Source organism: Clostridium mobile (assembly GCF_018918285.1).
Lineage (GTDB): Bacteria > Bacillota > Clostridia > Clostridiales > Clostridiaceae > Clostridium_AW > Clostridium_AW mobile.
On sequence record NZ_JAHLQF010000003.1, the window covers coordinates 56,891 to 172,233 of the forward strand.

The following is a 115,343-nucleotide window of genomic DNA, read 5'->3' on the forward strand; positions in this document are numbered from 1 at the left end:
AGCTTAACTGATCATGTTAATAATGTAGAAATAATGGTAGAAAAAGAAGAAGACAAGAAGGAAAAAGTTCTAGAAATGACAATTGAAGAACTTGATCTTTCAGTTAGAAGCTACAATTGCTTAAAGAGAGCGGGAATAAACACTGTTCAAGAATTAACTGAAAGAACCATTGATGATATGATGAAAGTTAGAAATTTAGGTAAAAAGTCTCTAGAAGAAGTTGAGCAAAAGCTTGAAGCACTAGGATTAGGCCTAAAACAAGCTGATGAGTAATTATACAATGTAACGTAAGGAGGTATAGAGATGGCAGGATATCGTAAGTTAGGTCGTCCAACTGACCAAAGAAGAGCAATGCTTAGAAGTTTAGTTACTAGCTTCTTAAAGCACGGAAAAATCGAAACAACTGTTACAAGAGCAAAAGAAACTAGAAACTTAGCTGAAAAGATGATAACTCTTGGTAAAAGAGGAGATCTTCATGCAAGAAGACAAGTGCTTGCATTTGTAACTGAAGAAGAAGTAGTTAAAAACTTATTTGACAATATAGCTCCTAAATATGCTGAAAGAAATGGTGGATATACTAGAATGTATAAAGTAGGTCCTAGAAGAGGCGATGGAGCAGAAATGGTTATACTAGAATTAGTATAAGATTCCAGGGGATTAAGTATAAAATTAGCTTAGTCCCCATTTTAATATAGTGTTAGCCATTATGAGGTGTTTTTAAAATGAATAACAAGATGATAGAATGTAGAAACGTAGTATATAAGTATGAAGATACAGTTAACAATACATTTAGACTAGCGGTAGACAATGTTTCTATAGAGGTAGAAAAAGGTGAATTCGTTGTTATATTAGGAAGAAATGGTTCAGGCAAATCCACTATAGCTAAACACATGAATGCACTTTTATTGCCTTCAGAAGGAAAAATCCTTGTTGATGGAATAGATACATCTATTTCTGAAAATGTCTGGGAGGTAAGAAAAAGGGCAGGAATGGTATTTCAAAACCCAGATAATCAAATAGTAGCTACTATAGTAGAAGAAGATGTTGCTTTTGGACCTGAAAATATAGGAATAGAATCTAAGGAAATAAGAAAAAGAGTAGATGATTCTTTAAAAAGAGTGAATATGTATGATTACAGAAAACATGCTCCTCATTTGCTTTCAGGTGGACAAAAACAAAGAGTAGCTATAGCTGGGGTCTTATCAATGATGCCTGAGTGCATTATATTTGATGAACCTACAGCAATGTTAGATCCATCTGGTAGAAAAGAAGTAGTGAAAACAATAAAAGATTTAAATAAAAATTATGGTATTACAATACTCCTTATAACACATTATATGGAAGAAGCTGTTGAGGCTGACAGAATAATAGTTATGGATTCAGGTAAGATGATTTCACAAGGTTCTCCTAAGGAAATATTCAGCGATGTAAAGACAATGAAAAAAACAGGGTTAGATGTACCACAAGTAACGGAATTAGCCTATGAACTAAAAAAAGAAGGTATAAAATTAGATTCTGATATATTAACTATAGATGAGATGGTGAATGCATTATGTCAATTAAAATAGAGAACTTAACGCATGTCTACATGGAAGGTACACCTTTTGAGAAAAAGGCTTTAGACAATGTGTCCATAGAAATACAAGATGGAGAGTTTGTGGCTTTAATAGGGCATACAGGCTCTGGAAAATCTACACTTATTCAGCATATAAATGGATTATTAAAGCCCCATTCAGGTAAAATCTTGATTGATGGTTTAGATATAACCGCCAAAAGTGTAAAACTAAGTTCAATAAGAAAAAAGGTAGGATTAGTTTTTCAATATCCAGAATATCAACTTTTCGAAGAAACTATTGAAAAAGATATAGCTTTTGGTCCTAAAAATTTAGGATTGAACGATGAAGAGACTAATAAAAGGATAAAAAGAGCTATGAAAATAGTAGGGTTAGATTATAATGATTATAAAGACAAATCTCCTTTTGAACTTAGCGGAGGACAGAAGAGAAGAGTGGCAATTGCTGGAGTAGTGGCTATGGAACCACAGGTACTTATATTAGATGAACCTACTGCAGGGCTAGATCCTAAAGGTAGAGATGATATTTTATGCAATATAGCTAATTTACACAGAGAATATAATATGACTATTATTTTAGTTTCTCATAGTATGGAGGATGTTGCTAAGTTAGCGGATAGAATATTAGTAATGCATAAGGGGAGCTGTATATTAGATGGCAAACCATCATCTATATTTAAGGAGATAGATACACTGGAGAATGTGGGGTTAGCTGTTCCACAAGTAACCTATTTATCAAGGGAGCTTAGGAAAAAAGGCTTTGATATATCAGATGAAATATTTACTATTGACCAGGCTAAAGAAGAGTTACTTAAGATACTTAAATCCAAAATTAAAGGATAGTCGTTAGGAGAGCAAATACATGATTAAGGATATAACATTAGGACAATATATTCCTGGTGAATCTTTTGTTCATAAACTGGATCCTAGAACTAAAATTTTAATATCTTTAATATTTATAATAAATTTGTTTATTGTTAATAGCTTTAAAGGATATATATTTATTATACTTTTTACTGCATTATGCATAGCAATTTCAAAGGTACCATTTAAGTTCATATATAAAGGTTTAAAACCTATATTTGTCCTTATAATAATTACAGCTCTACTAAATGTCTTCATGACTAGTGGGGGGAAACCAATTTATGAGGGTAGATTCATAACAATATATGAAGAAGGGCTAAAATTAGCAGCTTTTATGGTATTAAGGCTAGTGTTGTTAATCATGGGAACATCTCTTTTAACATTAACAACATCTCCAATAGAATTAACAGATGGTATAGAAAAACTGTTAAATCCTTTAAGAAAAATTGGAGTTCCAGCTCATGAATTAGCTATGATGATGACCATAGCATTAAGATTTATTCCTACATTAATTGATGAAACAGATAAGATTATGAAAGCTCAAATGGCAAGAGGTGCTGATTTTGAATCAGGAAACATAATTCAAAGAGCTAAGAGCTTAATACCATTATTGGTACCATTGTTTATTAGCTCCTTTAGAAGAGCAGATGAATTATCTATGGCGATGGAAGCTAGATGTTATAAAGGCGGGGAAGGGAGAACTAGAATGAAACAATTAAAGTTTTCATACAGGGATTCTATTGCTTTTATAATAATAGTTTTACTAGTTGCCTTGTCTATATGGAGTAGATTTTAAATGAGTAGAAATATAAAATTGCTTATAGAATACGATGGAACAAACTATTCAGGATGGCAAAAGCAAAAAAATAATTCCAACACTATACAAGAAGTTATTGAAAAAAGTATCAAACAAATTACTAAAGAAGATGTAGAGATAATAGGATGTAGCAGAACGGATGCAGGGGTTCATGCTAAAGGTTTCGTGGGTAATTTTTTTACAGGCAGCAAGATTTCAGGAGATAAGTTTAAGTATGCAATAAATAGTAAATTACCAGAAGATATTATTATAATAGGTTCAGAAGAAGTTGATTTACAATTTCATTCTAGATATAGCTGTAAAAGCAAAAGATATATATATAAAATACTAAACAGGCAATGGCCTTCTCCTATAGAAAGAAACTATACATATCATGTGAGAAATGAACTAGATATAGTAAGCATGAATGAAGCTGCTAAATATTTTATAGGAACTCATGACTTTACTTCATTTAAGAACATAGGAAGTAGTGTTAAAACTTCTGTGAGAACTATTATGGATTGTCAAGTATTCAGACAAGAAGAAAACATTATATTTACTATTACGGGAGATGGGTTTTTATATAATATGATTAGAATTATAACTGGCACTTTAATACAAGTTGGAATGGGTAAAAAAAATCCTCAAGATATCATTGATATCTTAGCTGCAAAGGACAGGCAAAAGGCTGGGAGAGCAGCTCCAGCTAGGGGATTATACTTAGATAGAGTTTTTTACTAAAGAAGAGAATTTAATTGACACGCCAGGTTGATTGTATTATAATATAAATGTTTGTATTTAGATTATAAGAGATCCACTAGCCCCGGATCTTTATATAGAACGAATGTATTTATGTAATTAGTTCAAGGAGGGAAAAAGATGAAATCATACATTGCAAAACCACTAGAAGTTGAGAGAAAATGGTATGTTGTTGATGCTGCTGGAAAACCACTAGGAAGAGTAGCAAGCCAAGTTGCATCAATATTAAGAGGAAAAAACAAACCAACATTTACACCACATGTAGATACAGGAGATTATGTTATCATCATAAATGCTGAGAAGGTTGTTTTAACTGGAAAAAAATTAGACCAAAAAATGTTAAGACATCACTCATTATACCCAGGTGGATTGAAAGAAGTTCCATATAAGGAAGCAATAGCAAAGAAACCTGAATTTGTATTTGAAGAAGCTGTTAGAAGAATGCTTCCAAAAGGACCACTTGGAAGACAAATGGCTAAGAAATTAAAGGTATATAGAGGATCAGAACATAACCACGAAGCTCAAAAACCAGAAGTATTAGAATTACAATACTAATTAGGAAGAGCTGGAAGAAGGAGGAATGGAAATGGCAAAAGTTCAGTATTTAGGAACTGGAAGAAGAAAGAAAGCTATAGCTAGAGTAAGACTTGTACCTGGTGAAGGTAAAGTAACAATAAATAAAAGAGATATAGAAAATTATTTTGGGTTAGAAACTTTAAGAGTTATAGTAAATCAACCATTAGTTTTAACTGGAACTAAAGAAAAATTTGACGTTATAGTAAATGTTTATGGTGGTGGATTTACAGGCCAGGCTGGAGCAATAAGACATGGTATAACAAGAGCTTTAATTAAAGCTGATGAAACGTTAAAACCAGAATTAAAGAAAGCTGGATTTGTAACAAGAGACCCAAGAATGAAAGAAAGAAAGAAATACGGTCTTAAGGGAGCAAGAAGATCACCACAGTTTTCAAAGAGATAGTTTCGGAGAATGGAGAGGTTTATACCTCTCTTTTTTTTATGTCTTCAATAATAAATTTATATAATAAAAATTATATAAATGAGAACACTATTTAATATTATTGGAGGTGTTAAAAATGTTTATAAAAAATAAAAAAATAGCATTTGTAATGGTGATAATTGTATTTACAATAATGTTAGCTTATAATATGCAAGCTAAAACAAAGGTTATAAATCAAGAGGAACATATAATATTAATAGATCCAGGCCATGGAGGAATAGATGGAGGTGCAGTATCACCAAATGGTACTATAGAAAAAGATATAAATTTAAGTATAAGTTTAATGCTAAAAGAGGAACTTCAAAAGCGTGGCTATAAAGTTATTATGACAAGAGAAGAAGATAAGGGACTAAACGGTGAGAAAGGGACAGTAAGAGAAAGGAAAATTGAGGATTTAAATAATAGGTGTAAAATGAAAAAGGAAAGCAATTGCAGTATGTTTATTAGCATTCATCTAAATATGTTTCCTCAAAGCAAATATTATGGAGCCCAAGTTTGGTATTCCAGTAATGATAATAGTAAAAAATTGGCCTCATTGATTCAGTCCAATTTTAAGAAGCATCTAGATGAAACTAACAACAGAATGGAAAAACCTGCAAATAATGATTATAAGATATTACGTGGAGTAGATGAGGTTCCATCTGTAATAGTAGAGTGTGGTTTTTTATCTAATTATGAAGAGGAAAAGAAGCTAAAAGATAGTAACTATCAATTAAAAATAGCACAAATAATCGCAAATTCCGTCAATGAATATCATAATAATAACTAAATAAACAAAAACTTAAAAAAATTTCATCTTTTTTAAAAATATATTGATATTGGACGAAGGTTATGTTATCATTAATTTGGTTAATGGATTAGTCCATTAGGCAACTTTACTTATAAGCTTTTGGGAGTGATTTATATTCAGATTTCAATAGATAAAGGAAATAAAGTACCTTTATATTTACAGGTTAAAAAGCAAATAATGGATTTAATCAAAGATGGAGCCTTAAAAGTAGGGTTTAAGATGCCAACAGAGAGAGAGTTATCTGAAAATCTTCAAATAAGCAGAAATACAGTAAGTATGGCTTATAGAGAATTAGAAGGAGAAGGTGTTCTTAAATCATATCAAGGAAGAGGCACGTTTGTAGCTGAAGAAGTTAAGCTATGGAAAGATGAAGATATTAAAGAGAAAATTAATAAGTTTGTAGATTTAGCCTTTGAGGAAGCCATTGAATCTGGTATAGATGCAGAAGAATTTATAGAGATGGTAACAGAACGAATAGAGGAAAAAAGAAAATTAATTGATGAAATAAGCGGGTTATATGTGGAATGTAATATAGAACAATCTAGAATTTTTGCTAAGCAGTTAAAAGAAAGAACTAATATAGACTTTAAACCAGTTACAGTAAACGATTTAAGATCTATGGAAAAGGAAACTGAAGAATTACTAGAAAAGTGTCAGATTATTATTACAACATTTAACCATGTAAACGAAGTTAGAAGATTTACTAGGAATTATAATAAAAAGGTATTAGGTGTTGCTATTACTCCAAACTTAGAAACTATAGTCAGAATCGCAAGATTCCCAATTGGAACTAAGTTTGCTTTTGTCTGTATATCAGAAGAGTTTAAGTTTAAAGTTAGAGACGCATTAGAAAAGGCTGGATTATCAAATATAAATATTGAATACACTAATTCAGTTGATAAAGAAGAATTAGCCAGAATTATAAAAAATTCTAACGTAATTATAGCTTCACCAGGAAGATATAACGATGTTTACGAATTAGATTATGGGAAAAAAGAAATAATAGATTTTTTATATAATTTAGACGATGGATCTGTAAAAGCACTAAAATCAAAGTTGCTAGAAATTAAATACTCAAAATAAGCTTGTGATAAAATATATAATATATATTAATTTATCTAGGAGGTTTTAGAGATGGAAAAAAAGACAATTGTCCTTGGAGTAATTGGTTCAGACTGTCATGCAGTTGGTAACAAAATATTAGACCACTCATTTACAAATGCAGGCTTCAATGTTATTAACATAGGAGTTTTATCATCACAGGAAGACTTTATCAATGCTGCTATAGAAACTAAAGCAGAAGCTATTTTAGTATCATCCCTATATGGACAGGGAGAAATTGACTGTAAAGGTTTAAGACAGAAATGTGATGAAGCTGGATTAGAAGGAATAATCCTTTATGTAGGTGGAAACATAGTTGTTGGAAAACAAAACTGGCCAGACGTTGAACAAAGATTCTTAGACATGGGATACAACAGAGTATATGCACCAGGAACAGCGCCAGAAGTTGGAATTGAACATTTAAAAGAAGATTTTGGACTATAAAAAAATTAAGAGCTGTATTTTGCAGTTGTTTAGGAGTTGATTAAGGTGGATGCTTATTTGCTTTTAGACTTTGGTAGCACCTATACAAAACTTACTGCAGTTGATATGGAAAATGAAGAAATATTAGCTACAGCAAAAGACATCACTACTATCGAAAGCGACATAATGGTTGGATTTAATAATGCATATGAAAAGCTAATGGAGCAATTAAAAGACAAAGAAGTTAATTTTGTTAAAAAATTAGCATGTTCTTCAGCTGCTGGTGGATTAAAGATGATAGCTATAGGGCTAGTACCAGATTTGACTGCTGAAGCTGCAAAAAGGGCTGCCCTTGGAGCAGGAGCGAGAGTATTAAATGTTTATAGTTATGAATTAACTAATAAGGAAGTTGAGGAAATTAAAAACTCAAATCTTGATATAATACTTTTAGCTGGTGGTACAGATGGTGGAAACAAAGAATGTATAATTCACAATGCAAAAATGTTGGCTAAACATGGTGTTACTCTACCAATTGTAGTTGCTGGAAATAAAATAGCGAATGATGAAATAACTGAAATATTTAACCAAGCCGGTATGTTTTACAGGATTACTGATAACGTAATGCCAAAGCTAAACGTTTTAAATGTAGAACCTGCAAGGGAAGAAATTAGACAAATATTTATGAAAAGAATAGTAGAAGCAAAAGGTATGGGTAATGCTGAAAATTTTATCAGCGGAATTCTTATGCCAACTCCGGCGGCAGTGTTAAAAGCAGCTAGAGTGCTTTCAGAAGGTACTGATAAGGAAGACGGTGTAGGAGACTTAGTGGTAGTAGACATTGGAGGTGCTACTACAGATATACACTCAATTGCTGATGGTGAGCCATCGAAACCAGGTGTTACGCTAAGAGGACTTGAAGAACCTTTTGCAAAAAGAACTGTTGAAGGAGACCTTGGAATGAGATATTCTGCAGTTTCACTATGGGAAGCTGCGGGAACAAGAAAAGTTCAAAAATACTTATGTGACCCATCAATAGATGTGGAAGCAAGTTGTAAATTTAGAGCTGAGAATATAAGAATGGTTCCTCAATCAGGAGAAGAAATAAAATTTGATGAGGCGATGGCAAAGGTCGCTACCGATATAGCTATGGAAAGACATGTAGGATATATAGAAAGCATGTATACCCCAATGGGAGTTCTTTATAGTCAAATTGGTAAGGACTTATTGAATGTGAAGTGCTTAATTGGTACTGGTGGAGTGTTAATACACAGTGAAAAACCAGGAGATATATTGAAAGCTGGAACATTTGATATGACTGACCCTACTCATTTAAAACCACAGAATCCTGATTGTTTAATAGACAAAACTTATATTTTGTCTGCTATGGGGCTTTTAGCTGAGGACCATCCAGAAAAAGCTATTAGAATAATGAAAAAATACTTAATTAAGGTTTAAAGTTTGATAGGAGGGAATTTCAAGTGGAACTTAAGAATAAAAAATGGACAGATGAGCAGTTTTTTAAAGAAAGAGAAGAAGTATTAAAACAGTGGCCAACAGGTAAAGACGTAGACTTACAGGAAGCTGTGGATTACTTAAAGAAGGTACCAACAGAAAAGAACTTTGCTGATAAATTAGTTAGAGCAAAAGAAGCGGGGATAACTTTAGCTCAGCCAAGAGCAGGTGTTGCATTACTTGATGAACATATTACATTATTAAAACATTTACAAGATGAAGGTGGAGCAGATTTACTACCTTCAACAATCGATGCATACACAAGACAAAATAGATATGAAGAATGCGAAATTGGTATTCAAGAAAGTATAAAAGCTGGAAGATCCTTATTAAATGGTTTCCCAGGGGTTAACCACGGTGTTCAAGGTTGTAGAAAGGTTTTAGAAGCAGTTGACTTACCACTACAAATAAGACACGGCACACCAGATGCAAGATTACTTGCTGAAATAATGACTGCTGGTGGATACACTTCAAATGAAGGTGGCGGTATCTCCTACAATATTCCATACGCTAAGTCAGTTCCAATAGATAAATGTTTAAAAGATTGGCAGTATTGTGATAGACTTGTTGGTTTCTATGAAGAACAAGGAGTTCACATTAACAGAGAACCATTTGGACCATTAACTGGAACATTAGTACCACCATCAATGTCAAATGCAGTAGGAATTACAGAAGCATTACTTGCTGCTGAACAGGGAGTTAAAAACATCACTGTTGGATACGGTGAATGTGGAAATATGCTTCAAGATATAGCTGCATTAAGATGTTTAGAAGAGCAGACAAATGAATACTTAAAAGCTTACGGATATAACGATGTAATCGTAACTACAGTATTCCATCAATGGATGGGTGGATTCCCACAAGATGAAAGTAAAGCATTTGGAGTTATCGTAACAGCTACAACAATAGCTTCATTAGCAGGAGCAACTAAAGTTATAGTTAAGACTCCACACGAAGCTATTGGTATACCAACAAAAGAAGCTAACGCTGCTGGTATCAAAGCTACAAAGATGGCATTAAACATGTTAGAAGGACAAAGAATGCCAATGTCAAAAGAATTAGAAACTGAAATGGCTATAATCAAAGCTGAAACTAAATGCATACTTGATAAAGTATACGAATTAGGAAAAGGCGATTTAGCTGTTGGTGTTGTTAAGGCATTTGAAACTGGTGTTATGGATATACCATTCGGACCAAGCAAATATAATGCAGGTAAAATGTTACCAGTAAGAGATAACTTAGGATGCGTTAGATACTTAGAATTTGGTAACATTCCATTTACTGAAGAATTAAAGAACTATAACAGAGAAAGATTAGCTGAAAGATCTAAATTTGAAGGAAGAGAAGTAAGCTTCCAAATGGTTATAGATGATATCTTCGCTGTTGGTAAGGGAAGACTTATAGGAAGACCATAATATAAAATTCTCTGAATATAAATAGATTGCAATCACATTTATTGTTAAATTAATATTCAACAATAAATGTGATTCATATATGTATAATAAATACATTAAATTTTAAAAAAGGGACAGGTGAAAAATTATGAAAATTGTTGACGTTATTTGTAGCGCAGGCTATACTGGATTCTATTTTGACGACCAGAGAGCAATCAAAAAAGGAGCAGGACATGATGGTTTCGCTTACGTTGGAGAAGCTGTAACAGAAGGATTTACTCAAGTAAGACAAAAAGGTGAATCAATTTCTGTTCAATTCATTCTTGAAGATGGTCAAGTTGCTCACGGAGATTGTGCAGCTGTTCAATACTCAGGAGCAGGCGGAAGGGACCCATTATTCTTAGCTGCTGATTTTATACCTGTTATAGAAAAAGAAATAGCTCCAAAATTAATTGGAAGAGAATTAAATAGCTTTAAAGAATTAGCTGAAGAATTTGATAAAATGACTATTAATGGTAACAGATTACATACTGCTATCAGATATGGTATAACTCAAGCTATACTTGATGCAGTAGCTAAAGCTAAGAAAGTTACTATGGCTGAAGTTATAAGAGATGAATACAATGCAGGTGGAGAAATTTCATACATTCCAGTATTCACTCAATCAGGTGATGACAGATATATCAATGCTGACAAGATGATAATCAAAGAAGCAGAAGTATTACCACACGCATTAATCAACAACGTTGAAGAAAAGTTAGGATTAAAGGGAGAAAAACTTCTTGAATACGTTAAATGGTTAAGAGACAGAATATTAAAATTAAGAGTTAGAGAAGACTACAATCCAATATTCCACATAGACGTTTATGGAACAATTGGAGCAGCATTTAATGTTGATATAAAAGCTATGGCTGATTATCTTGCAACATTAGAAGAAGCAGCTAAACCATTTGCATTAAGAATCGAAGGACCAATGGACGTTGAAGAAAGACAAAAACAAATGGAAGCTATGAGAGACTTAAGAGCTGAATTAGACGGAAGAGGAATAAAAGTAGAACTAGTTGCTGACGAATGGTGTAACACTGTTGAAGATATTAAATTCTTCACAGATAATAAAGCTGGTCACATGGTTCAAATTAAGACTCCAGACCTTGGTGGAGTTAACAATATAGCAGACGCTATAATGTACTGTAAAGCTAACGGAATAGGAGCTTACTGTGGTGGAACTTGTAATGAAACTAATAGATCCGCTGAAGTTACAACTAACATAGCTATGGCTTGTGGAGCTAAACAAGTTCTTGCAAAACCAGGTATGGGTGTTGACGAAGGATACATGATTGTTAAGAATGAAATGAACAGAGTATTAGCTAGAGTAAACAGATCAAAAAAATCTAAATGCTGTTGCTGCTAATAATTAGTTTGGTATAAACTTTGAAAAGGCGGTTTAATTTATAAACTGCCTTTTCCACTATAATTACTTAATTATCAAAATTATGAAGGGAGGTATTTATCTCACAAGTCAGGAGTAAGGTGACTTGTAAGGTAAATAATGAGTCTATGAAAGAAGTACATGTTTCAGATATAACAAAGTCAATAAGAGAACTATGTATAGAAGCGAACTATAGACTACCAGCTGACGTTAAAACTAAATTAGAAGAATACACAAACAAAGAAAACTGGGGAATGGCTAAAGGCATAATGGAAAAAATATTAGTTAACGTTGATATATCCGATAAAGAAGATATGCCAGCATGTCAGGATACAGGAGTAGCATGTGTGTTTGTTGAAATGGGACAGGACGTTCATGTTGTTGGTGGAAACCTTGAAGATGCAATTAATGAAGGTGTAAGACAGGGTTACGCAGACGGATATTTAAGAAAGTCTGTTGTTGGAGATCCAATAGAAAGAGTAAATACTAAAGATAATACTCCAGCTATAATATACTATGACATAGTACCAGGAGATAAATTAAAAATAACTGTTGCTCCAAAAGGATTCGGTTCAGAAAATATGAGCCAGTTAAAAATGTTAAAACCAGCTGATGGATTACAAGGTGTTAAAGACTTCGTTTTAAAGGTTGTAAAAGATGCTGGTCCTAACCCATGTCCACCAATAGTCGTTGGAGTTGGTATAGGAGGAACTTTTGATAAGTCAGCTAATTTAGCAAAGAAAGCATTAATGAGATCATTAGATGAGAGAAATTCTAACCCATTCTATGCAGAACTAGAAGCAGAATTATTAGAAATGATAAACGCAACAGGAATAGGACCACAGGGATTCGGAGGTCTTACTACAGCATTAGCTGTAAATATTGAGACATATGCTACTCATATAGCAGGACTTCCAGTAGCTGTTAATATTAACTGTCACGTTACTAGACATAAGAGTGTAGAATTTTAGGGGGGTGCCATGTAATGGAAAAAAGAATTACTACTCCATTAACTGCTGAAAAAGTTAAAGATTTAAAAGCAGGAGATTCAGTATTACTATCAGGAGTTATATATACATCAAGAGATGCTGGTCATAAAAGATTAGTTGATTTATTGGATAAGGGAGAAGAACTTCCAGTAGATTTAAAAGATCAAATAATATATTATGTTGGACCATCACCAGCTAAGCCAGGCCAGCCAATAGGATCAGCAGGCCCAACTACAAGCTATAGAATGGATCCATATGCTCCAAGACTTCTTGATGTCGGATTAAAAGGAATGATAGGAAAAGGCTTAAGATCAAAAGAAGTTATAGATGCAATAAAGAGAAACACAGGTGTTTACTTTGCTGCAATCGGTGGAGCTGCTGCTTTAATGGGAAAATCCGTTAAGAAAGCTGAAATAGTTTGCTATGAAGATCTAGGAGCTGAAGCTTTAAGAAGATTAGAAGTTGAAGACCTACCAGTAGTTGTTGTTATAGATTCAGAAGGAAACAACTTATATGAAATTGGTCAAAAACAATATTTAGATAGTTTAAAGTAATAACTTATAGTAAATATTAATAATTGAAACTGAAGATACCTATCTTCAGTTTTCAGTTGTTGATTACGGAAAGGAAGGTTAAAGATGAAAGTTAATAAAATAGCTAAAGCTGGAACTCTAGAATCAAATGACATACTTATCATGGTAATGCCAAAAGATGAACCAGGAGTAGAGTTAGAACTTGAAAGTATCGTTATGAAACAATTTGGAGCTCAAATAAAGAAAGTATTATTAGAAAGTGCAAAAGAATTAGAACTTGATGGAGTAAAAATTCAAGCGCAGGATAAAGGAGCTCTTGACTATACTATAAAAGCAAGATTAGAAACAGCTGTTAAAAGAGCACAATAATAATGTAAGATTGAGGTGAGATTATCCATGAAAAAGTTAAGAAGAACTATGCTATTTATGCCTGGTAACAATCCAGGAATGCTTCAAAATGCACCAATACTTGGAGCAGACGCTGTAATACTAGACTTGGAGGATGCTGTTAGTTTAACAGAAAAAGATGCTGCAAGAACATTAGTTAGCGGCGCTATAAAAAATATAGACTATTCACAAGTAGAATTAGTTGTAAGAATTAATCCACTAGATACTGAATTTGGACCAACAGACTTAGAAACAATAGCTAGAGTTAAGCCTGATACAATATTAGTACCAAAAGCTACAAAAGAACAAATGCAAGAAGCAAATGAAATAATAACAAAAGTTGAAGAAGAAGAAGGATTTGAAAAAGGAAGTATAAAACTATTTGGACTTATTGAGACAGCTTATGGATTAGAAACTGTTTATGATGTTGCAACATCAACAGATAGATTAGTTGGATTACTTCTAGGTGCAGAAGATTTAACTTCTGATTTTGGAATAAAGAGAACTAAAGAGAGTGACGAAATTTACTATGCTAGATGCAGATTTGCGGCAGCTTGCAGAGCAGCTAGAATAGATGCTATAGATACACCATTTACTGATACAAATGATTATGAAGGATTAAGACTAGATACAATGAAAGCTAAGAAAATAGGATTTACAGGAAAAGCTTCCATAAATCCTAGACAGGTTGAAACTATTCACTCAGTATATAATCCAACTGAAAATGAGATTAAATATGCTATTAGAGTGCTTGAAGCGAGAGATGAAGCTTTTGCTAAAGGAATAGGAGTATTCTCTTTAGATGGAAAAATGATTGATGCTCCTGTAATCAACAGAGCTATAACAACTGTTGATTTAGCTAAAAACTTAGGACTTATTAAATAGTCAGTAATTGTAAATTAAATTTATAAAGCGAGGGATTAGGATGAAAAACATTCTTGGCAGAGAAATACCAGAAGTTATAGAAGGCTACGGTAAAGTAAAGCCATTTGAAGGCGCTTTTGCTAATTGTGGCATAGCAGAAAAAAAATCCGTTAAGGTTAAAAGTGTAATACCAGGAGATAACAAGGTATTAGCAAATATAGAAGAAGCTTTAGATAAAGTAGAATTAAAAGATGGAATGACAATTTCTTTCCATCACCATTTAAGAAATGGTGACTATGTATTAAACATGGTTATGGAAGCAATAGCTAAAAAGGGGATAAAAGATATTACAATTGCAGCAAGCTCTATATTCCCAATCCATGAACCACTTGTGGAATACATGAAAAAAGGAATAGTTACAGGTATATATGCAAACTATATGTCTGGTCCAGTAGCTGAAGCAATTTCAAAAGGAGCGTTAAAAAGACCAGCAGTTATGATGACTCATGGTGGAAGACCAAGAGCCATCGAAAGCGGAGATCTTCACATTGATGTTGCTTTTGTTGCAGCTCCAACAGCTGATACATACGGAAACTTAAATGGAACAGAAGGAAAATCCGCATGTGGTGCACTAGGATATGCAGAATCTGACGCTGAATATGCAGATAAGGTTGTAGCCATCACTGATAATTTAGTACCATATCCAGCTTCACCAATACAAATCACCCAAATTTTTGTTGACTATGTTGTAGAAGTTGATTCCATAGGGAATCCAGCTGGAATAGTTTCAGGAACAACAAGAATAACAAAAGATCCAGTAGGATTAAAGATAGCTAAAATGGCTACTGAAGTAATTGAAGCTTCAGGATTAATAAAAGACGGATTATCTTTCCAGACAGGAGCAGGTGGAACATCACTTGCTGTTGCAGCTGAATTAAAAGAAATAATGAAAGCAAAAGGTGTTGTAGGAAGCTTTGCTGCAGGTGGAGTAACTGGATACATCGTTGATATGTTTGAAGAAGGATTATTCAGAGCTATATTTGACGTACAGTGCTTTGACCTTCAGGCGGCAGAATCATTCAAAAAGAACCCTGCACATATGGCAATGTCATCTTCCATGTATGGTAACCCACACAATAAAGGAGCAGTTGTAAATAACCTTGATGTTATGATACTTGGTGCTACAGAAATAGATACCAACTTCAACGTTAACGTAACAACTGGTTCTGATGGTGTTATCATGGGTGGTTCCGGTGGACACAGTGATACAGCGGCAGGATCAAAACTTGCAATAATTGTTACTAACCTTGTGAAAGCAAGATTACCAATCATAAAGGATAGAGTAACTACAGTTACTACTCCAGGTGAAAGTATAGACGTATTAGTAACTGAAAGAGGTATAGCTGTTAACCCAAGAAGAACAGATTTAATTGAAAAATTAAAAGAAACAAATCTTCCTGTATACACAATAGAAGAATTAAAAGCTATAGCTGAAAAAATGACAGGAAAGCCAGAAGCGATAGAAGTATCAGATGAAATTGTTGCAGTAGTTGAATATAGAGATGGTACTGTAATTGACGTTGTAAAGAAAGCATTAGAATAATATAAATAAAAATATGGACTGTTTATTCATTACAGTCCATATTTTTTATTTAAATATAATGGGTTATAATAAAGTATAGTATAAAAAAGAAGGTGAATAGTATGTTTGGTGTACAAGTAAACAAAATAAATCTAAAAAATTCAGAAGAAAGATTAGAAGTTCATAACTTTTTAGAAGAGTTTGGGCTAAAGTTGGACGATGATGTAGATTACACAGTAGTAGTTAGACAAGAGGGGAAAATTAAAGCTACCTGCTCAAAGGCTAAAAATATATTTAAGTGTTTTGCAGTTTCTGACGATTTAAGAGGTGAAAATGTAACTTCTACATTGATATCTAATTTAATAGACAAACTTTTTGAAGAGGGTATTTATCATAGCTTTATATTTACAAAGCCAGATAAAGTCAAAATATTTACATCACTTAATTTTAAGGTTATATACGAAGCTGAAGATGCAATATTTTTAGAGTATGGCCTTTATGACATAAATAAAGCTTTAGATAAAATGATTAAGGAACATAATATAGATTTAAATACTTCTAAGGGAGCTTTGGTAATGAACTGTAACCCTTTCACATTAGGGCATAGATATTTAATTGAACAGGCATCTAATGCATGTGAAGAAGTACTAATATTTATAGTTGAGGAAGATAAATCATTATTCCCATTCAAAGAAAGATATAGTCTTGTAAAAGAAGGGACAAAGGATTTAAAAAATGTTAAAGTTATACCTGGCGGAGAATATATAATATCATCTGCAACCTTTCCAACATATTTTATAAGGCAAGAAGATGTAAGATTAAAAGCTTATGCAGAAATAGATGCAGGAATATTCGGAAAATACTTTGGTAGCAAACTTAATATTAAGAAAAGATTAGTTGGAGAAGAACCATATTGTAATGTGACTAATGCTTATAACCAAACATTAAAGGAAATATTACCTAAATGGGGTATGGATTTGGAAATAATAAAGCGAAAAGAATATGAAGGAAGCTTTATTAGTGCTTCAAAGGTAAGAAATTATATAAAAGAAGGTAAAATAGAAGAAGCAAAGAATATGATACCAGAAGTAACATGGAATTTTTTAAATACAGAAAGAGGAAAGGAGATTGTGGAGAAGATTAAAAAAAGTAATTCTCCCCATTGATATGAAGAAATATAAAGCTGAAGATGTGCTTATTGCCAGAGAAGAAAGAGTAGAGTTTCAACAAAAATTGATAGAAGAGTATAATTTACCTTTAATTTCATTAAGGGTAAACTATCCAGGCGCAGAAAAGGATAATTCTTTGACAAGAAATATTGCTGAGGTAATGAAAAAGGAAATAATTAATAAGTTTGTAGAACAAATTGTATATGAAAGCCATGAAATTACCGCAGAAGGTCCCGTAGTCACAATGATTATAGAAAATATTGCCGAGGAAATAAAAATCAAAACAATAGATGTAGAAGAAAATCATATACTTGGTAGATGTGTGGATATAGATGTATATGACAATCTTGGAAATGGTATAAGCAGAAAACAATTAGGATATAATGGCAGGAAATGTTTTTTATGCGGAGATAATGCTCAAAATTGTGTAAGATCAAGGAAACATAAACTTGAAGAGGTAATAAGCTTTATTAACGAGAAATATAATGAATATGTTAAAAAAATTATTTTATAGTTTGGAGAGATTATATGTTTAAATCCCACAATATACATGATATATCCTTTGATATAAGTAGCTTGGCAGCACAAGCAATGTTATATGAAGTAGCTTGCCATCCATCTCCAGGCTTAGTGTCTACTGTATCCACTGGTGCTCATAATGATATGGATCACTATACTTTTATAGAAAGTACTTGTGCATTAATAAAGTATTTAACTCTATGCACAGAAGTAGGATTTTCAAAAAGTTCCCCAGAAGAACTACTAAATGCTGCTAGAACAATTGGAATAGAAGGTGAAAAAGCTATGTTCCAAAAGACAGAAGGAGTAAACACTCATAAAGGAATGTTATTTTTAATGGGTATTTCCTGTGTAGCAGCTGGAAATGTAATTTATAATAAAAAGGATTTTAAGGAAATAAGAAATACAATAATTCATATGTGTCATGGATTAGTAGAAAAAGAACTTCTGCCGCTGAAAAGGAACTTTGAAGGAAGTATTCTAAATGAGGAAATGTTACAAGATAAAAAACTATCCTACGGTGAAAAATTATATCTTCTTCACGGAATAGAAGGGGTTAGAGGTGAAATCGAAAAAGGTGTACCTATAGTTTTCGAGTTCGCATTAGATTTTTATAAAGAAAGCATGGATTTAGATAAAAATGATAGATTAGTGAATACTTTATTAGGTATTATGCAATACTCAGAGGATTCAAACATTTTACATAGGCATTCCTTAGCTACTTTAAAAGAGATTAATGAAAAAGCTAAGAATATAATTAAAATAGGTGGAGTAAGAACAGATGAGGGAAGAGAAGCTATATACAATCTAGATAAAGATTTTATAAAAAGAAGAATAAGTCCAGGTGGAAGTGCAGACTTGTTAGCAATTACAGTGTTCTTTTATCTAGTGGAAAAATATATGAATAACTTATAAGAAATTGCGAAGTAAATTTTATTTAATTGAGATTTGAAATTAGAAATTTTCAATTATCAACTAAAAAATTGCTTGGCAATTTTTTATAGCGTGAACTAATTAATTTAATATACGTATTAAATATTAGAAAGGGAGGAGTTGCTTGTGGAAGATGATTTAAAGCTTGTGCAAGAAGTTTTAAATGGGAATACAGATAGCTTTAATATTATAGTAAACAAATATGAGTTACCTGTGTTAAAGTTTATATACAATATGGTTAAAAACAAGGAAACTGCAGAAGATATAACACAAGAAGTATTTATAACCTTATATAATAAACTTTATATGTATAAGGATGAGTATAAATTTTCTAACTGGGTTTTTCAAATAGCTAAAAATAAGTCCATTGATTACATGAGAAAATATAAAAGAGTCCATGAATCAAATATAGAAGAGGTTAAGGATATAGCTTCAAAAGAGGTAGGACCTGAAGAAACAGCTCAGTTTAAGGAAACAAAGAAAAACATAGAAGCTTTTATAAATAGCTTAGAAGAAATAGATAGACAGATAATATTATTGCGGTACTCTAGAGAAGAGATGACCTTTTTAGATATATCTCAAATACTAAATATAAGTGAATCCTCTGTAAAAAGAAGATACTATAAAGCAAGAGATAAATATAAACAACATAGTTTAAATAATGAAAAGAGGTGTAGGATATGAACTGCGAGGTAGTTAGAAAAAAGTTGTTTGATTTTCTTGAAGGCAGCGTATCCAATGACTTACATGAAGCAATAGAAAATCATTTAAATACATGTGATAGTTGCAGAAAGATATATGAAGAAGAGAAGGAACTAGATGAACTTATAAAAGCATCGTTAAATACTGAACATATAGAGTTTAAAAGTTCAAGATCAGAAATAATGAAAAGCATAGATAAAGATAGATATAGTAAAAGCCCGTGGAATAAATTACGATTTCATTTTAAAAAATATGGTAAACAGTATTTAGCATCTGCTGCCTGCTTGATATTTTTTCTAGCGATGTCCCCATTAATAAGAAATGAATTTAACAAGGCAGATAATTTAGAGAGAGCATCTGAAGATGCTAAAATAGAAAAAAGGACACTAGAGCCTGAAAATATTAGAAGTTTTGATGCTAATACAAAAAATTTATCAGAAGAAAAAGGGACTTTGCAGAAAGAAAAAAATGAATCAACAGTATTTTTTGATAAAAAAGTTCAGTTTATAAGAGAAGAAGTTAAAGATGAAAAACAAATAGAATTTAATACTCCTTGGGTGGAATCACCAAATAAAAAATTTAAAGCAACAATAGAAGGTAAGGGACCATATGCAGTAGAAGAGGGCATTGCTACAGTTGTTATTAAAGAAATGGACAGTAATAAAATTATGAGATATTCCATAATACCTGATCAAAAACAGCTTACACCAAAATATATACAATGGTTAGATGATGAAAATTTATTATTAATAATCGGATTCCCTTATGGAACTGTTACTAAGGGAGGGAATCTGTATATGCTAAATATGCAGTCTAATAACAATTATTTAGTATATGAAACAAAAGATGAAAAGAAAGAAGTAACAAGTTTAGAAAAAATAAATAGAGATGGAACATTAGATCTAAAATTAAATTTAAATGTATATGAGGATGAGGAATTTAATAAATTCCATAAGGAAACTGTAACTTTGGAAAATTTTAGAGTAATATTTGACAAATAAAGGGCTAAATGCCCTTTATTTTTTGTTATAATAAACTATATAATATCTATAATAATTTTAAGGGAGAAATATATGGATAAGAGTCAAAAAGCATATAATAAAGCACTAGAAAAATATAATAAAGGATATATTAATGATTCCATGGATCTATGTGAAAAAAGTATATCATTAAATTTAAACAATTCAGCAGCTATAAATTTAAAGGGATTGCTATACTATATAAGCGGAGATTTACAAGGGAGCAAAAGTCTTTGGAAAATGAATGTACATGTGAATAAAGATAGTGTAGCTAAAAAGTATTTGGAAGATAGCAAAAAAGATGACAAGCTGTTAAGTATATATAATACTGCAATAGTATTAATCAAAGAAATGAAAATTAATGAAGCACTTATAATGTTAAAAGAATGCAGCAACAGCCATTTTAATTACATAAATGTAAACAATTATTTAGCATTATGCTATATGAAAAAGGGAGATTATTTAAAGGCTTTAGAGCATATAAATAATGTATTAGGAACGGATAGAAATAATAAAATTGCTCTACAAAGCAAAAAGGAGATAACAAGAACTGGAGTAGTTAAAAAGGATAAAATAAAAATGATGCCATTAATTATTTTACTGGTGATTTTAGTATCCATAACATCAATAGTTTTAGTTATAAAAAATAATAGTAGTAAAATAGTTAACAATAATAAAAACAATTTAAATAAAAATAAAACAGAAGATATAGTAAAAAATAAAACAGAAGATAAAATAGAGGACAAAACAGAAACAGGAAAATCACCTAAAGAGGAAATAAAAGAAGAGATAATTAAAGAAAAACCTGTTGAAAAATTCCCATATGAAGAATTAAAAAGTTATATTGATAATAAAAATTACGATAAGGTATACGAAATAATAAAAAAATGGGACAAAAAGGAATTAGGTATAAATGAAAAATCAATCTTTGGAAAAGGAAAGGAGTTATTGCTTACAGAAGGAAGGGAAGCTTTTTATACAACGGGGTATAGCTATTACGAAAAGATGGAGTATGATAATGCTAAAGATTATCTAATGATGGCATATGAGTATGGAGCAGATACTTGGTACTATTCCCATTCCATATATATTCTAGCATTATGCTATGAACAGATTGGAAATATTAAGGAAGCAATTAAATATTATACAATATATGATGAAAGTTTTGATAAGGGTGAATATAAAGAAATCGTATTGTATAATTTATGTCTTTTGTATAAAAATATAGATATAGATAAGTCAAAGCATTATGCAAATAGAGTAATTGAAGAGTATCCTAACACAATTTATAACAATTCAAAAGTTCAAGATATAATAAATAATAATTATTAAAAAGTATTGACTTTATAATAATTATAATATAAAATTAAAATAACACATACCCATGAGGGGTATAAAATGGAGGTAAATAGAATGGCAAGAGAAATAAAAGATAATGTATTTAAACAGGAAGTGTTAAATTCTGATAAAACAGTTGTAGTTGATTTTTGGGCTGCTTGGTGTGGTCCATGTAGAATGCTAGCTCCAGTAATTGATGAGCTTTCAGAAGAATTAAAAGGAAAAGCTGAATTTGTAAAAGTTAATGTTGATGAAAATCCAGTTACATCTAATCAATTTAGAGTAGCAAGTATTCCAACTTTATTGGTATTCAAAAACGGAAAAGTAGTAGAAACATTAGTTGGGTTTAGACCAAAGCAAGCATTAAAAATGGCTATTGAAAAACACGTTTAAAATTATTAATTAAAATAAGTTAACACCCTTAGTGTTAACTTATTTCCTTATTGTAAAAGGAGTGAAATATATGAATGAAAGATATGATATTGCAATAGTTGGAACTGGTCCAGCGGGACTTTCAGCAGCTATAAACGGAAAGATAAGAAATAAGAATGTAATTTTGTTCGGAAATAAGCAATTAAGTAATAAATTAGTTAAGGCACCAAAGATAAATAATTATTTAGGATATCCAAATGTAACTGGGGAAGAACTAAAGGAAGCATTTGTCAATCACATTGAAGATATGGAAATAGATATAGTTCAGGAGAGAATAAATGCTATCTATGCTATGGGAGACTTTTTTTCTTTAATGGTAAATGATAAGGCCTATGAAGCAAAAACTGTAATAATAGCTACTGGAATGGAATTTACTAAACCGCTTAAAGGGGAAGAAGAATTTTTAGGAAGAGGAGTAGGCTATTGTGCAACCTGTGATGCGCCATTGTATAAAGGTAAAAAAGTGACTATAGTTGGATATAATAAAGAAGCGGAAGAAGAAGCAAATTTTGTAAGTGAGTTGGCTTCTAAACTATATTATATACCAATGTACAAAGGGAATTATAACTTGAATACAAATGTAGAAATTATAAAAGATAGACCATTAGAAATAATTGGTGGTTCAATGGTGAATAAGATACGTTTAAATAAAGTGGAATTAGATACAGATGGTGTATTTATATTGAAGGATAGCATATCTCCAGGTCAATTAGTTCCTGGATTAGAATTAGAAAATGAGCATATTAAAGTAGACAGAAATATGATTACAAACATAGAAGGATGCTTTGCAGCAGGAGATTGTACAGGTAAACCATATCAATATTTAAAAGCTGCTGGTGAAGGCCAAGTAGCAGCTTTAAATGCTGTAGCTTATATTGATTCCAAAAAATAAATGAAAAATTTTAAAATAAATAGGTCTCCTATATTATTAGGAGACCTATTTAGCAATAAAGAAAACATGATTACCAATGGATTTCACATTATCTTTTTCTACATTTTTCATCCATGTAGAAGTTGCAATTTTAGGATTATAGAAAAACAATGAATTATTCGTAGGGTCTTTTCCGCTTAGAGCGTCGATTACTGCTCTATAGCAATGCTCATTAGGTTCAGCCTTGATCTCTCCGTTTATAACACAGGAGAATGCCCTAGGTTGCTTTATTACTCCTTCAATGGATTTTGGGAAAGCTGGATTTTTAAGTCTATTTAAAATTACAGATGCTACAGCAACTTTACCTTCATAAGGTTCGCCAACGCTTTCTGCGTGAACTACTTTAGCCATTAAATGAATATCGTTATCTGTAACATGAAGTTGTTTATTATCATAACTTAACACTTGAACTGTTCTTCCTTGTTCTCTAAATAAATCTTTTTCTTCCTGGGCTAAATCATATGCGTTAACCTTAGAAGGAAATAGTAAGATTAATGCAATAAAGAAAACAATAAGGTTTTTTTTGTACATTAATTAAATCCTCTCCTTTTACCTACGGGGTTAGCTGACGGGTTCGGCAAAGGTTAGCCTACGTATTAAACGATTCACCCCAAAACTTGGTTCCCCCGCGTTTATAATAACTTAGGTTAACCATATTGTTCCCTGTAATAGTGAAAAAATACATATTTTTATTATTTCTCATTTTCTTTTTTAAAATCTAAATAAATTTTAATAAAATCATTATAATTTGAATTCATAAGCTTGTAATTCAGATTGGATTCCGTATATAGATAGTTCGAATTCGCCACCGTTATAGAGGAATCATTTTTTATGGCTTCTAATTCTTTATTTATAGCATACTCAAAGCTTTTTAAATATGAACTATAATAATCTAAAATTTTTGAGAATAATTTATAACATTCCACCCCTTGGTTAGGAACAGATATCTTAGAGAAATTACTTTTAACTTCCTCAAATTCACTTGTTACATAATCTAAAGTGTTTATAACTTCATCATAGGTAAGCTTGTTATCGTCAATATCATCTCTATAGGATAAAAAGTCTATTTTTATTTCTATAAAAGAGCTTAAAATACCATCAAGGTTATCAATAAAATCTTTATAGTGACTATGATGAATTTCCTTATCTTTATTTTCTCTAATTAATCCTTCTATATGATAAATTGAAAGGTCTATATATTTTAATGATTTTTCCTCTAAAGGATAATATTTTAGACATTCTTTTTTGTATTTCTTTACATTCTCAAAAGATTTATCTATATCCTTACCCTTTGGATTATTAAAAATTGATAGTAACTGTTCATATATATGTATATTATTATTAACTCCTTTAATAATATCATTCTTCAATTTTATTTCCTTATCTGAAGGAGTTAGAGAAGTTAAATTATTTTTTACTATAACTAATTCAGAAATTATTTTCGGTAATTCTTCTTTGGATTTATCGATATTAATGTTATCTTCTTTTATTAAAGAATTAGTACTACTATTTATTTCATTAATTTTTTTAGTGTGATATTTTAAAGATTGCTTATTATCTATGTAATTTTTGCGTATAAAAAAATATGTACATAATAATATGACTGTGACAATAGGAATTATAAAGAATATTTTCTTTTTCATAAAAAGATACCCCCTTTTAAATTGCTCTATTCTTTACTTATATATATTAATATTTTATAAAATTAGTCTAAAAATCTTATAAAAACTTTATAAGATAGTGTATAATTGTAAATATGAAATGACCATAATTTCTTTAGGGAGGTGAGTTTATGGACATTATTAAAATTGCCATTAACTCAGTAAAAAATATAAATATTTTCTCAGTATTAGATATACTAGCGGTTTCATATATTTTCTACAAGTGCTATAGCCTTATAAAAGAAACTAGGGCAATGCAACTTTTAAAAGGAATTATTTATATTGTTATTTTTATACCTATAAGTAAATTATTAAATTTAGATACCCTGTATTGGATTCTAAGCAATACATTAACTATAGGGGTTCTTTCCTTTATTATCATATTTCAGCCTGAGATACGAAGAGCACTTGAGCATATAGGAAGAAGCGCTTTTAATGATAGACATATATTAGAAGATGAAGAAACTATGGAAGAAGTTATTAATGAAATAATATATGCAGTTGATAATTTATCCAAATCTAAAACTGGAGCTCTCATAGTAATTGAAAGATTGACAGGTTTAGGTGAAACTATAAATACGGGAGTGAAAATAGACGGAATAGTTTCAGCCTCCCTATTGGAAAATATATTTGTAGTTAATACACCCCTTCATGATGGAGCAACTATAATAAGAAATGATAGAATAGTATCTGCTGGATGTTTTCTACCACTAACCAGCAATAATGAGTTAAATAAATCTATTGGTACGAGACATAGAGCTGCTATCGGACTATCTGAAAACTCAGATTCCATTGTAATAATAGTATCTGAAGAGACAGGAACTATATCTCTAGCCTTTAATGGAAAGCTTACGAGGAATTATGATAAAAGTAGATTGAAATTGGTTTTAACTAAAATAATTCAAAAGAATCAAGAAAAAAAGTTAAATTTTAGAGAGAAGGTGGTAGCATGGATGAAAAGAACAGAAAGCAACAGGCAATAGTAAAAATTTGTTGTGTAATTGCTGCCTTCGGATTGTGGTTATATATCACTAGTGTAATGAATCCGATAAAGACCTACAGAAAAAATATTCCTGTTACAATCGTAAATGAAGAGGCATTGGAACAGTCTAAATTATCTTTACTACCAGACCAAAAACCATATGTATCATTGACCTTAAAAGGAAGTATGAATGATATATACTCAGTTACTGAGGAGCAATTTAAAGTGGTGGTAGATTTAAATGCGTATGTTCTAAGAAAAGGAGAAAATAATATACCTGTTCAAATTCAAAGAAGTCCTGAGAATGTGAACATAATGAATAGTGATAATCTCTGGGTAACAATATCATTAGATGATTTAATTGAAAAAACAGTACCTTTAAAGGTTAATGCATTTGGAAATGTAAATGAAGGATATTATCCGCTTGAAGCAACATCAAGCACAAAAGAGGTAACGGTAAAGGGAGCGGCTAAATTTGTTAATTCTGTGGATAGAGGAGAAGTGAAATGTGATTTAAGCAATGCCTATAAAAATGTATCCATGGTAGTTCCTATAGAGGCATTAGATAAAAACGGCAATAAAATAGACTATATAAATATAAAGCCTGTAGCAGCAGAAGTTAAAGTTCCAATAAAAAAGGTTAAGAATGTAGCTGTAAATGTAAAAACCTCTGGACAGCTAGGGGAAGATAAATTATTAGATAAAATAACTGTAAAACCTGAGAGGGTTGATATAACTGGAGATGAAAATGTATTGAAAACCATTGATTCTTTAGATACAGAAAATATTGACTTAACAAGTATAACAGGAGATGAAGTGGTTACTAAACTAGTTCTGCCTAAGGGAGTAGAGTTAGTAAACAAAGATACAGTAATAAAAGTAAAGATATATTCAAACATTATAATAGATAAAGAAGTATCCTTGGCTATTAAAACCATGAACTTAGAAAGTAATCATACCATGGAAATGGATAAGGATAAGGTGACTATTGTAATATCAGGATTGCATGATGTTATAAGCAATGTGAAACCTGAAGACATTGAATGTTATGTAGATTTACAATCCTTAAAGGAAGGGCAACACAATCTACCAGTTAAAGTAAATTTGCCTACTGGTATAAATGTAGAGTCTATTAATCCAAATAGTATAAATGTTACTATAAAAAATACACAAGAACAACAAACTAATACTGAGGCGGAGGAACAAAATGCCAATTAGAATAAATAATATAATATTAGATATAGAAGAAGATATGCTTAATTTAAAAGAAAAGGTATGTAAAAAGCTTAAGATATCTTCAGAAAAAATAAAAGATATCAAGATACTTAAGGAATCAATAGATGCAAGAAGAAAAGACAATATTAAATTTAACTATGCTGTAGAAGTCTTCTGTGACAATGAAAAGAAAATAGTTTCTAAAGTAAGAGATAAGGATGTAAAGCTTGAAGAAATAAATTATAATGATGAGTTTAAGTTTGGTGATAGAAAATTTCAATATAGTCCAGTAATTGTAGGTATGGGGCCGGCAGGATTATTTGCAGGCCTCATATTAGCACAAAAAGGATATAAACCAATAATAATAGAAAGAGGAGAAAAGGTAGAGGATAGAAGCAAGAGTGTAGAGAGCTTTTGGCAGAATGGTAATTTTAATAAGGAATCTAATGTGCAGTTTGGAGAAGGTGGAGCAGGAACTTTTTCCGATGGCAAACTTACTACTAGAATAAAGGATACTAGGTGTGACTTTATTTTAGAAGAATTTATTAAGGGTGGAGCACCAAAAGAAATAATGTATATGGGTAAACCTCATATAGGCACAGACATACTTAAAGATGTGGTTAAAAATATTAGAAATGAGATTATATCTTTAGGTGGAGAAGTACATTTTAACAGCAGGCTTGAAGATATAAATATAAGAGATGGGAAATTACAATCTATAATTGTTAGTGGAAATGAAATACCTTGTGAAGCTTTAGTGTTAGCTATAGGTCATAGTTCAAGAGATACCTATGAAATGCTATATAAAAAGAACGTATTTATGGAGCCTAAACCATTTGCCATTGGAGTAAGAGCGGAACATTTACAAAGTTTAATTGATGAAAGTCAATATGGTAAGTATGCAGGGCATCCAAAACTAAGAGCAGCAGATTATAGATTAGCATGTAGTAGCAAGGATAATAGAGGAGTATATAGTTTTTGCATGTGTCCTGGAGGTTATGTAGTAGCTGCAGCATCTGAAGAAAATATGATAGTTACTAATGGTATGAGTTATCATAATAGGGATGGAAAAAATGCCAATGCAGCTATAGTAGTATCTGTAACTCCAGAGGATTTTGAAAGTAATAGCCCTCTTTCCGGAATGGAATTTCAAAGACATTATGAAAAGTTAGCCTTCCAACTAGGAGGGAAAAATTATTTTGCCCCAGTACAGCTTTTAGGTGATTTCTTTGAAAATAAAGCTAGCAATAAAATAGGTGATATAGAACCTACATATGCACCAGGCTATTCTTTAAAGGACTTAAATAATTGCTTACCTAAGTTTGTTTCAGATTCTTTAAAAGAAGGATTTTTGGAATTCGACAAAAAAATAAAGGGTTTTGGTGACAACAATGTAGTTTTAACTGGCATAGAGACAAGAACGTCAGCTCCTTTAAGAATTGTTAGAAACGAAAAACTTGAAAGCATATCTGTAAAGGGACTATTTCCAACAGGAGAAGGGGCAGGATATGCAGGTGGAATAATGTCAGCGGCAGTAGATGGGGTAAGAGTAGCTGAAGCTATAATGAAAGAATGGTGCCCGTTAATTTAATTTTCTGAAAAAATGTCTTTTCATAGAAATTTCTGTTAGAATATAATAGATAGGATATATTCATTTTTATTAGTTAAAAATTTGACAAATGCCTATATTAAATTTTTAAGAAGAGGTGTTTATAGTGTTAAAAAGTTTTGATGAAATACTAGAAAGAGTAAAAAGTCAAAAGACGAAAAAAGTAGCTGTAGCGGTGGCACAGGATAAGCCCGTGCTTGAAGCTATAAGAGATGCAAAGGATAAGGGCCTTGCTGATGCGGTACTTGTAGGAGATAAAGATGAAATAGAAGCCATAGGAAAAGAAATAGGCATGGATTTAACAAAGTTTGAGATAATCCATGAAAGCGATATGAAAAAAGCTGCATTAAAAGCAGTTGAACTTGTATCAACAGGAAAAGCTGATATGGTTATGAAGGGGTTAGTTGATACGGCTAACTTCTTAAGAGCTGTTTTAAATAAAGAAGTTGGGTTAAGAACAGGTAAATTAATGTCTCATGTTGCTGTATTCGAAACAGAAAAGTTTGATAGATTACTGTTCTTAACAGACGTTGCATTTAATATGTATCCTGAACTTAAAGAGAAGGTTGATATTATAGGTAATGCAGCATCAGTTGCTCATGCTATGGGAATAGAAAAACCAAAAGTTGCAGCAGTATGTGCTGTTGAAGTGGTTAATCCAAGCATGCCTGAAACAATAGACGCATCAATTTTAGCAAAGATGAGTGATAGAGGACAGATAAAAGGATGCGTTGTTGATGGACCATTTGCATTGGACAACGCATTATCAGAAGAAGCTGCTCAACATAAAAAAGTTGGTGGAGAAGTAGCGGGAAAAGCTGATATATTATTGCTTCCAAATATTCAAGCTGGTAACATAATGTATAAAACTTTAACTTATACAACAGATTCTAAAAATGGTTGTTTATTAGTAGGAACAGCAGCACCTGTTGTATTAACATCTAGAAACGATAGTCATGAAACAAAAATGTATTCAATCGCATTAGCAGCTTTAGTAGCTGAAAATATGCAAAAAAATAAATAGTACTAAGGTGGAGGAAGATTTATGTCTTATAAATTATTAATAATAAATCCAGGTTCAACTTCAACTAAAATAGGCGTTTTTGAGGATGAAAATTTACTTTTAGAAGAAACTTTGAGACATTCCTCAGAGGAAATAGGAAAATACGCTAATGTATATGACCAATTTCAATTTAGAAAAGAAGTAATATTAAATATATTAAAGGAAAAAAACTTTGATATAAATACACTAGATGCTATAGTAGGTAGAGGCGGTTTATTAAAACCACTTGAAGGTGGTACATATGATGTAAATGAAGCTATGCTTGAAGATTTAAAAACAAGTGTAAGAGGAGAACATGCTTCAAACCTTGGAGGAATAATAGCAAATGAAATAGGAAAATCATTAAATATACCAGCATTCATAGTAGATCCTATTGTTGTAGATGAGTTAGAAGAAGTGGCTAGAATTTCTGGTATGCCAGAAGTAGAAAGAAAAAGTATATTCCATGCATTAAATCAAAAAGCTGTAGCAAGAAGATATGCAAAAGAAAATGGAAAAGCCTATGAAGATGTAAGGTTGATAGTGACTCACATGGGTGGAGGAGCTTCAGTAGGGGCACATAAAGGTGGAAGAATAGTAGATGTTAACAATGCTTTAGACGGAGAAGGACCATTCTCACCAGAAAGATCTGGAGGAGTTCCAATTGGAGATTTAGTAAGACTTTGCTATTCAGGAAAATACACTCTTGAAGAAATAATGAAGAAGATCAATGGAAAAGGTGGAGTTGTTGCATATTTAGGAACTAACGACTTTAGAGATGTTGAAGAAAAAGCATTAGCAGGAGATGAAAAATACAAATTAATACTTGATGCTTTCATATATCAAATAGCTAAAGAAATAGGAAAATGTGCAGCAGTGTTAGAAGGAAAAATAGATGCAATAATATTAACAGGTGGAATAGCATATAGCAAATATGTAACATCTGAAATAGAAAGAAAAGTTTCCTTCGCAGGTCCTGTTGTTAAATATCCAGGAGAAGATGAACTATTAGCATTAGTTCAAGGTGGATTGAGAGTGTTAAAGGGAGAAGAAAAAGCTAAGGAATATAAATAAAATATAAGTGAAATATTGCGGAGTGATTTTTAAAGTTACTCCGCATTCTTTATTTTATTAACATTTTGAGAACACTAATATTTACATGTTTCCTTGAGGTTGTTAGTATTAAAGAATTATATTATAATATTTTTATGACTTGTTGAAAAAATAACATGACATAGAAAAGATATTAATTTGAAGGAAAAATTTAAATATGTAAAAAGAGAGGTATTTATCTATGGGTAGAATGTTTGGTACAGATGGAGTAAGAGGCATAGCTAATAAGGAATTGACAGCTAGTCTTGCATATAACCTTGGTAAAGCGGGTGCTTATGTACTAACTAATGGAACACATAAACCTAAAATATTAGTGGGAATGGACACGAGAGTTTCTGGTCATATGTTAGAAAGTGCATTAGTGGCAGGGATACTTTCTGTAGGTGCAGAAGCAGTATGCTTAGGGGTAGTTCCAACACCAGCAATAGCACATTTAACAAGAAAATATGGAGCAGATGCTGGAGTAGTTATATCAGCTTCTCATAATCCAGTAGAATATAATGGAATAAAGTTTTTTGATGGACAAGGCTATAAGCTTTCTGATGAATTAGAAGATAAAATACAAATGTTAATAGAAAGTAATTTTGAAGGAGTACCATGTCCGATAGGAGAAGGTATAGGAAGAAGAATAATTGAAGAAGGAACAGCTTTAAAAGATTATATAAACTACGCAGTATCAACTGTAGATACAGATTTAAAAGGTATGAAAATTGCCTTGGATTGTGCTAATGGAGCGGCATACAAAGCTGCAGTTGAAGGTTTTAAAGAATTAGGGGCAGAGATCTATCCTATAAACAATAAACCTAATGGAATAAATATAAATAAAAAGTGTGGATCCACCCATCCAGAGGATTTAATGAAATTCGTAGTAGATAATGGATGTGATTTAGGACTAGCTTTCGATGGAGATGCGGATAGATGTTTAGCTGTTGATGAAAAAGGTAATCTAGTAAACGGAGACTTCATAATGGCTATTTGTGGCAAACATATGAAAGAACAAGGTAAGCTAGATAGAAATACTGTAGTTGTTACTGTTATGAGCAATATGGGACTATTTATTGCTATGGATAAAGAAGAAATAGACCTTGTAAAGACAAAGGTTGGAGATAGATATGTTTTAGAAGAGATGTTAAAAGAAGGATATAAAATTGGAGGAGAGCAATCAGGACATATTATATTCTTAGAACACAACACTACAGGAGATGGATTGGTAACTGCTCTTCAACTTTCAGCAATAGTTAAGAAAAGTGGGGAAAAATTATCAGAATTAACCTCAATAATGAGAGAGCTACCACAAGTTTTAGTAAATGCTAAAATTCCAAATGACAAAAAGAAAATATATATAGAAGATAAAGAAATAGCAGAAGAAATAGAAAAAATAGAAGAAAAAATGAATGGCAAGGGAAGAGTATTAATAAGACCTTCAGGTACTGAACCTCTAGTTAGAGTTATGCTTGAGGGAGAAGACCAAGAAGAAATAGATGTAATAGCCCACAATTTGGCAAAATTAATAGAAGAAAAGGCAGCTATTCCATTAAAATAATGGAATAGCCTTTGGCTACTTCTAAAATTTGTTATTGACCAAATTGACTATATAAAAATATAATATATAAGTGACTTACTTTAAAAGTTTTTAGGAGGTGATATGGGAGAACAGTATTAATAATAAAGCGCCAGAACTTAAGTGATATAACTGGGAAATAGTAAGTTCGACTAGCTAAATCAAAGATTTAGAGTGTATAAAGGAAACTCAGCTTATAGCTGAGTAAGTTCGGCTAACTAAATCAAAGATTTAGAGTAGATAAAGGAAACTCAGCTTATGCTGAGTAAGTTCGACTGGCTAAATCAAAGATTTAGAGTCTCACTTAAGTTGACGAGGATGGGGAGTATCGAATCTTCGGCGGGTGCCCCACGGTATCGCACTACCGTTAAAGATTGACAAAACCAAAAAGTGATTTTTGGCACAAATCAATCAGGTGTTAAAACCTTAAAAATAGAAAGGAAGATTATTATGTGCGGAATAGTAGGTTATATTGGAAAAAGACAAGCATCTCCAATATTAGTAGAAGGACTATCAAAACTTGAATACAGAGGATATGACTCAGCAGGAGTTGCTATAATTGAAGAGGATGAAATTAAAACAACTAAATGCAAGGGAAGACTATTAAATCTAGAAGGAAAACTGTCTAATGATCCTATTAAAGGTAATATTGGAATAGGACATACAAGATGGGCTACTCATGGAGAGCCATCAGATAAGAATTCACATCCTCACAGCAATGAAAATGAAAGTATAAGCGTTGTTCACAACGGTATAATAGAAAACTATCTTCAATTAAGAGAATGGTTGACTTCAAAGGGATATAAATTTGTTTCAGAAACTGATACAGAAGTTATTCCTCATTTAGTAGACTATTATTATAAAGGTGATTTATTAAAAGCTGTTATGGCTGCAACTTCAAAAATGGAAGGAAGTTATGCTATAGGGGTAGTATGTAGTAAAGAACCTGATAAGGTAGTTGCAGTAAGAAAAGATAGCCCATTAATAGTGGGAATCGGTGAAGATGAATATTTTATTGCATCAGATATACCAGCAGTATTGAATCATACAAGAAATGTATACCTTTTAAACGATAAAGAATTTGTTCTTATGACTAAAGATGGAGTTAAATTATTTAATGAAGATGGAGAAGGAATAAATAAAGAAGTTTACCATGTAACTTGGAATGCAGATGCGGCAGAAAAAGGTGGATATGAGCACTTCATGTTAAAAGAAATACATGAACAGCCTAAGGTAATGAGAGATACAATGACTTCAAGAGTAATGTTAGGTAAAAATATAACTCTTGATGATATAAAAATGACTAAAGAAGAAATACACAATATAAATAAAGTATATATAGTTGCCTGCGGAACTGCATACCATGCCGGAATAGTTGGAAAATATGTAATAGAAAAATTAGCTAGAATACCTGTAGAGGTTGATATAGCTTCAGAATTTAGATATAGAAATCCAATAGTGGATAAAAACACTTTAATGATAGTAATAAGTCAAAGTGGAGAAACAGCAGATACACTAGCTGCTTTAAGAGAGGCAAAAAGCCAAGGGGCTAGGGTTATAGCAGTAACGAATGTAGTTGGAAGCTCAGTTTCTAGAGAAGCTGATGATATACTATACACCTGGGCAGGACCAGAAATAGCTGTTGCATCAACTAAAGCTTATGAAACACAACTTGTAGCTATGTATATAATAGGTTTATTCTTTGCAGAAAACAAAGGAACATTAAGCAAAGAAAAAATAGAAGAGCTAAAGGCAGAAATGTTAGCTCTACCAGAAAAAGCAGAAGAGTGTTTAAAACACAAAGAAGTAGTTCAGAAGTTTGCATCAAAGACATACATGCATAAAGATATGTTCTTTTTAGGAAGAGGGCTAGATTATGCAGTAGCTATGGAAGGATCATTAAAGCTTAAGGAAATATCTTATATTCACTCAGAAGCTTATGCTGGAGGGGAATTAAAACATGGTCCTATCGCTTTAATTGAAAAGGGAACTATTGTAATAGCTCTTGCAACACAGGAAGATTTATTTGAAAAAATGGTAAGCAATATAAAAGAAGTAAAAACAAGAGGAGCAAAGGTATTAGCTTTAGCTCTAGAAGGACATGAGGATATAGAAAAAACAGTAGATTCTACTATCTACTTGCCAAAGGTAAATTCATTGTTTACACCATTGCTATCAGTAATACCGCTACAGCTATATTCATACTACGCTGCAGTGCAAAAAGGCTGTGACGTTGATAAGCCAAGAAATTTAGCAAAATCAGTTACAGTAGAATAGTTGTCCATATTAATTTGAAAAATTTTGTGGATTTGTAAAAAAGTTTAATCGAAATCATCTCTTTATGGTAACATATACCATAGAGAGGTGATTTTTTTGTCTAAAAGAAAAAGAAATATAAATGAGGATAAAATAAAAAAATATATAATTGATAAAACGTTAGCTAAGAATATAAGCTATGTATAATTACTACGAGTTAAATGATATTATAGTTACGAGGGGGGATATTAATGAAAATGAATGAAAAAACATATCTAAGTATAGAAGAGGCTATTTCACTACCAACCTTATCAGGTACAAACATAAGTGATGATGGTAAAAACGTAGCATTTGTCAAGAAGACAGCTAACTGGAAAGAAAATAAATATGGGAATCATGTATGGATATATGAAAAAGATAAGGGGCAGTGTTACCCATTAACAACTAGGGATATAGAAAGTACGTGCCCATTATGGTCTCCAAATTCTAGAGATATCGCATATCTTAGCCCAGTTGGTGACGAGGATAATAAGAAAAATCAGATATTTATTAAGTCAATAGATGGTTCTAGTGAGGTTCAAATTACTGATGAAAAAGAAGGGGTAAGTAAATTCAAATGGGATCCTACTGGCAAGGGTTTTTATTATGTTGCACAGTGTAAAGAATCTGAGGTGATAAAGAAACGTAAGGAACTATATGGAGATTTCCATCATATAGGTAAGGAATACCAGAATAATTGTTTATATTACATTGAAATAGAAAAAGTGATACAAAATGATAAATATGAACACCCAGAAAGTTTTGATAGTGCTGGTAAGGATAAAGATGAACACGAAAATAGCGTTGTTTATCAACTAACTGATGGTAAGGATTTTCATATCCATGAATTTGATATTTCAAATGATGGGAAAAAGGTTGTATTTATGGCTACACCAAGCCCAAATATGGGAGATTATATTAATGGAGATTTATACATACTAGATATTAAAGCTGGAGAGCTACAAAAGATGAATATAGATAAGTTGTTGGGAGGGAGAGTTTGCTTTTCTCCTGAAGGCAGCAAAATATGTTACTCAGCAAGCATAAGGGAGAAGGATTACTATAAGACCCATATAGAAGACAGTGCATTAGAGATATATGATATTAATAATGGAGAGGTAATTCAACCTTTAACGGATTTTGATAGTACGGTTATTCCATTACGGTGGACAGCTAAAGGAATTTTAATTAAATGGCAGAATAAAACTAATTATCTTATTGGGTTGCTATCTGAGGATGGCACTGTGGAAATGTTAAGCGAAAAAGTAAATAGCTTTATAATGGATGCTTCTATAACAAAGGATGGAAATCATATATCCTATAATAAGGCTATAATAAATGAAACCTTTGAAATCTATTTAGACGATAAAAAGATAACGAATGAAAATAGCTTTTTCAAAGGAAAGCTTAAAAGTAAAAAGGAAATAATTTCATGGCAAAGTAGTGATGGCATTGAAATAGAGGGAGTTTTATCAACCCCAGTAGAGTTTGACGCAAATAAAAAATATCCCTTATTAGTGGTAATCCATGGTGGCCCGGCTTGGGCATCCTTTCCAATATTTTTAGACTATTTTAATGAGAAATATCCTATTGAACAGTTTATCGAAAAAGGATTTATAGTTTTAGAACCAAACTACAGGGGAAGTTCTGGTTATGGTAATGAATTCTTAAAAGCAAACTATAGAAAACTGGGAATTGGTGACTACAATGATGTTATATCTGGAGTGGATAAACTAGTTGACAAGGGGATTGCAGATAAGGATAGAGTAGGGGTTATGGGATGGAGCCAAGGAGGATATATATCAGCTTTCTGTTCTACATATAGTGATAGATTTAAGGCTATTTCAGTGGGAGGTGGAATTAGTGATTGGATTACCTATTATGTGAATACAGATATACCTCAATCTATTAGGATTTATTTAGGAGATAATCCATGGAATGATCCAGAGATATATACCAAAACTTCACCAATGACATACATTAAATCAGCCTGCACTCCCACCTTGATCCAACATGGTGAAAAGGATGAAGGGGTTCCAGCTCCAAATGCATATGAGCTATATCAAGGATTAAGGGATATGGAAGTTGATACAGAATTAATTATATTTAAAGGAATGGCATATAGTTCTGACCAGCCAGGAATTAATGTGGCTATTATGAAGCAGAATTTGATGTGGTTTTCACACTATATTCTTGGAGAAAGTATGAAAGATTTTAGGGTTTTATGATTAATAAATGACTTACAATTTTATAGCAACGTTATGGCATTAAGCTCCCTGTAACTTTGTAGGGGTACGGAAACGATTCGTGAAAAAACTGCAATAGGATAAAAAAAGATATATTAAATAAAATGATCAAACTTTTTTTAACACCTACATTATCCACATTGTTGATAAAAAACAATCAGCAATGTGGATTGTTTTTTATTTTCTAGAAATGGATAATATTAAGATATGGAATGAGTTATTAAAAATAATAAAAGCATTTAATAGGTTAGAAAAAATATTATTAGGTAAAATAGAAGATATATAATAACATAAGCCACGTAGTTGATTTGATATGCAAAACAAACAATATTTATAATATTACAAAAAAACATCTATTTTTGTAGCGTAGAATACAAAAATAAATTTTATATTTTGGTATTATATAATATAAAAATACAAAGGGGAGATTTGATAAAGTGATAAAGTTAATTGGTATTTTAATTATATTAGTAGGTTTTATTATGAAACTAGATACTATTGCAGTTGTTGTTTTTGCAGGAATTGCTACGGGGCTTGCATCTGGAATGTCATTTAACGATGTTATGGCCACACTTGGAAGGGCATTTGTAGAAAATAGATATATGTCAATATTTATTATTTCCCTACCTGTTATAGGACTTTTAGAGAGATATGGTCTTCGTGAAAGAGCAGCTTATTTAATTAGTAAACTTAAGTCTGCAACTGTAGGAAGATTAACATCATTGTATTTAGTAATAAGAACAGTTGCAGCAATGTTTGGTATAAGAATAGGAGGTCATGTTCAATTTATAAGACCACTTGTATTACCAATGGCAATGGGAGCTGGAGAAAATAGATATGGAAAAATGAACAAAGAAGATATTGAAACCATAAAAGGTCTTGAAGGTGCTGTTGAAAATTATGGTAATTTCTTTGGCCAGAATTTCTTTGTTGCATCTAGTGGAGTTCTTTTAATTGTTGGTGTTATGAAGGAACAAGGATATATAGTTGAAGCGGTGGATGTTGCTAAAGCTTCATTGCCTATTGCATTAGCTATAATGATTATAGGTACTATACAATTTCTATACTATGATAAAAAATTTGATAAAAAATATAAATCACAACTAAAATCTCAAAATGATAAACAATAAGTTAGGAGGGTGAAGTTATGTTAAAAGATTCGTTAACAGAAATAATGTATATTTTAATTGGTATGGTCTGCTTTTTTTCAGTATATGTAACTATAAAAGATAAAAACCATTCTTCAAGGCTTCCTACTGCACTTTTCTGGGGCATTTTGGGATTCATCTTCACATTTAGTAGGATTGGACTCCTATGGGGCAATAAAGATATATTTATAAATGATATAATCATAGGGTATCTTGTTTTATTAATGTCTATAATTTCAGCACTTAAACTTGTAAAATATAATAAGTTTAGTGAATCATCTAAAGAATTTAAAGAAAAAAAGGCTAACTTAATAGGAAATAAGATATTTATACCTGCATTAGCCCTTGCAATAGTTGCTTTTATTGTGGCACAATTTTGGACAAAACAGATTGGGTCATTTGTAGCTTTAGGAGTTTCAGTTGTAGTTGCCTCAATACTTGGACTTGTAATTACTAAAGGAAAGAGTAGTGAAATGGCTGAAGATGGTAGGAGACTCCTTGAAATTGTAGGGCCTGTAAGTATTCTTCCACAACTTCTTGCAGCACTTGGTTCTGTTTTCACAGTGGCTGGAGTTGGAGATGTAATTGCTAATGGAATAAAGACAGTTATTCCACAGGGAAATATACTTCTTGGAGTTATTGCATATTGTGTGGGAATGGTAGTATTCACTATGATTATGGGTAATGGGTTTGCAGCATTTGCGGTTATAACTGCAGGTATTGGAGTACCATTTGTATTTGCGCAAGGTGCAAACCCGGCTATAGCTTCAACTCTTGCACTTAGCGCAGGATTTTGTGGAACACTATTAACTCCTATGGCTGCAAATTTTAATATAGTTCCAACAGCTATACTTGAAATAGAAGATGAAAAATATGGACTTATTAAGTATCAAGCTCCAGTAGCAATAGTATTACTTATTATTCATATTATTTTAATGTATTTTTGGGCATTTTAAAACTATAGGAATTTAATTTTCTTTGGTTATATTTTGGAGGTGAGTGGAATGAAAGTATTAATAACAGGATTTGATCCATTTGGAGGAGAGAAAATAAATCCTTCCTTTGAAGCGGTTAAAAAAATTGATGATAAAGTATCAGATGCTGAAGTTATAAAAGCGGAAATACCAACAGTATTTAAAAAGTCCATTGAAGAAGTTGAAAGATTAATTATTAACCATGAACCTGATATAGTTATCTGTGTTGGTCAGGCAGGTGGAAGATTTGATATATCAGTTGAAAGAGTAGCAATAAATATTGATGATGCACGTATTGAAGATAATGAAGGAAACCAACCTGTTGATAAAAAAGTTTTTGAAGATGGAGAGAATGCTTATTTTTCAAACCTACCTATAAAGGCAATGGTATCAGAGATGAGGAGTAATAGCATTCCGGCATCTTTGTCTAATACAGCAGGAACTTTTGTTTGTAATCATATAATGTATGGATTACTTTATTTAATCAATAAAAAGCATCCAAATATAAAAGGCGGGTTTATTCATGTTCCTTATATTGCAGAACAGGTTATAACAAAACCAAATACACCATTTATGGACCTTGATAAAATTGCTGAAGGATTGACATTCGCAGTAAAAGCAGCAGTAGAAAATGACAAAGATCTAAATATTACACTAGGAAAAATATGTTAGGTGGTGATTGTGTGACAAAAAAAGTTTTTGTTTATGGAAGCTTAATGGAGAATTTTTTTAACTATGATAAATATCTTGTAGGAAAGGTATTAAAGAGGCAACCTGCAAAGGTAAGAGGTAAGCTTTATCACTTAGTTAATAAAGGGTACCCAGCAATGATAAAAGGAAACGATATTGTATATGGTGAATTAATTGAAGTTGCAGATTGGGAAAATAATGTTAAGGATTTAGATGACTTAGAGAATTACTATGGAGAAGGAAATCCTAATAATGAGTATAATAGAGTATCAATTGAAGTGGAAATTTTAGAGGATAATTCTAAGGAAGTCGCTTTCACATATATGTATAATTGTAAAGAAGAGCAAGAGTTAAAAAATGAATTGTATCTTCCTAACGGAAGTTGGAGAACATATAAAGAAACGTCAGGTAATTAATTTATACTGAGCCTAAAGTATTTTAGGTTCAGTTTTTTTGTATAAACTAGAATTTAATAATTTTAGCTGGAAATATTATTAATACATATGGTAAAATATTAAACTATTATTTAAAATTATTAGTGAGGCGATATTATGTACGAGAGTTTTTTTGATAACGACAGACAATCATTTATGAGAAATTATTTTTTAAACGAACTTAGTAAAATGGGCAAAATTGAAAAGTATAAGAAAAATGAAATAATAGATATAGAAGGTAATGTAGGAATAATTGTAAAAGGGGTAGTAAAGCAAAGTATAATTAGCGTAAAAGGTGATGAAAAACTATTGTACCTAATAAGACCAGGTGAAGTTTTAGGTGAAATGACATATTTTTGTGGAGGAAAAGATTATATAGTTACAATAGCTAAGGAAAATTCCCAGATAGCTATAATTAATAGAGATATTTTGGAAATGGAATTAAGTAAGAATCCAGAAGTTTATAGACACTTTATTCATAGTATGACAAGAAAGTTTAGAATAGTAATGCTTCAGCTTACAAACAACATGTTTAATGATTCAATAGGAAAAATCGCAGATGCCCTACTTAGATTGTCGGCTTGTGCAGAGATTGATTCAAAGGAAAGAATAAGTGTAAATATGATATATACTCATCAAGAGCTAGCTAATAATATCGGATGTTCTAGAATAACAGTCACTAGATGTCTAAAAAAATTTCAAGACGAAGGAATTATAAGTTATGAAAATAAAAATATTATAATTAATAAACCAAATGGTTTAAAGGAATATATTAATACAGTTGTAGAAGAATAAAGTTATGTAGAATAGTTATCCACATTGATTTAAAAGATTTATCCCCATTGTTGATAAAAAACAATCATCAATGGGGATAATTAAGGATTAAAAGATGCTAAACAGGTTATTTTGCTATAATAATAAAGGATGTAAAATACATATGAGGTATAATATTGTTATAAATGATTTGTCATAAGAAAGGCCAGTTAAAAGCAAATAGAAAAGAGGTGTATAAAAAGTGGGACATGATCATAGTCATAATCATAATCATGGAGGACAAAAAAATATAAAAGTCGCATTCCTGTTAAATTTAACATTTACACTTTTGGAGATAGTGGGGGGATTATGGACAAATAGTATGGCTATTTTATCAGATGCTTTACATGATCTTGGAGATTCGTTATCATTGGGCCTTGCATGGTACTTGGAGAGGTATTCAGAAAAAGGGCCAGATGAAAAGTTTTCTTTTGGATATGCCAGATTCTCATTATTGGCAGCATTAATAAACAGTTTAATATTAGTAGGTGGTTCTGTTCTTATTTTAGCAAAATCAATACCTAGAATATTTCAACCTGAGGACGTAAGTCCGAAGGGGATGTTGGTATTTGCAATAATAGGAATAATAATAAACGGAATAGCTGTTATAAGATTAAAAAAAGGTACTTCATTAAATGAGAAAGTAGTTTCTTGGCATTTAATGGAGGATGTGCTAGGTTGGGTAGTTATATTCATCGCTAGTATTGTACTTATGATTGTAAATATTCCTGTACTTGATCCACTCCTATCAGTTTTGATTACCATATATGTATTATATAATGTAGTGAAAAATTTAAAGGATATATTAAATGTATTTTTACAAGGAGTACCAAAAAATTTATCAATTAATGAGATTGAAAAAGAAATTTTAGAAAAAACCAAGGTGTTATCTGTGCATCATACACATATTTGGTCTTTGGAAGGGGAAAAAAATTTGCTAAGTACTCACATAATTGTAGGTGATGAAATAGAACGGGAAGAGATTATTTCAATAAAGAATAATGTTAGAGAATTAATGAAGAAAAAAGGAATAGAACATGTTACTATTGAAATTGATTTTGAAAGCCAAGATTGTGAAGATCAGTTTTGTAATTAGTTCTACAATTATAGAAATATAAAAATAGTAATGGATGATAGAAAAAACGTGAGCAAAATTTGCTCGCGTTTTATTTATACAGGAAAAAATTAAGAGAAATTTGCTCATGAAATTGTTTCCATGTGTTAGATATCAAGGTCCCTAATTTATGCAAAAGATAGTATCTAAATTTTTTTGTCCTTCACTGGTTATGGTTAATGATCTTGAATTAAAATTTCGAGAAATCCATTCTTTTTCTAGAAAAAGTAGGTATAAAGCATTTCCTAAACTTCCAGACAAGTGATACTGTCTTTCACTCCAATCTATACAAGAAGTACAAAAGTTTCTTTTTTTACATTTTAAACTATTGATATCAATCCCTAAGTTATTAAAAAAACTTTCTCCTTCTAATGTTAAAGTTAACTCTGAATCTTTATCTAGTATATATTTTTTCTGTATTAAGAAGTTAAAAATTTGCACACCTAGTTCACCAGCAATATGGTCGTAACAGGTTCTAGATTGTTTTAATTTTTTCATTTCACTATTTTGATTAAAAGATTTAATTTCTTTTCGAGGAGCAATAGACATAAAGTTTTCTATAATGGTGGCTATTTCTTTTTTCTTTAATCGATAATATTTAAATCGGCCAGCTCTATTTGATTCTACCCAATCTAACTCTAAAAATTTGGTTAAATGATATGACGTAGTATTAGGCTTTACTTTAGCATATTTAGAAATTTCATTTACTGTATGAAACTTACCGTCCATTAGAACCGTTAATATATCCACCCTAGATTGATCTGCTAAAATTCTTGTTACTTTCACAATATCCGGTACCCCTGATGACATAAGTATCCCTCCTTGTGAGTTTATTATAATATGTCCATATCTCAATGACCATAGATATATCTAGAATATATAATAGCTTTTATAGAGATAGTAGAGGAGGAGTAAGGATGAAAAAACAGAGTACAATAGTTTTACCATATGCTTGGGATGTAATGAGTGCTAGAATTTTTCAGCGAAAAGGATTTGCACATATTGCTACAACTAGTGCAGGTATTGCATTATCTCATGGCTATGAAGATGGGGAGAAAATTCCTGTAGATGATATGTTAGAGATAGTGAGAAATATTATAAATGCGGTAGAAATCCCTGTTATTGTTGATATTGAATCAGGGTATGGTGATTCTGTTGAGAAAGTATTAGAAATAGTGAAAGCACTTATTTCATTTGGAGCAGCAGGGATTAATATTGAAGATGGTACTAATAAATTAGAACAACCACTACATAGTATTGAATTTCAAGTAGAAAAAATTAAAGCAATAAGAAAGTATGTTAATGAGAAAAATGTGTCATTTATCATAAATGGTAGAACAGATGTTTATTGGTTAGGGATAAATGATTATAAAGAAGCACTAAATCGATGTATTTTATATTATGAAGCAGGGGCAGATAACATATTTATCCCAGGTGTTTCAAGTTATGAATTGATTTTAAAATTAAAGGAAGATTTGCCTTGTCCATTAAATATTTTAGTGGTAAAAGAAACACCTTCATTAGATGAGCTATCCAATATAGGAGTTGAAGTATTAAGCTTAGGTTCAGCACAATACAGAGGAACTGTTTCTAATTTAGAAAATACTTGTGACCATATAGTAAATCATCAAAATTTAAAAACAATTACAGAGGAAATTATTTCTTATAATGATATTTCCAACTATGTAAAGGTAGGTAAATAAAGAATAATATCAAAGAACTAATGAAGAGAAGAGAGAAAATCAGGAGAAAAAGTCCTGACTTTCTCTTTTATTTTTAAGATAATAACTATATATTATCTATCCGAAAAGAGCTAAGAGTACTCCAGCAGCAACTGCGGAACCTATAACTCCTGCCACATTAGGACCCATTGCATGCATAAGAAGATAATTTGAAGTGTTCGCCTTTTGACCTTCAATCTGAGAAACTCTTGCAGCCATTGGAACCGCTGAAACTCCGGCAGAACCTATAAGAGGATTGATCTTTCCACCAGATAAAAAGCACATGAGTTTCCCTAAAAGCAAACCACCTATTGTACTAAATGCAAATGCAAGAAGTCCAAGAGCTATAATTTTTAAGGTTTCTGGTGTTAAGAATGTCTCTGCTTTAGCAGTGGCTCCTACTGTAGTGCCAAGAAAAATTGTAACTATATTAATCAATTCATTTTGCGCTGTAGTAGAAAGTCTTTCAACAACGCCAGACTCTCTAAATAGATTTCCCATCATTAACATTCCTATAAGAGGCGCTACAGAAGGAAGCAATAAAATTGTAAGTACCGTTACAACTATAGGAAACACTATCTTTTCAACCTTAGACACTTCTCTAAGTTGTTCCATTTTTACCTTCCTCTCCTTTTGTGTAGTGAGTAACTTCATTAAAGGAGGTTGTATAAGAGGAATTAGAGCCATATAAGAATAGGCGGCAATTGCTATTGCTGGCAGTAATTCTGGAGCCAGTCTTGTTGTTAAATATATTGCTGTAGGGCCATCTGCACCTCCAATAATACCTATTGAAGATGCAGCTTGAGGGGAAAAACCTAGTGCAATTGCGATAATAAAAGCTATAACAACACCGAATTGAGCAGCCGCGCCTAAAAACAAACTTGAGGGTCTAGCAATAAGAGGGCCAAAGTCTGTCATTGCACCAATCCCTAGAAATATTAAAGAAGGATAAATTCCTAGTTTAACACCTAAATATAAATAATAAAGTAATCCTCCTGGCTCCGAAGAATTTGCCAATGGACCAGACATTATACCTGTAGATGGTAAATTAGCTAGGAGAACCCCAAAGGATATAGGTAAAAGTAAAAGAGGTTCAAATTCCTTTTTGATTGCTAGATATATCAACACCAAAGCGATAAGAATCATTACTAACTGTTGCCATGTTAGTGCTGCGAAACCGGATTCATTTAGCAATTTTACAATTGTATCTTTAAATGAAAAAGACATATATATCCCCCTCCCTACTATTCAATCACGGCAAGAACATCATTTGTATTCACAGAAGCCCCCTTTATAACTTGAATTTCTTTAATAATTCCATCCCTAGGGGCTGTAATTTCATTTTCCATTTTCATAGCTTCAAGTATAAATAAAGTATCACCTTTTTTAGCACTATACCCTGGATTTACTTTTATATCTATAATTGTGCCAGGCATTGGACATTTTAATAATTCACTAGGTATGTGTGTCTCTTTAGTTCGCTGTTGTTTATTATTATCAGTGACTTCTTTGCCAGTACTGTCTATTACCTCAACTTCATATTTTTTGTTATTAACAGTAACGATATATTTCATTTCAGTGTTACCCCCCTATAAGATAATAATGTAATTTATAAATCAAGTGGTTTTATGGATTTTATTTTAAGTGACTTTAAAGGAATGTTAGAGATATGGCTTATTGAGGCCATAATAATCGCAACAGTTTTTTCATCAACATTTGAAAAATCAGTTCCAGTAGTTGATAAGTCTAGAGTATTTTTATCTGGAGTAATGATATTTGAGGCTTTTTTATCTTTAAGAGAATTGAAGAAACTGGATTGTAAACTTAAAAAAAGACTTAATGCTATAAGAACAATAAAAACTATGGCTATAACAAATAAAGCCACTAATATGCTCTCATATACTGACATAAGAATCCCCCTTTCCACATGTAAACTTTTAATTGATTTACTTTACAATTAAGTATGAAGCAGTAAAAGCTTATTATATTTTTTAAAAATATTGATGTGATTCAGATAATGAACCATCGGTTTAATATATTTATATGCTCACATATGGAAAATATATTTTTTATATAAAAATAAAATAATCAAATGTATTTACACAATTTAGTGTTGATATATTAAGATCAGAGCTTTAAATCCTTATATAGATAGTAATTGTAAATTATTCCATATTGGAGTAAACTATCATATATCAAGGTTTTTAGGGATAATATATGTGTAGATTAAAGGGGGGAGCAAAGAAAGCAATGTCAAAAGAACAAAATAACATAAATAATAGTTTAGATAAGGCATTGGAGCTTTTAAAGTATTTCACTATGGAATGTCCTGTTAGAGGATTAAGTGAAATTAGCAGGGATTCATCCATTCCTAAAGCTACAGTTTATAGATTATTTAATACTTTCGAAAAAAACGGATTTTTGCAAAAGGTTGATATACAGGGAAAGCAAAATCAATATAGATTAGGTATGAGATTTTTTGAGTTAGGGATGATTGTTTCTGAATCCATGGAGGTGAAAGAAATAGCTATTCCATTTATGGAGAAATTAAGGGATTTGCTTAATGAAGATGTTCAATTAGCTGTACGAGAAGATAACCATGCCATTTATATTGAAAAATTAACTTGTGCTCATCCTGTAAGATTGTTTACAAGGATAGGAAGGGCAGCACCTTTAAGTGCTGGAGCTTGTGCAAGAGCCATATTATCTTTCTTAGATAATGAGGATATAAACGAAATTTTAAATAAAGAGCCTTTAAAAAAGCATACAGAAATTACTATTGTTGATAAAGAAGAATTATGGCAGAAGATAGATGAAAGTAGAAGTCAAGGCTATACTATTAGCTTTGGAGAATTAGAACCCCAGACTGTTTCAGTAGGGGTACCTATATTTGATTATTATGGAAAAGTTGTAGCCTCTATCAGTGTTGCAGGACCGGAGCAAAGATTTAATAATAACTCATTGCCTCTGATTATAAAAGAAACAAAGAAAACTGCTAAAGAGATATCTAAGATTTTAGGGTATAATCCCAAATCAAGTGATTCTTAGCTTCAGATGGAGTTTGCTTAAAAGGAATACTTACTCCAACTGAAGGTTAGAAGAACTTATCCAGGGACGTAGCATCCGTTATACGTAGAAGATGGGAGTATTACGGATGGTAGTCATCGGATAAAAGTTTAATAAATAATTTGTAACTTTAGAATATCTAAAGAGCTAAAAATACTTTAGCTCTTTTTTTATGTAAATTATTTAAATTTAGTGAATATTTTCCTATTGTAATATCATAAGCATAAATAAACCATCGGTTTAATATTTAAAGAGGTAATTATTAAGGGGGGGTTAAAATGCTTAAGGTTGACTTGAACAGCGACTTGGGAGAAAGCTTTGGAAATTATAAAATAGGATTAGATGAAGAAGTGATAAAATATGTTACTTCAGTGAATATTGCTTGTGGATGGCATGCTGGAGATCCAGAGGTTATGGAAAAGACTGTTGGAATAGCAAAAGAAAATGGAGTGGCAGTAGGGGCTCATCCTGGTTTCCTAGATTTAATGGGGTTTGGAAGGAGAAATCTTTCAATAAATCCAAGTGAAATGAAAGCTTATATAAAATATCAATTAGGAGCACTTATGGCATTTGCAAAGGCTAAAGAGGAGAGAATACAACATGTAAAACCTCATGGCGCTATGTATAATATGGCTGCAAAGGATTCAGCGCTTGCAATAGCAATAGCTGAAGCTATATATGAAGTGGACAAGGATATTATTTTATTAGGGCTTGCTAATAGTGAGTTAATTAAAGCAGGAGAACATGTAGGTTTAAAAGTTGCCAATGAGGTATTTGCTGATAGGGCATATAATTCTGATGGAACCTTAGTAGCAAGATCAAAAGAAGGCGCTGTCATTCATGACGTTGATATTGCCTTATCTAGAATTATAAGAATGGTAAGAGAAGGAAAGGTTACAGCTATAACTGGTGAGGATGTTGATATAAATGCTCAGTCAATCTGCGTTCATGGGGATAATCCAGAAGCTGTGGCATTTGTTAAAAAAATTAAAACAAAGCTTCAAGAGGAGGGCATCGAGGTAACTGCAATTTCGAATTTTATTAAATAGGGGGAAGTGTTCATGAAGCCAGAAGAAGATAAGGTAATGAAGGGTTCGAAGCCGAAATTTAACAATACAAGTGTTCTTATAGGTGCAGCATTTATTATGGCAACCTCGGCTATAGGACCAGGATTTTTAACTCAAACAGCTCAATTTACTGAACAATTTGCTGCGAACTTTGCTTTTGTAATATTAATCTCAATTATATTCAATGTAGGGGCTCAAGTAAATGTATGGAGGGTTATTGGTGTATCAGGTATGAGGGGGCAGGACATTGCCAATAAAGTTCTACCTGGACTTGGGTATTTTATTGCCATAATTGTTGCGCTAGGAGGACTAGCCTTTAATATTGGAAACGTTGGTGGTGCAGCGTTGGGATTAAATGTTATTTTTGGACTTGATGTAAAGTATGGAATTATTATTTGTGGAATTATAGCAAGCATGATTTTTTTGTCCAAGGAAGCAGGTTCATTAGTAGATAAATTTACACAGATTTTAGGAGTATTGATGATTGTAATTGTAACTTATGTGGCGATTAAAACGCAACCTCCTGTAGGAGAAGCATTGATTAGAAGTGTTGCTCCAGAGAACCCTAAGTTGCTACTATTTCCTATCATCACGCTTCTTGGCGGAACAGTAGGTGGATATATCACATTTTCAGGTGGACACAGATTAATTGATGGGGGGATTACAGGCATAAAGAATCTAAAAGAAATTACAAAATCGGCAGTGCTAGGTATTGTAATTGCATCTATTATGAGAATTTTAGTATTCTTAGCAGTGTTAGGTGTTGTAAGTAAAGGAATTGCCTTAGATCCTTCAAATCCAGCAGCTTCTGCTTTTAAAAGTGGAGCAGGAATGATCGGATATAAATTCTTTGGTGTTGTATTATTAGCAGCAAGTATTACATCAGTAGTTGGAGCAGCTTATACATCAGTTTCTTTTCTAAAGACACTCCACCCATTTATAGAAAAGTATGAAAAGCATTTTATTATGGGATTTATTATTTTTTCTACTATTACTATGGCCATTATAGGGCAACCAGTAAAATTACTTGTTTTAGCAGGCTCTCTTAATGGATTAATTTTACCCATTACTGTAGGTGCGATATTAATAGCTTCTAAAAGAAAAGATATTGTGGGAGAGTATGAACATCCTACTTGGCTATTATTGTTTGGTATATTGATAGTTATCATTGCCGGATATGCGGGAGTAATGTCTTTATCAAATATATTTTAGAAAATAAATAGTTAGGAGGGAATAAAATGTATAAGGAAACAAAGTATTTAATATCTGGAGATAAAGCTTTAACCATTGAATATGGTAATGAAATATCAGAGGATATAAGCAATAAGGTAAGATATATGATGGTTGTCTTAGAATCAAATAAAATCCAAGGAATTGTAGAAATTGTCCCTACCTATCGCTCTTTAATGATTCATTATGATGCTTTAACCATAGGATATGATGATTTAGTAAAGGAATTAAAGTTATTGGAAGATAAACTTGAGGATATTTCTTTGCCAGAACCTGAAGTTATTGAAATACCTACAGTATATGGTGGGGAATATGGACCGGATATTGAAAATGTTGCTCACCATAATGGAATAACTTTAGAGGAAGTAATAAAAATACACAGTTCTAAGGAGTATCTTATTTATATGTTAGGTTTTACACCAGGTTTTCCATATCTAGGAGGTATGGATGAAAAAATTTCTACACCAAGATTAAAAGAACCAAGAACAAAAATCAATAGAGGATCTGTAGGAATTGCAGGAAGTCAAACGGGAATATATCCTATTGATAGTCCAGGGGGATGGCAATTGATCGGTAGAACACCCTTAAAACTTTATGAACCCAACAGAGAAGTACCAATACTTTTAAAAGCAGGTAACTATATTAAATTTGTACCTATTTCTAAGAATCAGTATAAAATCATAGAGAAAGCTATAAATAATGGAACTTATAAATATAAGACTTATATCAAAGAAGGGGGGAAGAGGGCATAATGGGAGAAATAAGAATTAAAAATCATGGGCTTTTGACATTGATACAAGACAATGGAAGATATGGTTATCAGCAATTTGGTGTTCCTGTTTCAGGTGTTATGGATAGTTTCTCCCATAGAGTAGCTAATATTTTATTAGGAAATGATGAAGGTGAAGCCCTCTTAGAAGCGACTATATTAGGACCTGAAATAGAATTTATGGACGACTCTTTAATTGTTATTACAGGGGGAGATTTAGATCCAGTTTTAAATGGTGAACCTATATCTATGTGGGAAAGTGTATATGTAAAAAAAGGAGACATATTAGCATTTGGTGGTGTCAAAAATGGATGTAGAGCCTATATAGCATTTGCAGGCGGTATACAAGTGGAAAAGGTTATGGGAAGTAGGTCTACTTATGTTAAAGCTAAAATTGGAGGACTTAATGGAGGGAGTTTAAAATCAGGAGATATTTTAAAAATAGGTGACCTAGAGAAGGGGACAACTTCTACTAAATATAGAAAATTGCCTAATGAATATATTCCTACTTACTCACAAGATTTAGATGTAAGGGTTATTTTAGGACCTCAAGATGATTATTTTACCCAAAAGGGATTGGAAAAGTTTTTATCTACTTCATATAAGGTTACTAATGAATGTGATCGTATGGGGTATAGGCTAGAAGGAGAAGTAGTTGAGCATATCAATGGAGGAGATATTATATCGGATGGCATTAATTTTGGTGCTATTCAAATTCCAAGCCATGGACAGCCAATTATTATGATGTCAGACAGACAAACCATCGGAGGATATACAAAAATTGCAAATGTTATTTCTATAGATCTTCCTAAAATAGCACAAGCCAAACCTGGTGATTCTATTAGATTTAAAAAGGTAAGTATTTATGAAGCACAAGAATTACTTAAAAAGGTGGAAGAAAGTATTACTACTATTAAAAAAACCTGCATTAATAAAAATATTGTTAAAACTAATGAAATTCTATTAAGAATAAGTGGTGAAGAATATAATGTAAAAGTAGAAGAATTAGGATAAATATTAATAAAGGTAGAGTTTAGATAAACAAAATCCAAACTCTACCCTTTTTATTATTTTTATTGAAGGGTTTTATTTGAAATATAAAAGCATTTTATATATTATTTATTTCAAGTATTGAAAACGACAATGGTGTCGTTTATAATGATATATAATGTGGCTAAAAAATTATATTGTACTTATTTTAAGATTAAATAAAATAATTTAGTATTTCCAGCTTTAGGCTTTAGTAAAAGCATATAGAAAGGAGGTGTAAGTAATTATGTCACCAAAAGTAAGCGATGAGTATAAAAAGGAGAAGAAAGTTCAATTACTACAGGCGGCGAGAGAAGTATTTATTAAAAAAGGATATATACATGCTACAATGCAAGATATTATGGATGAAGCGGGAGTGTCAAGAGGAGCACTTTATGCCTATTTTAATAATATCGATCATGTTTTTATGGAAGTTCTTAGATTTGATGATGAGGAAATGTTATATTTTTTTGAACCAAATAGTGAATCTTTACTGTGGAGTCAATTAACTAAATGGTTAAAGAAACAACAAAAAGCCATAGAGGCAATTAACAACTCTCTTGTACTTGCTAGGGCAGAGTTTTTTCTATCATCAAATTATATGAAAGATAAGGATAATTTTCCCTATATAAAAGAGCGTTATGATATGACTGTGAAAGCTATAAGTACTGTTATTCAAAAGGGAATAGACAAAGGGGAGTTTCATCCTCGCATATCTCCAGAGTCTATAGCACGTTATTTTATATCCTATTTAAATGGCTTAATGTTAGATACGTTTCAATTAGGGCCAGAGGTAACAAATGTTCAGAAACAACTTACAACTTTGATTTTTTCATTGGAAGAAATGCTTTGTCCTATAAAAGAAGAATAATTATAAAAAGGAGTGATAGCTATGCTATTCGAATCTTCAAAAATAAAGCTTAGAAAAATGATTTCAGATGATGCAGAACTTTATCATAAATGGAGAAATGATATGGAAGTCATGGCGTCTACTAATCCTTTTTTAGATATGTACCATATGGAAGAGACAAGAGGATTTGTAAATCAAGTTATATTAGGATCTAACTCTTCTAAAAGTTACATAATTCTTGAAAGGAAAACAGAAACACCAATGGGGATTATCTCATTAATAAACATCGATTATAAAAATCGCAATGCTGAATGTATAATTGATATTGGAGAGAAGAATTACTGGGGAAAGGGATATGCTACGGAGTCAATGAAATTGTTACTTGATTATGGATTTCTTGAAATGAACCTACACAGGGTATACCTAAGGGTGTTTTCTTTCAATGAAAAAGCCATGAAATTGTATGAAAAAATGGGATTTAAATACGAGGGAAAATCTCGACAAAGTTTATTCAGAGAAGGCATTTGGCATGACATTATCCATATGGGTATTCTAAAGGAGGAATATATAGATGAATCTATCAGATATTCAAAACAAGATAAATAAATTTACTGAGGATAAACTTATAAATTCAAGAGTTGATGTTAGAATAATTGATCTAACTTCAGAAGTAGGTGAGTTATCAAAAGAAGTATTAAAAGGTACTGATTATGGCAATAAACAATTTAGTATAACAAAAAATTGGAAAAGTGAACTTGGAGACGTTCTATTCTCCCTTATTTGCATTGCAAATGAAACTAATACTAACTTAGAAGATTGTTTAAATTATGCACTTTATAAATATGAAAAAAGATTCGAAAGTAAAGGTGATTTGAGCTCTGGAAACTGACGAATATCTATCAATATTGAATGGAGATTATAAAAGGCATCTTGAATATATGGGATAATATTCAAGATGCCTCAATTACTTTTTAAATGTATAGGTATAAATTATTTGATATTCAGATGTATTTGAATATACTATAAAAGCTAACTTACTATCCTTGCTCCAAGCAATTGAATTAATAGTGCCCTTTATTTCAAATATTTTATTTAATTTTAGTTCTTTTTTATTGATAGGAATTAAAGAAATATTTGATGTAATAAAATTAGAGGTAACAAGGGCTAGTATGGTTTCATCATGATTAACTTGAAAGTCAATATTTTTTGCTTCTATTATAGGAAGCATTTTTTTATCTTTTAAAGTATATTTAAATAGAGCCATATTACCATTAGAGGCGGCAGCTGAAAAAATAATTGTATCATTATTAATAATATTAAAATCATATATATAGTCAAAAGTAAAAAGCTTTTGCAATGATAGGTCTTTAGAATTTATAACATAAACAGAAATATTATTTTCATAAGAATCCTTAGTCAAAAAATAATATCTGCTTCCGTCTTTTGATACTTTAAATTTATACATATTATTTAATACTTTGTAGCTATCTTCCCTTATTAAGCTTTTTTTTGCTTTATTATTAAGGGAATATACAAACAACTGATTTTTACTACTGTATAAAAAACCACTCCCGTCTGGCAGCCAATCTATAAACTCTGTGCTTGAATCTATAGGTATATAGGTTTTGTTTTTTATAGAATATAAATAAATACTTGTAGAAGAGGCTTGGTTATTATAGTTATTATGAAATACCACATTATTTCCGAAGGGAGCCATGCTAAAATCTAACGAGTCATCATTAGAACAAAGCTTTTGTATTTCTTCATTTTCAATGGAAAGAGTGTTTAATTCTATACCTTTTGTATTTGCGTAATCTAGTGAAAATACTAGTTTGTTATTGCTCATCCAACTTAATTTATCTATTTTAGCATCTTTAATGGGGGTAATAGTTTTGTTTTCAATAGATATATTGGAAGTTTGTAAATTTATATCATTTGCATTAAAAGGAGGTTCATTTAAAATTATAGTTTTATAGGAATATAAATAACTTTTATAAAAAACTATACAAGTATATAATATAATCAATATAGTAATTAAAATTACAATATATTTACCTTTAATATTAATCTTCTTCATAATAAACCTCTCTTTATATTTTTCCTTCTGGAATTAAAATAGTTACCTTAGTACCAACCTTCAATTCGCTTTGAATTAAAATATCTCCATTATGTTTTTCTAATATAGCCTTAACTATGCTCAGCCCTAGGCCATTACTACCTTGTTCCCTAGATTCATTTTTTGAAACTCTATAGAAGGGATTAAATATGTTTTCTAAATCCTCATGACTTATACCACGCCCTTTATCTTCTACTACTACACTTATCATGTTATCAATAATAGAAGTGGATATTTTAATTTGAGAGTTTACATCTCCATATTTGATAGAATTATCGATTATATTAATAAATACTTCTTTAATTTTATCCTCATTACCATGAATCATAAGATTAGGTTCCAAAGATAAATTAATATTCATATTATATCTTTTAGCTTTTATTAGCATTTCTTCGCAGGTTTGCCTTAGGATTGGAGATGTATTTATTAAATCAAAATGATAAGAAAAATCCATTGAATTAGTTTTAGACAGCTCTAAAAGTTCTATTACCATTCTATTAAGCCTGTTACCTTCAGATATAATTCGAGAGGTAGCCCTATCAAAGAAATCTTTATCACTAAATCCATTATCCTTTAGTATTTCGCTATATCCAACAATTGTAGTTAATGGAGTTTTTAACTCGTGGGTTACATTATCGAAAAAATTTTTTTGTTGAGAAGAGAGTTCCTTAAGGGTATCTCTATCCCTACTTATAATATTAATTTGTTCCTTTATTTTATTTATCATTGCATTAAAACTATAACCGAGCTTTCCTATTTCATCTTGAGATTTTATGTTTATATAGGTATCCCAGTTACCTCTAGAGATTTCTTGAGATTTTAGAGTTAATTCTGTTATGGGCTTTGTTATTTCTTTAGAAATTAAATGTGATATAAGAACGGCTATAATAAAAATTAGTATAGAAAACATTAAAATTCTACTAATAAAATCTTTACTTCCTTTAAATAAAGTTGAATAATCCCTTGTATATTGAATAATCCCTATTATTTTATTGTTATCCATTATTGGATAAGATAAGGACACCATGTATTTATTTTTATTATTAATAATACTATAAGCCACAGAGCCATCTTTAGCTTTAAGTAAATTTTCTGATTCTAGTATTTCATTTTTAGGTAAAGATGAAATTATATTTCCGTCACTGTCATATAATACAGTTTGTGTACCTAATCTATAGCCAAGTTCTTTAGATAGATTAAGTCCTTCAACTTTAAAGGATATTTTGTTTAATTCCATGTTGTTTAATTCAAAATATTGCTTAATATATAAGTCTAGATTTTTTTTTGTTTCAGTGATTTCTTTGTTTATAACGTAGTAATTATTTTTCTTTAATATTTGATAAGAATAACTAACTAGAGCTATAAGAGTAAAAAAAATTAACAGTACAAAAGATAGAGAAATTTTATGTTTTATAGAAAATTTCATTTTATCACCTTAATCCACTAATTTATAACCTATACCAAATACGGTTTCGATTATTGAATCACTTTTATTCTCGTCTAGTTTTTTTCTTATCCTTTGAATATGAATGTCTACAGTTCTTGTATCACAAATAAAATCAATTCCCCATATATTATCCAAAAGTTGACTTCTAGAAAGAACTTTACCCTTATTGTGGGCTAAAAATAAAAGCAAATCATATTCTTTATTGGTTAAATCAATTTTTTTATTGATCTTCATAATTAATCTTTCATCTTCAAAAATTTCTATTTCATTATTTAAGTGTATAACTTTTTTAGTTTCCTTATTAAAACTTTTAGATGCTAGTTCAATTCGTCTAAAAAGTGCATTAATTCTAGCTAAAACCTCTCTTATATTAAAAGGTTTAGTTATGTAGTCATCTGCACCTATTTCTATACCTAAAATTTTATCAATAGGATCAGATTTAGCTGTTATTATAACTATTGGTATATTATGAGTTGAGGTTACTCTTTTACATATTTCTATACCATTCATATCCGGAAGCATTAAATCAAGAAGAATTAAATGAGGGTTAAATTCGTCAACAAGACTCAAACCCATGCTTCCATTACATGCAGTTTTAGTAATAAATCCTTCTTTAGTAAGAGCATAGGACAGCATGTCTGAGATATACTCTTCATCCTCTATAATTAAAACTTTTCTATTCATGGGAAATCTCCTTTAAAAACTTTTGCGGTTCAATCTAGTTTAAATTAAGCTATACAAAATATTATAACAAAATTATTTAATAATGTAGGATTTAAATAAAAGATGTTACAACATAGATACAAGTTGAAAGTAAGCTTTGAAACAATTGACATGTATACTGAGAATAAATTAAAGTTAAAATCAAATTTTAGGAGGAGTTAAGAGTGAATATATCAAAAAAGACGAGAGTTAAAGGACTATTATTTTGCGTAGCATTGTCTATATTAGTTACAGGATGTTCAGAGTATAATGATCCTAAAAACAATGTACCCACAAAAGGAGAAGAAATAACCTATGAAAATACTGATACATATAAAAAGGAATTAGCTTCAAATATTTCAGTAGATGCCAAGGTAAGTATACCTAAAGAAAAGGCAATACCTATATTATCTGTTAGTGGTATGAAGTTTGATGTAGAAAAGGCTCGTCAGTTATTTATGGGAGATATCAATGTGAAGGCAGAAAAGAGTACAGATACAGTAGGCTCTGAAAAAGTTGAAGAAACCATATATAACACTGAAGATGGCAGAAATCTTAAGGTTTCTAAAGGCCGCATGCACTATGAAACACCAGTTAGTAGTGATATTGCAAATATAATCAATTTTGTAGATAAAGATTCTTGGGGTGCAGAGAAGGTTGGCTTTATGACACCAGAAGAGGCAATAAAAAAGGCAATATATTATTTAAAGGAACTAAATATAAACTACGATTCATCTCCAGAGATATATGCTTTAGATTATAAAACTCTTCAAGAAGAACAGGATAGGCTTTTAGAAGAAGATGATTTTTTTCAGTTCTTAGTTGATGAAGGAAAGATAAAGTTGAAAAATTGGAGTAAGGAAGATGAAGTTTATTATATGATATTTAAATCTAATATTGACGGGGTTCCTATCACCTCAGAATCATATACATTGCAAAGTGTAGATTGGCATATGGAAGGCAGCTCAATAAAAGTTATAGTATCTAAAAATGGTATTGAAGATTTCACTATAGAAAGTTATATGTATGAGAAAATGTCTGTAAAGGATGAGAAACCAAGTTTAATATCTATTGATGAAGCTTTAGATAAGTTAAAGAGCAAATACGATAATGTGATATCAAATGATGATTTTAAGATTATAGATATTAAGTTGCAGTATGTTCCAACAATTATAAAAGATAAGCGTACAGAATTTGAGTTATATCCTACCTGGTGTTTTAAGGTTGAGCAGAGCGGAATTGATGAAAAGATTAATGAAGAATTTACACATACATTTACAGTATTAATAAATGGGGTTACCGGTGAAGAAATCATTTAAGGAGAAATTTATAATGAATACTTTAGTGATGGATATAAGGCGTAGTTTTTTATCTATAGGATTTATAACATCAGTTATTGGAACTTGTTTTATATACTTTCTAGGAGATTGGATAGATATCTTATGGGGACGAAGCGATGTTTTAACATATTTTTTTATCTCTATTAGCATTGGTAGAGTTATTCAATTTACTATTTTACTCTCTGCATTGCCATATACAATTAGCTTTTGTACTGACTGGAATAGTAAATATATTAGACCTTGTATTATGCGTACTGGCGTAAATAAATATGGATGGTCTAAGGTAGTATCTTGCTACTTATCAGGAACAATGTCTATAGCTTTAGGGTCATGGCTATTTATAATTTTACTTATGTTTAAATTTCCATTAGTATCTACTTCAAGTCAATACTATGAAGCTTGTAAGAATACTATGTTTGGACAATTTTTGATCGATGGAAGACATATACTTTATTTTGCTTTTAGAATACATCTTATAGTTATGGCATGCGGCTTTTTCTCTGTGGTTGGTCTTTATATATCTACTTATTTGCCAAATAAATTTGTAGCATTAACGTCACCTTTTATAGTATATTATTTTTTATCTCAATTAGGCCATGAACTGGATTTGCCTTGGTACTTATGTGTAGATCTTATTATTAAAGGAAACTTTCAGTTGGGTGGAGATTTCATAAATATTATTTATTCCACATTATTATTTGCAATTTTGACTATATTTACAGGATTTTTATTTGTAAAAGGAGTAAGAAGGAGAGTATCAAATGGATAGAATTAGAAAAATTTTTCTTGTTTCTATAAATAATATAAGAAAGTGGGCTACTAATCCTCGCATATATGTTCTGTTCATTTTAATTACTATGTTTTTATGGTCATCTATAAGGCCCATATTAAGCTTTTCAAAGGAGATGGGAATTCGTGTAACACCATGGGTATTTCCTCATTTAGCTAGCAGTTTTGTAGGGCAGCTTATATTGATGCTAGGAGTTGTTTTGTTGTTTTGCGATGCACCTTTCATTGATGAAGGTCAACCTTACTTTTTAATACGTAGTGGTAGATATACCTGGGGAATGGGACAAGTTTTTTATATCATGATGGGGATGACAATATATCTTTTAATAGTAAATTTTATAAGTATATTAATTCTAATGCCCAATATATTTCTTTCTACTGGTTGGGGAAAGATATTAGGAACATTGGCAGAGAACCATGGTGAAAGTGTAAATGAAATTGAATATATTTCTAAAAAAATATTACTTTCATATACGCCGTTAAAGGCATTTGTATTAAGTTTTATATTGGAGTGGTGTGCAGGCACAGCCTTAGCATTATTAATGTTTGTGATTAATATATGTTTAAATCGTGCGGCGGGGGCTACTATAGCATCATTAATAATATTACTTGATTATGCCATATACAGTAATTTCCCATCAGTTAAGTTTTTTTATTTTTCACCTGTGTCCTTATCAAAACTTATATTGATTGATTCGAAAGGGATATCAAACTATCCAAGCAATGAATATGCGTATATTTTCTTTATTATAACTATTATAGTGTTAAGTATTATAAGCGTTTTATCTGTACGTAGGAAAGATATACAAGTACAGCCAGCAGTTTAGCAAAAAGTCCTATAACATTTAATATTGTTCTATCAATGGTGCATAAAGTTAAATAAATTTTAAAAAACGCTAGAAATATATTTTACATGAAGGGAGGAGGTTACTATGGGAAAAGAAATTATAAGTATAAAAAATGTTTGTAAATCTTTTAAAGAAGGAGATATTTTAAAGGATATATCTGTAGAGTTTGAGAAGGGAAAGATTCATGGATTAATAGGGCGTAATGGTTCTGGGAAAACGATATTGCTTAAATGTATTTGTGGTTTTGTTCCAGTTACTTCAGGAGAAATATTTGTAAATGGCAAAAGTATTGGCAAAGATAAGGATGTGCCAGATGATGTAGGTATTATAATAGAATCTCCTGGATTTTTACCTAATTATAGTGGATACAATAATCTAAAATTTTTGGCTATGATTAATAAAAAGATTGAAAAAGAAAACATAGAAGAGTCCATAAGGAAAGTAGGATTAGATCCACGTGGTAAAAAATGGGTGAGTAAATATTCACTTGGAATGCGACAAAGACTTGGAATAGCTCAAGCTATAATGGAAAGTCCATCTATATTAATTCTAGACGAGCCTATGAATGGCTTAGATTCATCTGGAGTAAATGATATAAGAAGATTGCTGCAGGAACTAAGAGATGAAGGAAGAACTATTTTATTAGCTAGTCATATGAAGGAAGACATAGAAATGTTATGTGATAGGGTATGTAAAATGGAAGCAGGAAGATTAACTCGTATTATGTAATAAATAAAGAATACAGATGTACTAACTAATAATAATTAGCGATTGACAATTAATCTTGACTATTTTGGATTTTTTTGTTAGTGTATAGTTAGTAAGATATATTGAATAATTATAAAAATATATCTGTAACTAAAATCTGGAGGATGAGTATTATGGGGATTCTAGCTAATGAAATAAATTTTGATAGTCTAATAACAAACTTAGGAAATTGTTGTTTAACAGAAGAAAAATGTAAGAGCTGCAGTAAAGATAAATGTTTAATAGCCTATTCAAAAGAAGGTGTGAAGAGCTGCTTAAAGAATAGTGTTGGCTATATAGAAAATGGACATGAAAACATTCCTTTAACTGATACTAAAGTATATGACGAAAATAATTTAGTCATTGCCATAGCAGATATTCTTAATCAATGTAGAAGTTGCAGAGAAAATCACTTTGATAATTGTGTGATAAATGTTTTAAGAAGCTGTTATGAGGTAGCTTTGGTTGGAGAAGTTCAAAGGTATAAGGGAAGTACATTAATATATTTAAGTGATATAAAGAATCTTAACCCAGAGATAGGAGCTAAGATAATGGATAAATATAACATGCTTAAATAAGCCACTTAAAACAATCCACATTGTTGATAAAAATATATCGACAATGTGGATTGTTTTATTTAAAATATAACATAAAATATAAACTAATGGCTAATGACTAATGATTGAAGGTGAAATATATGAAAATAACTAAAATCGCCATTATTTCAGATACTCATGGACTTTTAAGAGAGGAATTTATTGATGAACTTAAAAATGTTCAATTAATAATCCATGCTGGAGATATTGACAAAGAAGAGGTGCTATTAGAGTTAAATAAGATTTGCCCTGTGGTGGCTGTAAGAGGAAATTGTGATAAGGGTAAGTTAAGAGAAGAGTTACCTTTTTCGGATATAGTAGAGGTGGAAGGTAAATATATATACGTTGTTCATGATATTAATACCATGGAGATCGACCCTAAAACTACAGGTATTGATATAGTCATATTTGGACATTCTCATAAAGCCTATGAAGGAGAAAAAGATAATATACTATATATAAATCCAGGGGGAGCGGGACCTAGAAGATTTAAATTACCTGTTAGTATGGCAACTTTAACTTTTGAGAATGATAAATATACAGTTAAATTTAAATATTTATAAAACATATGTATTATTTTAATATCTACTATGCCTATACATTTCACTACAGTAAAACTATAATAGATATACAGGAGGAATAATATTTCTCATATAGATATGTTGTATAAAAAATTAATGTAATATTTAAAATACTAATTAACTTATTGAAGAGGAGTTGTCTAGAGTATGATAAAGAATATAAAAAAAGGGAACTTGGTAAGTGGTAAAATAAAAAAAGTAAATAGTGAGCCAAAACAACATATTCATGGTGGAGAATATGTGGGAGAGAAGAAAGACGGTAAAATGCATGGAGAGGGTACATATTTCTATAATGATGGAAGTAAATATGTAGGACAGTGGAAAGATGATGCCATGCACGGACAAGGCACACATACTTGGGTATCTGGAGAAAAATATATTGGTGAATGGGCAAATGACATAAAACATGGCAATGGCATATACACTTGGGATGACGGAGAAAGTTATGTAGGTCATTGGGAAAATGATATGAAATGTGGATATGGCATATACACTTGGGCAAATGGTGAAACTTATATAGGTGAGTGGAAAAACGACCAAAGACATGGAGAGGGTACTTTTATCTGGAATGATGGCGGAAAGTATATAGGCCAATGGGAGAATGATGAAAGACAAGGAAAAGGTATGCTTATAGAACCCAATGGAGAAGTTTTCATGGGAGAATTTAAGAATGGACGTTTGATATAAGCTGATCACTTGCGGCTTTTGCATATACGGTATGAAAAAGGAGTAAAGTTTATATGGAAAAAAGAATTGTGGTAGTTGTAAAAGGGATAATTAAATTTAAAAATAAATTGTTAATCGTAAAGCGTTCAGACCATGATGATGTATGTCCTGGAGAATGGGAATTCCCAGGTGGTAAAATAGATTTTGGTGAAAGGCCAGAAGAGGCACTTATAAGAGAGATAAGGGAAGAAGTAGGATTAGCTATAAAAATTCAAAGCATATTATATACTTGGACTACCATACTTAATGAATATAAACAATATATAGGACTAAACTATTTTTGTGTTAGTGAGAGCGATCATGTTACGATTTCCTTTGAGCATTCCAATTACAAATGGGTAGATAAAAAGGAAATTAAGGAATATATACAGGATGAAGAAATATTAAATAAGCTAAGAAAAATAGATTTAGCTAGCAATGAAATTTAGTATTAATGAAAAAGTGTTGACATTTATAGATTATAAGCATAAAATATTAATGTAATTTAATAGAGCCTCGGTAGGTGAGGTTACTACAAGGATATGGGTTGCTGCCGTAAAAGGATGGAAACATTCTGAACTGGTTAGCAGGTTTGGCCGAATAAAGAAGGCTTAATCTAATGCAACTACACCGCCTTGCAGAGCCAAAGCTTGAACGGGAAAGTGTGTTTTTAATGCCTTCGTCATGTTCGAGCTTGACGGAGGCTTTTTATATTTTAAAGATAATCGGAGGTGAAAAGAATGGAGCCTGACGCCAGTAATATTGGCAGTGGAGGGAAATGTATGCGTTATAAAAAAATGAAATATATAATATTAGGTTCTGTTCTTTTTTCTAAGAGTCTAATTAAAGTAATCATATATACTTTAGTTTCATTTTATATATAACATTTCTTAATTTTCAAGCCAACATTACCTTCACTGTTTCTTTGGTAAATTAATTCGCAAATTACTTAAAATTAAATTAATTATTTATTTTAAAAGGTTAAAAAAATATGTGGAATAACCTTTAGTTTTCTATTGCCATTTTTAAATATATGCATTTTTAGAAGGGCTAACAGGAAGAAAATAGTTTGAGTAATATCATAATGAAATTATTTGCGTATTAATGCGTTTAGTTTAAAAGAAAATGGAGGTGTAGTTATGGTATTAAAAAAATTAGCTAATTCAATTGATAATAGAATTATTGACCCTATATTGAGGGAATTAAATACTTCTCTTAATGGTTTATCTGAAGAAGAAGTAAAAAATAGAATAGATAAATATGGATATAATGAGGTAGGTAGTGAAACAAAGGAGTCAACACTTATTAAATTACTTGAAAATTTAAAGAATCCTCTAGTTATATTATTGGCTGTACTTGCCTTAGTATCATATATAACAGGAGATTCAATAGCTGCAGCAGTAATGGCTTTTATGGTTGCCTTAGGGGTAGTATTAAAATTTATTCAAGAAGTAAGAGCAGATAATTCGGTAGAAAAATTAAAATCTATGGTCAGCACAACAGCTACTGTTATAAGAGATGGAATTCAAAAGGAAATTCCTCTTAAAATGATTGTCCGTGGTGATATTATTCATTTAGCATCGGGAGATATGATACCTGCTGATGTACAGCTTATAACATCAAAAGATTTGTTTGTTAACCAATCAGCACTTACAGGAGAATCTCTTCCTGTAGAAAAAAATATTGTAGATGGCGAATGGAATAATCCACTGGAAAATCCTAATTTATGCTTCATGGGTACTAATGTAGAAAGTGGAACAGCTATTGCAGTAGTGTTAACTACAGGAGAACAAACACATTTTGGTCAACTAAGTAGTAAGATGACCAATGAAAGAACTATGACAAGCTTTGATAAAGGAATAAATGAATATACATGGCTCATGATAAGATTTATATTCATCATGGCACCAGTAGTATTTATTATTAATGGTGTTACAAAAGGAAATTGGTTTGAAGCATTCTTATTTGGTATTGCAGTAGCCGTAGGACTTACACCAGAAATGCTTCCTATGATTGTTACAGTTAACTTATCTAAAGGTGCTTTAACTATGGCTAAAAAGAAAGTGGTAGTAAAAAAATTAAATGCAATACAAAACTTTGGAGCTATGGATATTCTTTGTACAGATAAGACAGGAACAATAACTTGTGGAAAAGTCGTACTCCAAAAACATGTAAATATTTATGGTAGTGACTCAGAAAGAGTTTTAAAATACGGTTATATTAATAGTTTTTATCAAACAGGTTTAAGGAATGTTATGGATACAGCTATTCTTCAACATAAGGACAGAGGAGAAGATTATTTTAATATTGAAGAAAAATATGAAAAATTAGATGAGATTCCATTTGATTTCATAAGAAAGAGAATGTCAGTTGTAGTAAGAAATAAAAGAATGGAAGATGTATTAATTTGCAAGGGTGCCGTAGAAGAAGTATTGAGTTTGTGTAATAAGTATGAAACTAAAGAAGGCACTGAACCTTTTATGGGTAAAATGACAGGTAAAATTGAGAATATGATAAAAGAACTAAATGAAGAAGGTTTTAGAGTTATTGCGGTAGCCTATAGATTATTTGATGATATAAAAAGGGAATATTCTGTAGCTGACGAAAGCAAACTAACATTACTTGGATTTATGGCTTTTTTAGATCCACCAAAGGAAACATCAGCAGAAGCTATTGATAAATTTCATCAATATAACGTAGAAGTGAAAGTGCTTACTGGGGATAATGAAATAGTAACTAAAAAGATTTGTCAAGAAGTTAATCTACCTGTAGATAAAATACTCCTTGGAAATGAAATAGATGCAATGTCTGATGAGGAACTAAGTGAAGCGGCAGAAAGAACTTCTGTATTTGCCAAGCTTTCTCCTATGCACAAAGAAAGAATAATAAAAGCATTGCAGAGCAGAGAACATGTAGTTGGATTTATGGGTGATGGTATAAATGATGCACCAGCACTTAAAGTAGCGGATGTAGGGATTTCTGTAGATACAGCGGTTGATATTGCTAAAGAATCTTCAGATATCATACTTCTAGAAAATAACCTACTTGTTCTTGAAGAAGGTGTATTAGAAGGAAGAAAGGTATTTGGCAATATAGTAAAATATATAAAGATGACTGCAAGTTCAAATTTTGGAAATATGTTTAGTGTTCTTGGAGCAAGTATATTCGTTCCGTTTTTACCTATGATGCCAATTCAAGTTTTAACTAATAATTTATTATATGATATTTCACAAGTTGCAATACCTACAGATTCAGTAGATGAGGAATGGATAGCTAAGCCAAGAAAATGGGCAGTGGATGAAATAAAAAGATATATTGTTCATATAGGTCCAATTAGCTCTATATTTGATTACACCACATATTTTATAATGCTATATGTGTTTAATGCTTGGAATAATCCAGCTTTATTCCAAACAGGGTGGTTTTTAGAATCCTTATTTACTCAAACATTGATAATTCATGTAATAAGGACAAACAAAATACCATTTATTCAAAGCAAGGCTAGCAAACCTCTTATGATAACATCTTTATTAATAGTTTTAGTAGGTATGTTCTTAGTTAACTCTCCAATTGCAGGTGCTTTTGGGTTTACTAAATTACCGATATTATATTATGTATTATTAGCACTCACATTGTTGTGTTATGTACTTTTAACACAGATTGTAAAGATGTGGTATATAAAAAAATATAACATTGAATAAATTAAAAGAGAATTTAAATAGTTTAAGAGAAGTTTTAATAAAATATTTTATTAAAACTTCTCTTTTTTATTGTAATCTCCATATAATCTTCATAAAGAAATTATAAAATCTAAGCATGGGAGGTGTTAATATGGGATGTTGCGGAGGAGGACACGGCTCTAATAATCACAATAATGGATGCGGAGATGGAAGAAGAAATATATCCTCATGGATAATTATTATAACGATACTTATGGCAATATATTATTTAGTTAGGTAAAAATAACTTAGAGGAGCATTTACATGGTAGAACTATTTAGAATAGGGCATTTTAGCATATACCTTTTTGGGGTTGCTGTTGCATTAGGAATTATAGTAGGTATGTTTATAATGTCCATTGAAAGCAAAAGAAAAGGATTAGACAGTGACAAGATTTTTGATCTTGCATTGTATACTATACTAGCAAGTATTATAGGAGCTAGAATTTACTATGTAGTAGCTTTTGACTTAAGTTACTATATTCAAAATCCAAGTGAAATATTTTTAATTAGCTCAGGGGGAATGTCAATACAAGGTGGGTTAATAGGAGGAACGCTTTTTGCACTATGGTATACAAAGAAAAAGAATATTTCATTCTTTGAAGCAGCGGATGTGGCAGCACCGGCCATTGCAATAGGGCAAGCTATTGGAAGGATAGGGTGTGATGTATTTGGGATACCTATGAAAAATGTATATCCATGGGGTATCAATGTTGCAGGTCAGATACTTCATCCAGCCCAAATGTATGAGATGTATTTAAATTTAATTCTTTTTATTTTTCTATGGAGTAGAAGAGGTAAAATTAGATATAATGGTGAGTTGTTTATAAAATATATTATTGGATTTTCTATAAATAGAGCATTAGTTGAAATATTTAGGACAAATCCATTGGTTGTAGGTCCTTTAAGCATAGCACATGTTACAAGTATCATAATTATAATATTAGCACTTATTGTTAATAAGAAAATAAAGAATAATAATATGATAGTAGAAAGCAATGTAGAATGTAGCAGGGTAAAAGTACCTATGTATCAATATATATTAGTAGCTCTTATAGCAATTTTAGGCACATGGTTTTATTACTATATACACTAAAGATAGCCATGAATATAAGTACCATAAGACCTTCTTTTAAATAAAGAGAAGGTTTTTTTGCTTTAATTTAATAATTATGCAAATTATTATTAATATATAAATTATGATATAATTTATATATTAAGTAAGTAGTGGCTAACCTTTAAAATTGTATATATTTCTACAAAGGGGTAAAAACTTATATATTAAGCTGCGTAATAGTAATGGATAGCTTAATGTATAATCTTCACATTAAATCATATTGGAGGGATACTATGGATAAAAAGATTAAAATAGGAATTGTCGGATATGGAAATATTGGAAAAGGTGTGGAAAAAGCTATAGCACAAAATCCAGATATGGAACTAGAAGCTATTTTTACAAGAAGAGAAGTGAGTGCTGTTGATAGCAATAATGCAAAACTAGTTCATATATCAAAGCTTGAAGTTTATAAAGAAGTAATAGACGTAATGATATTGTGTGGGGGTTCTGCTACGGACTTAGGAGAGCAAGGACCAATGTTAGCATCTCAATTTAATACTGTGGATAGTTTTGATACTCATGCAAAAATTCCTGAATATTTTTCTATGATGGATAACATAGCAAAGAAAGCTGGCACAGTAGCTCTTATATCAACAGGATGGGATCCTGGATTGTTTTCATTAAATCGTCTTTTAGGAGAAGCTGTACTACCTGATGGAAAAGATTATACTTTCTGGGGTAAAGGTGTGAGCCAAGGGCATTCGGACGCTATTAGAAGACTTGAAGGAGTAAAAAATGGAGTGCAGTATACTATTCCCATAGAAGAAACATTAGAGAAAGTTAGATGCGGTGAATGTTGTGAATTTACCACAAGAGAAAAGCACCAACGTGTATGTTATGTAGTTCCTGAAGAAAGTGCAGATCTACATAAGATAGAAGAAGATATAAAAAATATGCCGAACTATTTTGCAGACTATGATACAACAGTACACTTTATATCAGAGGAGGAACTAAAAACTAATCACTCAGGTATGCCACACGGTGGATTTGTTATACGTACAGGGAATACTGGAAATGGAACAAAGCAAATTATGGAATTTAGCTTAAAATTAGATAGCAATGCAGAATTTACATCTAGTGTAATAGTTGCTTATGCTAGAGCTGTTTATAAAATGGCTAATGAAGGGAAAAAGGGAGCTGTTACTGTTCTAGATATTCCGTTTTCATATTTATCACCAAAATCTCCTGAGCAGTTAAGAAAAGAGTTGTTATAATAAGAAATTACAAAGGTCATATTATATGACCTTTGTAATTTTTTAAACTTTAAATTTTGATACGATGTCTTTTAGCATTTTTGCATACTCTATATTTGTAGCAATATTTTTATCTACTTCCAGCACTTTGTCTACTATATCTTCATTTTTTTCAACTATATCGGAAACCCCTTTGGCACCTTCATTAACTGTTGATGCTACTCCGTTAATAGCAGTAATAATATTATGCATTGAACTGTTTAGATCCTGCACAGAGGAATTTATTTTTTCCATTAACTCATTTATTGTACTTGCATCAATACTATATTGCTCGCTGACATTCAAGAAATTTTTATAATCACTATTGGCGCTGGTTTCAATAAAGTTTAAAACTTTTCTTGCGTTAACGGTCATATTTTTAAAAGCCATATGAACCATGTTTACAACTTCCTGTATTTTGCCTGCGGTACTGGAAGATTGTTCGGCAAGCTTCTTTATTTCATCGGCCACTACAGCAAATCCACGGCCAGCTTCCCCAGCTCTAGCAGCCTCTATAGAAGCATTGAGTGCTAATAGATTGGTTTGCTCTGTTATTTCTAGTATTGTAGATGTTAACAAGTTTATTTGGTCTACTGTTTTAGCTTGCTCAATGGATTTTTCAAAGTCAACTTTTATTTCATCATATATGACGTTAGCACTATCTATAGATTTTATGGTTTCTTGTTTTAGTGAAGTTGCCCTGTCTATTATGTCATTAGATAAATTAGATCCTTCCATGGATTTTATTGAAATTTCTTCAATATTACTAGCTATTTCATCCATAGAAGCGTTTATCTCTTCGGTGGAAGCAGCTGTTTCTTCCATACCAGCGGATAATTGCTGAGTAGTAGCTGAATTCTCTCCAGTAGCATCTTGTACGGAACTAGTAAGAACTTTTATAAATTCAGCACTTTCATTTATATCTTTAGATGATTTTAACAGCAATAAAGTCATATCTTTTAATGATTCACGCATTTTATTCATGGATTTTGCCATTACACCAGTTTCGTCTTTACTTAAAGATAATTTTACATATTCATTTTTTTCAGTGAAATCAAAATTAGCTGTAGCTTCAACTAACGTCGTAATATTTTCTATGGGTTTAGATATTCTTAAAGAAAGTAAATATGAACCAATGGCCGATATTACAGCTAATATAATACTAGATATAACTAAAAGAGTAATCATTCTATCAATAGGAGCTTTTATTTCAGATAAATCTGCAGACATTACTACTAGCCATCTTGTTTTGGGTACAAGAGAATATGAAGCTATTTTTTCTTTTCCCCCAAATTCATAACTTAGAGTCTTAAACTCTAAACTTTCACCCTTTGATAATTTTTCTAAAACTGAGTTTATAGCAATATTCTCAACAGGCTTTCCTATCTTTGTATCCTCAGGATGAGAAATCATAGTACCTTTTGAGTCTGTTAAATATGCATAGCTAGATGGGGAACCTGCTAATCTAGAGTCAGATAGATGCTTGGTTAACTCATCACAAAATACAGGTGATGCGATAAGACCTACAACTTCTCCATTATTTACTATGGGATAAGTAAATACAAGAATATTTTTGTTTGTAACTTTTGAAGTTAATATCTCACTTATGTAGCTAGTATTTTGTTCGAGAGTAATCTTTATATATTCTCTATCTTTCAAATCTGTGCCTATAGTTTTAGGATCGCTATCTGAAACTATAAGGCCATTTTTATCAGCAACAAATACATGCTCTAACTCGTTCATGCCATCAGCATATTTTTTTAGCGCTTCATTAGATTTATGTGAAGTTTTTTCTTTCCCTATAAGGAAGTTTATAATATCTGAATTAGTAGAAAGAGCTTTTAGTCCCAATTCATATTGTTTTATCATATCAGAGATATTATTTGCCTGATAATGCGCAGTATGGATTATAGAAGCATTAGATTGCTTTTGTATAATATCATTAGAAACGTAATAGCTTATGGAGCTAGTAACAGATATTATGATTAATATAATAAATATAAAGTAAGTTGTAATTTTTTTTTTGATATTCAACTCTACTCCCCCCCAGATAAAATAATTAGTTACTTAATTTTATCATTTCCAACAATTGGTGTCCATGGAAAGGCTTATAAATTATAATAACTTCTAAATTTATGTTAATTATTGATTTAAAATTGACAATATGAAATATATTCTTTAAAATGAAATTACAATATAGAAAAAATAGGAAATTATTATATTAAAAGGGGCGATTTCTTTGATTTGGGTTTTGGGGGATAATGTACAGACAGATGCTGTAACTGATTTACCGAATTTTTTTCAATTTATTTTATCAGATACAAAGAAATTATTTGGGGATAATGGGTCAATAATTATATTAGAAATTGAAAATTTTACTATAATAAATAAAAAGTTTGGAAGAGAAATAGGGGATTATTGCTTAAAAGAGTTGTCTAATATAATAAAAGCAACTTTAAGTAATAATCATTTTGTATATAGAACAGATGGGGATGAATTTACAATTGTACTGCCTAATACATCTAATAACGAGGCAGCAAAAATATCTCATTTAATAAAATCTACTTTTATTGATTATATGAGTGCATATAGCATTTCTGACGTTGATTTAAGTATATTATTATTAGATTATACAGAGAGTATTTGTTCTATTAATGAAATTTATCATATGATATTAAATAAGTACATAGGTATTGTTAAAGGCAATAAAAATAGAGATTTCGCCCAGATAAAATGGATGAAACATTTAATTGATAGCTTTAGTAGACGTATAATTGAGAGTCTAAGTTTAGCTTTCACGGACGATATAAGTAGATTAGGTAATCATAGAGCGGCTAAATCATATTTGGCAAATTTAATAAAAGAAAGCGAATGTACTGGAGAAATTTTTAGTATACTTTTTATTGATGGAGATAACTTAAAGCGCTACAATAAAATAAGTTATCAGCATGGAAATGAAATGATATATAATTTATCCAGGATTATTGTAGATACTTTAGGGAGTCAGCATAAAGTGTTTAGATGGCTTACAGGAGATGAGTTTTTAGTAATTTTAAGAGAAGTAGATAGAATAAATAGTACTAAATATGCAGAGAAGATTAGATTTGAAGTGGAACGTCAGACCAGGGGATGGATTTACCCTATAACTGTATCTATAGGTATTTCTTCATATCCAGATCATGGTAGTAATATTGGGGATATAGTTGGAAAGGCTGAAAAAGCAAATCTTACTGCAAAAAATTTAGGGAAAAATACTGTAGTTGAATGGAGAATTGAAAATATTAATTTAAATTTATGAAGATTTTTAAAATGATTATTAGCTTCAGATGGAGTTTGCTTTATAAGTAATACTTGCTCCAACTGAAGCTTAAAATAATTTATTCAGGAATTTAGTAAAACTTATGAGGATATGAATTAGAACTGTTTAGCTACGGGATAAAAATAACTCTGTTTGGAACACTAATACAATTAAGTATTATCAGAGGAGGCAATATTATGGCTAAAGTAGATTCTATGTTTTGCTATCAATGCGAGCAGACAATAGGAGGAAAAGGTTGCACTAAATTTGGAAATTGCGGCAAAGATGCAAAGGTAGCAGCTCTTCAGGATTTGCTTATTTATCAATTAAAAGGAATAGGATTTTATGGACAGAAGTTAATAGAGAAGGGAGAAAAAATAGATCCAGAAATACAGAAGTTTATGATGGATGCTTCTTTTTCTACACTAACTAATGTAAATTTTGATCCGGAAAGATTCATTGAATACTTAAAAGAAGCCCAAAAAATAAAAGAGATTCTTAAATTTAAAACAAAAGGTATTGAGGATAATATTCCATGTGCAGCAGAGTACATATTGCCAGATAATGAAGATGAGATGCTGGAGGACGCTAGAAAAGCAGGAATAATGTATGATGATTCATTAGATGCTGACATACGTTCCTTAAGACAAACATTAATCTATGGAATGAAGGGTATGGGAGCCTATGCTCACCATGCACATGTATTAGGAAAAATGGATGAAACAGTTGGTGAGTTCTTTTTTAAGGGTTTTTCAGCTGTTACCAATGATAATCTAACTGTTGATGAACTATTTAATTTAATAATGAAATTTGGAAAAGTAAACTTAAAATGCATGGAATTATTGGATAGAGCTAACACGGAGATCAATGGAAATCCTGAACCTACAGAAGTTGTTATCACTAAAAAGAAAGGACCATTTATCGTAGTTTCAGGTCATGATTTAAGGGATTTAAAAGAATTATTAGAACAAACTGAATGTAAGGGAGTAAATATATATACCCATAGTGAAATGCTTCCTAGTCATGGTTATCCAGAATTAAAAAAATATAAGCATCTTATAGGAAACTTTGGCGGAGCTTGGCAAGAACAACAGCAGGAATTTGATGACATACCTGGATGTATTTTAATGACTACAAACTGTTTGCAAAAGCCTAGAGAGTCATATAAAGATAGAATATTTACAACAAGTATAGTTGGGTGGCCAGATATAGCTCATATTGAAGAAGTAAATGGAAAGAAGGATTTTACAACTATTATAAATAAGGCAATAGAATTAGGAGGATGGACAGAGGATGAACCAGAAAAGAAGATTATAGTTGGCTTTGGTCACAATGCAGTAATTTCTATTGCAGACCAAATTATTGAAGCGATAAAAGCTGAAAAGATTAAACACTTCTTCTTAATAGGAGGATGTGACGGGTCTAGACCGGGCAGAAATTATTATACCGAATTTGCAGAAAAGACTCCTAAAAACACAATTATACTAACTCTTGCTTGTGGTAAATACAGATTCAATAAATTGGATTTTGGTAAAATAGGAGACTTCCCAAGATTATTAGATTTGGGACAATGCAATGATGCCTACTCAGCAATTAAAATAGTATTAGCCTTAGCAGATGCATTTAAATGTGATATAAATGAATTGCCTCTTTCCATGATATTATCTTGGTATGAGCAAAAGGCAGTGTGTATATTATTAACCTTGCTATCTTTAGGGATTAGAGATATTTATTTAGGGCCTACTTTGCCAGCCTTTATTTCACCTACTGTTCTACAAGTGTTAATAGATAAGTTTAATATTAAACCTATATCCACGCCAGAAGAAGATTTAAAGACGATATTAGGAAGTTAAATTATTAAAAAGCTACTCTTTTAAAGGGTAGCTTTTCCTTTTTACAAGTTATTATATTTTATGTTAGAATAAATTTAAAATACTTTAAAAGGAGGAAAGATTGTGAGTATAAAGAGCAAAATATTAGATATAGTTGCTAGTTCATATGGAATAAAATTTATAGAAATATTAATAGTATTATTTTTAGGACGCTGGATAATTAGAGTATTTTTAAATGTTATGGATAAATCATTAAAAAAGAGTAAGATAGACGTATCGCTGCATTCCTTTATAAAGTCCATTTTAACGATGATTTTAAGGATTGTATTATTCTTAACGATTGCTTCTATGTTAGGAATACCAATAACTACTTTTTTAGCTGTATTGAGTGCCGCAGGAGTAGCAGTTGGTCTTGCCTTAAAAGACAGTTTATCTAATTTTGCAGGGGGAATATTAGTATTGATATTTAGACCCTTTAATGTTGGAGATTATATTGAAACTCAAGGATATTCTGGAACTGTTAAGGAGATACAACTTCTATATACATATATGAATACAGCCGACAATAAAAAGATCATAATACCTAATGGGGAACTAGCAAACGGAAAAATAATTAACTACTCTGCTGAGGAGCATAGGAGAGTGGATTTAAAATTTAGCATAGGCTATCATGATGACATTGTAAAAGCTAAAAATATAATTAAGGAAACTATAAATAGTAACTCTCTTATATTTAAAGATCCAGAACCTTTTGTAGCAGTAGGTGAATATGGAAATAATTCTATTAATTTAATAATTAGAGTTTGGTGTAATAATAGTGATTATTGGACTATATATCACCATCTTCAAGAAGAAGTCAAGTTAGGCTTTGATAGAGAAGGAATTACTATTCCATTCCCTCAAATGGATGTTCATATGTATAATAAATAAGTATTTTAAAATAAGTCTTTTATAATGATAACCTTACTATGAGGTTGAATTTTAACTAAGGAAGTTTCTTAAAACTCCTACTTATGTAAAATTAAGTAGGAGTTTTTTATGTGCAAGCAACTTATTACGATTTAATAAAAATATAGTATTTAAAAGCTACTAATTGTGATAAAATATTCCATAAATATTTATTTTACAAGAAAAAATGTTTTGAATAATAAATTTAATTAAATTATATTAAAAACTATATTTGTAATATAAGTAATAATATATTATAAAAAGAAAAATTATGTAAATAAAATGGATAATTTAGGGTAACTATGTTAAAATGTTTAGTGAAATTGTTAAAAGGTGGTTTTAGCATGAACTATAGTATGGAAAGTAGTAAAAAAGCAGAAATAAATATGAAATTTTCTGAGTTTGAAATGCCTCCAATGCAAGATGCCTTGCTTGTAGGTAAAAAATCGCCTCTTGGACCAGAATCAGCAAGGAGAATGGTAAACATTTTATCTCCTGATCAGTATGAAATAATTAAAATAGAACATAAATGCATAGAAGCAATTGTTATAAAAAAATCATTACTTAATATATTGCCAAAAGAAACACTTGTAAATTTAATTATGGAGGAAGGGGGAAAGATTGCTAACGAATATATGATAGTAAAAGCTTTAATAAATATTACTTTGCAAGTTAGCAAATCAATAGAGCTATGATAAGAAAAGTTTCTGATATAATGCTAACAGAGTTTATTATAATAGATGCTTTATTATGTGTGAGTAATATAGGCGAGAGCATATTAAATAAAGGAATAGGTTGTTTTTTAGTTGAAGAAAAGGGGAGTATAATTGGAGTAATAACTCAAAAGGATTTAATTAACTGCCATCCTAATAGATTAGCTGTTGATGCAATGACAGATAGATATCAATATATAGACGAAAATATGTTTTTGTGGGAAGCAAAATGTATGCTCGACAAAGGTACGGATTTACTCTTAGTACTAAAAGCCAATAAAGTTGTAGGGGTAATTAATAAATCTATTATAGATGCTGAACTTGGAAGATACTTTGATTTATTGACTGGACTTTATAAGAATGACTATATATACTATAATGCTTTAAAGCTAATTTATAAAAACAATTATATTTCTTTTGCATTTATAGATATAAATAATTTTGGATATATAGATAAAAAATATGGACATATTGTTGGAGATGTTATATTACAGCAATTATCAAAATTACTTAGAGATAACATACCAAATGATGAAGTTTTTCTTTCAAGATTTGGGGGAGATGAATTTCTTATATTAACTTCATATACTGTAGAAAAATGTGAATCTTTAGCTAAGAATTTGATAAATATAATATCTAATTATACTTTTGTTAATGATATAAATGTGAGTATATCAATAGGTATATCTCATAATGAAGCGCGTAAAGATAAAAATGAATTATTTAAATATATTTTACAACTTATAAATTTTGCTAGCATGGCTTCTACAAAAGCTAAGAAAGAAAAATGTGGTGTAATTGTTTATTCAGGTGAAATCGCGGAAGTGATATAATAAGGTTAAGGTTTAACATGGATGTTTAAAATTAAAAGCATCCATGTTTTATGTTTTTATTTAAATAAATATTTATAGATACTATAGATACTAATTGAATAGAGGAGTATGAATATGTTAGATTTTAGAATAATTAGTTTTATTGTTGTTGGAAAGGTTGGAAATATTACTAAGGCTGCCAACATATTAAACATTACTCAACCAGCAGTATCACAACATTTAAAATGGCTAGAAGAATATTATAATGTTAAATTATTTATTAAAAAGAATAAAAAAATGATGTTAACTGAAGAGGGAAAATATCTTTTTGATAATGCAATTAAAATGGAATCCATGAGTAAAAATATAAAGTATGAATTAAAAAATAGAAGATCTATTATTAAAAAATATAGAATAGGAGCAACTCTCACTATTGGAGGATATGTTCTTCCAAATATAATTGGAGAGTACAAGAAAATTTATAATAATATAGATATTATAATGAAGGTGGAAAACACGGAAACTGTAGTTAAATTACTACATGGAGGGGAAATAGATTTAGGTATAGTAGAAGGAGCCTTTAATAAGTCCAATTTAAAATATAAAAAATTTAGAGAAGATGAATTAGCATTAATAGTATCTCCTGAACATGAATTTGCAGATATGAAAGAAGTATCTATAGAACAGGTATTAAATAATAAGCTGATATTAAGAGAAAAGGGCTCTGGTACTAGGCAAGCATTTCAAGATTATGTGATAGAAGCAGGATTAGAAGAGCATGATATAAACCCATATATGGAAATAGGAAATATAACTGCTATATTATCATTAGTAAAATCTAATCTCGGATGTACAATTTTATCTAGAGAGTCAGTAAAAGATGATGAAAAAAGAGGGTTATTAAAGATTGTTCCTATTAAAAAATTTCATATGACTAGGGAATTTAACTTTATTTATATTGACAATTTCAATGAAGAATTTGTGGATCATTTTCTAAAATTTTGTGTTGAAAATGATTTGGAATGATGAATTTATTATAATTAGAATTTATAATATCATAATGAATTCTAATTGGACTTAATATTGCCTCCGTAGTAACATAAAAATAGTGAATTTAATAATCCGTGTTAATATAGGAGGCTGAAATGATAAATATAAGTGAGGAAAAGATAAAAGAGCTAAAAGGAGAAGGGTTTATATTACAAAACAATAAAGAAGATTTTATTTGTAGAGTAATAACTGTAGATGGTACATTAAAAGAGAAAGAGATATCTAAAATAGGGGAAATTGCGGACAAATATGGTTATGGACATGTTAGTTTCACAGTAAGGCTAACTATTGAAATACCAGGAATTAAGTATGAAAATATTGAAAAAGTGAAAAAAGAATTAAAAGAAGTGGGTTTGTACTCAGGAGGGACAGGTAATAGAGTAAGACCTATTGTACCTTGTAAAGGAACGGTTTGTACCCATGGATTAATAGACACGCAAAAGATTGGAAGAGAGGTTCATGAAAGATTTTATTTAGGATTTTATGACATGAAGCTTCCACATAAATTTAAAATAGGCGTGGGGGGATGTCCTAATAATTGTATAAAACCAGAATTAAATGATTTTGGAATTGTAGGTCAAAGAAAGCCTAAGATTGAAAATGGGAAATGTATTGCTTGTAACAATTGTATTGTTGAAACTAAATGTAAAATGGGAGCAGCAAAGGTTATAGAAGAAAAAATTTATATAGATTTTGATAAATGTAATAATTGTGGGAAATGTATAGATAGTTGCCATTTTGGATCAATATCCCTTGATAAAGAGGGAGTTAAAATATTTCTAGGTGGCAAATGGGGAAAGCAACCTAAAATTGGAGACGACTTAGGAGAGATATATACAGTAGAAGAGGCCTTAGATATTATTGAGAAGGCAGTTTATATTTATAAGGATCAGGGGAAAGCGGGAGAAAGGTTCGGCAGTTTAATAGATAGAATAGGTATTGAAAGCTTTAAACAGAATCTTAGCAATATTTGATAAATTGTATAAATATGTTATAATAAAAAAGAGATTACGAAAATCTCTTTTGATTTTATAGTTATATTTTGCAGTTATTAAGAAATACTAAATTACTTATTCTGTACCACGAAGGTAGGGGAAAATTCTCCCTACCTTTTTTATTTTTAAAGGAGGGTTTTATTATGAATACTAAATCGTTAGTAAAGGGAAGTGTGTTTTTAGCCATAGGTATAATTATACCTTACATATTCCATACAACTGGTCTTCCAGGAACAATATTTTTACCTATGCACATACCAGTGTTACTATGTGGATTTATTTTAGGAAAAAAATATGGACTAGTTATTGGGTTCATTACACCTTATTTAAATTTCTTAGTATCAGGAATGCCACCTCTATACCCTGTGGCCATAGCCATGGCCTTTGAGCTAGCTACTTATGGATTTCTATCCGGGTATCTTTTTAAGGACAAAAATTATAACATGTATGTATCATTAATATCTGCTATGCTTATAGGGAGGGCTGTTTCAGGCACTTTAAATTATTTCTTATTAACTTTAGGGGGAAAACCTTATGCGCTAGCAATATTTTTAGGTAATGCTTTTATCAAACCTGTTTGGGGAATACTAATCCAATTAGTTTTAATTCCTGTTATAGTAAAGGGATTAGATAAAAATACTAGGATGGTGAACATAAGTGAATGATAGAGAGTTTTTTAATAATTTAGCAAGTAAGTGGGATGAAATATGTAACCATGACGATAAAAAGCTTAGAGAAATAATAAATTTATCTAATATTAGAGAAAATTCTAAGATTCTAGATGTTGGGACAGGTACTGGCGTATTAGTGAAATACTTATTAGAGTGTTCACCTATAGTTATAAAGGCAGTAGATTTGTCTGAGAACATGATAGAAGTGGCAAAAAGTAAGTACAATAATGATAATGTAGAATTTATAGTTAGTGATATTATGGATTTCCATGAAGGAGAATTTGAGTATATATTTCTATATTCCGTGTATCCTCATTTTATAGATAAAGATAAGTTATTTTTACATCTTCATAAATTATTGAACATTAATGGCAAGATTGTAATAGCTCACTCAGAAAGCAAAGAGAGAATAAACAACATACATAAAAAAAATGATAGTGTAAAAGATCATATGCTTCCATCAGTAGAGGTTACATCTAATATTATGAGTAAATATTTTGAAGTTGAAAAATCTATAGATAATGAGGATATGTACTATATTTCTGCTGTGAAAAGATAAAATAAATTATAAAACCCCATGAAGATCATGGGGTTTTTAAATAATTCAATTTTTCTAAATCAATCATAAGATTTTATATCTAGAATTATCTCTTCAATTATTTCTTTAATTTGCAAATTTCTTGTACCAGGTATGTATATCCCATGTTTTTGCAATGGAAAGAGATATTTTGTGCATTCTATTTGAAAAATTATATTAGATATTTCAGAGGTGACTTCTCCATTTATTCCACCGTTACAAATAATTCCGATTGGACCTACTAAGCAATCAATTTCTTCATTTCTTAGATAGTTGCATATATTATCTTCTCCGCAGAGTCCTATATCAGCCCCGCTTTTAACCATATTGCTCATGGCTAAACTGTTTGTACCAAGGGCAATGACACATACATCTAAATCTGTATCTTTTTTTAGTTTTTTTATTATAGTTTTTCCTAATCCAGCTCCTTGCCCATCAATTACAGCAACTTTCATTAATACTACCTCCGAATATCTAAAATACTATCTTTAAATAATTATATAGGATTTTTGTACCATATGCATAATAATTTATGTAAATTTTCAAATTATAACTATATGTTTTCTCTTATTCTTTTCTATATAGTATAATAATTATAAATAAATACCTTGGAGAGTGAATGTTATTGTTTAAGAAGATAGTGATTAATATAGCATCATTAATAAAAAGAATATTTGATGACGAGGTGCCTGCGCTAGCTTCTCAGCTATCCTACAGCCTTTTGCTATCTTTTTTTCCATTTTTAATATTTGTAACAACACTAATAGGATATAGCCCTATAGATAGTGAATTTATTTTGAGAGAAATGAGTAATATACTTCCGGATACTGCCTATCAATTAGTTCATTCAACTATAAAGGAGATATTTACTATTAGAAATACAAATTTAATGTCCTTCAGTATTATTTTTACTATATGGACTGCATCAAGTGGATTTAGAAGCGTTATAAAGGGTATTAATAAAGCCTACGATGAAAAAGAAAAAAGATCCCTATTAAGAGTTACAATTATATCTATTATAAGTACTTTAGGATTAGGATTTTTAATAATTTTGACAATAGCACTATTAGTGTTTGGTAATATTTTAGGGTCATTTTTGATATATAAACTTGGATTGAGTAAATTTTATAATTTTATATGGAACATAATTAGATATTCTATAATTTTGGTTTCTATGATATTTGTATTTGCTTTAATTTATAGATATATACCTAGCAGAAAATTAAGTTGGAAAGAGGTATTCCCTGGGGCTATATTTGCTACTTTAGGATGGATAATAGCTTCTATTGGGTTTGCTTTTTATGTAAATAATTTTGCGAATTATTCCAGATTATATGGTAGCATTGGAGCGGTGATAGTATTATTAACCTGGCTATATATAACTTCAATGGTAATAATAATTGGCGGAGAGATTAATGCTTTTATTGCTTTTGATAGAAGAAAAAGACATTTAATCTAAGTAGACTATAATGACTAAATGATAAGATTTGCATAAAATGAATATTAAAGGTTGGAGCATTATTTATAAAAATTTTCAACAAAGAAGAAGGATAGTATCTTGTATAAATCTAAGTACTATCCTTTACCATTTCCTGAGGGAGAAGATATTTATATAAATTTCTCAGATAAAACCTGTTTTTTTGAATATTCTTTTTTAATCCAACTAGTTATTTTAGATGAAAGGGCTATATTTCCTAAAAGCATTGCTCCACATAATTTATCGTCTTTAAAAAAGTATTTATAATAAAGTCCTTTTTCAGGATTTTCATATGAAAATTGTTCGAAATCATCATGGCAGTTACCACAGGAAAATACTCTAGTATTCATTGAAGTAAACACAAGGGTTGGAACAAAGTCTTCAAATGTTTGATTTTCTCCAGTGGCATTATCACCTGCCGTTTTACCCATTTTTACAGCAGCAGGCCAGTTACCATAAATTCGACTATTGAGTTCTGCTACATCTCCACAAGCGTAAATATCTTTTATATTAGTTTCCATTCTATTATTAACGATTATACCATTATTTGTTGAAATACCTGATTTTGATGCTAGATCCTTATTAGCCCTAATACCCACGGAGAATAATAGAAGATCTGCATCTAAAGAATTACCGCTTTTAAGTTTAACTCCTGTAATCTTTTCATCTCCCATAATTTCTTGGAGAGAGTCACCTAAAATAAATTCTATATCACTTTTTTCAGCAGAACTTTTAAACAATCTAGAACCCTTCTCGTCCAGCTGTCTTGGTAATAGCCTTTCAAAGAATTCTACTACTGTAACTTCTAGTCCACGTTGCTTTAGTTCCCAGGCGGCTTCAAGCCCTAAAAGCCCTCCTCCTATAACAATTGCTTTTTTGCAGTCTTTAGCATAAGATTTTATTTCTTCTGCATCACAAAGAGATTTTAATGAAAAAACGCCTTTTTTATCATTTCCAGGTATTGGAGGAATAAAATTATGGCTTCCATTTGCAAGTATTAGTTTACTATAAAAAATAAATTCTCCATCTTCAAAAAATATTTTTTTGCTTTCTGTATCAATCAGTTCTACAGATTTTCCTAGCATAAGTTTAATATTATTTTTTTTGTACCAATCTTCTTTAGCTAGATAAAATGTATCTTCTAATTTATCTTTAGATAAGTATGATGAAAGTGATGGTCTGTAATAGCTTATTTCATTTTCTGTAGATATTATAGTTATGTCAGAATGTTTACTTTTCTCTCTTACCCTATCTGCAGCATAAAATCCTGCAGCTCCGTTTCCGATTATAATATAGTTTTCTTTATTCATAACTCAGCACCTCTTTATATTAATTGGAATCTATATATAATTTTAATATATCCTATGAAATTACACAATTGCTTAATTATGGATTAACACCATATTGTATTAATATGTTGACATAATATTATTTATTGTGCTAAAATAACAAAGTGCTTCTTGTATTTTGTGCAAGGAGCTTTTTTATTATATAGAAAAATATGGGAGTATTAACTGCTTATGGGGGGAGATAAATGAAGCAAAGTAAAGGGAATGCAATAGCATTATTACCATTGATATTATTTATAGTATTATATTTATCCATTTCACTGATATCTAAGGATTTTTATGCTATGCCTGTTAGTGTTCCATTTTTAATTTCAGGCATTACGGCATTAATGATTAATAGAAAAGAGAATATGTCGAAGAAACTAGAAGTGTTTTGTAAAGGTGCAGGAGATGAAAATATTATACTCATGTGTATAATATTTATTTTAGCAGGTGCTTTCGCACAAGTAGCAAAAGATATTGGTGCAGTAGAATCCACTGTAAACTTAGGCCTTTCGATTTTACCTAGCAATTTATTAGTATCAGGAATATTTATAATTGCTTGCTTTATATCATTATCCATAGGTACATCAGTAGGTACAATTGTAGCTTTATCGCCAATGGCTATTGGAATGAGTGATAAAACTGGAATTTCTTTAGCTTTGATTTTAGGTGCTGTAGTTGGGGGAGCTATGTTTGGAGATAATTTATCCATGATCTCCGATACTACAATAGCTGCAACAAAAACACAGGGATGTAATTTAAAGGACAAGTTTAAAACTAATTTTTTTATAGTACTTCCAGCAGCAATAATTACAGCTATTATATTTGCAATAATTACAGCAGGGAATAATTCCGTTGTAACTTCAAGTGAAAGTTTTAGCATTATTAAGGTTTTACCCTATTTATCTGTATTGATAGCGGCGTTAATGGGTATTAATGTAATTATGATTCTTGTGGGAGGAATAACTTTTTCAGGAATTATCGGATTAGCAACTGGAGAGATGACTTTCATTGAAATACTTCAATCTGTAGCTAAGGGAATTGATGGAATGTCAGAGCTTGTAATTATATCTCTTATAATTGGTGGTACCATTGAAGTAATTAAGTATAATGGGGGAATAGATTATCTATTAAGCTTTATTAATAGAAAAGTTAAGTCAAAACGAGGGGCTGAATTTGGAATAGCATTACTTGTATCAATTGTAGATATATGTACAGCAAATAATACTATAGCAATAGTAATGGTAGGACCTTTAGCCAAGAATATATCCACTGAATATGGAATAGAGCCACAAAGATCAGCTAGTATATTAGATACATTCTCTTGTCTTTGTCAAGGAGTAATACCATATGGAGCTCAATTGTTAGCGGCAGCAAGTTTAGCAAAAATATCTCCTATTTTAATAATGAAATATTTATATTATCCATATTTAATGGGAATATCTGCGGTGATTACCATACTCATAGGACATTCTAAAGTAACTAGAATCAAGGATTAATAAATTTACCATATATTCATAAGAGAAGTTATATATCATTTCCTATATGCAAATTTGTGTTGAAAATACTTTAAAAGTGTTATTATAATGTATTAAAGGAGAAACCTTTAATGCTTATTGATTATAAGGAGAAGGAAATGGAAAGTCTTATAGTGTTTTTTATGTCGGCAGTGCCAATTATAGAGCAAAGAGGGGCTATACCATATGGAATATTTATAGCTAATATGGATCCGTCTTTAGTATTTTTAATTAGCTTTTTAGGAAGCTTACTTCCAGTTCCATTTATATTACTTTTATTTAATTATATTTTTAAATGGATGAAGAAATATAAATTTTTTGATCCTTTAAATAATATAATAGAAAATAAAATAAGAAAGAATACTGGTAAGATGGAAAAATACAAAGAGCTAGGACTCATCACATTTATTGCAATACCATTGCCTACTACAGGTTTATGGACAGGAAGTGCAATAGCAGCCTTTTTAGGATTAGACTTCAAAAAGTCTTTTTTATGCGCAGCTTTAGGTGGAATAATATCTGCGGCACTAATAACTTTAGGATGTATAATCTTTCCAAGTATGTTCTAATTAATAGGAAAAAAGATGTAGACAAAATATTCTGAATTCGACAGGAAATATTAGATTCATTTCCACATACTAGAAAATAATTTGCACAATATTATTTTTTAAAATATTTGAAAGGTAATAATGTCATATTGTTGACATAACTTATTTTACTTGCTTTTCAAGATGTGACAACTTTTTTTATTTTATAGTGTTAGTATTATGTAAAAGAGGTTGTACACATTTTGGGGGGTTGGTTATGGTAATAGTGGAAAACATAATGAGAAGTGTTAAGACTGATGAAATGGAGCATAGTTATTATTATAGAATGCTAAAGAGTAATATAAGTCTAAATTATTCTAATCAATCGGTTGAAGTTCAGGCTTATGGAATAGAAGTTGAAAGACAGGATATTAAAGATGGAAAAGTAATAAATATTGAAAGAAATTATGTTAGGGGTATTAGCCCTCAAAGATATAAAGTACATAAGCTTTTAAAACTTCTTTATGACAACAGTGTATCGCCGATTCATTTAATAGATATTTTGGGAGATTATATAGATGAATATATAGTAGACTTTGATAAAGAACTAATGGATATAGCAATGAATTAAAATTATGTAATAGAGGTGAGAACCTCTATTTTCTTTATATAATAAATGTATAGATACGGAGATATAGAGAGGTGAATGTTTTGATTATAGGAATTGGTAGTGATATTATCGAAATAGAAAGAATAAGAATAGCTATTGAAAGAAATCCTAAATTTTTAGAAAAGATATTTACGCAAGGGGAAAGAGAATATTTCAAATCAGTAGGGTTCAGAGTAAATAGTATAGCAGGTAACTTTGCTGCAAAGGAAGCAGCATCAAAAGCATTAGGTACTGGATTCAGAAATTTCTCTATGAAAGACATTGAAATATTAAGAGATGAATTAGGAAAACCAATAATTAATTTGTATGGCAATGCAAGAGAAGGTGTAGCTAAGGATAAAGATTATAATTTTCATATAACTATATCTCATAATAGAGAAAATGCTATAGCTTATGCTGTACTGGAGGTGTATTAATTGAAAGTAGGCACTTCTCAAATCATAAAAAATATAGACAAATACTGCATAGATAATATAGGAATTCCTGGCATTGTCCTTATGGAAAATGCTGCTATTAAGGTTATAAAAAATATTCCACTAGAGAAATTCAATAATTTTGTAGTAGTTTGCGGCAAAGGTAATAATGGTGGGGATGGTTTTGCGGTATGCAGACATTTATATAGCTTAGGAAAAAAAGTAGATGTATTTTTAATAGGTGAAGAAAAAAATATGAGTAAGGATTGTTATGTAAACTACTCCATTCTTAAGAATATGGGACTAAGAATACATACTATTAACAATATAGAAGATATAAATAATTTAAGGGAAACATTAGAAAGAAGTGATATAACTATTGATAGTATATTTGGAACTGGACTAAATAGTAAAGTAAAAGATATATACTCTACTGTGATATCAGTAATAAATGAAAATAGCTCCTATATATTAGCTGTTGATATACCATCAGGATTGGATAGCAATAACGGTAAGGTGTTAGGCAATTGTATAAGGGCTAATAAAACTGTGACTTTTCAATTATATAAAAGAGGATTCTTAAATTATGAAATTCATAATTTGCTTGGTGAGTTAATAGTTGAAGATATAGGTATTCCTGAATTCATCGAAGATAAATTTCACCAAAAAGAATTTATATTGGATGAAGATATGGTAAGGAGTAAGATAGGGGTAAGGGATAAATACTCTCACAAAGGTGATTATGGGAGGGTTGCAGTCATTGCGGGATCCAAGGGGTATACGGGAGCAGCTTATATATGCACAGAGGGAGCAGTAAAAAGTGGAGCGGGTTTAGTTACGTTGTGTACTAGAGAGGATATCTTAGAAAGTTTGGCATGTAAGGTTTCTGAAGCTATGCTAATCTCTATTGAAGATGAAAAAAAATTCAATGAAATGATTAAGAAGAGTAATAGTATAGCCATAGGACCAGGTATGGGTAATAGTGAAGATACCTTTAAAATATTAGTAAATGTTATACAAAATTCAGATTGTCCTTTAGTAATAGATGCAGATGGGTTAAATGTGATAAAGAATGATATAAATATACTTAAAGAGAAAAAAAATAATTTGATATTGACTCCTCATTTAGGTGAAATGGCTAGACTTATAGATAAACCTATAGATTATATAAAGGAAAATAGAATAGAAATAGCTAAGGATTTTGCTGAAAAATATGGAGTAGTATTGCTATTAAAAGGATATTACACGATTATTACAGATGGTGAAAGCCTTATAGTAAACTCGACAGGCAATAGTGCAATGGCTTCAGGGGGAATGGGAGATTGCCTTACGGGAATTATAGCTTCTTTGTTAGCACAAGGATATAGCCCACTTAAAGCAGCGGCATTAGGTGCATATATTCATGGTTATTGTGGAGATAAGCTTTCAAAGGAAATGTTTTGTGTGAATGCTAGCCATATACTCCGATATCTGCCTTATGGAATGAAAAAAATTCAAAATTTATAGAATAAATGAATAACAGGGATAGTATTAATAATATAAACCAAATTATATGGGGAGGAAAATAATGAAGAAGTGGTTGTGGGCAATTCCTGTTGTTTTTTTTGTGATTTCTATCCCTTTGCTCTTTTATAGCAAAGCTTCACATAAAGATGAAAAAGCTGTGGATTACATTAAAAATTTAAAAAGTTATAGCGCTGAGAGTAATATAATATTAGTAAATGATAAACAAGCATTAGAATATAATTGTAAACAATATTATGATAGGAAAATCGGAGGAAGAGTAGAAGTAGGGGATAGTAGGGTCTTTATATATAAAAATAATAAGACATATGTTAATGATTTAAAGTCAAATATGAAGTATACTGTAGATAGAGATTTTGATATAATATTTAATATCAGTATGGTTAGCGAATATATAAAATTGATGTATACTGATGAAGAAATTAAGATATCTTCTAAGAGTATAGAAGGTATTGAATATGTTATGGTTGAACTCCATATGCCATATATGAATAGAAATTTAGTTAAAGGCATAATTTATTTAAATAAAGATAATTATTTACCAGAGAGATTAGAAATACTAGATGATAATAATAGGATTAAGGTAAGGGTTAATTACAAAAACTTTATTCCTAATGAAGAAATAGATGAAAACTTATTTAATTTATAGTTGAAGAAGGTGAAAAATTTGTTTAGGCACTTAAGACCTGTATGGGTAGAAGTAAATTTAGATAATTTGTCTCACAATATGAAGGAAATTAGGAGAATTTCAAAGAGTAAAGAAATAATAGCGGTAGTAAAGGCTGATGCCTACGGTCATGGTGCATTAGACATTGTATCTACATTATTGGAAAATGGAGCTACAAGACTTGCTGTAGCTGTTGCTAATGAAGCTGTGGAATTAAGAAGAGGAGGAGTAACCTGTCCTATAATGATACTGGGCTTTACTCCTGATAGGTTAATAGAAAGCCTTTTAAAATATGATATTGAACAGACAGTGTACAACTATGACTTAGCTGAAAAAATAAGTAGTATGGCAGTTAAAAATAATAAGGTTGCAAAGATTCATATAGCACTGGATACGGGTATGGGTAGAATAGGGTTCAAACCTGATTTACATGGAATAGAACAGGTATATAAAATAAGCAAATTGCCAAATATAATACTTGAAAGTGTATTTTCACACTTCTCCTCAGCAGACGAGGAGGATAAGGGTTATACAAATATGCAGTTTGAAAAATTCAAATGGTTTTGTAATAAACTAAAAGAAGAAGGTATTAATGTAAATATAAGGCATGTTGCTAACAGTGCAGCAATTATAGATTTGCCAGAAACCCATTTAGAAGCTGTAAGGCCAGGAATAATAATGTTTGGGTATTATCCTTCAGAAGAGATAAATAAAGAAAAAATTAAATTAAAGCCTGTTATGTCACTGAAAACTAATATAGTGCATATAAAGGAAATGGGCGCAGGAGAATATATAAGTTATGGGAGAGCTTTTAGAACTGAAAGAGAGAGTGTTATAGCGACATTACCTGTGGGTTATGCAGATGGATACACTAGATTCTTATTCGGGAAAGCTAAAGTTATAATAAATGGCGAATATGCCCCTGTAATTGGGAAAATATGCATGGATCAGTGTATGATAGATATAACAGATGTTCCTAATGTTAAGATAGGTGATGAGGTTATACTAATGGGAGAAGGGGAAAGGCTAAGCATTAATGCAGAAGAAATAGCAGAAAAGATAGGAACTATAAATTATGAAGTAATATGTATGATTAGTAAAAGAGTTCCTAGGGTATACTTAAAAGGTAATGAGATAGTAAAAATAAGGAACTATGTCTAGGCTGGATAAAAATTGAAGAACTAAAATTGTTTTGACATTGTATTAAATAAAGGATTATAATTGTCTTGTACATATCTATGCATAGGTTAATAGGAGGTATTGAAATTCAATGTCAAGCTCAAAGAGATTAGTTGTAAACCTCTCAGAAACACTAAATAATGAATTTAATAATGCACTAAAAGAGGATTCTAAAAAAAGAAGTGAATTTATAAGGGAAGCTATAATATTATATATAGAAGAGAAAAAATTATATAGAGAAATAGAACAAATGAAAAAAGGTTATATAGAGATGGCTAATATAAATTTGGAAATTGCAGAGATGGGCTTTGCAAGTGACGCTAATGAATTAAAAGAATATGAAGCGAAGCTTTCGGGGTGTGATTTGTCCGATGACGACGATAGTGAAAAGAGGAGATATATTTTATGCTGATTTGAGCCCCGTGGTTGGATCAGAGCAAGGGGGCGTACGACCTGTTATAATTATACAAAATGATGTTGGAAATAAATATAGTCCAACTGTTATTGTAGCAGCCATTACTTCACAGATAAATAAAGCAAAACTACCTACACATGTGGAAATATCTTCCGAGGAATATGGATTAAACAAAGATTCAGTTGTTTTGCTTGAACAGATACGAACCTTAGACAAAAGAAGGTTGAAAGAAAAAATTGGGCACATGACTGATGAAGATATGGTAAAAGTTGATGGTTCACTTTTGATAAGTATTGGATTAAAACAATGAGGGCTTTTTAAGCCCTTACTTTTATGTAATAATATAATATAGATATATTTTTTAACAGGAGGGTAAAAAGATGAGTAGAAGTTTAGAAGAACTTAAAGGCGTAGCTAAGAAAATTAGAAAAGATATCGTAACTATGCTTACAGAGTCACGTTCAGGACACCCAGGAGGTTCCTTATCAGCAGTTGAAATCTTAACTACTTTATATTTCAAAGAAATGAATATTAACCCAGAAAATCCAAGGGATTTAGATAGGGATAGATTTGTTCTTTCTAAAGGACACGCGGCTCCAGTTTTATATAGTACTTTAGCTAGAAGAGGTTTTTTTAATATAGATGAATTAAGTACTTTGAGAAAAATTGGATCAATTTTACAAGGACATCCTAATATGAAAGAAACTCCAGGAGTGGATATGTCTACTGGATCTTTAGGACAGGGAATTTCTGCTGCTGTAGGAATGGCTTTAGCGGGAAAGTTAGATAAAAAAAGTTATAGAGTGTATACATTACTTGGGGATGGAGAATTAGAAGAAGGCCAAGTGTGGGAAGCATCTATGTCTGCTGCTCATTATAAGTTAGGCAATTTGACTGCATTTATTGATTATAATGGTCTACAGATAGATGGTCCGTGCAAAGAAGTAATGTCACCAGAGCCAATTGCGGATAAGTTTGTGGCTTTTGGATGGAATGTAATAAGCATTGATGGACATAGCTTTGAAGAAATTATAAATGCTATTGAGGAAGCAAGAAAAGTAGAAGATAAGCCAACAGCTATTGTATGTAGAACAATTAAAGGTAAAGGAGTTTCCTTTATGGAAAACGAAGCTGGTTGGCATGGAACAGCTCCTAATTTAGAACAATGTGAAAAGGCATTAAAAGAAATAGGAGGGGAAGAATAATGGCAGTTAAAATAGCTACAAGAGAAGCTTATGGTAAGGCTCTAGCAGAGCTTGGAAGAGAAAATGAAAAGGTAGTAGTTTTAGATGCAGATTTATCTAAGTCTACTAAAACAGCAGATTTCAAAAAAGTATGCCCAGAAAGATTTTTTAATATGGGAATAGCTGAGGGAAACATGATGACCGTAGCAGCGGGGATGTCATCTTGTGACAAAATACCTTTTGTAAGTACCTTTGCTATATTTGCTACTGGAAGGGCTTTTGAGCAAATTAGAAATTCAATATGCTATCCAAAGCTTAATGTAAAAGTATGTGCCACTCACGCTGGATTAACAGTAGGAGAGGATGGAGCTTCCCACCAATCAGTGGAAGACATCTCTTTAATGAGAAGCATACCAAATATGGTAGTAATTTCACCTTCAGATGGAATAGAAACTGAAGCTGCTATAAAGGCTGTAGCAGAATATAACGGTCCTTGCTATGTAAGACTTGGTAGATCAGCTGTACCTGTTATAAATGATTTTGAAGGATATGAATTTCAAATAGGTAAGGCTGTAAAATGTAGAGAAGGAAAAGAGGCTACTATAATTGCTACAGGAATAATGGTAGATGCTGCTTTGGAAGCTTATAATATATTAGCTGAAGAAGGTATAAAAGTTAGGGTTTTAAATATACATACTATAAAACCTATAGATAAGGATGCTATAATCAATGCGGTGAGAGAAACAGGAGTAATTATAACCGCTGAAGAACATAGCATAATCGGAGGATTAGGTTCTGCAGTATGTGAAGTTGTAAGTGAATATAGCCCTGCTCCAGTAGTAAGAGTAGGAGTAAAAGACACTTTTGGAGAAAGTGGAAAACCTGAAGAATTGTTAAAAGTTTATGGATTAACAGCTGAAGAAATCGTTAAAGCAGTTAAAAAAGGATTGAGTTTGAAATAATTAATATAACAAATTGCTTTAGAAGTTTTACTTCTAAAGCAATTTGTTATATTAAGATCATGAGAGTGAGGAATACTATGAAAGATTATATAAAGGATATACTATATAGTATTAAGATAGCTTTATTTATATTTTTAGGTGGATTTATATTAGGTGGAGTTATAACTTTAATGGTGACCAAAGGAAATATTATGAGCTCTATTGTCTGGGGAGCTAGAGTGTCACAATATGTATCTTTTATTGGATTACTTATATCAGCTATATCCTTTACTAATGAGAACTCCATGAGACCTTTAAACTATGATAGAGAATGGAAGACCTATTTTGGCAAATTTAATTTATCTTTTGCTATATTTTTCATTTCATTATTTATTCTAATACTTTCAATAATAGTTCAAGATTCTATATGGTATTTAACTAATTAAATCTAAGCAAAAAAGAAGGGGTTATTATGAAAAAATTTAAAGAATATTTTTTTATCACTTTAGGTGTATTTATGGTTGCTTTATCAACAAACCTATTATTAGCTCCAAATAAGATAGCAGCAGGTGGAGTAATAGGTATAGCTATAATCGTTAATAATATTGTTCCATTCCTAAGTATTGGACTTATAACATTAATTATGAATGTAATACTTTTTATAATTGCTTTTATTTTCATAGGTAGCAAGTTTGGTGGAAAAACTATTTATGCTAGTTTAAGTTTATCAGGCTTTATATGGTTGTTAGAAGATGTATTTAAAATCACAGAGCCATTAACTAATAATTTATTTTTAGCTTTTGCCTTTGGTACTATAATAGCTGGTATTGGTATGGGGATTACATTTAATCAAAATGCTTCTACAGGTGGTACCGATATAATTGCTAAAATTGCTAGCAAATTTTTTAATATACCTATTGGGAAATCACTTCTTGCTATAGATTTCATAATAACAATTTTTTCAGCAATTTCCTTTGGTATAGAAATAGGTATGTATTCATTGTTAAGTGTTTTGTTCAATGGATTTGTAATTGATTTTATGATTGAAGGGCTAAACATATGTAAGCAAGTTATGGTAGTCAGCGATAAATGTGAAGAAATAAGTAAATTTATAATAGATGAGCTAGAAAGAGGATGTACGTTTATCAATGGAATAGGAGCGTATACCCGTAAAGAAACTTATATTTTATATACTGTGCTTAGTAGAAGGGAATTTATTAGATTAAAAGAATACATAAAAGAAATAGATAAAAAAGCATTTATAACTGTTGGAGATGTGCACGAAGTATTAGGTGAAGGATTCAAGGATATAGCCGGAGAAGAATAGATAATAGTTTAATATTTGATCATATATTTACGAAATATAAAAGAGCTTGGCGGCTCTTTTTTTGTACAATAAATTATTTTATTGAAAAATTATAATATAAGAACAAATTGAAAAAAATTTGTAGCAATTATAAATTTTTTATTAAATGTCGTCTTTAATTTTTGCATTTATTACATTTTATTTCTATAATTTATTTATACAAAAATAGACGATTATTGTGTTATAATAACAATAATGAAATTTGTCTCACTAATTTTGTAAAAAAAGAGGAGCGGTTAACAAATGATTGAATTTAAAAATGTAAATAAAGTTTATAATAATAATATATTTGCCTTATCTAATATGAGTTTAACTATTAACAAAGGAGAATTTGTGTTTTTAGTTGGTCCTAGTGGAGCAGGTAAATCAACTTTTATAAAGTCATTGCTTAAAGAAATAGAACCTACTAGTGGAAGCATTTTTATAAATAATGTTAATATTGGTGAACTTAAGAGAAAAGATATACCTCACTACAGAAGGAAAATAGGTATGGTATTCCAAGATTTTAGGCTTATACCGACACTAAATGTTTATGAAAATGTTGCTTTTGCTATGAGAGTTATAGAGATGCCTTTAAAAGAAATAAGAAAAAAAGTGCCTGCGGTTCTTTCTATGGTTGGACTATCTTCAAAACATAAAGCTTTTCCACATCAACTATCAGGAGGGGAACAACAAAGGGTTGCACTAGCAAGAGCTATTGTTAATAATCCCTCTCTATTAATTGCGGACGAGCCTACAGGAAACCTTGACCCAGAGACTGCCATGGAGATAATGGACATACTTAACGACATTAATCATGCAGGTACTACTGTACTTATGGCTACCCATGCTAAAGATATAGTTAACTCCATGAGGAAGAGAGTAATTGCCATAGAAAAAGGCGTTATAGTAAGAGATGAACAGAGAGGTGCATACGAATATGAAGATTAGTACATTTAAGCATTTTATTGTAGATGCTTGCAAAAGCTTGAAAAGAAACAGGACAATAAGTTTAGCATCTGCTGCTACAGTAGCAGCAACCTTATTTATATTAGGGGTTTTTCTACTAGCAGCTTTAGATGTTAAACAAGTTATAAAAGATGTAGAGTCTAAGGTAGAAATAAAGGTGTTTTTAAATAATGATATAACCATAGGAGAAGAAAAGGAACTAAAGGCAAAAATTGATAGCCTAGAGGAAATTACACACGTAGAATACGAAACCAAAGCACAAGCTATGGAAAAATTTAAAGAGCAATTAGGTGAAGATAATGCTTCATTAGTAGAAGGATTAGAAAAAGAAAATCCCCTTCCAAATTCCTATATTATTAAAGTAAAAGAACCAGGAATGGTTACAAAGGTTGTAGATGAAATAAAGGACATGGAGGGTATACAAGAAATTAAAGAGGGAAGAAAAGTAGTAGACACCATTATAAAAGTTACTAATACTATAAAATGGATAGGTATAGCTTTGTTTATAGTGTTAATTGGAGTTTCTTTATTTTTAATTGGTAACACAATAAAGATAACTGTTTACTCACGAAGAAAAGAAATAGGGATAATGAAGTTTATAGGTGCTACGGATTGGTTTATAAGATGGCCTTTTATTATTGAAGGAATGATTATAGGTCTAGTTGGTTCAATCGTCGGATGCGTATTACTATACTATGTTTATGCATTAATTTTTAACAAGGTAAATTCAATTGCGTTTATGGTAAAACTTATAGAGCCATCCTTTGTTTTACAAACTATATCTTGGCAGTTTGTAATTATAGGAATGATTATAGGAACTTTGGGAAGTATATTATCCATAAGGAAATTCCTTGCAGTTTAAAAATAGAATTTTAGAAAATAATATATTTAACACCCTACTTTGTAAGGTAGGGTGTTAAATGTTATAATTATTTATTATGTGCATATATTTTAAGTAATTTTTATTGTTAGGAGTGTAATAAATGAATAAGAAAAAGTGGATAGGATGGACTGTTGCGGCAGTAATATTTACCAACGCTTTAACCTTTATAGGACTCACTACATATCCGGTACTTTTGCCTAGTGGAAAAGTAATAATAAACAGAGAAGATTTTAGTAGATTAGAGCAATTTTATGATTTATTGGTTGTAAATGAAATTATACATGAGAGATATGTTGGCGAAATAGATAACGCTAAACTACAAGAGGGTGCTATTAAGGGAATGACATCAGCATTAGAAGATCCCTATACAGTTTATATGAATAAAGATGAATACAGAGAGTGGAACGAACATTCAGAAGGTAACTATAGTGGAGTTGGGTTATCGGTTCAATCTAAAGAAAATAAAATTAAAATTATAGATGTATTTGAAGGCTCTCCGGCTGAAAAGGGTGGAATAATGCCGGGAGATGAAATTCAAAAAGTAAACGGAACGGATGTAGATGGTAGTACCCTTGATAAGGCTGTTACAATGATGAAAGGGGAACAAGGAACCGAAGTAACTATAACCTTTTATAGGGAAGAAAAAGGAAGTTTTGATGTGAAACTAAAGAGAGCAAAAGTAAACATACCTATGGCAAAAAGTGAGATGCTATCTAATGGTATAGGATATTTACAGCTTTATAGTTTTGATGAAGATTCAGCAAAAACCTTCAAGAAAGAATTAAATAACCTAAAAGCACAAGGCATGAAAGGATTAGTAGTAGATTTAAGAGATAATCTAGGAGGGTACTTAGATCAATGTGTAGATATTGCCTCAAATTTTCTTCCTAAGGGAGAAGTTATAGTTTCTACTATGGATAAGTATGAGAATAAAAAAGAGTACAAATCTAAAGGTGGAGACTACATAGGATTACCTCTTGTAGTGCTTACAAATGAAAATTCTGCTAGTGCATCAGAAATTTTTGCAGGAGCTATAAGAGACTATAATGTAGGTACTCTTATTGGAGAAAAAACCTATGGAAAGGGATTAGTGCAAACTATATTTGAAACAGGTGAAGGAACTGCACTAAAGGTTACTATATCCAAATACTATACACCAAAAGGTGAAGACATAAATAAAAAGGGAATAGTGCCTAATGTTGAAGTTAAATATCCAGAGGAATTAAAAAAGAAACCTTATAATAGAGAGAATGATCCTCAATTTAAAAAAGCTTTAGAAGTAGTTGAAGAAAAAATTAGAGAGGGGAAATAAGTGATGAATATTGCACTTTATACCCTGAGAACTATTTCTTATGCTTTAGTAAATCCCTATTCTATGTTGTTTTTATTTGTACTAGGAATTTATTTATACAGACAGAATAGGAAAACATCATTGATGCAGAAAATGGTTATAGGGGAGCAAATAAACTCCCCTTTTGAATTGACTATTTCTCAAATTGTAATGGGGATATTTGCAGGGGTATTAGGAAGTCTACTTATGTCCTATTTAGGAGTAATGTTTTTTCAAAATTCTATTATAGAGATTTTGTTTTTAACTTCTATATTCTTAATGATGATTAATCCAAGATTTATCTGTTTTTCTTATTCTGGAGCTATTTTAGGAGGAATAAGCATTCTTAATTCTCTTGTAATCGCAAATGGTGGTAAAGGAATAGAGGTTTTTAAATTTGATATAACTTCTCTAATGTCTATGATAGCAATACTTCATTTTGTTGAAGGGCTTTTAATTATATTAGATGGAAGTAGAGGAGCTATTCCTGTCTTTGCAAAAATGAAAGATAAAATAGCGGGTGGATTTGCACTAAAAAGGTATTGGCCATTGCCAATTGCTATATTTATCATACTGAATAGTTCTACCATAGCTATTGCAGGTAAAGGTGTACCAATGCCAGAGTGGTGGCCAATCATAAAAACCACTATATCAAAGGATCTTCTAAAAAATGCTATGATATCATTAGCGCCTTTTTATGCTGTTTTAGGATATAATAGCGTAACTTTTTCAAAGAGTAAGGAAAAGAAGGCACTAACTTCTGGCTTATATGTGATGTTGTATAGCATAATATTATTCGCTTTAGCTCAATTGTCTCCTATAAATATAATTTTTCAAGTATTCATAGTAATATTTGCCCCATTAGCTCATGAAGCTTTAATAAAGCTTCAAAGACTTTCTGAAGAGAATGGAAAACCGAAATATGTAAGTGAAGATGGGATGAAAATATTATATGTATCCTCTTATTCACCAGCAGCTTCTATGAACATAAAAAGTGGCGATAGTTTAATGGAGATAAATGGGGAACCTATAGAAAGCGAAGATGATATTTTAAATATATTGAAAGAAACCACAGGAGATTTATTTTTTAAGATAAAAAAAGAAAGTGGGAAAATAAAGGAAATATTATATGGAAGAGAGTATAGAAAAAACATGTTGGGAATTGTATTTGTTCCTAAATATATACAGAAAGATAGGGTTGTATTAAAATTCAACAACGAGGATTTTTCGGATGTTCTCAACAATATTAAAAATAAAGATAAAGATAAAGATGGTGATGAATAGTATATGGGAGAACTTAGGATTCACTCTAAATTTAAACCCACAGGGGATCAACCTAAGGCTATTGACAGTTTAGTTCAGGGGATAAATAGAGGAGAAAAATTTCAAACTCTTTTAGGGGTTACTGGATCTGGTAAGACTTTTACAATGGCAAATATAATAGAGAAGGTACAAAAACCTACTCTCATTTTAGCTCATAATAAAACGTTAGCAGCACAGTTATGTTCAGAATTTAGAGAATTCTTCCCAGAAAATTGTGTTGAGTACTTTGTTTCGTATTACGATTATTATCAGCCCGAAGCATATGTACCCCAAACGGATACTTATATTGAAAAGGATGCATCAATAAATGATGAAATAGACAAACTTAGACACTCAGCAACATCGGCACTGCTTGAAAGAAGAGATGTAATTATTGTAGCTTCTGTTTCTTGTATTTATGGGTTAGGTAATCCTGATGAATATAAAAATCTTACTATATCTCTTAGGGAAGGTATGGTAAAAGATAGAGATGAGATATTAAAGAAGCTTGTAGAGATACAATATGAAAGAAATGAGATTAATTTTGTTAGAGGCACATTCAGAGTGAGAGGGGATGTACTAGATATATTCCCTGCTGCTTCTACCAACAAAGGTATAAGAGTTCAGTTTTTTGGAGATGAAATTGAAAAAATAAAGGAATTTGATGTATTAACAGGTGATACCATCGGAGTGAGAAAACATGTATCTATTTTTCCAGCGTCTCACTTTGCTACTTCAATTGACAGACTTCAATTAGCAATTAAAAAGATAGAAGAGGAATTAGAAGAAAGAGTAAAGGAATTGGTTGCCGCTGATAAACTACTAGAAGCTCAAAGACTTAAGCAGAGAACTAATTTTGACATAGAAATGATGAGGGAAATGGGATATTGCAGCGGAATAGAAAACTATTCTAGAATACTAGATGGTAGAGCAGCTGGATCCTGTCCACAGACTTTAATAGATTATTTTCCAAATGATTTCTTATTTTTCATAGATGAAAGCCACGTTACTCTTCCTCAGGTAAGAGGAATGTATGCTGGAGATAGATCTAGGAAAGATACTTTAGTGGATTACGGATTTAGATTACCTTCTGCATATGATAATAGACCATTAAAGTTTGATGAATTTGAGAATAAATTAAATCAAGTTGTTTTTGTTAGTGCTACCCCTGGAAACTATGAATTAGAGAATTCCTCAAATATAGCAGAGCAAATTATAAGACCAACAGGTCTATTAGATCCAGAGATTATATTAAAACCTGTAGAAGGTCAAATTGATGATTTATACGCAAGAATTATAGAAACTGTAGACAAAGGATATAGAGTTCTGGTAACAACTTTAACTAAGAAGATGGCAGAGGATTTAACTCAATATTTTAAAGAAATGAATATAAAGACAAACTACCTGCATTCCGATATAGACACCATTGAAAGAATGAAAATAATAAGAGATCTAAGAAAGGGAGAATTCGATGTACTAGTGGGAATTAACCTATTAAGAGAAGGATTAGACATACCAGAAGTAGCTTTAGTAGCGATACTAGATGCGGATAAAGAAGGGTTTTTAAGGTCTGATAGATCACTTATTCAGATAATAGGAAGGGCAGCTAGAAATTCAGAAAGTAAAGTAGTAATGTATGGAGATAAGATAACTCCTTCTATGGACAGAGCAATTAAAGAAACAAATAGAAGAAGAGGTATACAAACAGAATATAATGAAGAGCATAACATCATCCCTAGAACAATAATTAAAGACATTAGAGAAATTATCGAAGCTACAAAAGTTGGAGAAGAAAGCGTTGAATATGATAGTTTAGAAGAAGCAATAAAGGCTAATAATGATAATATAGAAAAGCTTATTCAGCAATATGAGATTGATATGAAGACGGCTGCTAAGGATTTACAATTTGAAAGGGCGGCAGAATTAAGAGATTTAGTACTTGAATTAAAAAAGAAATTAAAAAAATCTAAAGGCAAATAGAGGAGTGTGTAAATTTTACATTTATGATAAATAAAATTGTTATAAAAGGAGCAAAGGTAAATAATTTAAAAAATGTAGATTTGGAAGTACCTAGAGATAAGTTTGTAGTGTTTACAGGTCTATCTGGTTCAGGAAAATCATCACTAGCATTTGATACCTTGTATGCAGAAGGACAAAGAAGATATGTAGAATCCTTATCTGCTTATGCTAGGCAGTTTTTAGGACAAATGGATAAGCCAGACGTAGAATATATAGAGGGGTTGTCTCCTGCCATATCAATAGACCAAAAGACTACAGGAAGGAACCCTCGTTCTACAGTAGGAACTGTTACTGAAATATATGACTATTTAAGATTGCTTTATGCTAGAATAGGAGTTCCACATTGTCCTAAATGCGGTAAGGAAATAAAGCAACAGACAGTAGATCAGATGGTAGATAAAATAGTAGAGTTACCAGAGAGGACAAGAATACAGATACTATCTCCAATAATAAATGGGAGAAAAGGAGAACACGCAAAGGTACTAGAAAACATTAAAAAAAGTGGATATATAAGAGCCAGAATAGATGGAAGCACAGTGGATTTAGAAGAGGAAGAAATAAAATTAGAAAAGAATAAAAAACATACCATCGAAGCTGTTATAGATAGACTGATAATTAAAGATGACATAAAAAGTAGATTAGCGGACTCCATAGAAACGGCGTTGAAATTATCAGAAGGTATCGTGGTTATTAACGTATTAGATGGAGAGGATATGCTATTTAGTGAAAATTTTGCTTGTGTAGAATGTGGTATAAGCATAGGAGAGATAGCACCAAGGTTGTTTTCATTTAACTCTCCCTTTGGTAAATGTGATCATTGTGATGGATTAGGAACTCTTTTAGAAATAGATGAAGACTTAGTCATTCCTGACAGAAGTAAAAGTATAATGGAAGGCGCCGTATTACCATGGGGAAATGGATCTCTAAAAGAAGATTCATGGACATATAGTATATTAACTGCATTATCAAATCAATACAATTTTACTTTAGATACCCCTATAGAGGATTTAGAACCTAAGGTAGTAGACATTTTACTTTATGGATTAAAAGGCGATAGAATTAAAGTAAAATATGAAAAAGAAAATAGGATTTCAGAATTCAATCATGCATATGAAGGGGTTATAAATAATTTAAAGAGAAGATATTTTGAAACAAATTCAGATTATATAAAAGAAGAAGTAGAATCCTACATGAGCAATAATCCGTGCCCAAAGTGTGGTGGAGCTAGATTAAGACCTGAAGCTTTAGCCGTAACAGTAGGACACAAGAATATATATGAATTTTGTATTTTATCTATTAAAGAGGAATTAAAATTCATTGAGAGTGTTAAACTTTCAGAAAAAGAACAAATAATAAGTAATCAAATATTGAAGGAAATAAAGAGTAGGCTAAACTTTTTAATAGATGTAGGATTGGACTATTTAAACTTATCTAGAACAGCAGGTACTCTTTCGGGAGGAGAAGCTCAAAGAATTAGATTAGCTACTCAAATAGGCTCAAGCTTAGTAGGAGTTTTATATATACTAGATGAGCCAAGTATAGGACTTCATCAAAGGGATAATGATAGATTAATTGCTACTTTAAAGCATCTCAAAAATTTAGGGAATACTTTAATAGTAGTAGAGCATGATGAGGATACCATAAGAGAAGCAGATTTTATAGTAGATATTGGTCCAGGAGCTGGAGAACATGGTGGAGAAGTAATAGCAGCGGGTCCTTTAGAAGAGATTATTAGTAATGAAAGATCTATTACAGGGCAATATCTAAGTGGAAGAAAAAGGATTGAAATTCCAAAGGAAAGAAGAAAGTGCAATGGGAATTGGATCACTATAAAAGGAGCCAGAGAAAACAATTTAAAGAAAGTAGATGCTAGCTTTCCTTTAGGGGTATTTACTTCTGTTACAGGAGTATCTGGTTCTGGCAAAAGTACTTTAGTTAACGAAATATTATATAAGGGATTAAATAAAAAATTAAATGGATCAAAAGATAATCCGGGATTGCATAAGGATATTTTAGGTGTAGAAAATATAGATAAGATAATTAACATTGATCAGAGCCCTATAGGTAGAACACCAAGATCAAACCCAGCTACCTATACAGGAGTATTTGATATAATAAGAGAGGTATTTTCAAACATTTCAGAATCTAAAATGAGGGGATATAAACCAGGAAGATTTAGCTTCAATGTGAAGGGTGGAAGATGTGAAGCTTGTAAGGGCGACGGTATAATAAAAATAGAAATGCAATTCTTGTCAGATGTGTATGTTCCTTGTGAAGTATGTAAAGGTAAAAGGTATAATAGAGAAACACTAGAGGTAAAATATAAAGGAAAAAATATTGATAACATATTAAATATGACTGTGGAAGAAGCTTTAGAGTTTTTTGAAAATATACCTAGAATTAAAAATAAACTTCAAACTCTAATGGATGTAGGTCTTGGATATATAAGATTAGGTCAGCCTTCAACTCAGCTATCTGGAGGGGAAGCTCAAAGAATTAAGCTAGCTTATGAATTATCTAAGAGGAGCACAGGTAAAACTCTTTATATTCTAGATGAACCAACTACTGGTCTTCATATAGACGATGTAAATAGACTTATTTCTATATTACATAGGCTAGTAGAGAGTGGAAATTCTGTAGTAGTTATAGAACATAACCTAGATGTGATAAAGTGTGCTGATTATATAATTGACTTAGGACCTGAAGGTGGAGATAAGGGCGGTACTATAGTAGCTTATGGAACTCCAGAAGAGGTAAGGGATAATGTAAATTCTTACACAGGACATTACCTAAAAAAGATGTTATAATTTAAGGTAGACTAGCATACAAACTATGCTAGTCTTTTCAATACATATCAATCCTAAAGTAAAGAAGGTGTTTCTATGTTAATAGATAAAATAAGTTATGTATTTACCATATTCATTATAGCGATAATATATTTAATAATATGGACCTCTTTAAAAATAATGAATAAGGATATGAAATCAAATGGAAAAAAGAGCTCAGTTAATAAGAGTGCGGGCTTTGAGATAATTGAACCAGGAAATAGTTCTAACTTAAAAAAAGGTGGAGTTATTCCAATAAAAGGTGAAATAACTATAGGAAGAAAGGAAGGAAATACTTTCATATTAGATGATCCTTATATATCTTCATTTCATGCTAGAGTATACTTTAAAAATGATGATTATATAATTGAGGATTTAGATAGTACAAATGGAATTCTTGTAAATGAAGTTAGAATTGAAGATAGAACTCGCTTAAAAATTGGTGATATAATTAAAATTGGTAATACAATACTAAAATTCATATGATAAAGGTGGGAGGGTTAGATATTTTGCGTAGATTTAAAGATGAAACTAAACTGCTCCTTTACACATTTTTATTATGTATTGCTGGATTTTTAAATTTAGCAATATTAAAAGACCCCTTTGACAAGGGTGCCATAACTATGGCTACAATAATATGTGTTTTAATAGGATATTCCTACTTTGTGATAAGAAAATTTTTCCCAAAGGGAGATAAATATATATTTGTATATTCCAGTATATTGGCTGTTATAGGCTTAATTATGTTGTACAGAATAAATACTTCTGATGCTATAAAACAAATAATATGGTTTGCACTAGGGGTAATTTCATTTATATTTATTGTAGTTCTATTACCTAATTTAAGAAGATTTAGTGATTATAAGTATATCTATATGGGAGCTACTATTTTTCTTATGTCATTAGGTACACTTTTTGGAAAGGAAGTATTTGGAGCGAAAAACTGGATATCCATAGGAGGTATTTCTTTTCAACCTTCGGAGTTTGGTAAATTATTTTTAGTGGCATATCTGGCTTCAGCTCTTAAGGACTATAAAAACTTTAAAGATTTAATTCAACCAGCGATTGTAGTTGCAATATCTTTAGGCTTTATGGTGCTTCAAAGAGATTTGGGAAGTGCCCTTATATTTTTTGGTATATCCGTTACTATGCTTTATATAGCTACTTCTAAAATAAAATATGTAATCACATGTTTAGGGCTTTTTTTAGGAGGAGGGTATATAAGCTATTTATTATTTTCTCACGTAAGATTAAGATTTTTAATATGGCAAAATCCTTGGCCTTATGCTACAGACAAGAGTTATCAAGTAGTTCAATCCATGCTAGCTATAGCAACAGGAGGCTTAACAGGAGTAGGTTTAGGAAATGGTCATCCGGAATATATTCCAGTAAATACTACAGATTTTATCTTTTCAGTGATATGTGAAGAATTAGGAATACTTACTGGATTTGCCATAATACTTTTAAACTTTTTATTGTTCTATAGATGTATGAGAGCTGCTCTTTATGCAGAAGATAAGTTTTCTCAGCTTCTCACGGTAGGTTTAAGTTCCATGATAGCTTGCCAAGCACTGGTTATTGTAGGCGGAGTAATAAATGCCATACCACTAACAGGAATTACGTTACCATTAGTAAGCTATGGTGGTAGTTCAATGCTTAGCACTTTCTTTGCACTTGGGATGATTCAAAAAGTATCAGAAGAGGGTAGATATTAATGAAAGATATTTCGAATAATATAAAAAAAGTTACAATGGTTTTTCTAATATGCTTTATAGCTCTTATATCTTATATAACATACTTTGAAATAATCGTTACCCCTAAAATCGTAGGGAGCCAATATAATCAAAGAAGAATATGGGCTAAAAAAAATGAAGTTTTAAGAGGAAGCATATTTGATAGAAATATGAAAGTTTTAGCTAAGAGCACTAGAGTAGATAAGGGCCATCAAAAAAGAGAGTATACTGAAGGTGAAGTATTTGCTCATCCTTTAGGATATATAGATGTCAGTTACGGACTTTCAGGAATAGAAAAAACATATGATAAAAAGTTATCTAGTGTTAGCATAAAAGACACCATATTTAAATTAATGAATATAAATAAAAATGATAAGGAAAAATACGGTAGTAGTATTAAGACCACTTTAAATTATGATCTTCAAAAGTTAGGATGGGACTTGTTAGGACATAGAAAAGGATCTGTAGTAGCAATTGATCCTAAAAGTGGAGAAATATTGGCACTTGTTTCTAAGCCTTCATTTAACCCTAATGACTTAGAAGGCACATGGAAGAATATTATAAATGATAAAAATAACCCATTATTAAATCGAGCTACTTCGGGACTATATCCTCCAGGATCTATATTTAAAGTAGTAACTGCAGTGAGTGCACTTGAGAACATTGAAGGTGTGGAGAATAGAGTTTTTGAAGATAGAGGTGTTTTGGCATTTAATTCAAAAGAGTCATTAAGAAATTATAATGGCGCAGTGCTAGGAAATATAAATTTGAAAGAAGCTACGGTTAATTCAAGTAATGTAGTTTATGGTACATTAGGAATGGAGCTTGGCAATGACAAGCTAAAAAGTACAGCTGAAAAATTTTATTTTAATAAAAATATTCCTAGCGATGGGATATTAATAGAAAATAGTAAATTTCCATCTATAAAGGATTACGAGGTGGGAAATCTAGCTCAAAGTGCTATAGGGCAGTCATCTATACTTGCAACACCAATTCAAATGGCATTAGTTGCTAGTACTATAGCCAATGATGGTGTCATGATGAAACCACATGTAGTCAAGGAAGTTTTAAATAACAAAGGAGAGGTATTAGAAAAAATTAAGATAGACTCTATTGGAAAAGTTACTTCAAAGGAAAATGCATCAATAATTAAAGATTATATGAAGGCAGTAGTGGAAAGAGGTACAGGAAGAGCAGCAGGAGTATATGGGTTAGATGTATGTGGTAAAACTGGTACGGCAGAACATTCAACAGCAGGAAGCAATAAAGAGCCTCATTCTTGGTTTATAGGTTTTGCTCCTTACGATGATCCGCAGATAGCTATAGCTGTTATAGTAGAAGAAGGTGGAGTAGGTGGTGGAATTGCATCAAGCATTGCTTCATCTATGTTCAAAGAGGCATTAGTTAAATAATTTCTAGAAGGTAGGGATTGTGTTGAAAATTAAAGATATAGAAGAGTTAAAGAATGGAGAGAAGGTTCAATTTTACGCTCTTTTAAGTGATAAAAGGACTGGATGGAAAAAGGATGGAACTCCTTATTTGCTGATAATAATTCAAGATAGTACAGGAACCTTAGCTTTCCCAATATGGGATAATTATGAAAAATACAACTCGCTACTAGAGGTGAATTCCATAATAGAAATAAAAGGTATTGTAACTAGATACAATGGAAGCATACAAATTAGAAATCCTATAATAGAAGCTGGTGATGAAAAAATAGACTATTCAGAGTTTGTGCCTGTGTATGCTATTCCAGAGGAACTAATAAAATATTTCAACAATGTAATAAATAATTTGGAAGAGAAATATAAAAAAATAGCAATAGGTGCTACAGGAGCATTTGGGTACAATAAAGAGAGATGGGACGCCTTTTTAAGCTGTGTGGCAGCAGAAAAATTTCATGGAAATAAAAGAGGGGGACTGTTTCTTCATACTGTAGGAGTAATGAAAGCAATAGAAGATATAACAACAAACTATATAACAAATCCATTTTATATGAGTGCTAAAGATGTAATAAGTAAAGATAGATTAATGCTTAAAGCTATAGTGCATGATATCATGAAAACAAAAGAATATGATTATAATGGCATAATCAGAAGAAAAGAAATGAAATTAGATCATATAGTACTAGGTGCTTCTTATGTTAGGGAAATTAATAGAGAGATGGGTAATCCCTTAAATGAAGAAGAGTTAGATGATATATGTTATTCAATATTAGCTCACCATGGAGAATTTGGAAATTTTGAACCAAAGGGTATAGAAGATATTTTATTAAACGTAGCGGATATTATAGACAGTCAAGTAGTAAATGCTATAGAAAACAAAATATAGTGGAGAGCTTATATGAAAGGAAAAACCCACGTGGGAGTTGGACTATTAGCTGTAGTAGCTTTATATAATAGGCCCATAGTAGAATCAGATTTATGGGGTTTAGGTATAGTAACATTAGCCTCTCTATTGCCAGATATAGATCATCCTAAAAGTGTAATAAACAAATATATACTTCCATTTAAGAATAAAATGGCTAAAGTCACTTTATATATATGCTTAGGTATAGTCATAATTTGGTACAGCTATTTATATCAAGGAGGCGAATTTTTAACCTCTCTTGGAATAATATCCATATTAATCGGAATTTCCTCTCATAGAAATGGATTAACACATAGTTTAACAGGGATGATTATGTTTTCATTTGTTGCAGCTCATCTAGGGAATATTTATAATATTGATAATGTAATTTATTATTTTATGATTGGATATGGACTACATTTACTTTGTGATATGGGGACAAACAGAGGAGTACCTCTTTTCTATCCCTTTAAGACAAAAAATATGAAGTTCCCATTTACTTTTAAAACTAATTCTAAAGTAGGGAATACAATAGAAGAGCTTATATTAATAATGGGATTAATATATACAGTATTTAAATTACCTAAATTGTTTTAGGCATCTTCAAAAAAATAACTTGCTAGTATGTTGGGCTATTTTGTTGCATCATTGACTAATTATTTTATTTCAGATGCCTTAAATAGTAGATGTTAGAATGAGGAGAAGCTATGTTTGATTTTGAATACCAATTAAAAGTACTTCCAGATAAACCTGGAGTCTATATAATGAAGAATGCCTTAGGAGAAGTGATATATGTAGGTAAGGCAAAAGTTTTGAAGAATAGAGTTAGACAGTATTTTCAAAATTCAAGAAACCATTCTGAAAAAGTAAAAGCTATGGTAAAAAATATAAGTGAGTTTGAGTATATTATAACTGACTCTGAAATAGAAGCATTAATATTAGAGTGTAATCTTATTAAAAAATATAGACCTAGATATAATATACTTCTAAAAGATGATAAGGGATATCCACATATAAAAATAACAATAAATGAAGATTTCCCGAGGGTTTTTGTTACTAGAGTTATAGCAAAGGATGGAGGAAAGTATTTTGGACCTTATACTGATGCTACAGCTGTATATGAAACCATAGAGCTTATAAAAAAAATATTTCCTGTTAGAACGTGTAAAAAAAGCATAAAAGAAGATGGGGTTAAAACAAGACCTTGTTTAAATTATCATATAGGACTCTGTAAGGCTCCTTGTGGTAGAAATATATCAAAGGAAGATTATAATAAAATAATAGAAGATATAATAGATTTGTTATCAGGAAAAGATAAAAACATAACTCAAAATATGAAGAAAGAAATGGAGGAAGCGGCTGAAAATTTAGAGTTTGAAAAAGCTGCTGCTCTAAGAGATAAAATATCTTCTATAGAAAAAATAAGAGAAAAACAAAAGATAATTACTGGAAATTATGAGAATGAAGATTTTATAAATATTTTTAGTGATGAAAAGGATAGTTGTGTTCAAATATTCTTTTTAAGAGAAGGTAAAATAGTAGGCAGGGAGCATTTCATGCTTGAAAATACTTCTGGTATGGAAGATGGGGAAATTCTCCTAAACTTTGTAAAGAATTTCTATGGAGGAACTGCTTTTGTGCCGAAGAGTATATATATTACAAGTCTAGAAGACAAAGATTTAATTGAAGAATGGCTCACTATTAAAAGAGGTTCCAAAGTATGGATTAAAATTCCTCAAAAGGGAGAGAAGAAAAACATACTAGAATTAGTAGGGAAAAATGCTAAATTCACATTAGAACAATTTAAGTTAAAAATATTACAAGATAAAGAAATACACCAAAGTGCATTAAAAGAGTTAAAGGCTTTATTAGAATTAGAGGAAATGCCTATGAGGATAGAAGCCTATGATATATCAAACATACAAGGAGTAGATTCCGTAGGCAGCATGGTAGTATTCGAAAATGGGAAAAGCAAAAATAGTGACTATAGAAGATTTAAAATAAACACAGTTATAGGACCAAATGACTACGATAGCATGAGAGAAGTGTTAACTCGTAGATTTGAGCATGGTTTAAAGGAGATAAAAGAGATTCAACAAAGAAATATCCAATTAAGTTCTGGTAAATTTTGTGTATTTCCAGATTTGATATTGATGGATGGAGGAAAAGGTCAAGTAAACATCGCATTAGAGGTTTTGGAAAAACTAAATATACAAATACCTGTATGTGGAATGGTAAAAGATGATAATCACAATACTAGAGGTCTAATATATAATAATAATGAGTTGATTTTAAAAGAGGGGTCTAATTTAAAAAGACTAATAGCTAGAATACAGGATGAAGTTCATAGATTCGCCATAACTTATCATAGAACTTTAAGAGATAAGAGAGTTTTAAAATCCATATTAGACGAAGTGCCTAATATAGGGGAGAAGAGAAAAAAAGAATTGCTTAAGAAATTTGGCGGAGTAGAGAATATAAAAACAGCTAGTTATGATGAATTAATAAGCACTCCTTCTATAGATAAAAAAGCAGCTCAAAGCATATTGGATTTTTTTAGGAAAGATCAATAACTCTGAATATATGAAGTAGAAAGTGACTAGAATATAAATATTGATAAAGAAATCTTTATACATTATACTTATTAATGATACATAATAATCGTTTCAAGGAGATAAAAATATGAATCAGTACAAAGATTTTATAATTATGCTAGAAAAAATCTTAGGAAAAGATAATGTTAAAATAGATGAACCCATGAAAAAACACACATCTTTTAGAGTAGGGGGACCGGTAGATATATTAGTCACTCCTGAATCCTATGATCAGGTTAGAGAAGTGGTTGAAGTTTCTAAGAAGAATAATGTACCTCTTTTAATTCTTGGAAATGGATCTAATCTTTTAGTAAGAGACGGAGGAGTAAGAGGTATAATAATGAAACTCTGTAAGTTAGATGATATTAAAGTTGAAGGAAATAAAATAATTGCTCAAAGTGGAGCATTACTTTCAAAGGTTTCTAATATAGCTGCCCAAAATTGTTTAGCAGGATTTGAGTTTGCTAGCGGGATACCTGGAAGTGTTGGAGGGGCTCTTACTATGAATGCAGGTGCTTATAATGGAGAAATTTCTCAAGTAATAGAAAGTGCCTATGTACTTAATAATAATGGAGAATTTAAAAAATTAACTAAAGAGGAACTAGAACTGGGCTATAGAATGAGCTCTATAATAAAGTATGGTTATACTGTAGTGGAAGCTGTATTTAACTTAAATAATGGAGAACAAGAAAAGATATATGGAAGAATACAAGACTTATCACAGAGAAGAAGAGATAAGCAACCTTTAGAATATCCATCAGCAGGAAGTACTTTTAAAAGACCAGAAGGACATTTTGCTGCAAAATTAATAGAAGACAGTGGACTAAAGGGTGCAAATGTAGGAGATGCTGAAGTATCAAAAAAACACTCAGGTTTCATAATTAATAAAGGAAACGCAACGGCAAAAGATATAATTAAGTTAATAGAAATGGTTCAAAAGACAGTAAGAGAAAAATATGATATTGACCTTCATACAGAGGTTATGATAGTAGGGGAAGATAACTAAAGGTAGTAAAGGTTAAGGATAAAAATAAATAGTTTGTCCTTAACTTTTATTTTTAAGTTTGTTTTATTATTAAATATTATGGTATTCTATAATTAAAAGTAAGTGTTATAGAAATTTGGTGAGCTATACAAGGAGGAAGAATATGAGATTTGTCATAGTTACTGGTTTATCTGGCGCAGGAAAAACTCAAGCAATAAGAAGTTTAGAGGACTTAGGCTACTTTTGTGTTGATAATTTGCCCCCAACCCTAATTCCTAAATTTGCTGAAGCTTGTTGCCAAACAGATGGAAGGATAAATAAAATTGCTGTAGTTATAGATATCAGAGGGGGAGAATTCTTTGATGATTTATTTGAAAGTTTAAAATATATAAAGAACCAAGGCTATAAATATGAAATATTATTCTTAAATGCTTCCGATGAAGTGCTGGTTAAAAGATTTAAAGAATCTAGAAGGAAGCATCCTCTAGCACCAGATGGTAGAATACTAAATGGTATTCTAATGGAAAGAAATAGATTAAGAGAAGTAAAAGATAGAGCAAGCAATATAATTGACACTTCGAATTTTTCAACCATGAAATTAAGAGAAGAAATTACAAAAATATATGGAGAAGAAGGCCAAATAGAAACTCAACTTATAATTACAGTAGTTTCTTTTGGATTTAAATATGGCATACCATTAGATTCTGATTTAGTATTCGATGTAAGATTCCTGCCTAATCCATATTATATTCCTGAGCTAAAGGAATATTCGGGAAATGATGATCAAGTGGTAAATTATGTAATGGGTTATGATGTAACTACAAAATTTATAGAGAAATTACAAGATATGATGGAATTTTTAATTCCTAATTATATAAAAGAAGGTAAAAAACAATTGATAATATCTATTGGATGTACGGGAGGAAGACATCGTTCAGTAGCTATAGCTAATGCTATTTATGAAATATTAAAAAATAAGAATTATAAAGTTAATAGAGACCATAGAGATATTCAGCAAGATGTTAGTAGGGATGGTAAAAAGTCATGAAAATAAGTGATTGGCTAAGACCAGGTATTAAGGTTAAGAGGTGGATATTATTTTTATTTACAGGAATACTCTTTATAGCTTTTGCACTTATCGAATTTGTTAGAAATCGTCTGTATAGTTACTACTATATAGCTTTTTATATATTTTTATTAGCAACGGGTATATTTATGATATATATATCTGTTACCCAGGGAATGAGATCTATAATTGCACTTATAAATAAAGGATATTTAAATGTTTCCATAGACTCTAAAAAATTAGAAACATTGATATATGAAAAAAGGCTCCTAGTTAAAGGCCCTAAAATAGTAGCTATAGGTGGTGGAACAGGTTTGTCTACCATGCTTAGAGGATTAAAGCATTATACTTCAAATATAACGGCAATAGTTACGGTAGCAGACGATGGAGGAGGTTCTGGAGATTTAAGAGAAGATTTAGGAATACTTCCACCGGGAGATATTAGAAACTGTATATTGGCCTTATCTGATACAGAACCGTTAATGGAAGAGCTTCTTCAATATAGATTTAAGGATGGTAGATTAAAGAACCAAAGTTTTGGTAATTTGTTTTTAGCTGCTATGGATGGTATTTCAAATAACTTTGAAGAAGCTGTGCAAAAGATGAGTTCAGTATTGGCGGTGACAGGAAAAGTTATTCCTGTTACTTTGGATGATATGGTATTAATGGCGAAACTTAAAAATGGTTCAATTGTAAAGGGAGAGTCAAGCATACCAGAGGAAGCTATGAAGCAAAATAGTAAAATAGATAGAATTTTTATTGAACCTCAGGATGCTAGGGCGCTAAGCGAAGCTGTTAACTCTATTTTAGAAGCAGATGCTATAATATTGGGACCAGGTAGTCTATATACTAGTGTCATTCCAAATTTATTAGTAAAAGAAATAGGTCTTGCACTACATAAGACTGAGGCTTTAAAGATCTATGTATCAAATATTATGACTCAGCCAGGTGAGACAGGTGGATATACAGTTTCTGACCATATTAAAGCCTTATATAAACATAGCGGTAATGGAATAGTGAATTATGTAGTGGTTAATAAAGGAAAAATTGAAAAAGATATGGAAGGCAAGTATAAGGAAGAAGCTTCTCATATTGTAGAGATAGACGAAGAGAATATAAAAAATCTTAATGTAAAAATAATAGAAGGAGATTTTGTAACTGTTAGAAATGGGCTAATAAGACATAATTCCGAAAAATTAGCTTCCATATTAATAGAAACAATAATGGAAAAGAAATTACTTTATGATAGAAAAAAGATAATTGAGTACTTCTATTTATCAGAAAGATTAAAGGATAGGAATAAAAAAAATAAATAGGGAGAAAAAAATATGTCATTTTCAGCTAAAGTTAAGAATGAAGTTTGCAGATATACTAATCTCACAAGAGAAGAAGCATTGGCACAACTATCAGCAATCATGAGAGTAAGCGGTACTTTAATCTTTAGTGGTAATAAGCAGTTAGGTTTAAAAATAACCACAGAAAACCCCGCTATTGCTAGGTTGGTATTTAAAATATTAAAAGAATATTTTAATATTCACACTAAGATAATGGTGAAGAAAAGCAACTCCTTTAAGAAAAATAATGTATATATTATTGTTATTGGAGAGGACATAGATGTAAAAGAATTTCTAAAAGAAACAGAGGTATTAAAAGGAGAAGAAGGAATATTAGTACTAAATTATGATATTTCAAGTAACATGATAAAAGATGATAAAACTCGTAGAGCCTATATAAGAGGTGCTTTTTTAGGGGGGGGAAGCATAAGTAACCCTGAAAAGACATATCATTTAGAATTTGTTACCAATAATAGTAATTATGCTGATAATTTAAGTAAAGTTATAAATACCTATGGATTAAATGCTAAAGTTATACAAAGAAAGAATAGCTATATAGTGTATTTAAAAGAGGGGGAGCAGATTATAGACTTACTGAATATAATAGGTGCCCATTCTTCTCTTTTAGAATTAGAAAATGTAAGAATCATGAAAGAAATGAGAAATAACGTAAATAGGTTAGTGAATTGCGAAACAGCAAACTTAAGTAAAACTGTAAATGCTGCAGTAAGGCAGGCGGAGAGTATAAAACTTATACAACAAGAAATAGGACTTAAGCGTCTCCCTCAAAATTTAAGAGAGATTGCGGAATTGAGATTAAAATTTCCTGATGAATCATTAAAAGAATTAGGGGAAATGCTTAATCCTCCTGTTGGAAAATCAGGCGTAAATCATAGACTTAGAAAAATTGAAAAGATCGCAGAAGAACTGAGAAGGGAAGGAAGGTAAAAATGGACTATGTCTAAGCATGAAGAAGTTATAAGATATATTAGCAATTTGTCTGTTGGAGCGAAAATATCTGTAAGAACCATAGCTAGCCTGTTAAACATCAGCGAAGGAACTGCATATAGGGCAATAAAAGAGTGTGAGGAAAGAGGCATAGTAACTACAATCCCAAGGATAGGCACTATAAGGATAGAGAAAGTAGAGAAAAAGAATAAAGAGGTCTTAACTTTTGGTGAAATAGTTGGAATTGTAGATGGAAATATTGCTGCAGGTAAGAATGGAATACATAAAAAGTTAGAGCATTTTATAATAGGGGCAATGACTCCCGAAGCCATTGAAGAGTATATTACTCCAGGCTCTCTTTTTATAGCTGGTAACAGAGAAGAGGTCCAAGAATTAGCATTGGTAAATGATTGTGGCATAATAATAACTGGTGGATTTAAATGTAGTGATAAAATAAAGAGATTAGCAGATTATAATGAAATGCCTGTAATCTGTACTTTATATGATACATTCACCGTAGCTAGCATGATAAATAAAGCTATATGGGAAAATACAGTGAAGAAGGAGATAATACTCATAGAGGATATAATGGATTATGAATATCCATATTTAAAAACCGATGATACTGTATCTTCTTGGAGAAAGCTGATTGAAAGTACTTCACAAGTTGAATTTCCAGTAGTTAATGATCAGATGAAATTCATGGGATTAATCACCTTGAAAGAATTAAAATCTAATTTAAGTGAAGATATGCAGATTGAAAAATTAATGAGAAAAAACGTAACTACCTTAGAGCCTACAACCACTGTAGCCTATGCTGCTCACGTGATTGAAGGAGAAGGAGTACAGTTTTGTCCCGTTGTAGATAACAAAAGGTTTGTTGGTAGTGTTAAAAGAGGAGACATAATTAAGGCATTAAAACATGCAGCAAGGCAACCAAAGATAGAGGAAAATATAGAAAATATAGTATTAAAGAAATTTAAGTATGCATGGGAAGGGGAACAAATGCATTTCTATGGAAGAGTTACTTCCGAAATGATAGATCCTATAGGTACTGCTTCATGGAGTGCTTTAAATATGCTAATTTCTACTATGGCATTGATTTGCCTCAATGAAGAAGATAGTATCAGCTTATTTGTAGATAATATATCTACATACTTTATGAAGCCTGTTCAGATAGATACGGATATAGATGCATATGTAAATATAATTGATAGAGGAAAAACCTTCTGTAAGGTCATGGGAAGAAGCTTTTGTAAAGTAGAGATAGTTATGTATGATGGTAAAAAAGATTTGATAGCTAAATCCTTTGTTTCTGCAAAGGTTACAAGAAAATGATAGTGGGAGGAAGAGGCGTATGAATAGTGATTCTACTATAAAGTGGGTTAGTTTACATCAGCATACGGAATATTCCCTACTTGACTCTTCGGCTAAAATCAAGGAATTAGTAAAAAGAGCTAAAGAATTAGGAATGGATAGCTTAGCTATAACAGACCATGGAGTTTTATATGGATGTGTAGAATTCTATAAAGCTGCAATGAAAGAGGGAATTAAACCGATAATCGGTTGTGAGATATATGTGGTACCTAAGTCAATGGATATAAAAGTAAATGATAGAGATAATGGAATATATCATTTACTTTTACTTGTTAAAAATGAAACAGGGTATGAAAATTTAATGAAAATAGTGAGCAAAGCATCTATTGATGGTTTTTACTACAAACCTAGGGTAGATCATCATTATTTAAAAGAACATAGTGAGGGATTAATAGCTTTAAGTGCATGTCTTGGTGGAGAAATACAAAGCTATATACTAGAAGGTAGAATAAATAAAGCTGAGGAAACAGCATTACTGTATAAAGATATATTTAAAGAGGGGTTTTATTTAGAACTTCAGTATCATGGACAAAAAGATCAACTAAAAGTTAACAACGAACTCATCGACATGTCTAAGAGATTAAACATTCCTTTAGTTGCAACTAACGATGTTCATTATATCTATAAAGAAGATTATAAACCACATGATGTACTATTATGTATACAGACAAATAAAACTGTGGATGAAGAGGAGAGGATGAGATATCCTTCTGATCAATTTTATCTAAAATCCCCAGAAGAGATGTACAAACTATTTTCCCATGTGCCAGAGGCACTTGAAAACACGGTAAAAATAGCAGAACAGTGCAATTTTAATTATGAATTTGGTGAATCTAAATTACCCGTATTCCCCCTTCCTGCTGGAGTTAAGCATAGTGAGTATTTAAAGGAAATATGCTACAAGGGATTAAGGGAAAGATATGAAGAAATAACAAAAGATATAGAAGAAAGATTACTTTATGAATTGAAGATTATAGAAGACATGGGATACATAGATTATTTCCTTATAGTTTGGGACTTTATAAGATTTGCTAGAGAAAAAGGGATAATGACTGGTCCAGGTAGAGGAAGTGGTGCTGGATCAATAGTAGCCTATACACTAGGTATTACTAAAATAGACCCTATAAAATATGGCCTTTTATTCGAGCGATTCTTAAATCCTGAAAGAGTATCTATGCCTGATATTGATAGCGATTTTTGCTATGAAAGGCGTGGAGAGGTTATAGACTACGTAGTTAGTAAGTATGGTGCTGACAATGTATCACAGATAATAACCTTTGGTACAATGGCAGCTAGGGCATGTATTAGGGACGTAGGAAGGGCTATGAATTATTCTTATGCTGAAGTAGATAAGATAGCTAAAATGATACCTACTGTTCCTGGAACAACTATGACTATAGATAAGGCTCTTGAATTAAATCCAGAATTAAAAGAAATATATGAAGATGATGGGCGAATTGAGGAATTAATTGATATAGCTAAAAAGTTAGAAGGATTGCCTAGGCATACCTCAACTCATGCAGCAGGGGTTGTTATAGCATCAAAACCTTTAGTTCAATATGTACCATTACAAAAGAATGAGGGTTCTATAGTGGCTCAATTTACCATGGGCACCTTAGAAGAACTAGGATTACTTAAAATGGACTTCTTAGGATTAAGAACACTTACAGTAATAAGAGATGCAGTTGAGATGATAAAGGAAAACAGAGGTATTTCCATAGATTTAGATAAATTAGGATTCGAAGATAAAGAAGTTTATAAAATGATAAGTGAAGGTAAAACTGTAGGCGTATTTCAATTAGAGTCACCAGGTATGACAAGTTTCATGAAGGACTTAAAACCAGATTCTCTTGAGGATATTATTGCAGGAATAAGCCTTTATAGACCAGGACCTATGGCAGAAATACCAAAATATATTT

General features: G+C 30.9%; 115 protein-coding genes and 2 riboswitches (2 of these 117 running past the window's edge). Of the genes, 103 read left to right on the forward strand and 12 right to left on the reverse strand.

The window, feature by feature from the left end:
- The 27 genes from KQI86_RS12025 to KQI86_RS12155 form a co-directional block, all read left to right on the forward strand.
- Positions 1–273, forward strand: partial view of a DNA-directed RNA polymerase subunit alpha gene (locus KQI86_RS12025; RefSeq protein WP_216439634.1) — the 3' end only. 675 nt of this gene lie to the left of the window's left edge; 273 of the gene's 948 nt are visible here — the last part of the coding sequence; its start codon lies off the left edge, out of view; its stop codon occupies positions 271–273.
- Positions 274–303: 30 nt separating this feature from the next.
- Positions 304–645: a 50S ribosomal protein L17 gene (gene rplQ / locus KQI86_RS12030; protein ID WP_216439635.1), complete on the forward strand. Its 342-nt coding sequence runs from the start codon at positions 304–306 to the stop codon at positions 643–645.
- Positions 646–722: 77 nt separating this feature from the next.
- Positions 723–1,568, forward strand: coding sequence for an energy-coupling factor transporter ATPase (locus KQI86_RS12035; RefSeq protein WP_216439636.1), 846 nt, complete (start codon positions 723–725; stop codon positions 1,566–1,568).
- A complete protein-coding gene (locus KQI86_RS12040; RefSeq protein ID WP_216439637.1) occupies positions 1,553–2,416 on the forward strand; it encodes an energy-coupling factor transporter ATPase in 864 nt (287 codons plus the stop codon). The genes KQI86_RS12035 and KQI86_RS12040 overlap by 16 nt, the downstream gene beginning before the upstream one ends.
- 19 nt (positions 2,417–2,435) lie before the next feature.
- Positions 2,436–3,233 carry an energy-coupling factor transporter transmembrane component T family protein gene (locus KQI86_RS12045; RefSeq protein WP_216439638.1) on the forward strand — a complete coding sequence of 266 codons (798 nt, stop codon included), beginning with the start codon at positions 2,436–2,438 and terminating at the stop codon, positions 3,231–3,233.
- Positions 3,234–3,974 (forward strand): tRNA pseudouridine(38-40) synthase TruA, encoded by a 741-nt coding sequence (truA, locus tag KQI86_RS12050; RefSeq protein ID WP_216439639.1) that lies wholly within the window; start codon positions 3,234–3,236, stop codon positions 3,972–3,974.
- A gap of 138 nt (positions 3,975–4,112) precedes the next feature.
- Complete coding sequence (rplM, locus tag KQI86_RS12055) at positions 4,113–4,547, forward strand: 50S ribosomal protein L13 (protein ID WP_216439640.1); 435 nt, start codon at positions 4,113–4,115, stop codon at positions 4,545–4,547.
- Between the two features lie 31 nt (positions 4,548–4,578).
- Positions 4,579–4,971, forward strand: coding sequence for a 30S ribosomal protein S9 (rpsI, locus tag KQI86_RS12060; RefSeq protein WP_216439641.1), 393 nt, complete (start codon positions 4,579–4,581; stop codon positions 4,969–4,971).
- Between the two features lie 172 nt (positions 4,972–5,143).
- On the forward strand, positions 5,144–5,779 hold the full coding sequence (gene cwlD, locus KQI86_RS12065; protein ID WP_425514384.1) for an N-acetylmuramoyl-L-alanine amidase CwlD: 636 nt from the start codon (positions 5,144–5,146) through the stop codon (positions 5,777–5,779).
- Positions 5,780–5,905: 126 nt separating this feature from the next.
- The gene (locus KQI86_RS12070) at positions 5,906–6,883 is read left to right on the forward strand and encodes a GntR family transcriptional regulator (RefSeq protein ID WP_216440215.1); all 978 of its coding nucleotides are present in this window, start codon (positions 5,906–5,908) and stop codon (positions 6,881–6,883) included.
- 51 nt (positions 6,884–6,934) lie between these two features.
- A complete protein-coding gene (gene mamA, locus KQI86_RS12075) occupies positions 6,935–7,345 on the forward strand; it encodes a methylaspartate mutase subunit S (protein WP_216439643.1) in 411 nt (136 codons plus the stop codon).
- 45 nt (positions 7,346–7,390) lie between these two features.
- Positions 7,391–8,779 carry a methylaspartate mutase accessory protein GlmL gene (gene glmL, locus KQI86_RS12080; RefSeq protein WP_216439644.1) on the forward strand — a complete coding sequence of 463 codons (1,389 nt, stop codon included), beginning with the start codon at positions 7,391–7,393 and terminating at the stop codon, positions 8,777–8,779.
- A 23-nt stretch (positions 8,780–8,802) separates the two neighbouring features.
- Positions 8,803–10,251 (forward strand): methylaspartate mutase subunit E, encoded by a 1,449-nt coding sequence (locus tag KQI86_RS12085; protein ID WP_216439645.1) that lies wholly within the window; start codon positions 8,803–8,805, stop codon positions 10,249–10,251.
- 127 nt (positions 10,252–10,378) lie between these two features.
- Positions 10,379–11,641 (forward strand): methylaspartate ammonia-lyase, encoded by a 1,263-nt coding sequence (locus KQI86_RS12090; RefSeq protein WP_216439646.1) that lies wholly within the window; start codon positions 10,379–10,381, stop codon positions 11,639–11,641.
- 146 nt (positions 11,642–11,787) lie between these two features.
- Positions 11,788–12,630: a fumarate hydratase gene (locus tag KQI86_RS12095; protein WP_216439647.1), complete on the forward strand. Its 843-nt coding sequence runs from the start codon at positions 11,788–11,790 to the stop codon at positions 12,628–12,630.
- Between the two features lie 14 nt (positions 12,631–12,644).
- On the forward strand, positions 12,645–13,202 hold the full coding sequence (locus KQI86_RS12100) for a Fe-S-containing hydro-lyase (RefSeq protein ID WP_216439648.1): 558 nt from the start codon (positions 12,645–12,647) through the stop codon (positions 13,200–13,202).
- Positions 13,203–13,286: 84 nt separating this feature from the next.
- Positions 13,287–13,550, forward strand: coding sequence for a citrate lyase acyl carrier protein (gene citD / locus KQI86_RS12105; protein ID WP_216439649.1), 264 nt, complete (start codon positions 13,287–13,289; stop codon positions 13,548–13,550).
- Positions 13,551–13,577: 27 nt separating this feature from the next.
- Positions 13,578–14,453, forward strand: coding sequence for an HpcH/HpaI aldolase/citrate lyase family protein (locus KQI86_RS12110; protein WP_216439650.1), 876 nt, complete (start codon positions 13,578–13,580; stop codon positions 14,451–14,453).
- Positions 14,454–14,493: 40 nt separating this feature from the next.
- Positions 14,494–16,035, forward strand: a complete 1,542-nt coding sequence (gene citF / locus KQI86_RS12115) for a citrate lyase subunit alpha (protein ID WP_216439651.1) — start codon at positions 14,494–14,496, stop codon at positions 16,033–16,035.
- 101 nt (positions 16,036–16,136) lie between these two features.
- Positions 16,137–17,180: a [citrate (pro-3S)-lyase] ligase gene (gene citC / locus KQI86_RS12120; RefSeq protein WP_216439652.1), complete on the forward strand. Its 1,044-nt coding sequence runs from the start codon at positions 16,137–16,139 to the stop codon at positions 17,178–17,180.
- 1 nt (position 17,181) lies between these two features.
- Complete coding sequence (citX, locus tag KQI86_RS12125; protein WP_216439653.1) at positions 17,182–17,697, forward strand: citrate lyase holo-[acyl-carrier protein] synthase; 516 nt, start codon at positions 17,182–17,184, stop codon at positions 17,695–17,697.
- A 14-nt stretch (positions 17,698–17,711) separates the two neighbouring features.
- A complete protein-coding gene (gene citG / locus KQI86_RS12130) occupies positions 17,712–18,617 on the forward strand; it encodes a triphosphoribosyl-dephospho-CoA synthase CitG (protein ID WP_216439654.1) in 906 nt (301 codons plus the stop codon).
- Positions 18,618–18,761: 144 nt separating this feature from the next.
- On the forward strand, positions 18,762–19,319 hold the full coding sequence (locus KQI86_RS12135; protein ID WP_216439655.1) for an RNA polymerase sigma factor: 558 nt from the start codon (positions 18,762–18,764) through the stop codon (positions 19,317–19,319).
- Positions 19,316–20,338: a DUF4652 domain-containing protein gene (locus tag KQI86_RS12140; RefSeq protein ID WP_216439656.1), complete on the forward strand. Its 1,023-nt coding sequence runs from the start codon at positions 19,316–19,318 to the stop codon at positions 20,336–20,338. Before KQI86_RS12135 ends, KQI86_RS12140 begins: the two co-directional genes overlap by 4 nt.
- 72 nt (positions 20,339–20,410) lie before the next feature.
- On the forward strand, positions 20,411–21,688 hold the full coding sequence (locus KQI86_RS12145; protein ID WP_216439657.1) for a tetratricopeptide repeat protein: 1,278 nt from the start codon (positions 20,411–20,413) through the stop codon (positions 21,686–21,688).
- A 66-nt stretch (positions 21,689–21,754) separates the two neighbouring features.
- Positions 21,755–22,087 (forward strand): thioredoxin, encoded by a 333-nt coding sequence (trxA, locus tag KQI86_RS12150; protein WP_425514375.1) that lies wholly within the window; start codon positions 21,755–21,757, stop codon positions 22,085–22,087.
- A 70-nt stretch (positions 22,088–22,157) separates the two neighbouring features.
- The gene (locus KQI86_RS12155) at positions 22,158–23,018 is read left to right on the forward strand and encodes an NAD(P)/FAD-dependent oxidoreductase (RefSeq protein ID WP_216439659.1); all 861 of its coding nucleotides are present in this window, start codon (positions 22,158–22,160) and stop codon (positions 23,016–23,018) included.
- A 45-nt stretch (positions 23,019–23,063) separates the two neighbouring features.
- On the opposite strand, the gene KQI86_RS12160 is transcribed toward KQI86_RS12155, so the two are convergent.
- A complete protein-coding gene (locus tag KQI86_RS12160; RefSeq protein ID WP_216439660.1) occupies positions 23,064–23,588 on the reverse strand; it encodes a cell wall hydrolase in 525 nt (174 codons plus the stop codon).
- A 5-nt stretch (positions 23,589–23,593) separates the two neighbouring features.
- Positions 23,594–23,716, reverse strand: a riboswitch (cyclic di-AMP (ydaO/yuaA leader).
- 33 nt (positions 23,717–23,749) lie between these two features.
- Positions 23,750–24,700: a hypothetical protein gene (locus tag KQI86_RS12165; protein ID WP_216439661.1), complete on the reverse strand. Its 951-nt coding sequence runs from the start codon at positions 24,698–24,700 to the stop codon at positions 23,750–23,752.
- Positions 24,701–24,849: 149 nt separating this feature from the next.
- Here KQI86_RS12165 and cdaA point away from each other — a divergent pair, with 149 nt between their 5' ends.
- The 14 genes from cdaA (at position 24,850) to KQI86_RS12235 (ending at position 41,936) form a co-directional block, all read left to right on the forward strand.
- Entirely contained in the window at positions 24,850–25,701 is an 852-nt protein-coding gene (gene cdaA, locus KQI86_RS12170; RefSeq protein WP_216439662.1) for a diadenylate cyclase CdaA, read from the forward strand.
- Complete coding sequence (locus KQI86_RS12175; RefSeq protein WP_216439663.1) at positions 25,668–26,918, forward strand: CdaR family protein; 1,251 nt, start codon at positions 25,668–25,670, stop codon at positions 26,916–26,918. Before cdaA ends, KQI86_RS12175 begins: the two co-directional genes overlap by 34 nt.
- Complete coding sequence (locus KQI86_RS12180) at positions 26,908–28,506, forward strand: NAD(P)/FAD-dependent oxidoreductase (RefSeq protein ID WP_216439664.1); 1,599 nt, start codon at positions 26,908–26,910, stop codon at positions 28,504–28,506. Before KQI86_RS12175 ends, KQI86_RS12180 begins: the two co-directional genes overlap by 11 nt.
- A gap of 124 nt (positions 28,507–28,630) precedes the next feature.
- Entirely contained in the window at positions 28,631–29,548 is a 918-nt protein-coding gene (ptb, locus tag KQI86_RS12185; RefSeq protein WP_216439665.1) for a phosphate butyryltransferase, read from the forward strand.
- A gap of 21 nt (positions 29,549–29,569) precedes the next feature.
- On the forward strand, positions 29,570–30,640 hold the full coding sequence (gene buk, locus KQI86_RS12190; protein WP_216439666.1) for a butyrate kinase: 1,071 nt from the start codon (positions 29,570–29,572) through the stop codon (positions 30,638–30,640).
- A 220-nt stretch (positions 30,641–30,860) separates the two neighbouring features.
- Positions 30,861–32,222: a phosphoglucosamine mutase gene (gene glmM, locus KQI86_RS12195; protein ID WP_216439667.1), complete on the forward strand. Its 1,362-nt coding sequence runs from the start codon at positions 30,861–30,863 to the stop codon at positions 32,220–32,222.
- Positions 32,223–32,690: 468 nt separating this feature from the next.
- Entirely contained in the window at positions 32,691–34,517 is a 1,827-nt protein-coding gene (gene glmS / locus KQI86_RS12200) for a glutamine--fructose-6-phosphate transaminase (isomerizing) (RefSeq protein WP_216439668.1), read from the forward strand.
- Positions 34,518–34,747: 230 nt separating this feature from the next.
- Positions 34,748–36,763, forward strand: coding sequence for a S9 family peptidase (locus KQI86_RS12205; protein WP_216439669.1), 2,016 nt, complete (start codon positions 34,748–34,750; stop codon positions 36,761–36,763).
- Positions 36,764–37,218: 455 nt separating this feature from the next.
- The gene (locus KQI86_RS12210; protein WP_216439670.1) at positions 37,219–37,911 is read left to right on the forward strand and encodes a DUF969 domain-containing protein; all 693 of its coding nucleotides are present in this window, start codon (positions 37,219–37,221) and stop codon (positions 37,909–37,911) included.
- Positions 37,912–37,928: 17 nt separating this feature from the next.
- A complete protein-coding gene (locus KQI86_RS12215; RefSeq protein WP_216439671.1) occupies positions 37,929–38,885 on the forward strand; it encodes a DUF979 domain-containing protein in 957 nt (318 codons plus the stop codon).
- A 48-nt stretch (positions 38,886–38,933) separates the two neighbouring features.
- The gene (gene pcp / locus KQI86_RS12220) at positions 38,934–39,575 is read left to right on the forward strand and encodes a pyroglutamyl-peptidase I (RefSeq protein ID WP_216439672.1); all 642 of its coding nucleotides are present in this window, start codon (positions 38,934–38,936) and stop codon (positions 39,573–39,575) included.
- 11 nt (positions 39,576–39,586) lie between these two features.
- On the forward strand, positions 39,587–40,009 hold the full coding sequence (locus tag KQI86_RS12225; protein WP_216439673.1) for a gamma-glutamylcyclotransferase family protein: 423 nt from the start codon (positions 39,587–39,589) through the stop codon (positions 40,007–40,009).
- Between the two features lie 135 nt (positions 40,010–40,144).
- Positions 40,145–40,822, forward strand: coding sequence for a Crp/Fnr family transcriptional regulator (locus tag KQI86_RS12230; protein WP_216439674.1), 678 nt, complete (start codon positions 40,145–40,147; stop codon positions 40,820–40,822).
- Positions 40,823–41,042: 220 nt separating this feature from the next.
- A complete protein-coding gene (locus tag KQI86_RS12235; protein ID WP_216439675.1) occupies positions 41,043–41,936 on the forward strand; it encodes a cation diffusion facilitator family transporter in 894 nt (297 codons plus the stop codon).
- 141 nt (positions 41,937–42,077) lie between these two features.
- Here the strand turns inward: KQI86_RS12235 and KQI86_RS12240 are convergent, their stop codons facing one another.
- Positions 42,078–42,764 (reverse strand): ArsR/SmtB family transcription factor, encoded by a 687-nt coding sequence (locus KQI86_RS12240; RefSeq protein WP_216439676.1) that lies wholly within the window; start codon positions 42,762–42,764, stop codon positions 42,078–42,080.
- A gap of 107 nt (positions 42,765–42,871) precedes the next feature.
- Here KQI86_RS12240 and KQI86_RS12245 point away from each other — a divergent pair, with 107 nt between their 5' ends.
- A complete protein-coding gene (locus KQI86_RS12245) occupies positions 42,872–43,657 on the forward strand; it encodes an isocitrate lyase/PEP mutase family protein (RefSeq protein WP_216439677.1) in 786 nt (261 codons plus the stop codon).
- 96 nt (positions 43,658–43,753) lie between these two features.
- Here KQI86_RS12245 and KQI86_RS12250 read toward each other — a convergent pair whose 3' ends face one another.
- Genes KQI86_RS12250 through KQI86_RS20595 form a run of 3 tightly spaced genes read right to left on the reverse strand, consistent with a single transcriptional unit; the run spans position 43,754 to position 45,584 of the window.
- Complete coding sequence (locus KQI86_RS12250) at positions 43,754–44,902, reverse strand: sodium ion-translocating decarboxylase subunit beta (RefSeq protein ID WP_216439678.1); 1,149 nt, start codon at positions 44,900–44,902, stop codon at positions 43,754–43,756.
- A gap of 17 nt (positions 44,903–44,919) precedes the next feature.
- Positions 44,920–45,249: a biotin/lipoyl-containing protein gene (locus KQI86_RS12255; protein WP_216439679.1), complete on the reverse strand. Its 330-nt coding sequence runs from the start codon at positions 45,247–45,249 to the stop codon at positions 44,920–44,922.
- A 35-nt stretch (positions 45,250–45,284) separates the two neighbouring features.
- Positions 45,285–45,584, reverse strand: a complete 300-nt coding sequence (locus KQI86_RS20595) for an OadG family transporter subunit (RefSeq protein ID WP_216439680.1) — start codon at positions 45,582–45,584, stop codon at positions 45,285–45,287.
- Positions 45,585–45,892: 308 nt separating this feature from the next.
- Here KQI86_RS20595 and KQI86_RS12265 point away from each other — a divergent pair, with 308 nt between their 5' ends.
- From KQI86_RS12265 to KQI86_RS12300, 8 genes are all read left to right on the forward strand, one after another.
- The gene (locus KQI86_RS12265) at positions 45,893–46,723 is read left to right on the forward strand and encodes an IclR family transcriptional regulator (RefSeq protein ID WP_216439681.1); all 831 of its coding nucleotides are present in this window, start codon (positions 45,893–45,895) and stop codon (positions 46,721–46,723) included.
- A gap of 296 nt (positions 46,724–47,019) precedes the next feature.
- Positions 47,020–47,790 (forward strand): LamB/YcsF family protein, encoded by a 771-nt coding sequence (locus KQI86_RS12270; RefSeq protein ID WP_216439682.1) that lies wholly within the window; start codon positions 47,020–47,022, stop codon positions 47,788–47,790.
- Positions 47,791–47,802: 12 nt separating this feature from the next.
- A complete protein-coding gene (locus KQI86_RS12275; RefSeq protein WP_343216170.1) occupies positions 47,803–49,020 on the forward strand; it encodes an NRAMP family divalent metal transporter in 1,218 nt (405 codons plus the stop codon).
- Positions 49,021–49,046: 26 nt separating this feature from the next.
- Positions 49,047–49,790 (forward strand): 5-oxoprolinase subunit PxpB, encoded by a 744-nt coding sequence (gene pxpB, locus KQI86_RS12280; protein ID WP_216439683.1) that lies wholly within the window; start codon positions 49,047–49,049, stop codon positions 49,788–49,790.
- A complete protein-coding gene (locus tag KQI86_RS12285; RefSeq protein WP_216439684.1) occupies positions 49,790–50,821 on the forward strand; it encodes a 5-oxoprolinase subunit C family protein in 1,032 nt (343 codons plus the stop codon). Before pxpB ends, KQI86_RS12285 begins: the two co-directional genes overlap by 1 nt.
- 262 nt (positions 50,822–51,083) lie before the next feature.
- Positions 51,084–51,707 carry a TetR/AcrR family transcriptional regulator gene (locus KQI86_RS12290; protein ID WP_216439685.1) on the forward strand — a complete coding sequence of 208 codons (624 nt, stop codon included), beginning with the start codon at positions 51,084–51,086 and terminating at the stop codon, positions 51,705–51,707.
- A 21-nt stretch (positions 51,708–51,728) separates the two neighbouring features.
- Complete coding sequence (locus KQI86_RS12295; protein ID WP_216439686.1) at positions 51,729–52,292, forward strand: GNAT family N-acetyltransferase; 564 nt, start codon at positions 51,729–51,731, stop codon at positions 52,290–52,292.
- Entirely contained in the window at positions 52,258–52,575 is a 318-nt protein-coding gene (locus tag KQI86_RS12300) for a MazG nucleotide pyrophosphohydrolase domain-containing protein (RefSeq protein ID WP_216439687.1), read from the forward strand. The genes KQI86_RS12295 and KQI86_RS12300 overlap by 35 nt, the downstream gene beginning before the upstream one ends.
- Before the next feature lie 75 nt (positions 52,576–52,650).
- Here the strand turns inward: KQI86_RS12300 and KQI86_RS12305 are convergent, their stop codons facing one another.
- The 3 genes from KQI86_RS12305 to KQI86_RS12315 are packed head-to-tail and all read right to left on the reverse strand — an operon-like array spanning position 52,651 to position 55,933.
- Positions 52,651–53,763 carry a TolB-like translocation protein gene (locus KQI86_RS12305; protein WP_216439688.1) on the reverse strand — a complete coding sequence of 371 codons (1,113 nt, stop codon included), beginning with the start codon at positions 53,761–53,763 and terminating at the stop codon, positions 52,651–52,653.
- 13 nt (positions 53,764–53,776) lie between these two features.
- Positions 53,777–55,228: a sensor histidine kinase gene (locus tag KQI86_RS12310; protein WP_216439689.1), complete on the reverse strand. Its 1,452-nt coding sequence runs from the start codon at positions 55,226–55,228 to the stop codon at positions 53,777–53,779.
- Between the two features lie 9 nt (positions 55,229–55,237).
- Positions 55,238–55,933 carry a response regulator transcription factor gene (locus KQI86_RS12315; protein WP_216439690.1) on the reverse strand — a complete coding sequence of 232 codons (696 nt, stop codon included), beginning with the start codon at positions 55,931–55,933 and terminating at the stop codon, positions 55,238–55,240.
- A gap of 203 nt (positions 55,934–56,136) precedes the next feature.
- Here KQI86_RS12315 and KQI86_RS12320 point away from each other — a divergent pair, with 203 nt between their 5' ends.
- The 12 genes from KQI86_RS12320 (at position 56,137) to KQI86_RS12370 (ending at position 67,606) form a co-directional block, all read left to right on the forward strand.
- Positions 56,137–57,270 carry a hypothetical protein gene (locus KQI86_RS12320; protein ID WP_216439691.1) on the forward strand — a complete coding sequence of 378 codons (1,134 nt, stop codon included), beginning with the start codon at positions 56,137–56,139 and terminating at the stop codon, positions 57,268–57,270.
- 13 nt (positions 57,271–57,283) lie between these two features.
- Positions 57,284–58,060, forward strand: a complete 777-nt coding sequence (locus tag KQI86_RS12325; protein WP_216439692.1) for a hypothetical protein — start codon at positions 57,284–57,286, stop codon at positions 58,058–58,060.
- Entirely contained in the window at positions 58,053–58,907 is an 855-nt protein-coding gene (locus KQI86_RS12330) for a hypothetical protein (protein WP_216439693.1), read from the forward strand. The genes KQI86_RS12325 and KQI86_RS12330 overlap by 8 nt, the downstream gene beginning before the upstream one ends.
- A gap of 105 nt (positions 58,908–59,012) precedes the next feature.
- Complete coding sequence (locus tag KQI86_RS12335) at positions 59,013–59,657, forward strand: ABC transporter ATP-binding protein (protein ID WP_216439694.1); 645 nt, start codon at positions 59,013–59,015, stop codon at positions 59,655–59,657.
- A gap of 152 nt (positions 59,658–59,809) precedes the next feature.
- Positions 59,810–60,253, forward strand: coding sequence for a hypothetical protein (locus KQI86_RS12340; protein ID WP_216439695.1), 444 nt, complete (start codon positions 59,810–59,812; stop codon positions 60,251–60,253).
- Between the two features lie 119 nt (positions 60,254–60,372).
- A complete protein-coding gene (locus KQI86_RS12345) occupies positions 60,373–60,834 on the forward strand; it encodes a metallophosphoesterase family protein (RefSeq protein ID WP_216439696.1) in 462 nt (153 codons plus the stop codon).
- A gap of 165 nt (positions 60,835–60,999) precedes the next feature.
- On the forward strand, positions 61,000–61,539 hold the full coding sequence (locus KQI86_RS12350) for an MORN repeat-containing protein (RefSeq protein WP_216439697.1): 540 nt from the start codon (positions 61,000–61,002) through the stop codon (positions 61,537–61,539).
- A gap of 53 nt (positions 61,540–61,592) precedes the next feature.
- On the forward strand, positions 61,593–62,006 hold the full coding sequence (locus tag KQI86_RS12355; RefSeq protein ID WP_216439698.1) for an NUDIX hydrolase: 414 nt from the start codon (positions 61,593–61,595) through the stop codon (positions 62,004–62,006).
- Positions 62,007–62,065: 59 nt separating this feature from the next.
- A riboswitch (M-box (ykoK) riboswitch) is annotated at positions 62,066–62,227 on the forward strand.
- 469 nt (positions 62,228–62,696) lie between these two features.
- Positions 62,697–65,258, forward strand: coding sequence for a magnesium-translocating P-type ATPase (gene mgtA / locus KQI86_RS12360; protein WP_216439699.1), 2,562 nt, complete (start codon positions 62,697–62,699; stop codon positions 65,256–65,258).
- A 130-nt stretch (positions 65,259–65,388) separates the two neighbouring features.
- On the forward strand, positions 65,389–65,517 hold the full coding sequence (locus KQI86_RS20400) for a hypothetical protein (RefSeq protein ID WP_281417271.1): 129 nt from the start codon (positions 65,389–65,391) through the stop codon (positions 65,515–65,517).
- Positions 65,518–65,540: 23 nt separating this feature from the next.
- Entirely contained in the window at positions 65,541–66,371 is an 831-nt protein-coding gene (gene lgt / locus KQI86_RS12365) for a prolipoprotein diacylglyceryl transferase (RefSeq protein WP_216439700.1), read from the forward strand.
- Positions 66,372–66,625: 254 nt separating this feature from the next.
- The gene (locus KQI86_RS12370; RefSeq protein WP_216439701.1) at positions 66,626–67,606 is read left to right on the forward strand and encodes a diaminopimelate dehydrogenase; all 981 of its coding nucleotides are present in this window, start codon (positions 66,626–66,628) and stop codon (positions 67,604–67,606) included.
- 42 nt (positions 67,607–67,648) lie between these two features.
- Here KQI86_RS12370 and KQI86_RS12375 read toward each other — a convergent pair whose 3' ends face one another.
- Positions 67,649–69,658 (reverse strand): methyl-accepting chemotaxis protein, encoded by a 2,010-nt coding sequence (locus KQI86_RS12375; protein WP_216439702.1) that lies wholly within the window; start codon positions 69,656–69,658, stop codon positions 67,649–67,651.
- A gap of 205 nt (positions 69,659–69,863) precedes the next feature.
- Between KQI86_RS12375 and KQI86_RS12380 the strand changes: the two genes are divergently transcribed.
- The 9 genes from KQI86_RS12380 to KQI86_RS12420 all read left to right on the forward strand — a co-directional run bounded on the left by KQI86_RS12380 (position 69,864) and on the right by KQI86_RS12420 (position 78,502).
- Entirely contained in the window at positions 69,864–70,922 is a 1,059-nt protein-coding gene (locus KQI86_RS12380; protein WP_216439703.1) for a diguanylate cyclase domain-containing protein, read from the forward strand.
- Positions 70,923–71,119: 197 nt separating this feature from the next.
- Entirely contained in the window at positions 71,120–72,775 is a 1,656-nt protein-coding gene (gene hcp / locus KQI86_RS12385; RefSeq protein ID WP_246582792.1) for a hydroxylamine reductase, read from the forward strand.
- Positions 72,776–72,877: 102 nt separating this feature from the next.
- Positions 72,878–73,684, forward strand: a complete 807-nt coding sequence (locus KQI86_RS12390; RefSeq protein ID WP_343216171.1) for a mechanosensitive ion channel family protein — start codon at positions 72,878–72,880, stop codon at positions 73,682–73,684.
- A 362-nt stretch (positions 73,685–74,046) separates the two neighbouring features.
- The gene (locus tag KQI86_RS12395) at positions 74,047–74,397 is read left to right on the forward strand and encodes a hypothetical protein (protein ID WP_216439704.1); all 351 of its coding nucleotides are present in this window, start codon (positions 74,047–74,049) and stop codon (positions 74,395–74,397) included.
- Positions 74,394–75,248: a GGDEF domain-containing protein gene (locus KQI86_RS12400; RefSeq protein WP_216439705.1), complete on the forward strand. Its 855-nt coding sequence runs from the start codon at positions 74,394–74,396 to the stop codon at positions 75,246–75,248. The genes KQI86_RS12395 and KQI86_RS12400 overlap by 4 nt, the downstream gene beginning before the upstream one ends.
- A 114-nt stretch (positions 75,249–75,362) precedes the next feature.
- On the forward strand, positions 75,363–76,253 hold the full coding sequence (locus tag KQI86_RS12405) for a LysR family transcriptional regulator (protein ID WP_216439706.1): 891 nt from the start codon (positions 75,363–75,365) through the stop codon (positions 76,251–76,253).
- A gap of 119 nt (positions 76,254–76,372) precedes the next feature.
- A complete protein-coding gene (locus KQI86_RS12410) occupies positions 76,373–77,251 on the forward strand; it encodes a 4Fe-4S binding protein (RefSeq protein WP_216439707.1) in 879 nt (292 codons plus the stop codon).
- A gap of 164 nt (positions 77,252–77,415) precedes the next feature.
- Positions 77,416–77,937: an ECF transporter S component gene (locus KQI86_RS12415; RefSeq protein WP_216439708.1), complete on the forward strand. Its 522-nt coding sequence runs from the start codon at positions 77,416–77,418 to the stop codon at positions 77,935–77,937.
- Positions 77,930–78,502, forward strand: coding sequence for a class I SAM-dependent methyltransferase (locus tag KQI86_RS12420; protein ID WP_216439709.1), 573 nt, complete (start codon positions 77,930–77,932; stop codon positions 78,500–78,502). The genes KQI86_RS12415 and KQI86_RS12420 overlap by 8 nt, the downstream gene beginning before the upstream one ends.
- Before the next feature lie 59 nt (positions 78,503–78,561).
- Here the strand turns inward: KQI86_RS12420 and KQI86_RS12425 are convergent, their stop codons facing one another.
- Entirely contained in the window at positions 78,562–78,975 is a 414-nt protein-coding gene (locus tag KQI86_RS12425) for a DUF3842 family protein (RefSeq protein WP_216439710.1), read from the reverse strand.
- 164 nt (positions 78,976–79,139) lie between these two features.
- On the opposite strand from KQI86_RS12425, the gene KQI86_RS12430 reads away from it, so the two are divergent.
- On the forward strand, positions 79,140–79,979 hold the full coding sequence (locus KQI86_RS12430) for a YihY/virulence factor BrkB family protein (protein ID WP_216439711.1): 840 nt from the start codon (positions 79,140–79,142) through the stop codon (positions 79,977–79,979).
- Between the two features lie 149 nt (positions 79,980–80,128).
- On the opposite strand, the gene KQI86_RS12435 is transcribed toward KQI86_RS12430, so the two are convergent.
- Complete coding sequence (locus KQI86_RS12435) at positions 80,129–81,307, reverse strand: NAD(P)/FAD-dependent oxidoreductase (RefSeq protein WP_216439712.1); 1,179 nt, start codon at positions 81,305–81,307, stop codon at positions 80,129–80,131.
- Positions 81,308–81,531: 224 nt separating this feature from the next.
- On the opposite strand from KQI86_RS12435, the gene KQI86_RS12440 reads away from it, so the two are divergent.
- The 31 genes from KQI86_RS12440 to KQI86_RS12590 form a co-directional block, all read left to right on the forward strand.
- Positions 81,532–82,827: a Na+/H+ antiporter NhaC family protein gene (locus KQI86_RS12440; protein ID WP_216439713.1), complete on the forward strand. Its 1,296-nt coding sequence runs from the start codon at positions 81,532–81,534 to the stop codon at positions 82,825–82,827.
- A gap of 110 nt (positions 82,828–82,937) precedes the next feature.
- Positions 82,938–83,414: a COG2426 family protein gene (locus KQI86_RS12445; protein WP_246582793.1), complete on the forward strand. Its 477-nt coding sequence runs from the start codon at positions 82,938–82,940 to the stop codon at positions 83,412–83,414.
- 235 nt (positions 83,415–83,649) lie between these two features.
- Positions 83,650–84,003 (forward strand): DUF6514 family protein, encoded by a 354-nt coding sequence (locus tag KQI86_RS12450; RefSeq protein WP_216439714.1) that lies wholly within the window; start codon positions 83,650–83,652, stop codon positions 84,001–84,003.
- An 80-nt stretch (positions 84,004–84,083) separates the two neighbouring features.
- A complete protein-coding gene (acpS, locus tag KQI86_RS12455) occupies positions 84,084–84,458 on the forward strand; it encodes a holo-ACP synthase (protein WP_216440220.1) in 375 nt (124 codons plus the stop codon).
- Complete coding sequence (locus KQI86_RS12460; protein WP_216439715.1) at positions 84,459–85,961, forward strand: NAD(P)H-hydrate dehydratase; 1,503 nt, start codon at positions 84,459–84,461, stop codon at positions 85,959–85,961.
- 61 nt (positions 85,962–86,022) lie between these two features.
- Entirely contained in the window at positions 86,023–86,628 is a 606-nt protein-coding gene (locus tag KQI86_RS12465) for a germination lipoprotein GerS-related protein (protein WP_216439716.1), read from the forward strand.
- Between the two features lie 18 nt (positions 86,629–86,646).
- Positions 86,647–87,807, forward strand: a complete 1,161-nt coding sequence (gene alr / locus KQI86_RS12470) for an alanine racemase (protein ID WP_216439717.1) — start codon at positions 86,647–86,649, stop codon at positions 87,805–87,807.
- Between the two features lie 109 nt (positions 87,808–87,916).
- Positions 87,917–88,237: a CopG family ribbon-helix-helix protein gene (locus tag KQI86_RS12475; protein WP_216439718.1), complete on the forward strand. Its 321-nt coding sequence runs from the start codon at positions 87,917–87,919 to the stop codon at positions 88,235–88,237.
- Positions 88,197–88,550, forward strand: coding sequence for a type II toxin-antitoxin system PemK/MazF family toxin (locus KQI86_RS12480; RefSeq protein ID WP_216439719.1), 354 nt, complete (start codon positions 88,197–88,199; stop codon positions 88,548–88,550). Before KQI86_RS12475 ends, KQI86_RS12480 begins: the two co-directional genes overlap by 41 nt.
- Before the next feature lie 70 nt (positions 88,551–88,620).
- Entirely contained in the window at positions 88,621–89,445 is an 825-nt protein-coding gene (locus KQI86_RS12485; RefSeq protein WP_216439720.1) for a transketolase, read from the forward strand.
- Entirely contained in the window at positions 89,445–90,386 is a 942-nt protein-coding gene (locus tag KQI86_RS12490; protein WP_216439721.1) for a transketolase family protein, read from the forward strand. The genes KQI86_RS12485 and KQI86_RS12490 overlap by 1 nt, the downstream gene beginning before the upstream one ends.
- Positions 90,387–90,463: 77 nt before the next feature.
- Positions 90,464–90,811 (forward strand): hypothetical protein, encoded by a 348-nt coding sequence (locus KQI86_RS20200; RefSeq protein ID WP_246582794.1) that lies wholly within the window; start codon positions 90,464–90,466, stop codon positions 90,809–90,811.
- 26 nt (positions 90,812–90,837) lie between these two features.
- Complete coding sequence (locus KQI86_RS12500) at positions 90,838–91,692, forward strand: YitT family protein (protein WP_216439722.1); 855 nt, start codon at positions 90,838–90,840, stop codon at positions 91,690–91,692.
- Between the two features lie 282 nt (positions 91,693–91,974).
- On the forward strand, positions 91,975–92,661 hold the full coding sequence (ftsE, locus tag KQI86_RS12505; protein WP_216439723.1) for a cell division ATP-binding protein FtsE: 687 nt from the start codon (positions 91,975–91,977) through the stop codon (positions 92,659–92,661).
- A complete protein-coding gene (ftsX, locus tag KQI86_RS12510) occupies positions 92,651–93,541 on the forward strand; it encodes a permease-like cell division protein FtsX (RefSeq protein WP_216439724.1) in 891 nt (296 codons plus the stop codon). The genes ftsE and ftsX overlap by 11 nt, the downstream gene beginning before the upstream one ends.
- Before the next feature lie 121 nt (positions 93,542–93,662).
- Positions 93,663–94,874 carry a S41 family peptidase gene (locus KQI86_RS12515; RefSeq protein WP_216439725.1) on the forward strand — a complete coding sequence of 404 codons (1,212 nt, stop codon included), beginning with the start codon at positions 93,663–93,665 and terminating at the stop codon, positions 94,872–94,874.
- 3 nt (positions 94,875–94,877) lie between these two features.
- Positions 94,878–96,176 carry a PDZ domain-containing protein gene (locus tag KQI86_RS12520; protein WP_216439726.1) on the forward strand — a complete coding sequence of 433 codons (1,299 nt, stop codon included), beginning with the start codon at positions 94,878–94,880 and terminating at the stop codon, positions 96,174–96,176.
- 3 nt (positions 96,177–96,179) lie between these two features.
- Positions 96,180–98,174 carry an excinuclease ABC subunit UvrB gene (gene uvrB / locus KQI86_RS12525; RefSeq protein ID WP_216439727.1) on the forward strand — a complete coding sequence of 665 codons (1,995 nt, stop codon included), beginning with the start codon at positions 96,180–96,182 and terminating at the stop codon, positions 98,172–98,174.
- Positions 98,175–98,197: 23 nt separating this feature from the next.
- Positions 98,198–101,020 (forward strand): excinuclease ABC subunit UvrA, encoded by a 2,823-nt coding sequence (gene uvrA / locus KQI86_RS12530; protein ID WP_216439728.1) that lies wholly within the window; start codon positions 98,198–98,200, stop codon positions 101,018–101,020.
- 75 nt (positions 101,021–101,095) lie between these two features.
- Positions 101,096–101,524, forward strand: coding sequence for an FHA domain-containing protein (locus KQI86_RS12535; RefSeq protein ID WP_216439729.1), 429 nt, complete (start codon positions 101,096–101,098; stop codon positions 101,522–101,524).
- Positions 101,521–102,753 (forward strand): FtsW/RodA/SpoVE family cell cycle protein, encoded by a 1,233-nt coding sequence (locus KQI86_RS12540; protein WP_216439730.1) that lies wholly within the window; start codon positions 101,521–101,523, stop codon positions 102,751–102,753. Before KQI86_RS12535 ends, KQI86_RS12540 begins: the two co-directional genes overlap by 4 nt.
- Entirely contained in the window at positions 102,753–104,183 is a 1,431-nt protein-coding gene (locus KQI86_RS12545; RefSeq protein ID WP_216439731.1) for a peptidoglycan D,D-transpeptidase FtsI family protein, read from the forward strand. The genes KQI86_RS12540 and KQI86_RS12545 overlap by 1 nt, the downstream gene beginning before the upstream one ends.
- A 22-nt stretch (positions 104,184–104,205) precedes the next feature.
- Positions 104,206–105,102 carry an HD domain-containing protein gene (locus tag KQI86_RS12550; RefSeq protein ID WP_216440222.1) on the forward strand — a complete coding sequence of 299 codons (897 nt, stop codon included), beginning with the start codon at positions 104,206–104,208 and terminating at the stop codon, positions 105,100–105,102.
- Positions 105,103–105,114: 12 nt separating this feature from the next.
- The gene (locus tag KQI86_RS12555) at positions 105,115–105,717 is read left to right on the forward strand and encodes a metal-dependent hydrolase (RefSeq protein WP_216439732.1); all 603 of its coding nucleotides are present in this window, start codon (positions 105,115–105,117) and stop codon (positions 105,715–105,717) included.
- 110 nt (positions 105,718–105,827) lie between these two features.
- The gene (uvrC, locus tag KQI86_RS12560) at positions 105,828–107,693 is read left to right on the forward strand and encodes an excinuclease ABC subunit UvrC (RefSeq protein WP_216439733.1); all 1,866 of its coding nucleotides are present in this window, start codon (positions 105,828–105,830) and stop codon (positions 107,691–107,693) included.
- Between the two features lie 109 nt (positions 107,694–107,802).
- Positions 107,803–108,720 carry a UDP-N-acetylmuramate dehydrogenase gene (gene murB / locus KQI86_RS12565; RefSeq protein ID WP_216439734.1) on the forward strand — a complete coding sequence of 306 codons (918 nt, stop codon included), beginning with the start codon at positions 107,803–107,805 and terminating at the stop codon, positions 108,718–108,720.
- A 142-nt stretch (positions 108,721–108,862) separates the two neighbouring features.
- Positions 108,863–109,747, forward strand: coding sequence for an RNase adapter RapZ (rapZ, locus tag KQI86_RS12570; RefSeq protein WP_216439735.1), 885 nt, complete (start codon positions 108,863–108,865; stop codon positions 109,745–109,747).
- Positions 109,744–111,081 (forward strand): gluconeogenesis factor YvcK family protein, encoded by a 1,338-nt coding sequence (locus KQI86_RS12575; RefSeq protein ID WP_216439736.1) that lies wholly within the window; start codon positions 109,744–109,746, stop codon positions 111,079–111,081. The genes rapZ and KQI86_RS12575 overlap by 4 nt, the downstream gene beginning before the upstream one ends.
- Positions 111,082–111,093: 12 nt before the next feature.
- Positions 111,094–112,047 carry a DNA-binding protein WhiA gene (whiA, locus tag KQI86_RS12580; protein WP_216439737.1) on the forward strand — a complete coding sequence of 318 codons (954 nt, stop codon included), beginning with the start codon at positions 111,094–111,096 and terminating at the stop codon, positions 112,045–112,047.
- A gap of 9 nt (positions 112,048–112,056) precedes the next feature.
- A complete protein-coding gene (locus KQI86_RS12585; RefSeq protein ID WP_216439738.1) occupies positions 112,057–113,385 on the forward strand; it encodes a DRTGG domain-containing protein in 1,329 nt (442 codons plus the stop codon).
- A 19-nt stretch (positions 113,386–113,404) separates the two neighbouring features.
- On the forward strand, positions 113,405–115,343 hold the 5' portion of the coding sequence (locus KQI86_RS12590; protein ID WP_216439739.1) for a DNA polymerase III subunit alpha. The gene runs 1,565 nt beyond the window's last position; only the first 1,939 of its 3,504 coding nucleotides appear in the window; its start codon is at positions 113,405–113,407; its stop codon lies off the right edge, out of view.

Bases quoted from the DNA above. Each gene is read 5' to 3' on its own strand.
- KQI86_RS12205 (WP_216439669.1), top strand. From the start codon at position 34,748: ATGAAAATGAATGAAAAAACATATCTAAGTATAGAAGAGGCTATTTCA.
- truA (WP_216439639.1), top strand. From the start codon at position 3,234: ATGAGTAGAAATATAAAATTGCTTATAGAATACGATGGAACAAACTAT.
- ftsE (WP_216439723.1), top strand. From the start codon at position 91,975: ATGATTGAATTTAAAAATGTAAATAAAGTTTATAATAATAATATATTT.
- hcp (WP_246582792.1), top strand. From the start codon at position 71,120: ATGGCTAAAGTAGATTCTATGTTTTGCTATCAATGCGAGCAGACAATA.
- citC (WP_216439652.1), top strand. From the start codon at position 16,137: ATGTTTGGTGTACAAGTAAACAAAATAAATCTAAAAAATTCAGAAGAA.
- KQI86_RS12490 (WP_216439721.1), top strand. From the start codon at position 89,445: ATGGCAGTTAAAATAGCTACAAGAGAAGCTTATGGTAAGGCTCTAGCA.
- KQI86_RS12295 (WP_216439686.1), top strand. From the start codon at position 51,729: ATGCTATTCGAATCTTCAAAAATAAAGCTTAGAAAAATGATTTCAGAT.
- rplQ (WP_216439635.1), top strand. From the start codon at position 304: ATGGCAGGATATCGTAAGTTAGGTCGTCCAACTGACCAAAGAAGAGCA.
- mamA (WP_216439643.1), top strand. From the start codon at position 6,935: ATGGAAAAAAAGACAATTGTCCTTGGAGTAATTGGTTCAGACTGTCAT.
- pxpB (WP_216439683.1), top strand. From the start codon at position 49,047: ATGTATAAGGAAACAAAGTATTTAATATCTGGAGATAAAGCTTTAACC.
- KQI86_RS12555 (WP_216439732.1), top strand. From the start codon at position 105,115: ATGAAAGGAAAAACCCACGTGGGAGTTGGACTATTAGCTGTAGTAGCT.
- KQI86_RS12325 (WP_216439692.1), top strand. From the start codon at position 57,284: ATGAATACTTTAGTGATGGATATAAGGCGTAGTTTTTTATCTATAGGA.
- KQI86_RS12355 (WP_216439698.1), top strand. From the start codon at position 61,593: ATGGAAAAAAGAATTGTGGTAGTTGTAAAAGGGATAATTAAATTTAAA.
- KQI86_RS12480 (WP_216439719.1), top strand. From the start codon at position 88,197: ATGACGACGATAGTGAAAAGAGGAGATATATTTTATGCTGATTTGAGC.
- KQI86_RS12160 (WP_216439660.1), bottom strand. From the start codon at position 23,588: ATGTACAAAAAAAACCTTATTGTTTTCTTTATTGCATTAATCTTACTA.
- glmM (WP_216439667.1), top strand. From the start codon at position 30,861: ATGGGTAGAATGTTTGGTACAGATGGAGTAAGAGGCATAGCTAATAAG.
- KQI86_RS12395 (WP_216439704.1), top strand. From the start codon at position 74,047: ATGAACTATAGTATGGAAAGTAGTAAAAAAGCAGAAATAAATATGAAA.
- cwlD (WP_425514384.1), top strand. From the start codon at position 5,144: ATGTTAGCTTATAATATGCAAGCTAAAACAAAGGTTATAAATCAAGAG.
- KQI86_RS12270 (WP_216439682.1), top strand. From the start codon at position 47,020: ATGCTTAAGGTTGACTTGAACAGCGACTTGGGAGAAAGCTTTGGAAAT.
- KQI86_RS12440 (WP_216439713.1), top strand. From the start codon at position 81,532: ATGAAGCAAAGTAAAGGGAATGCAATAGCATTATTACCATTGATATTA.
- KQI86_RS12445 (WP_246582793.1), top strand. From the start codon at position 82,938: ATGCTTATTGATTATAAGGAGAAGGAAATGGAAAGTCTTATAGTGTTT.
- citF (WP_216439651.1), top strand. From the start codon at position 14,494: ATGAAAAACATTCTTGGCAGAGAAATACCAGAAGTTATAGAAGGCTAC.
- KQI86_RS12450 (WP_216439714.1), top strand. From the start codon at position 83,650: ATGGTAATAGTGGAAAACATAATGAGAAGTGTTAAGACTGATGAAATG.
- cdaA (WP_216439662.1), top strand. From the start codon at position 24,850: ATGGACATTATTAAAATTGCCATTAACTCAGTAAAAAATATAAATATT.
- KQI86_RS12485 (WP_216439720.1), top strand. From the start codon at position 88,621: ATGAGTAGAAGTTTAGAAGAACTTAAAGGCGTAGCTAAGAAAATTAGA.
- citD (WP_216439649.1), top strand. From the start codon at position 13,287: ATGAAAGTTAATAAAATAGCTAAAGCTGGAACTCTAGAATCAAATGAC.
- citG (WP_216439654.1), top strand. From the start codon at position 17,712: ATGTTTAAATCCCACAATATACATGATATATCCTTTGATATAAGTAGC.
- KQI86_RS12585 (WP_216439738.1), top strand. From the start codon at position 112,057: ATGTCTAAGCATGAAGAAGTTATAAGATATATTAGCAATTTGTCTGTT.
- KQI86_RS12035 (WP_216439636.1), top strand. From the start codon at position 723: ATGAATAACAAGATGATAGAATGTAGAAACGTAGTATATAAGTATGAA.
- citX (WP_216439653.1), top strand. From the start codon at position 17,182: ATGAAGAAATATAAAGCTGAAGATGTGCTTATTGCCAGAGAAGAAAGA.
- murB (WP_216439734.1), top strand. From the start codon at position 107,803: ATGAATCAGTACAAAGATTTTATAATTATGCTAGAAAAAATCTTAGGA.
- KQI86_RS12155 (WP_216439659.1), top strand. From the start codon at position 22,158: ATGAATGAAAGATATGATATTGCAATAGTTGGAACTGGTCCAGCGGGA.
- KQI86_RS12245 (WP_216439677.1), top strand. From the start codon at position 42,872: ATGAAAAAACAGAGTACAATAGTTTTACCATATGCTTGGGATGTAATG.
- uvrB (WP_216439727.1), top strand. From the start codon at position 96,180: ATGGGAGAACTTAGGATTCACTCTAAATTTAAACCCACAGGGGATCAA.
- KQI86_RS20200 (WP_246582794.1), top strand. From the start codon at position 90,464: ATGAAAGATTATATAAAGGATATACTATATAGTATTAAGATAGCTTTA.
- KQI86_RS12465 (WP_216439716.1), top strand. From the start codon at position 86,023: ATGAAGAAGTGGTTGTGGGCAATTCCTGTTGTTTTTTTTGTGATTTCT.
- KQI86_RS12340 (WP_216439695.1), top strand. From the start codon at position 59,810: ATGGGGATTCTAGCTAATGAAATAAATTTTGATAGTCTAATAACAAAC.
- KQI86_RS12215 (WP_216439671.1), top strand. From the start codon at position 37,929: ATGTTAAAAGATTCGTTAACAGAAATAATGTATATTTTAATTGGTATG.
- KQI86_RS12405 (WP_216439706.1), top strand. From the start codon at position 75,363: ATGTTAGATTTTAGAATAATTAGTTTTATTGTTGTTGGAAAGGTTGGA.
- KQI86_RS12045 (WP_216439638.1), top strand. From the start codon at position 2,436: ATGATTAAGGATATAACATTAGGACAATATATTCCTGGTGAATCTTTT.
- KQI86_RS12425 (WP_216439710.1), bottom strand. From the start codon at position 78,975: ATGAAAGTTGCTGTAATTGATGGGCAAGGAGCTGGATTAGGAAAAACT.
- KQI86_RS12285 (WP_216439684.1), top strand. From the start codon at position 49,790: ATGGGAGAAATAAGAATTAAAAATCATGGGCTTTTGACATTGATACAA.
- KQI86_RS12140 (WP_216439656.1), top strand. From the start codon at position 19,316: ATGAACTGCGAGGTAGTTAGAAAAAAGTTGTTTGATTTTCTTGAAGGC.
- KQI86_RS12410 (WP_216439707.1), top strand. From the start codon at position 76,373: ATGATAAATATAAGTGAGGAAAAGATAAAAGAGCTAAAAGGAGAAGGG.
- KQI86_RS12300 (WP_216439687.1), top strand. From the start codon at position 52,258: ATGAATCTATCAGATATTCAAAACAAGATAAATAAATTTACTGAGGAT.
- KQI86_RS12180 (WP_216439664.1), top strand. From the start codon at position 26,908: ATGCCAATTAGAATAAATAATATAATATTAGATATAGAAGAAGATATG.
- KQI86_RS12315 (WP_216439690.1), bottom strand. From the start codon at position 55,933: ATGAATAGAAAAGTTTTAATTATAGAGGATGAAGAGTATATCTCAGAC.
- KQI86_RS12370 (WP_216439701.1), top strand. From the start codon at position 66,626: ATGGATAAAAAGATTAAAATAGGAATTGTCGGATATGGAAATATTGGA.
- KQI86_RS12145 (WP_216439657.1), top strand. From the start codon at position 20,411: ATGGATAAGAGTCAAAAAGCATATAATAAAGCACTAGAAAAATATAAT.
- KQI86_RS12345 (WP_216439696.1), top strand. From the start codon at position 60,373: ATGAAAATAACTAAAATCGCCATTATTTCAGATACTCATGGACTTTTA.
- KQI86_RS12435 (WP_216439712.1), bottom strand. From the start codon at position 81,307: ATGAATAAAGAAAACTATATTATAATCGGAAACGGAGCTGCAGGATTT.
- KQI86_RS12575 (WP_216439736.1), top strand. From the start codon at position 109,744: ATGAAAATAAGTGATTGGCTAAGACCAGGTATTAAGGTTAAGAGGTGG.
- pcp (WP_216439672.1), top strand. From the start codon at position 38,934: ATGAAAGTATTAATAACAGGATTTGATCCATTTGGAGGAGAGAAAATA.
- glmS (WP_216439668.1), top strand. From the start codon at position 32,691: ATGTGCGGAATAGTAGGTTATATTGGAAAAAGACAAGCATCTCCAATA.
- KQI86_RS20595 (WP_216439680.1), bottom strand. From the start codon at position 45,584: ATGTCAGTATATGAGAGCATATTAGTGGCTTTATTTGTTATAGCCATA.
- rapZ (WP_216439735.1), top strand. From the start codon at position 108,863: ATGAGATTTGTCATAGTTACTGGTTTATCTGGCGCAGGAAAAACTCAA.
- rpsI (WP_216439641.1), top strand. From the start codon at position 4,579: ATGGCAAAAGTTCAGTATTTAGGAACTGGAAGAAGAAAGAAAGCTATA.
- trxA (WP_425514375.1), top strand. From the start codon at position 21,755: ATGGAGGTAAATAGAATGGCAAGAGAAATAAAAGATAATGTATTTAAA.
- KQI86_RS12090 (WP_216439646.1), top strand. From the start codon at position 10,379: ATGAAAATTGTTGACGTTATTTGTAGCGCAGGCTATACTGGATTCTAT.
- KQI86_RS12110 (WP_216439650.1), top strand. From the start codon at position 13,578: ATGAAAAAGTTAAGAAGAACTATGCTATTTATGCCTGGTAACAATCCA.
- mgtA (WP_216439699.1), top strand. From the start codon at position 62,697: ATGGTATTAAAAAAATTAGCTAATTCAATTGATAATAGAATTATTGAC.
- KQI86_RS12255 (WP_216439679.1), bottom strand. From the start codon at position 45,249: ATGAAATATATCGTTACTGTTAATAACAAAAAATATGAAGTTGAGGTA.
- whiA (WP_216439737.1), top strand. From the start codon at position 111,094: ATGTCATTTTCAGCTAAAGTTAAGAATGAAGTTTGCAGATATACTAAT.
- KQI86_RS12350 (WP_216439697.1), top strand. From the start codon at position 61,000: ATGATAAAGAATATAAAAAAAGGGAACTTGGTAAGTGGTAAAATAAAA.
- KQI86_RS12400 (WP_216439705.1), top strand. From the start codon at position 74,394: ATGATAAGAAAAGTTTCTGATATAATGCTAACAGAGTTTATTATAATA.
- rplM (WP_216439640.1), top strand. From the start codon at position 4,113: ATGAAATCATACATTGCAAAACCACTAGAAGTTGAGAGAAAATGGTAT.
- KQI86_RS12475 (WP_216439718.1), top strand. From the start codon at position 87,917: ATGTCAAGCTCAAAGAGATTAGTTGTAAACCTCTCAGAAACACTAAAT.
- KQI86_RS12415 (WP_216439708.1), top strand. From the start codon at position 77,416: ATGAATACTAAATCGTTAGTAAAGGGAAGTGTGTTTTTAGCCATAGGT.
- KQI86_RS12515 (WP_216439725.1), top strand. From the start codon at position 93,663: ATGAATAAGAAAAAGTGGATAGGATGGACTGTTGCGGCAGTAATATTT.
- KQI86_RS12100 (WP_216439648.1), top strand. From the start codon at position 12,645: ATGGAAAAAAGAATTACTACTCCATTAACTGCTGAAAAAGTTAAAGAT.
- KQI86_RS12500 (WP_216439722.1), top strand. From the start codon at position 90,838: ATGAAAAAATTTAAAGAATATTTTTTTATCACTTTAGGTGTATTTATG.
- KQI86_RS12305 (WP_216439688.1), bottom strand. From the start codon at position 53,763: ATGAAGAAGATTAATATTAAAGGTAAATATATTGTAATTTTAATTACT.
- KQI86_RS12520 (WP_216439726.1), top strand. From the start codon at position 94,878: ATGAATATTGCACTTTATACCCTGAGAACTATTTCTTATGCTTTAGTA.
- KQI86_RS12275 (WP_343216170.1), top strand. From the start codon at position 47,803: ATGAAGCCAGAAGAAGATAAGGTAATGAAGGGTTCGAAGCCGAAATTT.
- KQI86_RS12230 (WP_216439674.1), top strand. From the start codon at position 40,145: ATGTACGAGAGTTTTTTTGATAACGACAGACAATCATTTATGAGAAAT.
- lgt (WP_216439700.1), top strand. From the start codon at position 65,541: ATGGTAGAACTATTTAGAATAGGGCATTTTAGCATATACCTTTTTGGG.
- KQI86_RS12540 (WP_216439730.1), top strand. From the start codon at position 101,521: ATGATAAAGGTGGGAGGGTTAGATATTTTGCGTAGATTTAAAGATGAA.
- KQI86_RS12535 (WP_216439729.1), top strand. From the start codon at position 101,096: ATGTTAATAGATAAAATAAGTTATGTATTTACCATATTCATTATAGCG.
- KQI86_RS12095 (WP_216439647.1), top strand. From the start codon at position 11,788: ATGAAAGAAGTACATGTTTCAGATATAACAAAGTCAATAAGAGAACTA.
- KQI86_RS12040 (WP_216439637.1), top strand. From the start codon at position 1,553: ATGTCAATTAAAATAGAGAACTTAACGCATGTCTACATGGAAGGTACA.
- KQI86_RS12430 (WP_216439711.1), top strand. From the start codon at position 79,140: ATGTTATTGTTTAAGAAGATAGTGATTAATATAGCATCATTAATAAAA.
- KQI86_RS12165 (WP_216439661.1), bottom strand. From the start codon at position 24,700: ATGAAAAAGAAAATATTCTTTATAATTCCTATTGTCACAGTCATATTA.
- uvrC (WP_216439733.1), top strand. From the start codon at position 105,828: ATGTTTGATTTTGAATACCAATTAAAAGTACTTCCAGATAAACCTGGA.
- KQI86_RS12310 (WP_216439689.1), bottom strand. From the start codon at position 55,228: ATGAAATTTTCTATAAAACATAAAATTTCTCTATCTTTTGTACTGTTA.
- KQI86_RS12545 (WP_216439731.1), top strand. From the start codon at position 102,753: ATGAAAGATATTTCGAATAATATAAAAAAAGTTACAATGGTTTTTCTA.
- KQI86_RS12240 (WP_216439676.1), bottom strand. From the start codon at position 42,764: ATGTCATCAGGGGTACCGGATATTGTGAAAGTAACAAGAATTTTAGCA.
- KQI86_RS12330 (WP_216439693.1), top strand. From the start codon at position 58,053: ATGGATAGAATTAGAAAAATTTTTCTTGTTTCTATAAATAATATAAGA.
- KQI86_RS12250 (WP_216439678.1), bottom strand. From the start codon at position 44,902: ATGTCTTTTTCATTTAAAGATACAATTGTAAAATTGCTAAATGAATCC.
- KQI86_RS12335 (WP_216439694.1), top strand. From the start codon at position 59,013: ATGGGAAAAGAAATTATAAGTATAAAAAATGTTTGTAAATCTTTTAAA.
- KQI86_RS12175 (WP_216439663.1), top strand. From the start codon at position 25,668: ATGGATGAAAAGAACAGAAAGCAACAGGCAATAGTAAAAATTTGTTGT.
- ftsX (WP_216439724.1), top strand. From the start codon at position 92,651: ATGAAGATTAGTACATTTAAGCATTTTATTGTAGATGCTTGCAAAAGC.
- buk (WP_216439666.1), top strand. From the start codon at position 29,570: ATGTCTTATAAATTATTAATAATAAATCCAGGTTCAACTTCAACTAAA.
- KQI86_RS20400 (WP_281417271.1), top strand. From the start codon at position 65,389: ATGGGATGTTGCGGAGGAGGACACGGCTCTAATAATCACAATAATGGA.
- KQI86_RS12265 (WP_216439681.1), top strand. From the start codon at position 45,893: ATGTGTAGATTAAAGGGGGGAGCAAAGAAAGCAATGTCAAAAGAACAA.
- KQI86_RS12290 (WP_216439685.1), top strand. From the start codon at position 51,084: ATGTCACCAAAAGTAAGCGATGAGTATAAAAAGGAGAAGAAAGTTCAA.
- uvrA (WP_216439728.1), top strand. From the start codon at position 98,198: ATGATAAATAAAATTGTTATAAAAGGAGCAAAGGTAAATAATTTAAAA.